Annotated in this window: 83 protein-coding genes, 1 tRNA gene and 1 other RNA gene; 32 read left to right on the forward strand and 53 right to left on the reverse strand. The window is 63.1% G+C overall.

Annotated features, from left to right (window positions below; genetic code table 11):
- Nucleotides 1-79 precede the first annotated feature (79 nt).
- Complete coding sequence (locus MRY75_RS09310; RefSeq protein ID WP_292307349.1) at nucleotides 80-1,252, forward strand: IS5 family transposase; 1,173 nt, start codon at nucleotides 80-82, stop codon at nucleotides 1,250-1,252.
- Between the two features lie 1,991 nt (nucleotides 1,253-3,243).
- Here MRY75_RS09310 and MRY75_RS09315 read toward each other — a convergent pair.
- From MRY75_RS09315 to MRY75_RS09395, 17 genes are all read right to left on the reverse strand, one after another.
- Nucleotides 3,244-3,333, reverse strand: a tRNA-Ser gene (locus tag MRY75_RS09315).
- A gap of 69 nt (nucleotides 3,334-3,402) precedes the next feature.
- The gene (locus MRY75_RS09320; RefSeq protein ID WP_292307207.1) at nucleotides 3,403-3,780 is read right to left on the reverse strand and encodes a hypothetical protein; all 378 of its coding nucleotides are present in this window, start codon (nucleotides 3,778-3,780) and stop codon (nucleotides 3,403-3,405) included.
- A complete protein-coding gene (locus MRY75_RS09325; protein ID WP_292307208.1) occupies nucleotides 3,777-4,505 on the reverse strand; it encodes an alanyl-tRNA editing protein in 729 nt (242 codons plus the stop codon). Before MRY75_RS09325 ends, MRY75_RS09320 begins: the two co-directional genes overlap by 4 nt.
- On the reverse strand, nucleotides 4,502-6,862 hold the full coding sequence (locus MRY75_RS09330) for a DUF3772 domain-containing protein (RefSeq protein ID WP_292307210.1): 2,361 nt from the start codon (nucleotides 6,860-6,862) through the stop codon (nucleotides 4,502-4,504). The genes MRY75_RS09325 and MRY75_RS09330 overlap by 4 nt, the downstream gene beginning before the upstream one ends.
- Nucleotides 6,859-7,893, reverse strand: a complete 1,035-nt coding sequence (locus MRY75_RS09335) for a cysteine synthase A (RefSeq protein WP_292307212.1) — start codon at nucleotides 7,891-7,893, stop codon at nucleotides 6,859-6,861. Before MRY75_RS09335 ends, MRY75_RS09330 begins: the two co-directional genes overlap by 4 nt.
- 53 nt (nucleotides 7,894-7,946) lie before the next feature.
- The gene (locus MRY75_RS09340) at nucleotides 7,947-9,083 is read right to left on the reverse strand and encodes an NUDIX domain-containing protein (protein WP_292307214.1); all 1,137 of its coding nucleotides are present in this window, start codon (nucleotides 9,081-9,083) and stop codon (nucleotides 7,947-7,949) included.
- A 6-nt stretch (nucleotides 9,084-9,089) separates the two neighbouring features.
- The gene (locus MRY75_RS09345) at nucleotides 9,090-9,530 is read right to left on the reverse strand and encodes a TrgA family protein (RefSeq protein ID WP_292307216.1); all 441 of its coding nucleotides are present in this window, start codon (nucleotides 9,528-9,530) and stop codon (nucleotides 9,090-9,092) included.
- A complete protein-coding gene (locus MRY75_RS09350) occupies nucleotides 9,531-10,739 on the reverse strand; it encodes a cyclopropane-fatty-acyl-phospholipid synthase family protein (protein ID WP_292307218.1) in 1,209 nt (402 codons plus the stop codon). It lies immediately after the preceding gene.
- A gap of 175 nt (nucleotides 10,740-10,914) precedes the next feature.
- Nucleotides 10,915-12,330, reverse strand: a complete 1,416-nt coding sequence (locus MRY75_RS09355) for a deoxyribodipyrimidine photo-lyase (protein WP_292307220.1) — start codon at nucleotides 12,328-12,330, stop codon at nucleotides 10,915-10,917.
- A 132-nt stretch (nucleotides 12,331-12,462) separates the two neighbouring features.
- Nucleotides 12,463-13,662: an aminotransferase class V-fold PLP-dependent enzyme gene (locus MRY75_RS09360; protein WP_292307221.1), complete on the reverse strand. Its 1,200-nt coding sequence runs from the start codon at nucleotides 13,660-13,662 to the stop codon at nucleotides 12,463-12,465.
- Nucleotides 13,663-13,778: 116 nt separating this feature from the next.
- Nucleotides 13,779-15,422, reverse strand: a complete 1,644-nt coding sequence (locus tag MRY75_RS09365; RefSeq protein ID WP_292307223.1) for a BCCT family transporter — start codon at nucleotides 15,420-15,422, stop codon at nucleotides 13,779-13,781.
- Between the two features lie 76 nt (nucleotides 15,423-15,498).
- Entirely contained in the window at nucleotides 15,499-15,912 is a 414-nt protein-coding gene (locus MRY75_RS09370; protein WP_292307225.1) for a universal stress protein, read from the reverse strand.
- Nucleotides 15,913-16,204: 292 nt separating this feature from the next.
- Entirely contained in the window at nucleotides 16,205-17,194 is a 990-nt protein-coding gene (gene acuI, locus MRY75_RS09375) for an acryloyl-CoA reductase (protein ID WP_292307226.1), read from the reverse strand.
- Nucleotides 17,195-17,273: 79 nt separating this feature from the next.
- Complete coding sequence (locus tag MRY75_RS09380; RefSeq protein ID WP_292307228.1) at nucleotides 17,274-18,377, reverse strand: dimethylsulfoniopropionate demethylase; 1,104 nt, start codon at nucleotides 18,375-18,377, stop codon at nucleotides 17,274-17,276.
- Between the two features lie 80 nt (nucleotides 18,378-18,457).
- Nucleotides 18,458-18,967, reverse strand: coding sequence for a DinB family protein (locus MRY75_RS09385; RefSeq protein ID WP_292307230.1), 510 nt, complete (start codon nucleotides 18,965-18,967; stop codon nucleotides 18,458-18,460).
- 1 nt (nucleotide 18,968) lies between these two features.
- Nucleotides 18,969-19,652: a DUF1326 domain-containing protein gene (locus MRY75_RS09390; RefSeq protein ID WP_292307232.1), complete on the reverse strand. Its 684-nt coding sequence runs from the start codon at nucleotides 19,650-19,652 to the stop codon at nucleotides 18,969-18,971.
- 12 nt (nucleotides 19,653-19,664) lie between these two features.
- Nucleotides 19,665-20,420, reverse strand: a complete 756-nt coding sequence (locus MRY75_RS09395) for a DUF2182 domain-containing protein (RefSeq protein ID WP_292307234.1) — start codon at nucleotides 20,418-20,420, stop codon at nucleotides 19,665-19,667.
- A gap of 69 nt (nucleotides 20,421-20,489) precedes the next feature.
- Here MRY75_RS09395 and MRY75_RS09400 point away from each other — a divergent pair, with 69 nt between their 5' ends.
- Nucleotides 20,490-21,215: a GntR family transcriptional regulator gene (locus MRY75_RS09400; protein WP_292307236.1), complete on the forward strand. Its 726-nt coding sequence runs from the start codon at nucleotides 20,490-20,492 to the stop codon at nucleotides 21,213-21,215.
- A 113-nt stretch (nucleotides 21,216-21,328) separates the two neighbouring features.
- On the opposite strand, the gene MRY75_RS09405 is transcribed toward MRY75_RS09400, so the two are convergent.
- Nucleotides 21,329-22,081 (reverse strand): cytochrome c biogenesis CcdA family protein, encoded by a 753-nt coding sequence (locus MRY75_RS09405; RefSeq protein WP_292307238.1) that lies wholly within the window; start codon nucleotides 22,079-22,081, stop codon nucleotides 21,329-21,331.
- Between the two features lie 103 nt (nucleotides 22,082-22,184).
- Between MRY75_RS09405 and MRY75_RS09410 the strand changes: the two genes are divergently transcribed.
- Complete coding sequence (locus MRY75_RS09410; protein WP_292307239.1) at nucleotides 22,185-22,406, forward strand: sulfurtransferase TusA family protein; 222 nt, start codon at nucleotides 22,185-22,187, stop codon at nucleotides 22,404-22,406.
- 63 nt (nucleotides 22,407-22,469) lie between these two features.
- On the opposite strand, the gene MRY75_RS09415 is transcribed toward MRY75_RS09410, so the two are convergent.
- Nucleotides 22,470-25,307: a ribonuclease E/G gene (locus MRY75_RS09415; RefSeq protein WP_292307241.1), complete on the reverse strand. Its 2,838-nt coding sequence runs from the start codon at nucleotides 25,305-25,307 to the stop codon at nucleotides 22,470-22,472.
- A gap of 445 nt (nucleotides 25,308-25,752) precedes the next feature.
- Here MRY75_RS09415 and MRY75_RS09420 point away from each other — a divergent pair, with 445 nt between their 5' ends.
- The 4 genes from MRY75_RS09420 to MRY75_RS09435 all read left to right on the forward strand — a co-directional run bounded on the left by MRY75_RS09420 (nucleotide 25,753) and on the right by MRY75_RS09435 (nucleotide 28,697).
- The gene (locus MRY75_RS09420; RefSeq protein ID WP_292307243.1) at nucleotides 25,753-26,220 is read left to right on the forward strand and encodes a YbaK/EbsC family protein; all 468 of its coding nucleotides are present in this window, start codon (nucleotides 25,753-25,755) and stop codon (nucleotides 26,218-26,220) included.
- Nucleotides 26,221-26,328: 108 nt separating this feature from the next.
- Complete coding sequence (locus MRY75_RS09425; protein WP_292307245.1) at nucleotides 26,329-26,748, forward strand: DUF2852 domain-containing protein; 420 nt, start codon at nucleotides 26,329-26,331, stop codon at nucleotides 26,746-26,748.
- 72 nt (nucleotides 26,749-26,820) lie between these two features.
- A complete protein-coding gene (locus MRY75_RS09430; RefSeq protein WP_292307247.1) occupies nucleotides 26,821-27,270 on the forward strand; it encodes an RDD family protein in 450 nt (149 codons plus the stop codon).
- Nucleotides 27,271-27,479: 209 nt separating this feature from the next.
- On the forward strand, nucleotides 27,480-28,697 hold the full coding sequence (locus MRY75_RS09435) for an aminopeptidase P family protein (protein ID WP_292307249.1): 1,218 nt from the start codon (nucleotides 27,480-27,482) through the stop codon (nucleotides 28,695-28,697).
- A 126-nt stretch (nucleotides 28,698-28,823) separates the two neighbouring features.
- On the opposite strand, the gene MRY75_RS09440 is transcribed toward MRY75_RS09435, so the two are convergent.
- The 6 genes from MRY75_RS09440 to MRY75_RS09465 form a co-directional block, all read right to left on the reverse strand.
- Nucleotides 28,824-29,066 (reverse strand): ribbon-helix-helix domain-containing protein, encoded by a 243-nt coding sequence (locus MRY75_RS09440; RefSeq protein ID WP_292307251.1) that lies wholly within the window; start codon nucleotides 29,064-29,066, stop codon nucleotides 28,824-28,826.
- A complete protein-coding gene (locus MRY75_RS09445; protein ID WP_292307252.1) occupies nucleotides 29,063-29,236 on the reverse strand; it encodes a DUF4169 family protein in 174 nt (57 codons plus the stop codon). The genes MRY75_RS09440 and MRY75_RS09445 overlap by 4 nt, the downstream gene beginning before the upstream one ends.
- Before the next feature lie 58 nt (nucleotides 29,237-29,294).
- Complete coding sequence (locus tag MRY75_RS09450; RefSeq protein ID WP_292307254.1) at nucleotides 29,295-30,062, reverse strand: class I SAM-dependent methyltransferase; 768 nt, start codon at nucleotides 30,060-30,062, stop codon at nucleotides 29,295-29,297.
- 189 nt (nucleotides 30,063-30,251) lie between these two features.
- Entirely contained in the window at nucleotides 30,252-31,646 is a 1,395-nt protein-coding gene (gene fumC, locus MRY75_RS09455; protein ID WP_292307255.1) for a class II fumarate hydratase, read from the reverse strand.
- Nucleotides 31,647-31,724: 78 nt separating this feature from the next.
- On the reverse strand, nucleotides 31,725-32,225 hold the full coding sequence (locus MRY75_RS09460; protein ID WP_292307257.1) for a ClpXP protease specificity-enhancing factor SspB: 501 nt from the start codon (nucleotides 32,223-32,225) through the stop codon (nucleotides 31,725-31,727).
- Between the two features lie 95 nt (nucleotides 32,226-32,320).
- Nucleotides 32,321-32,965: a DUF1194 domain-containing protein gene (locus MRY75_RS09465; RefSeq protein ID WP_292307259.1), complete on the reverse strand. Its 645-nt coding sequence runs from the start codon at nucleotides 32,963-32,965 to the stop codon at nucleotides 32,321-32,323.
- 138 nt (nucleotides 32,966-33,103) lie between these two features.
- On the opposite strand from MRY75_RS09465, the gene MRY75_RS09470 reads away from it, so the two are divergent.
- The gene (locus MRY75_RS09470) at nucleotides 33,104-34,141 is read left to right on the forward strand and encodes a zinc-dependent alcohol dehydrogenase family protein (protein ID WP_292307260.1); all 1,038 of its coding nucleotides are present in this window, start codon (nucleotides 33,104-33,106) and stop codon (nucleotides 34,139-34,141) included.
- 27 nt (nucleotides 34,142-34,168) lie between these two features.
- On the opposite strand, the gene ssrA is transcribed toward MRY75_RS09470, so the two are convergent.
- Nucleotides 34,169-34,520, reverse strand: a transfer-messenger RNA (tmRNA) gene (ssrA, locus tag MRY75_RS09475).
- 57 nt (nucleotides 34,521-34,577) lie between these two features.
- On the opposite strand from ssrA, the gene MRY75_RS09480 reads away from it, so the two are divergent.
- The 4 genes from MRY75_RS09480 to MRY75_RS09495 all read left to right on the forward strand — a co-directional run bounded on the left by MRY75_RS09480 (nucleotide 34,578) and on the right by MRY75_RS09495 (nucleotide 36,898).
- A complete protein-coding gene (locus MRY75_RS09480) occupies nucleotides 34,578-35,180 on the forward strand; it encodes an HD domain-containing protein (protein ID WP_292307262.1) in 603 nt (200 codons plus the stop codon).
- Nucleotides 35,177-35,764 (forward strand): Crp/Fnr family transcriptional regulator, encoded by a 588-nt coding sequence (locus tag MRY75_RS09485; RefSeq protein ID WP_292307264.1) that lies wholly within the window; start codon nucleotides 35,177-35,179, stop codon nucleotides 35,762-35,764. The genes MRY75_RS09480 and MRY75_RS09485 overlap by 4 nt, the downstream gene beginning before the upstream one ends.
- Before the next feature lie 68 nt (nucleotides 35,765-35,832).
- A complete protein-coding gene (locus MRY75_RS09490; protein WP_292307266.1) occupies nucleotides 35,833-36,027 on the forward strand; it encodes a DUF2892 domain-containing protein in 195 nt (64 codons plus the stop codon).
- Between the two features lie 70 nt (nucleotides 36,028-36,097).
- Nucleotides 36,098-36,898, forward strand: coding sequence for a DUF1194 domain-containing protein (locus MRY75_RS09495; RefSeq protein WP_292307267.1), 801 nt, complete (start codon nucleotides 36,098-36,100; stop codon nucleotides 36,896-36,898).
- Here MRY75_RS09495 and MRY75_RS09500 read toward each other — a convergent pair.
- Nucleotides 36,880-37,254 (reverse strand): DUF4345 family protein, encoded by a 375-nt coding sequence (locus MRY75_RS09500; RefSeq protein ID WP_292307269.1) that lies wholly within the window; start codon nucleotides 37,252-37,254, stop codon nucleotides 36,880-36,882. The genes MRY75_RS09495 and MRY75_RS09500 overlap by 19 nt on opposite strands.
- Nucleotides 37,255-37,519: 265 nt before the next feature.
- Between MRY75_RS09500 and MRY75_RS09505 the strand changes: the two genes are divergently transcribed.
- The 5 genes from MRY75_RS09505 to MRY75_RS09525 all read left to right on the forward strand — a co-directional run bounded on the left by MRY75_RS09505 (nucleotide 37,520) and on the right by MRY75_RS09525 (nucleotide 41,712).
- Nucleotides 37,520-37,762 carry a hypothetical protein gene (locus tag MRY75_RS09505; RefSeq protein ID WP_292307271.1) on the forward strand — a complete coding sequence of 81 codons (243 nt, stop codon included), beginning with the start codon at nucleotides 37,520-37,522 and terminating at the stop codon, nucleotides 37,760-37,762.
- Nucleotides 37,763-37,802: 40 nt separating this feature from the next.
- Complete coding sequence (locus MRY75_RS09510; RefSeq protein WP_292307272.1) at nucleotides 37,803-37,970, forward strand: hypothetical protein; 168 nt, start codon at nucleotides 37,803-37,805, stop codon at nucleotides 37,968-37,970.
- A 125-nt stretch (nucleotides 37,971-38,095) separates the two neighbouring features.
- Nucleotides 38,096-39,358 (forward strand): hypothetical protein, encoded by a 1,263-nt coding sequence (locus tag MRY75_RS09515; RefSeq protein WP_292307274.1) that lies wholly within the window; start codon nucleotides 38,096-38,098, stop codon nucleotides 39,356-39,358.
- Entirely contained in the window at nucleotides 39,355-40,737 is a 1,383-nt protein-coding gene (locus MRY75_RS09520) for a cytochrome P450 (RefSeq protein ID WP_292307276.1), read from the forward strand. The genes MRY75_RS09515 and MRY75_RS09520 overlap by 4 nt, the downstream gene beginning before the upstream one ends.
- An 87-nt stretch (nucleotides 40,738-40,824) precedes the next feature.
- The gene (locus MRY75_RS09525; RefSeq protein ID WP_292307278.1) at nucleotides 40,825-41,712 is read left to right on the forward strand and encodes a fructose bisphosphate aldolase; all 888 of its coding nucleotides are present in this window, start codon (nucleotides 40,825-40,827) and stop codon (nucleotides 41,710-41,712) included.
- A gap of 40 nt (nucleotides 41,713-41,752) precedes the next feature.
- Here MRY75_RS09525 and MRY75_RS09530 read toward each other — a convergent pair whose 3' ends face one another.
- The 5 genes from MRY75_RS09530 to MRY75_RS09550 all read right to left on the reverse strand — a co-directional run bounded on the left by MRY75_RS09530 (nucleotide 41,753) and on the right by MRY75_RS09550 (nucleotide 49,150).
- Nucleotides 41,753-42,331, reverse strand: coding sequence for a DUF924 family protein (locus MRY75_RS09530; protein WP_292307280.1), 579 nt, complete (start codon nucleotides 42,329-42,331; stop codon nucleotides 41,753-41,755).
- Between the two features lie 128 nt (nucleotides 42,332-42,459).
- A complete protein-coding gene (locus tag MRY75_RS09535) occupies nucleotides 42,460-43,752 on the reverse strand; it encodes an MFS transporter (protein ID WP_292307282.1) in 1,293 nt (430 codons plus the stop codon).
- Between the two features lie 115 nt (nucleotides 43,753-43,867).
- Nucleotides 43,868-44,914 (reverse strand): tRNA preQ1(34) S-adenosylmethionine ribosyltransferase-isomerase QueA, encoded by a 1,047-nt coding sequence (gene queA / locus MRY75_RS09540; protein WP_292307283.1) that lies wholly within the window; start codon nucleotides 44,912-44,914, stop codon nucleotides 43,868-43,870.
- Between the two features lie 139 nt (nucleotides 44,915-45,053).
- The gene (locus tag MRY75_RS09545; protein WP_292307285.1) at nucleotides 45,054-45,677 is read right to left on the reverse strand and encodes a 2OG-Fe(II) oxygenase family protein; all 624 of its coding nucleotides are present in this window, start codon (nucleotides 45,675-45,677) and stop codon (nucleotides 45,054-45,056) included.
- Nucleotides 45,678-45,856: 179 nt separating this feature from the next.
- Nucleotides 45,857-49,150, reverse strand: coding sequence for a DUF3971 domain-containing protein (locus tag MRY75_RS09550; RefSeq protein WP_292307287.1), 3,294 nt, complete (start codon nucleotides 49,148-49,150; stop codon nucleotides 45,857-45,859).
- An 82-nt stretch (nucleotides 49,151-49,232) separates the two neighbouring features.
- Between MRY75_RS09550 and MRY75_RS09555 the strand changes: the two genes are divergently transcribed.
- The 4 genes from MRY75_RS09555 to MRY75_RS09570 all read left to right on the forward strand — a co-directional run bounded on the left by MRY75_RS09555 (nucleotide 49,233) and on the right by MRY75_RS09570 (nucleotide 52,680).
- Entirely contained in the window at nucleotides 49,233-49,700 is a 468-nt protein-coding gene (locus tag MRY75_RS09555) for a peroxiredoxin (RefSeq protein ID WP_292307288.1), read from the forward strand.
- 154 nt (nucleotides 49,701-49,854) lie between these two features.
- Nucleotides 49,855-50,664 carry a ferritin-like domain-containing protein gene (locus tag MRY75_RS09560; protein ID WP_292307289.1) on the forward strand — a complete coding sequence of 270 codons (810 nt, stop codon included), beginning with the start codon at nucleotides 49,855-49,857 and terminating at the stop codon, nucleotides 50,662-50,664.
- A gap of 215 nt (nucleotides 50,665-50,879) precedes the next feature.
- Entirely contained in the window at nucleotides 50,880-52,193 is a 1,314-nt protein-coding gene (locus MRY75_RS09565; RefSeq protein WP_292307291.1) for a M23 family metallopeptidase, read from the forward strand.
- The gene (locus MRY75_RS09570) at nucleotides 52,183-52,680 is read left to right on the forward strand and encodes a polymer-forming cytoskeletal protein (RefSeq protein WP_292307292.1); all 498 of its coding nucleotides are present in this window, start codon (nucleotides 52,183-52,185) and stop codon (nucleotides 52,678-52,680) included. Before MRY75_RS09565 ends, MRY75_RS09570 begins: the two co-directional genes overlap by 11 nt.
- 57 nt (nucleotides 52,681-52,737) lie before the next feature.
- On the opposite strand, the gene MRY75_RS09575 is transcribed toward MRY75_RS09570, so the two are convergent.
- Genes MRY75_RS09575 through MRY75_RS09590 form a run of 4 tightly spaced genes read right to left on the reverse strand, consistent with a single transcriptional unit; the run spans nucleotide 52,738 to nucleotide 56,114 of the window.
- On the reverse strand, nucleotides 52,738-53,694 hold the full coding sequence (locus tag MRY75_RS09575) for a DMT family transporter (protein WP_292307294.1): 957 nt from the start codon (nucleotides 53,692-53,694) through the stop codon (nucleotides 52,738-52,740).
- Between the two features lie 14 nt (nucleotides 53,695-53,708).
- Entirely contained in the window at nucleotides 53,709-54,437 is a 729-nt protein-coding gene (locus MRY75_RS09580) for an amino acid ABC transporter ATP-binding protein (protein WP_292307295.1), read from the reverse strand.
- Nucleotides 54,437-55,288 (reverse strand): amino acid ABC transporter permease, encoded by an 852-nt coding sequence (locus tag MRY75_RS09585; protein WP_292307297.1) that lies wholly within the window; start codon nucleotides 55,286-55,288, stop codon nucleotides 54,437-54,439. The genes MRY75_RS09580 and MRY75_RS09585 overlap by 1 nt, the downstream gene beginning before the upstream one ends.
- 1 nt (nucleotide 55,289) lies before the next feature.
- A complete protein-coding gene (locus MRY75_RS09590; RefSeq protein ID WP_292307298.1) occupies nucleotides 55,290-56,114 on the reverse strand; it encodes an ABC transporter substrate-binding protein in 825 nt (274 codons plus the stop codon).
- A gap of 423 nt (nucleotides 56,115-56,537) precedes the next feature.
- On the opposite strand from MRY75_RS09590, the gene MRY75_RS09595 reads away from it, so the two are divergent.
- On the forward strand, nucleotides 56,538-57,173 hold the full coding sequence (locus tag MRY75_RS09595) for a response regulator transcription factor (RefSeq protein WP_292307300.1): 636 nt from the start codon (nucleotides 56,538-56,540) through the stop codon (nucleotides 57,171-57,173).
- A 20-nt stretch (nucleotides 57,174-57,193) separates the two neighbouring features.
- Here MRY75_RS09595 and MRY75_RS09600 read toward each other — a convergent pair whose 3' ends face one another.
- Nucleotides 57,194-57,457: a hypothetical protein gene (locus MRY75_RS09600; protein WP_292307302.1), complete on the reverse strand. Its 264-nt coding sequence runs from the start codon at nucleotides 57,455-57,457 to the stop codon at nucleotides 57,194-57,196.
- A gap of 3 nt (nucleotides 57,458-57,460) precedes the next feature.
- Nucleotides 57,461-60,253: a glutamine-synthetase adenylyltransferase gene (locus MRY75_RS09605; protein WP_292307304.1), complete on the reverse strand. Its 2,793-nt coding sequence runs from the start codon at nucleotides 60,251-60,253 to the stop codon at nucleotides 57,461-57,463.
- 794 nt (nucleotides 60,254-61,047) lie between these two features.
- On the opposite strand from MRY75_RS09605, the gene MRY75_RS09610 reads away from it, so the two are divergent.
- Nucleotides 61,048-61,662 carry a DUF1629 domain-containing protein gene (locus MRY75_RS09610; RefSeq protein WP_366934923.1) on the forward strand — a complete coding sequence of 205 codons (615 nt, stop codon included), beginning with the start codon at nucleotides 61,048-61,050 and terminating at the stop codon, nucleotides 61,660-61,662.
- 503 nt (nucleotides 61,663-62,165) lie between these two features.
- Here the strand turns inward: MRY75_RS09610 and MRY75_RS09615 are convergent.
- The 4 genes from MRY75_RS09615 to MRY75_RS09630 are packed head-to-tail and all read right to left on the reverse strand — an operon-like array spanning nucleotide 62,166 to nucleotide 66,412.
- Nucleotides 62,166-63,374 (reverse strand): beta-ketoacyl synthase, encoded by a 1,209-nt coding sequence (locus MRY75_RS09615; protein WP_292307307.1) that lies wholly within the window; start codon nucleotides 63,372-63,374, stop codon nucleotides 62,166-62,168.
- 6 nt (nucleotides 63,375-63,380) lie between these two features.
- Entirely contained in the window at nucleotides 63,381-63,641 is a 261-nt protein-coding gene (locus MRY75_RS09620) for an acyl carrier protein (RefSeq protein WP_292307308.1), read from the reverse strand.
- Nucleotides 63,642-63,678: 37 nt separating this feature from the next.
- Nucleotides 63,679-64,770, reverse strand: coding sequence for a UDP-3-O-(3-hydroxymyristoyl)glucosamine N-acyltransferase (gene lpxD, locus MRY75_RS09625; RefSeq protein ID WP_292307311.1), 1,092 nt, complete (start codon nucleotides 64,768-64,770; stop codon nucleotides 63,679-63,681).
- Nucleotides 64,771-64,798: 28 nt separating this feature from the next.
- Nucleotides 64,799-66,412, reverse strand: coding sequence for a L,D-transpeptidase family protein (locus MRY75_RS09630; protein ID WP_292307313.1), 1,614 nt, complete (start codon nucleotides 66,410-66,412; stop codon nucleotides 64,799-64,801).
- A 340-nt stretch (nucleotides 66,413-66,752) separates the two neighbouring features.
- On the opposite strand from MRY75_RS09630, the gene MRY75_RS09635 reads away from it, so the two are divergent.
- Complete coding sequence (locus MRY75_RS09635) at nucleotides 66,753-67,322, forward strand: DUF882 domain-containing protein (protein ID WP_292307315.1); 570 nt, start codon at nucleotides 66,753-66,755, stop codon at nucleotides 67,320-67,322.
- A gap of 93 nt (nucleotides 67,323-67,415) precedes the next feature.
- Here MRY75_RS09635 and MRY75_RS09640 read toward each other — a convergent pair whose 3' ends face one another.
- A complete protein-coding gene (locus MRY75_RS09640; RefSeq protein WP_292307316.1) occupies nucleotides 67,416-69,371 on the reverse strand; it encodes an autotransporter domain-containing protein in 1,956 nt (651 codons plus the stop codon).
- Between the two features lie 169 nt (nucleotides 69,372-69,540).
- On the reverse strand, nucleotides 69,541-70,908 hold the full coding sequence (locus tag MRY75_RS09645) for an aspartate aminotransferase family protein (protein WP_292307318.1): 1,368 nt from the start codon (nucleotides 70,906-70,908) through the stop codon (nucleotides 69,541-69,543).
- Nucleotides 70,909-71,035: 127 nt separating this feature from the next.
- On the opposite strand from MRY75_RS09645, the gene MRY75_RS09650 reads away from it, so the two are divergent.
- Nucleotides 71,036-72,061 (forward strand): histone deacetylase family protein, encoded by a 1,026-nt coding sequence (locus MRY75_RS09650; RefSeq protein ID WP_292307319.1) that lies wholly within the window; start codon nucleotides 71,036-71,038, stop codon nucleotides 72,059-72,061.
- Here MRY75_RS09650 and MRY75_RS09655 read toward each other — a convergent pair.
- The 5 genes from MRY75_RS09655 to MRY75_RS09675 all read right to left on the reverse strand — a co-directional run bounded on the left by MRY75_RS09655 (nucleotide 72,058) and on the right by MRY75_RS09675 (nucleotide 77,088).
- Entirely contained in the window at nucleotides 72,058-72,744 is a 687-nt protein-coding gene (locus MRY75_RS09655; protein WP_292307321.1) for a GNAT family N-acetyltransferase, read from the reverse strand. The two genes, MRY75_RS09650 and MRY75_RS09655, sit on opposite strands and share 4 nt — an antisense overlap.
- Nucleotides 72,741-73,856, reverse strand: coding sequence for an o-succinylbenzoate synthase (menC, locus tag MRY75_RS09660; protein ID WP_292307323.1), 1,116 nt, complete (start codon nucleotides 73,854-73,856; stop codon nucleotides 72,741-72,743). Before menC ends, MRY75_RS09655 begins: the two co-directional genes overlap by 4 nt.
- Nucleotides 73,857-73,917: 61 nt before the next feature.
- Nucleotides 73,918-74,469, reverse strand: coding sequence for a hypothetical protein (locus tag MRY75_RS09665; RefSeq protein WP_292307325.1), 552 nt, complete (start codon nucleotides 74,467-74,469; stop codon nucleotides 73,918-73,920).
- Nucleotides 74,470-74,612: 143 nt separating this feature from the next.
- Entirely contained in the window at nucleotides 74,613-76,031 is a 1,419-nt protein-coding gene (locus MRY75_RS09670; RefSeq protein WP_292307327.1) for a M20 family metallopeptidase, read from the reverse strand.
- Between the two features lie 106 nt (nucleotides 76,032-76,137).
- Entirely contained in the window at nucleotides 76,138-77,088 is a 951-nt protein-coding gene (locus MRY75_RS09675; RefSeq protein WP_292307329.1) for a LysR substrate-binding domain-containing protein, read from the reverse strand.
- A 175-nt stretch (nucleotides 77,089-77,263) separates the two neighbouring features.
- Between MRY75_RS09675 and MRY75_RS09680 the strand changes: the two genes are divergently transcribed.
- The 7 genes from MRY75_RS09680 to MRY75_RS09710 all read left to right on the forward strand — a co-directional run bounded on the left by MRY75_RS09680 (nucleotide 77,264) and on the right by MRY75_RS09710 (nucleotide 84,803).
- Nucleotides 77,264-78,883: an ABC transporter substrate-binding protein gene (locus MRY75_RS09680; RefSeq protein WP_292307331.1), complete on the forward strand. Its 1,620-nt coding sequence runs from the start codon at nucleotides 77,264-77,266 to the stop codon at nucleotides 78,881-78,883.
- 84 nt (nucleotides 78,884-78,967) lie between these two features.
- Entirely contained in the window at nucleotides 78,968-79,945 is a 978-nt protein-coding gene (locus tag MRY75_RS09685; protein ID WP_292307333.1) for an ABC transporter permease, read from the forward strand.
- A complete protein-coding gene (locus MRY75_RS09690; RefSeq protein ID WP_292307335.1) occupies nucleotides 79,942-80,982 on the forward strand; it encodes an ABC transporter permease in 1,041 nt (346 codons plus the stop codon). Before MRY75_RS09685 ends, MRY75_RS09690 begins: the two co-directional genes overlap by 4 nt.
- Entirely contained in the window at nucleotides 80,979-81,959 is a 981-nt protein-coding gene (locus MRY75_RS09695; protein WP_292307336.1) for an ABC transporter ATP-binding protein, read from the forward strand. Before MRY75_RS09690 ends, MRY75_RS09695 begins: the two co-directional genes overlap by 4 nt.
- Nucleotides 81,956-82,954, forward strand: coding sequence for an oligopeptide/dipeptide ABC transporter ATP-binding protein (locus MRY75_RS09700; RefSeq protein ID WP_292307338.1), 999 nt, complete (start codon nucleotides 81,956-81,958; stop codon nucleotides 82,952-82,954). The genes MRY75_RS09695 and MRY75_RS09700 overlap by 4 nt, the downstream gene beginning before the upstream one ends.
- Nucleotides 82,951-83,826: an N-formylglutamate amidohydrolase gene (locus MRY75_RS09705; RefSeq protein WP_292307339.1), complete on the forward strand. Its 876-nt coding sequence runs from the start codon at nucleotides 82,951-82,953 to the stop codon at nucleotides 83,824-83,826. The genes MRY75_RS09700 and MRY75_RS09705 overlap by 4 nt, the downstream gene beginning before the upstream one ends.
- The gene (locus tag MRY75_RS09710) at nucleotides 83,823-84,803 is read left to right on the forward strand and encodes a succinylglutamate desuccinylase/aspartoacylase family protein (protein ID WP_292307342.1); all 981 of its coding nucleotides are present in this window, start codon (nucleotides 83,823-83,825) and stop codon (nucleotides 84,801-84,803) included. Before MRY75_RS09705 ends, MRY75_RS09710 begins: the two co-directional genes overlap by 4 nt.
- Before the next feature lie 28 nt (nucleotides 84,804-84,831).
- Here MRY75_RS09710 and MRY75_RS09715 read toward each other — a convergent pair whose 3' ends face one another.
- The 4 genes from MRY75_RS09715 to MRY75_RS09730 form a co-directional block, all read right to left on the reverse strand.
- On the reverse strand, nucleotides 84,832-85,644 hold the full coding sequence (locus tag MRY75_RS09715) for a class II aldolase/adducin family protein (RefSeq protein ID WP_292307343.1): 813 nt from the start codon (nucleotides 85,642-85,644) through the stop codon (nucleotides 84,832-84,834).
- A gap of 71 nt (nucleotides 85,645-85,715) precedes the next feature.
- Complete coding sequence (locus tag MRY75_RS09720; RefSeq protein WP_292307345.1) at nucleotides 85,716-87,287, reverse strand: GMC family oxidoreductase; 1,572 nt, start codon at nucleotides 87,285-87,287, stop codon at nucleotides 85,716-85,718.
- Between the two features lie 21 nt (nucleotides 87,288-87,308).
- A complete protein-coding gene (locus tag MRY75_RS09725; RefSeq protein WP_292307347.1) occupies nucleotides 87,309-87,833 on the reverse strand; it encodes a twin-arginine translocation signal domain-containing protein in 525 nt (174 codons plus the stop codon).
- A gap of 56 nt (nucleotides 87,834-87,889) precedes the next feature.
- A partial coding sequence (locus MRY75_RS09730) for a VOC family protein (protein ID WP_366934922.1) occupies nucleotides 87,890-88,102 on the reverse strand: 213 nt, incomplete at its 5' end.

Genomic DNA, 88,102 nt, shown 5'->3' on the forward strand with positions numbered 1-88,102 from the left:
CAGGCTGCTGAAATAGTGCTGCCTCGACAGCGGTTTGAGAACATGATTCATCCTCGCCACGGAAATGGCAGAGGTGATCATGCGGGGTTTGGATGAGACGAGCGGGTCGCTGTTCAGCTATGTTGATCTGGAGGAGCGCATTCCGCCGCGACACCCGCTGCGCAAGATCAGACAGGTGGTCAATGACGCGCTGGCAAGCTTGGATGCGGATTTCGAGACGCTCTACACTGATTTCGGCAGACCCTCGATCCCACCGGAACGGCTGATCCGGGCAAGCCTGCTGCAAATTCTCTTCTCGGTTCGGTCGGAGCGCCAGTTGATGGAGCAGATGGATTACAACCTGCTGTTCCGCTGGTTTGTCGGCCTCGGAATCGACGATCCGGTCTGGGTCCCCACGGTATTCACCAAGAACCGCGACCGGCTGCTGACGACGGATATGTCGCGAAAGGTGATGGCCGCGATCCTGGCGCATCGCGAGGTCGCGCCGCTCTTGTCGGACGAGCATTTTTCGGTCGATGGAACGCTCATCAAGGCTTGGGCATCGATGAAGAGTTTCCAGCCGAAGGCTGAGGCGACCCCGCCTGACGATGAAGGGCCGGGCGATCCGCCCGCCCTGAATACCACCCTTGAACCCGCGCCGTCAGAGACCCCAGCCGAGACCGACCCAATGCACCACGACAGCCGCCGCCACCGCAATGCCGAGGTCGACTTCAAGGGCGAGAAGCGCTCGAACGCCACACACGCCTCGGTCACCGATCCGGATGCGCGCCTTTACAAGAAATCCCCCGGCACGGGTGCGGTGCTTTGCTTCATGGGCCATGCGCTGATGGAAAACCGGAACGGGTTTGTCGTGCAGGGTGATCTGACCCAGGCCGAGGGTCATGCCGAGCGCAAGGCGGCGCTGGACATGATTCATCGCCATTCCCCCGGATCGACGCGGCAGCTGACGCTCGGGGCCGACAAGGGATATGACGCGGCCGGGTTCGTTTCCGACCTGCGCCAAGCCTGCGTCACGCCCCATGTCGCCCAGAAATCGAGATATTCAGCGATCGACGGGCGCACGACCCGACACGAGGGATATGCGTTGTCCCAGAAGCACCGAAAAAAGATCGAAGAGCCGTTCGGCTGGGCAAAAACCGTCGGCGGCATGGCACAAACCATGTATCGGGGCGTCGAACGCGTCCGATCCCGCTTCATCCTCACCATGGCCGCCAACAACCTTGCTCGGCTACCAAGGTTACTGGGGGCATGAAGGGAAACATCGACACAGAAGCGAGCCGTGGACGCGCCGACAGAAATGACCCATCAGTCGAACCGGACCTGATGACGGGAAAGCGTTCCGGCTCATCAACTATTTCAGCGACCTGTTAAGCCTTTCAAGGTCGACCGCAGGAAAGCTTCAGATGTAGATGCAGCGATTGAAGCCACCATGCATCGCTATGAAGAACTCATAGGTCCTTGTCACCAACGTGCTAACTGGTTCGTGTTCACTAAATCCTTTCCTTGAAAAGCGCGAACCGCCTCGCGCGCTGCCTTAGACGTGCGAACCACTAGCTTCGGCTTGAGAGCATTGACGATGCCACGCATTTCATGCGCGTGCTTTGGTGCGAGATCCAGACTTGAAAACCGTTCTGGGCGTCAGTACGCTAAGTTTAGCGCGTAGGGTTAACATGGTGCCGCTAGGCGGAGCGTTAAGGGAATTGGCCCCGGTATGTTTATATCCAGAGCCCTCGCGCATTTGCCAAAGAACATAGCAGCGGAGCTGGTCAGCAATCTCGCTACGAAGGTCGCAAACATCCTAAAAGGTGGCGCAAGCAATGCCCAAGTCGACCTAGACTGAACCATCCGGGATTGCGCGATCCGTAATGTAAGACCCATTCGGATAATTCATCAGCTTGCGAACGTAACGCACTGTCACCTTCTGGCCGAGTAGGCTCTTGGCAAGCTCGGCATTGAACACCTTGGTTACATCGCGAGATGCGGCCTCGTCAAATGCTGGATCTGACTTGACAGATGAAGGTGCAAATTCCACGTTTGGCTCGACGGGGTAGCCTTCTACTGCCGGATCGGGTCTCTGACTTCTTGTTATCCCCACCGAAGTTGTGCGGTCAGGCCGCATGAACTTAGCCCCGTCGCTTTTCGCGTCCTGTATGCGCATAACCAATTAGATATCTGAGCCGGGATCGGCCCACTAGTTACTTCAGGCTTCAGCTGCGCGCCCAGAACAAACCTTCACGGCACCTTGAGCGAAAATCTTCACTTTTGTCCCCAGCACCGATTACTTTATTGCGCCAAATTGGAAAATGCTGCGCCTTACAGATGAAACGCAAGAGTGTGCAAACCTTCTGACGGCCAAGCCCTGTCACAGAATTACGAACGACTTTGACCAACAAGCCAGTTGCTTCCATCCAATTATTTCACGTGGAGTGCTTAGGTTTAGGCGAAACAGCGTTTGACCGGCGAGCTAGGTATTCTTTCAAGACCGTCACCGACTCGCCTCGCACCGAAGCAAGATCCGAGAGGAGGACTTCAACCTGTATGGCTTCAGCTTCCGAACGAAGACGTCCATAGGTCGATTTGTGCATCCACTTTGGTTTCTCCGGGAAGGGTAGCGCAATGCCGTCGCGATTATCGCCAAGCTTTCGGCGGAGTTTAAAGACTTTCTGCAAACGCCTTGCACGCATCCCCTTGGCCTCACATGCGTAGCGACCATGCAAACACACACGGCAAGCAAATTTGCCAGCGGCACCAGCGCGGTAAACAATGGCACAGCGTCGATTACAGCTTGGACAGAGAAACCATTGACGCCTCCCACCGAAGTTCGTCGCTGACCAAGTTGTGTGGAAAACCACCCCTTCGAACGTCACCGCACCCGGCAAGGGAAGTAGGTGCTTGGGGAGTTTCCGGATGTCCAACTGTTCAACGTCGTCACAAATCATATGGAAACCTCTACAAAACGGAAGCCGCGATGCTGATGCAGTCAGTGGCTTGGACGCCTGCAACACTACTTAATACGACCAGAACACGGCCGAACACATTTTTCTCAAGAAAACCATGGAAGGCTCGGACCTTGTCACAGCAAACGCGGGCCTGCTCAGTCGGCACCTCAAAAGAGAAATACAAAATCTCTATCGCCGAACTAACCAGTTATTCACTCGAATGTTGAATGGAGGACAAAATGGGGGACGAAAAAGAGCCCACTACCTCTAAGTCATTAACTTAAAACGGAAAATTTTTGTGTAGTGGCGGACAGGAAGGGATTCGAACCCTCGAGACGGTCTCCCGCCTACGCACTTTCCAGGCGCGCGCCTTCGACCACTCGGCCACCTGTCCGAGGCGGTGTTTAGAAGAAAGCGCTGGGGGGATGCAAGGGCGATTGTTGAGATAGTTGGGAAGTTTCGCTCAAAGCTTGCGCATTCGCATCCAGAGCACGAGGAACAGCACCGCGATTGCGGATTCGAGCGCGGCGGCCCAGAGGATCGCGGCGCGGGCGATGCCGTCCCGCCAGGCCAGCAGGCCCGTGCCCGCGACTCCGAGAAACGCAAAGGCCGTGATCAGGCACAGCACCGCCGCAAACGGGCCGGGCTCCAATGATCGGGCGACGAGCAGGACCTCGCCGAGGGCAAGCACGGCGGGGGCAAAGCGGCGCGCGGGAAAATCCATGCCGGGCACGTAGTGGGTCGCATAAAGCTGGAAATAGGCGTCCGGCGCCACAATCAGCACCAGACCGACCAAGCACACGAAAGCGCCGACGACGAGGCACGCGAGCGGGTACATCATGCCTCGAGCGCGATGTTCACCCGGCGGTTCTGCTTGCCCTTGTTCTCGATCTTGCCAAAGACGACGCGGCCGATTTCGCCGGTGCGCGCCACATGGGTGCCTCCGCAGGGTTGCAGATCGACCTGATCATCGCCCTCCCCGATGCGGACGAGCCGCACCCGGCCACTGCCACGCGGGGGCTGGACAGACATGGTCTTGACCAGCCCCGGATTGGCATCGAGCTCGGCCTCGGTGATCCAGCTTTCGCTCACCACGAGGTCGCGGTCGATCAGGCGATTCAGAGCGTCTTCAAGCGCGTCCCGGTCCTCGGGCGGCTCGGGCATCATGAAGTCGAGACGCCCACGCCCGGCCGCGATGGCACCACCTGTCACCGGCAACGGGATGACCACCGACAGAAGGTGCAGCGCGGTGTGCACCCGCATGTGTTTGTGACGACGCTCCCAGTCGATCCGCTGAACGACATGCGCCCCGATGGGCGGCAGGCGGCTGGGTTCTGCGGGCACCAGCACGCTTTCGCCGGCCTGCCCTTTCACCGCCGTCGCGATGGACAGCGTTGTGCCGTCCCAGTCGATCCATCCGCTGTCACCGGGCTGGCCGCCGCCGGTTGGGTAGAACAGCGCCGTGTCGAGCACGATCCCCCCCTCTTCGGTATGGGCGACAACACGCGCAGACGCTTCGCGAGCATAGGCATCCGTGCGATAGAGCGGGTCTTGCGATTGGGTCACGATGTCGGCTCCTCCGGGTCGGGTGTCTCTGTGCGTGCCGGGCGCGCGCCCGGCAGGGCTTCGGGGTTGCGCAGCCAGATGTCGCGCTGTGCAAAGGGAATTTCGATGCCTTCGCGTTTGAACGCCTCGGCGATCTGGTGGTTGATCTCGGTGCGCACCACGAGGATCTTGGTCACATCGCGCAGGATCATCCGCACGTCGAAATCGAGAGAATCCGCGCCGAACCCTTTGAAATGCACAAAGGGTTCGGGGTTCATCAGCACCATCTCGTGGTTGCGGGCGATCTTGTAGAGCACCTCTTCGACCTTGCGCGTGTCGGTGCCGTAGGCCACGCCCACATCCACAACCAGACGGCCCAGCGTGTTGCCCCGGGTGTAGTTGGTGACCGAATTGGACACGAGATCGGCATTGGGCACGATCACCTCGGTCCGGTCGAAGGTCTCGATCCGGGTGGAGCGGACAGAGATGTCGCGCACGGTGCCGTGCTGGCCGTTAACCTCGATCCAGTCGCCTTCCGAGATCGGCCGTTCGATCAGCAGGATGATCCCGGACACGAAGTTCTGCACGATGTTCTGAAGACCGAAACCGATCCCAACCGACAGGGCGCCTGCGACAAACGCAAGCGCGGTCAGGTCGATGCCCGCCGCCGTGATAGCGATGATGACCGACAGAAAGATCCCGAGATACCCGGTCCCCGACACGATGGCGGTCTGTCCCCCCTTGTCCAGCCGCGTCTTGGGCAGGACCGACCCGCGCAGGCCGCCCTGCAGGAGGCGGGTGAGCACGTAGCCGATCAGGAAGACGAAGGCGAAGGTCAGGAAATCGGTCGGCGAAATCCGTGTATCACCGAACGAGAACCCCGCCTGGAACCGCGCCCAGATCTCGGTCAGGTCGGCCACCCGCGCGCCCCAGGTGAGCGCCAGCACCGGCAAGGCGGCGAGCGTCAGGATGCTGCCCGTGATCACCGGCAAGAGGCTCTGGGCCTCATCCAGCGGCGTCCCGGTGAACAGGTGGTAGAGATCGCGCGTCAACCTCTGCAGCAGGAGCAGCAGCGCAAAAAGGCCCAGTGTCAGGATGGTCGGAAAGATCAGCGCATCGGCGATGTTGAAATACCCGATGGCCGACAGGATCGGCCCTGCGACACCCACCATCATCGCGCCCTGCCCGGCCATGCGCGCAAGCCGTGACGGGAAGGACAATTGAATGGACTCGTCGTCGCCATTCTGGGAGGCGTCAGGCTGCGCACCGGTCTGGCGCAGGATTTGACCCAACCGGAACAGGATCAGACCACAGAGGAGATGAATGGCGAAGCCCAGCACCGCCCGGGTTTCATCCGCCCATTCCCCGATCTCGACCAGATAGGTAAAAAGCGCGTTGAGCGCGAGCAGCCAGGACAAGGAGTTCACATAGTAGCGCGCCTCGGTGCGCCGCTGTTGAGACAGCGAGATCGTGCAGATTTCGTCATCGCTGGAAAAGGTTTCCGCCGCGAGCCACCGCGCCAGCAGCACGATGAACAGCATGAACGGCAGCACGAAAATGAGCTGCGTGCCCCGGGTGCCCAGCAGGCCGGTCATGGTCACGGCCAACGCAAACAGCAATAGCCCGCCGGTCGGCAGGGTCAGTCGCAAGAGCGACAGCAATGTGCTCCAGACGCCCGTGCCGCGACGGGTGCGGGACCGCAGCCATCCGCCGAGCCGGTCAATCAGTTTCGGCGCTCGGAACACGAGCAGCATCGCCAGACCGATCAGCAAAAGCACGGCCGGCAATTGGTCCGTCGCGGCTGTCCGCAGAGTGGCGTCGGCCCAGTTGTCGCCCACTTCCCGCGCGATTTCACGGAACGGCATGAAAAGGCTGGTGATCGCGGGCCCCCAATGGCGCGGGTCCAATGGGCCGGTATCGCGCTGCAGCAGACGTTGGGTCTCGCGCGAACGGATCATGTCGTCGATGGCGGTGATCAGCCCGTCTGCCCGGCTATAGGCTTCCTCGGCGCGCAGAAGGGGGGCCTGAATCTGGCCGATCTGGCGTTGCAACTCCTGCCTGCGCTGCGCGATCTCCTCAGGCTCCGACCCGTCTTCGGGCGGTGCTCCCAGCGCATCAAGCTGAGATTGGAGGGTCGTCAGTCGCGGATCGCCCGCGTTCTGTATCCCCAGCAGCCGATCCCGATATTCCGAAAGGTCGGACCGCAGCGCCTCGAGATCCTCGGTCGGAATATCGCCCGCTTCGATCGCCGTTTCGGCACGAGTGGCCACCTGTTCCCAGGCGTCATAGTTCAGCGGATCGACCTGCGCCCACAGCGCAGACACCCCGAGCAGGAGCAGGAATGCTGCTGCCCGCAGGGCTGCACAGAGCCGGGTCATTGGTCCTCGAAGACCGTGGGAATGTCGAGCGGTGCCGCATCCATCCAGTCGGGGACCGGAAGCCCCTTCTCGCGCAGGAAGGCGGGATTGAAGAGCTTGGACTGATACCGTGTGCCATAGTCACACAGGATCGTCACGATGGTGTGGCCCGGCCCAAGGTCGCGGGCCAGCCGCATCGCACCGGCGATGTTGATTCCGGACGACCCACCAAGGCAAAGCCCTTCTTCCGACAGAAGGTCGAACACAATCGGCAGCGCCTCGTCATCGGGGATCTGGTACGCGTAATCGGGTTTGAACCCTTCAAGGTTTGCGGTCACGCGCCCCTGGCCGATGCCCTCCGTGATCGAGCCACCCTCGGATTTGAATTCTCCGGTGGTGTAATAGGAATAAAGCGCTGCCCCCATCGGATCGGCCAGACCGATCTTCACCCCTTTGGGCTGCAGCACTTCGGCCACCCCGGCCAGCGTGCCACCCGAGCCAACCGCGCAGATGAAGCCATCGACCTTGCCATCGGTCTGCTCCCAGATCTCGGGGCCTGTGGTTTCGATATGCGCCTGACGGTTCGCGACGTTGTCGAACTGGTTGGCCCAGATCACCCCTTCGTTGCTGCGCCGCGCCATTTCCTCGGCCAGACGGCCTGAATAGCGCACGTAGTTGTTCGGGTTCTTGTAAGGCGCCGCAGGCACCTCGACCAGTTCGGCCCCGGCAAGGCGCAGCATGTCCTTCTTTTCCTGGCTCTGCGTTTCGGGAATGACGATCACCGTCTTGAACCCCATCGACGCGCCCACGAGCGCAAGCCCGATCCCGGTATTGCCCGCCGTGCCTTCCACAATCGTGCCGCCGGGTTTCAGCTGCCCTTTGGCAATCGCATCCTTGATGATGAAGAGCGCCGCACGGTCCTTGACCGACTGGCCCGGATTGAGAAACTCCGCCTTGCCCAGAATGGTGCATCCGGTCGCTTCGCTGGCCTTGCGCAGCTTGATCAAAGGAGTGTTGCCGACTGCCTCGGCCAGTTCGCCTGCAAAACGCATGGTGCCCCCGTCAGATGTGTTTCCTCAGGGTGTAGGCCCGCGGGCCACGGAACTCAAGCCGAGGCGCGCAATCTGCCGCGTTCCGCCGCCAGCCAGTAGAGCATCATGATCAGGGGTCCGGCATTGATCTCGCCGGTCTGAACCAGCGCCATGGCGGTATCGAACGGCATGATGTGGCTGCAGATATCTTCATGCTCCGAAGCAAGACCACCCCGTGAGGCGCTGAATTCAGAAAGGTCGACAACACCCAGAAAACAATGGAAAAACTCGGTGGAGTATCCTGGTGACGCGTAGACCTGAACCATCGGCTCCAGGTCTCCGAGGCGCAGACCGCTTTCCTCCATGGCTTCACGTCGGGCAGTGTCTGCCGGGTCTTCTCCCGCATCGACCAGCCCGGCAATCGGCTCGAACACCCAGGGCTGCGGATCATCGCGCCACAGCGGACCAAAGCGCAGCTGTTCGATCAGAAGAACGTGATCGGTCGCCGGATCGTAGGGCAGAACCAATGCCGCATCAAAGGCAAGAAACGCCTCGCGTGTGACAGACGGGCTGCGCGTGCCGTCGAACCGCAGGTGATCGAACTGAAACTCGGCCAGCTCGAAAAAGCCGCGAAAGCCGTCGTGGCGCTGTTGTATCTGCACATCCCCGTCAGTCGCGCGGTGCCGCAGTGTGGTGGGCCCTGCACCATCGCGTGCCAGCTGGCGCGACCAGTGCCGAGCCATCAGGAAAGGCCGCAGACTGGCCGCCGTTTCCGCGTCATATCGCGCCCGTCGCGCCATCACATCCCGCGCCGCCCCAACCGCCATCTCGCCCCAGCCGCGCACCCAGTCCTCCAGAACCCAATCAGCGCCGGCGGTCTGGTCATGCGACATCGGATAGAAACAGAGCGCCATTGCCGGACCATCCTCGGCCCTGACAACGACCTCACTCAGATGATAGGAAAATGCGCCTTCATAATACTTTAGCCGCTCTTCTTCATCTTCCGTCACATCAAGAAGCAAAAGCCCCCGCGCCTCTGCCTCCGCAGACTTGGCGATCATGGGATAAGGCTGATCCTTGACCCAGGACACGTGATGGTCCGGCAGGACAGCCTGCCTCAGACGCGGCGACAGTCCCTCCACCGGACATCCCAGAACCGCCTCCAGCAAAGGCACATGACACAGCGTGCCGTAGAAGAAGAGACTGGACAAAACGCCTTATTTCCAGCGCCGGGCTGCGTATTCCGAAAAATACCCCGTCAGCAAAGCACCGATCAGCAGGGTCGAGATCATCATCGGGTTCATCAGGAAACCCGCATATTCGATCCCTATTTCAAAGATCGCCGAGAACGCCTCCACCGGACCGTCATAGCGCCGCTTCATCGACAGATTGAACATCTCGAGACTGGCATGCACGAAGACACACCAGAAGATCAGCGCGGCAACCCCGGTCAGACCGTTGGCGATGGCGTCTTTAGTCCCCCGCCCGGCTCGTGTGCCGACGACGATCCAACCGACACAGGCACCGATGATCGCGTTGTAGGTGGAGAAATTGCCGAAATAGGTACTGACCGGAAGCAGCGTCTTGAGAAGCTCCGACGCCAGATACCCCAAAGCTGCGAGACAGAGTGCTGCAACGGCTTTGGCGGCTGTGGGCATCTAACTTGGTCTCGTGATGGTGATCTGCGTCACATCACAGTTTCCGCTATGGAAAGTCGCCGCGCAAGAGGTCAGATAAAAATTCCACATTCTGCGGAACCGTTCATCAAATCCAAGACGGGCGACCTGATCCCATTTTTCGTTGAAGGTCTCGTGCCATCGCCGCAACGTCTGGCTGTAGCTTTCCCCGAATTCGATGGACCGCGCGACGGTGAGCCCCGCACTCTCGATTTCCGAGCGCAGCACGCCCGGGCTTGGCAGCATGCCGCCGGGAAAGATGTATTTCTGAATGAAATCAACACCCCGATTGTAAATTTCCCAGCGCGATTCCTCGACAGTGATGATCTGCAAGGTCGCATTCTTGCCCGGCTTGAGGCAGTTCTTCACCGAATTGAAATAGGTTGGCCAGTATTTCTGCCCAACCGCCTCGAACATTTCGATCGACGCGATCCCGTCATATTGGCCTTTTTCATCGCGGTAATCCTGCAACTTGAAAGTCACACGATCCGACAAACCGGCCTTGGCAATCCGTTCCACGGCATACTTGTACTGCTCGGCGCTGATGGTCAGACCCGTAACCTTGAGCCCCCGTTCCTTTGCCGCGTATTCGGCAAACCCGCCCCAGCCACAGCCGATTTCGAGAACATGATCCCCGGGCTGCGCGCCCATCTGGTCCACCATGCTCTTGTACTTGGCAATCTGCGCCTTTTCCGTGCTCTCCTGTCCGGTCTCGAACAGGGCCGAGGAATAGGTCATCGTGTCGTCGAGCCAAAGACTGTAGAAATCGTTGCCCAGATCGTAATGGTAACTGATGTTCTTCTTGGCCTGCCGTTTGGAATTCGACTGCATCCAGAACCGCAGCTGTTCGTACCAGCGCACGAATGTCATGCCGGGGAAGCTGTCATAGACATCGTTGTTGTCGCCATGGACAAAATCCATGAAGGCCTGAAGGTCGGGCGTGCTCCACCACCCTTCGAGATAGGCATCGCTGAACCCCAGATCACCATCCCGGATCAGGCGCGCAAAAAGATCGCTGTTGTGCACATGCACTTCGGCCACCGGTCCTGGCTCCTTGCCCTCGGCCCGGAAATGCCGGCCATCGGGCAGGATGAAGTCGACCCGCCCCTTCTGCAGCTTGTCCGCCATCGCGAAGACCTGCGCAAAATAGCGCGGCAGATTGGGCTGGGTTTCGGTCGATGTCAGGATCATTCAGGTCTTCCACTGTCCAAGTCACGTGACACTAGCCACAGCCGCGCAGGGCAGGCAAGTGTTAACGCTAGGTAGTCCACCGCGGCCAAAGACAAGATATACCGCTAGGTAAGTGACGGATTTTGTTCACTTGCGCTGTTTTTCCGCGACAGCCGAACCTGAACACTGCGGTGGATCAGAAATCCCGGTTCTCGTAGGCCGAAAGCGCCCGCTTCCGCCCCTCGTCCGGGCCCACGACCGGGTCGGGATAGGCGGCATCGGGCGATAGGGTCCAGGACCGCGGGATCGCATCGAAATAGGACAGCGCGTCCGCATGCGGCGTGCCGTAGCCTTCGGCGATCCACCGACTGACATAGTCCCGATCCTTGTCGAACTTGTCGAGCTGCGTCACCGGGTTGAACACCCGGAAATACGGCGTTGCATCCGGCCCTGAGCCCGCCGACCATTGCCAGCCCATCGCGTTCGAGGCCGGATCCCAGTCGATCAGGCAGTCCTCGAACCACCGCAGGCCGATCTTCCAATGGCACATCAGATGCTTGGTCAGGTAACTCGCCACGATCATCCGGCCACGGTTGTGCATGCGCCCCGTGACATACATCTCGCGCATCGCCGCATCGACAAAGCGGATGCCGGTGCGCCCCTGTTTCCACGCCTTGACCTCGGCACGCCGTTCATCCTCGTTCCAAGGGAATGCCGCCCATTCCTCGCGCCAGTTGTCGGTCAGGATACGCGGCGTGTGCCACATCAGGTGATAGGCGAACTCGCGCCACACGAGCTCCTTCAGGAAGGTCTCCGCACCAGCCTTGCCATCCTGCATCGCGCGCTGCCCGGCATGCCAGCACTGCGCCGGGCTGATCTCGCCAAGCGCGAGGTTCTCGGACAGGTTCGATGTCCCATCCACAGCAGGAAGATCCCGCGTCCGGTCATACTCGGCCACCTTGGACGCCATGAACGCGCCCAGCCGGGACTGCGCTGCGCCCTCGCCCAGTTGCACGAAAGGGCGCACCACGTCCGCCCCCCGGTTCATCGCGGCCCCAAGCGCCCAATCCTCCAGCACCTCGCTCTCGGGCCACACGTCTGGTGCGGGCAAAGACGATGGCGCCAACAAAGGCGCCTCGACCGACCGATCCCGCACCGATTTCCAGAACGGCGTGTAGACCTTGTAAAAGGTCCCCTGCCCGGTCTCGACAGTCCACGGCTCGAACATCAGGTGCCCGGCAAAGCTCTTGGCCTCGATCCTCAAATCCTTGAGCGCCGCCTTCACATCCGTATCCCGCTCCACCGAGTCGGGATCATAGGCGCGCTGCCAATAGACCGCGCCCGCGCCGACCTCCTTGGCCAGCGCCGGGATCACCTCGCGCGCATCGCCGGATCGCAGGATCAACCGGCTGCTCTTGTCCCGCAGCGCTTCGGCAAAATGCCCGACACCAAGGCCCAGCCGCCATTTCGGCGCAGCGCCCAGCGCGTCAACCGTGCCGTCCCGCACGAAGACCGGGATCACCGGCCCGCCTCGCTCCACCGCCGCCACAAGGGCCGCGTGATCGCTCAGCCGCAAATCCCTGCGGATCCACACCAGTGTCGGAGATGTCATCGCCCTGCCCTTCGCCGATTTGTTTCCGCGCGACCTAGCCGCGCCGCGTCAAAGGTCAAACGCAGGTCCTTTCTTCTCTGGTTCCCAAATACTTCGGGGGAGTCCGCCACAGGCGGACGGGGGCAGCGCCCCCTACAGCACCGCGTCCAGCGCAGCGATGGCCTTGGTCACCTCGGCCTGCGTGGTGTAATGCACAAAGCTCAGCCGCAGCACGCCCTTTTGCATGTCGACCCCCATCGCCTCAAGCGCACGGACGGCATAGAAATCGCCCCCGCCGCACATGATGCCATGCCGGGCAAGCTCGGCCGCAACCTCTTCTCCCGGACGGTTGAGCGCCAGGGTCACGGTGGGCGCGCGCGAAGAGGCCTCGGAGGGGCCGATGAGCCGCACCGAATTGCGGTCCTTCACCGCGTCCAGCAGCGGCTGCAACAGCGCGACCTCATGCGCCCGCATCACGTCATGCACGCCGCGCGCCGTCACGCCATGATGCGCGGCAAGCGCCTCGATGTAATCCACCATCCCCGCACAGGCCGCAACCTGCGCATGGTCCGGTCCGGCAGGCGTGAACCGCTTGTATAGCGTGTCGGCATTGAAATAGTGCCCCTGGTTCGGCAGCATCCGGCCCAGACCGCGCCGGATCACCATCACGCCCTGATGCGGACCATAGGTCTTGTAGCTGGAAAACAGGTAGATGTCGGGGCCCAGATTGCCCACATCGACAAACCCGTGCGGTGCATAGCTCACTCCGTCGACACAGACGAAAGCCCCCGCCGCATGACAGAGCGCCGTGATCTCAAGCACCGGATTGACCTCGCCCACCACATTCGAACAATGCGGAAAACACACCAGCCGCACCTTGTCGTCCAGCAGGTCCTCCAGCGCCTCTGTGTCAAGATGGCCGGTCTCCGGATCGACCTTCCACTCCCGCACCTCGACACCCCGGTTCGCCAGCTGTCGCCATGGCCCCGAATTGGCCTCGTGATCCTGGTTTGTCACGATGATCGCCTCGCCGGGCGACAGGAACTGACGGAACGCCTGCGCCAGGACATAGGTGTTCTGCGTGGTCGAAGGCCCGAAACTCACCTCGTCGGTCTCGACCCCAAGCAACGCAGCAAGACGGGATCGCGCCTCGTCCATTTCCTCGCCTGCAAGCCGCGAGGCCGCGTAAGGCGCATAGGGCTGAACCTTGCGCGACCTGTAGGTGCGGGTCAGCCGGTCGATCACCTGCGCGCAGGTATAGGACCCGCCCGCGTTCTCGAAAAACGCCTGCCCGGCCAGAGAGGATTCGGCAAAGGCGGGAAAATTGGAACGTACGAAATCTGTATCCAGCATGGTCTTTTTATTCCTTGGGGATGCAGCACCGGTAGGGGCTGGACAGCACGGTGGACGTGCCACAAAAAATCCGCCCCGGCCTGCACCGGGACGGACTATAACGCGCTTTTTTAAGACTAGAGAATGCGACGTTCCGCCTGCAGACCTTTCCAGATCGCAAGGCACATCACCAAAAGCACGATGGTGAATGGAAGGCCGGTCGAAATCACCATGGATTGCAGCGATTGCAGACCTCCAGCCGAGAGCAGCAGCACGATGGCCACGGCCCCTTCGAAAATGCACCAGAACACCCGCTGGGGCACCGGCGCATCCACCTTGCCACCTGCGGTGATCGTATCGATCACCAGCGATCCGGAATCCGACGAGGTCACGAAAAACACGATCACGAGGATGATGCCGATGAAGCTGGTGATCGACGCGAGCGGCAGCGCATCCAGCATCTTGAAAAGCTTGAGCTCCAGCGGCGCGTCCTGTGCTGCGGTGTAGCCGTCCTGCACCACCTGCTGCACCGCGACACCGCCAAAGACCGACATCCAAAGCACGCAGACCAGCGACGGGATCAGCAGCACGCAGATGATGAATTCGCGCACGGTCCGGCCGCGGCTCACGCGGGCGATGAACATGCCCACAAACGGCGACCAGCTGATCCACCACGCCCAGTAGAACGAGGTCCACCCCTGCATGAAGTTGGTGTCTTCGCGGCCCACCGGGTTCGACAGCGCCGGGAGATATTGCAGATAGGCTGCAAGGTAGTCGACAAAGCCCGTCAGGATCGCGATCGTTGGCCCGGCGAACAGCACGAAGAGCAGCAGAAGTGCCGCCAGCCCCATGTTGATTTCCGACAGCACCTTCACACCGCCATCAAGCCCGCGCACCACCGAAATCAGCGCCACGGCGGTGATTGCGGAAATCAGGATCACCTCGGTGCTGGAACTCACCGGAATGCCGAACAGCTCGTTCAGACCGGCATTGGCCTGCGTGGCCCCGAAGCCCAGCGATGTCGCCAGACCGAACAGCGTGGCGAACACGGCAAGAATGTCGATGACATGTCCCGGCCAACCCCAGACGCGATCTCCGAGGATCGGATAGAAGGCAGACCGGATCGTCAGCGGCAGGCCCTTGTTGTAGGAAAACAGCGCCAGCGCCAAGGCCACCACCGCATAGATCGCCCAGGGGTGCAGCCCCCAGTGAAAGATCGTCGCGGCAAAGGCCAGACGGATCGCCGCCTGCTCATCGCCGCCAGCCGCGCCCAGCGGCGCCCAGTCCGTCCGCGCGCCATCTTCCGCAGCCGTTCCGCCAAGTGACGAGGCGAAATGGCTCATCGGCTCGGACACGCCGTAGAACATGAGGCCAATGCCCATGCCGGCGGCAAACAGCATCGCGAACCAACCCACATAGGTGTAGTCAGGTGTGGCCTCGGCCCCACCCAACCGGACCGACCCGACCGGCAGCACGATGAGCAGGAGACAGAACAGCACGAAGATGTTGGCGGCGCTCAGGAAGAACCAGTCAAACCCCTTGGTGACGGCGCTGAACATCCAGCTGAAGGCGGCGCCCGCCTGTTCGGGCAGCGCAAGCGTGTAGAAGACGAAGGCGATGATGCACAGCCCCGACACGAGAAAGACCGGATTGTGGATATCGAGCCCGAACGGTCCGATCCGCGTTTCGATATTGTCCTGACCGATCTCGTAATCGGTCTCGATGATCTGCGACATGCCCTCCGGTTCGGGTATGCCCTGATTTGTTGAAGTATCGGCCATGCAGCGGCCTCCCTGATTGATTTTCTTGAAATGACTGACCTTTATACGCGCCAGCGCGGTCCGGGTTCCCGGCCGCCTAGCGCACCACCATCACCGACACCTTGGCGCGTTTGGCCACGGTGCCGCCATTCGACGGCCAGATGTAGTCGGTGAGATTTGGCACATGGCTTGCCATCACCACAAGATCCGCACCGGTATCGTCGATCGCCCGGAGCAAGGTCGGATCAAGATCGGTGGTCGGATCATGGCTCGTCAGCGCCAGTCCTTCTGCCGTCACGCCTTTGGCCGCGCCCTGCGCCTCGGCAAAGTCCGCCATCTTCTGCGCGAACTCCTGGGGAGTGTGCGCCACCGATCCGGGCGTCGCGGCCGCCACCCCCACATAGACGAGCGTTGCACCATAATGCTGCGCCAGATCCGAGGCGCATCGCAGCGCCCGCTCCAGCTTGTCCACATGCGCCAGATCCACCGGCACCATGATACGATTGAACACGGATTGTCCCTCCTGCTTGGTCTGCCGGCATGTCGGACATACCGGTCTTGGGACGCAGCGTCGGGCAGGCGATCCCGCCTCATATCTGTCTCGATGCGCCCCTGCGCGCCGTCCGGGTGCGGACGGCATGGACCAAGCCTAAACGGAACCGCCGCCCCGATGCAAACCGGAGCGGCAGATCATGTCGCTTTTGCGACACAGGTTTCTTTCAGAAACCGCCAGAAATCATTGGCGATTCCGGAAAATCCCCCTCAAATCGTGTCGTTTTTCGACAATACCCGACAATACGCCGTCACCCCGCTGCCACATCGACAACAACGCGGCCCTTGACCTGACCCTTGAGAATATCCGCCCCAAGCTGGGGCAGATCGGCCAGCGTCGCCGGTGTCACCATCGCCTCGAGCTTTTCCATCGGCAGGTCCCTTGCGATCCGCTGCCAGGCCCGCACGCGGTTGTCATAGGGCTGCATCACGCTGTCGATGCCCAAGAGGTTCACCCCCCGCAAGAGGAACGGGATCACAGTCGCGGGCAGGTTCGCCCCACCCGCCAGACCGACAGCAGCCACCGAAGCGCCATATTCCATCTGTCCCAACACACGCGCCAGCATCGCGCCCCCCACGGCGTCGACACAGCCGCCCCAGGTCTCGGACTCAAGCGGCCGCTTCACGGTCTCGTTGATCTCGTCCCGCGCCACGATCTGCGTCGCCCCCAGCGACTCCAGATAGGCCGCCTGCTCCGGCCGCCCGGTCACGGCGGCCACCTTGTGGCCCAGATTGGCCAGGATCGCTGTCGCCACCGACCCCACACCACCCGCTGCACCTGTCACCAGAACCGGACCCGGCTTGATGCCGTGATCCTCAAGCGCCATGACCGCCAGCATCGCCGTAAAGCCCGCCGTGCCCACAGCCATCGCCTGACGCGTGTCGAGGCCCTCGGGCAGCGGCACCAGCCAATCGGCCTTGACCCGCGCCTTCTGGGAATACCCGCCCCAATGCGCCTCACCAACACGCCAGCCGGTCAGCACCACCTTGTCACCGGGCTTGTAGCGGTCATCATCTGACGCCTCGACCGTCCCGGCAAAGTCGATCCCCGGCACATGCGGGTATTTGCGCACAAGCCCGCCCCCCGGCCCGATGCACAGCCCGTCCTTGTAGTTCACCGTCGAATACTCGACCGACACCGTGACCTCGGCCTGCGGCAGGTCATCCAACCCGATCTCCTCGACCGCCGCCGATGTCTTGCCGCTTTCTTCGTCCTTGCGCACCATCAATGCCTTGAACATGCCGTGCTCCTTTTCATCTTGCCAATAAACTCCGGGGAGTGTGAGGGGCTGGCCCCTCACTCCCCAATTCTCAACGCGCTCAGACCCAGAAGGTCTCCCAAACCTGCGCCGCACGCACCTCGGTCGGCAGCACCACGTCCAGATCGGTGCCCTCGTCCCAATGTGTCATCCGCACCATGCCGATGGCCACGTTCGTGCCGAAATCCGGCGACCACGCCGCACTGGTCACCTGCCCCACCTGAACATCCCCCGCCATCAACGGCCAGGGCCGGTCACACAAGGGCACCCGGTCGCCATGGATCTCGATGGCGCGGATCTGCCGGATCGGCCCCTCCTGCGCCACCCGCAGCAGCGCATCGCGCCCGACACAGCCAATCGCCGTCTGGGTGTTGCAGAACTTGCCCAAGCCACATTCATGCGGCGTGTTTTCGTCCGTCATGTCATTGCCGTAGCTCAGCAATCCACCCTCGATCCGTTCGATCAGGTTGGGACAACCCGCATGCACATCCAGATCGCGGCCAGCCTCCATCAGCGCATGCCACAGCGGCATGCCCAGATCACTGCCCTCCACGTAGATCTCGAACCCGCCCTGCCGCGAATAGCCCGACCGCGCGACTGCCAAGGACCGCCCCTGGAAATCCAGCATCCCGAACCGGAAGAACCGGATGTCGCGCACCTGATCGCCAAACACCCGCGCCATCAGGTCGTCCGCCTTCGGCCCCTGCACGGCGAGCGGCGACACATCCGGCTCGTCCACCAGCACGTCCAGCCGGAACCCGTAGGCCAGACCCTTGACCCAATAGAGCAGATCGCTGTCGGCAATGGAAATCCACCAGCGATCCTCGGCCAGTTTCACCGCCACCGGATCGTTGAGCATGCCGCCGGTCTCGTCGACGATGGGCACGTAGTAACACTGCCCCGGTAGCATCGACCGCAGATCGCGCGGGGTCAGCATCTGCATCAACCGTCCGGCATCCGGACCGCGCAGTTCCACCTGCCGTTCGCAGGCCACGTCCCAGACCTGCACCGCCTCTTTCAGATGGCGGTAGTCTTCCTCAACCGACCGGAACACCGTCGGCAGTAGCATCCGGTTATAGACCGTATAGGCCTTCACCCCGGCGGCCTCATTGCCATCCGAGAACGGGGTCCGGCGCACCCGCCGGGACGGAGAAATCAGAGCCATGCGCACACCTCATGCACAGAACTCGGGATGGTGGGCGGGGCGATGCGCATCGCGCGAGCGCCGTCCAGCAGACCGAAAGGTTACAACCAGGGCCCGTCTTCGGGCATGAACAGGATATCGGTGACAGGCGCCGTGGCCCCTGCAGCCGTCAGCATCGCGTGGATTTGTCCACGGTGATGGGTCTGATGATTGAACAGATGCATCACACACAGATCGAACGGATGTGTGAAATCCCGCCCGGCCATCACCGAACGCCATTCCACATCCCCCTTCAACTCGACCGCATGCAGGCTGTCCGCCCAATGCAACAGCTTCGCATCCGTCCTGTAGCGCTCCCCGGCCCAGACCGCCGGGGTGGGCGTCAGGGTCAGGTGATCCCCGTCCGGAGCCTCCCCGACACCCAGCCGCGCCATCCACATCCGGTCCGCCCAGAGAATGTGGTTCGCCGTGCTGAAGATCGACCCGAAAAACGCCTTGCGTTCCTTGCGCAGCTCGGCTTCGGACAAGGTGTCGAACGCTGCCCGCAACTGCTTGTTCTGCCAGGCATTATATCGCGCCATCGACACGCAATATTCCGGGAAGATCCGCATCTTACTTGGGTCCGTGCCAATCGATCTGGCAGATCTCGGCACTGCGGCCATCGAAATCCCAGACCCGCCCATAGGCGCGCACCTTGCCCTTGGTGGCGGTGGCCACGGTGATGTCCGGCCCCATCCAGTATTGCGTGTTGGTGATCACCAGGTCCTTTGACGGATCATTGCCGCCCACCGGATGCACGATCCCCTGAATCTTGCGCCCCACCGTGATGTGGCGGGTGTTGCCCTCGGTTTCATAGGTGACGGGCTGACGCTCGGCCCCGAGGAACTCGCCCACCAAGACCTGGAACAGGCCCGTCGTGCCCTTGGCGGCACCGCTGAACACCTTGACCAGCGCATCGAAGGTCGGATCATCTGCGCGCTCGTCCACGAACAGCGCCACTTTCCAGTTGCCACGGCTCATCATGCCGGGGATCTCGATCAAGAGACCGATGTTCAGACCGGAAAAATCAATATCGCCATAATGGCCGGAATCGATCCGCACGCCGCCCCAGGTCTGGCAATGGCCCTCGGTGGGCGGGTGCTTGCCAAGGCTGACGACGCAGGGGCAGAACACCGTGCAGTTGCAGTTGAGGATCAGCTCTCCCTTGATCGCCCAGGGCTGGATTTCCGGCTCCCGCCGCCCTGCGGCCGGATGGCGGTTGTCCAGCTTTTCCGCCACGTCCAATCGGTCACTCATCGCATCTCTCCCTTACGATCCCAAAAGCGCCACACCAAGACCGGCCCCGATCAGGACCACCCCCAGAGGCCGGGTGATCCAGGCCCCGGCGCGCAATTTCTCCAACGTCATCACCAGCGTCGCGAGCCCCATGAAACCCAGCGACATCACACCGCCGACAAAGCCCAGCAGCATCAGCGCCCAGCAGCAGCCAAGGCACACAGCCCCCAGCCGCAGCCCGTTGCGCCATGCGCCCTCGTCCCAATGCGCCATGAAAAAGGTCAGGGGCATCCGGCACTTGGCCAGACAGGCCTCTTTCAGCGCGCTGAACTGATAGGCCCCGGCCAGCACCAGAAGCCCGCCGGACAGAAGCGCCGACCGGCTGTCACCAAAGGCGCTGACCCAGCCAAGGCTGAAGAGCCCAATTTGCAGCCCCGCCGCCAGCGCCGAAAATCCCAGCCAAACCGCCAGATACCCCGCCAGCAATGCGCCGAGGTCGGTCTCGGTCGACCGCCCCAGATCGTCATAGGTGGCCAGCGCAGGCAGGGCGGTCGGCGCCATCATCGCGCCCGACATCAGCCCCCACATGATCCAGAGCCGCAGGTACCCGGCCGCGTCCGGGGTGGTGGTGCAGAACGCCTCCCAGAAATCGCCGCCGAACACCCGCGCCACATCGCGCAGATCGGGCGGCACCGCCATCAGGGCCAGAACCAGCCAGCACAACAGAACCAGACCATAAAGAGCCAGCCAATGCGGCGCGCTCATCTGTCTGATCCGGTCTGCGAGCATGTGATTTTCCTCCCGGCCCACGACTCAGGGCTTGCCAAAATAATTGTCAGACATTTAAATGCCTGACAAATGAAAAATGCCGAACCGGAAAAAAGCCTGTCCGCCACCATTGCCGATGCGATCCGCACCGCAATCGTCGACGGCCGCCTGCTTGTGGGCGACCGCCTGCCCTCCGAGGCGGAACTGGCGGACCAGCATGGCGTGTCCCGCGCCACCGTGCGCGAGGCGCTGAAACGGCTGGCCGCGCAATCGCTGATCCGCACCGAACGCGGCGCATTCGGCGGGGCGTTCATCAATCACCTGTCCTATCAGGAAGCCCGCGCCCAGCAGGTCACGACCTCGACGCTGCTGCTGGGCATGAACGCGATCAGCTTTCAGGTCGCCTGCGAAGCGCGCTACGCGCTGGAGCGCAGTTGCACCGCCCTTGCTGCCGAACGGCGCACCGACGCCCTGCTCGACACCATGCGCGCCGAGATCGATACCCAATCCGCGCCCGACCTGACCGACGAGGCGTTCTGCGCCTCGGACGTGGCCTTTCACCGGGCGCTGGTCGATTGCGCAGGCAATGAAGTGCTCAGCTATCATCTGGCGGGCAGCGTCGAGGCGATGCAGCCCCTGATGAACATGATCACCTTCACCGCCCGCAGCCGGGCCGAGATCATCGAGCTGCACCGCGCCATCGTGGCCGGTCTCGAGATCCGCGACGTGGTCTCGGTGGACCGGGCGCTGGCAACACTCGAAGCCTACACAATCACGCTGGGCCAATCCGTCCTCAAAGCCCGCGCCACCCGCTGAACCCTTCAAAGGGGTGGGCCAGGTCCTTGAAAGGATGTGGCAGGACGATCACCGATCCGAGGAGTGACATCCTTCAAAGGATGTCGGTCGATCCTTCGAAGGATCGTCCCGCCTCACCCCAGCAGCGCCAGTCCGGGGAAAGTCTCAAGCAGCCAGAAGGCAAAGGATGTGAACGCACCCGTAACAAGTGCAACGCCGACGATCACCAGCAGCCCGCCCATCGCCAGTTCGATCTTGCGCATGTGCTTCTTGATCCGGTTCATCAGCCCCATGGCCCGGGTCATGAACATCGCCGCCAGCAGGAACGGAATCCCCAGCCCTGCCGCATAGACCCCCAGCAGAACCGTGCCCCGGGTGACCGATGCCTCGGATGCGGCAAGCGACAGGATCGCGCCAAGCTGCGGCCCGATGCAGGGCGTCCAGCCGAACGCAAAGGCCAGACCCAGAACATAGGCGCCAAAGGCCGATCCACCGTGATCCCCGGCCTCGAGCCGCTTTTCCTGATCCAGAAACGGAATCCGGAACACGCCCAGAAAATGCAGCCCGAAGAGGATCACCACCACCCCCGACGCCTGCGCCAGTTGGGTCTGGTATTCGAGGAAAAAGGCCCCGAACGCCGAAGCGGTAAAGCCCAGCAGGATAAAGATCGTCGACAGGCCCAGCACAAAGAACAGCGCCGAGATCACCGCCTTGCGCCGACCTGAGCCCCCCTGCTCCATATCCGCCACGCTCACACCCGACATATAGGCCAGATAGGGCGGCACGATGGGCAGCACGCAGGGGCTGAGGAACGACAACGCCCCCGCCAGCAGCGCGATGCTCATGGCCGGAAGCAGGGCGGCGTCGATGATCTGGAATTCCAACATGATCCCGACATATGCCAAGCCTCGCGCGCTGTCACGCGACGCGGGGTCACATGATCGTGCCAAGCCAGTGGACAGCCGCCGCGCACCAGCCTAAATCCGGCGCATGAGTGAAGATCTGGATGCCACCGGGCTCTTGTGCCCCCTGCCCGTTCTGAAGGCGCGCAAGCGCCTGATGGCGCTGCCGTCCGGCGGCGAATTGCGCGTGCTGACCGATGATCCGGCGGCCATCGTCGACATGCCGCATTTCTGCAACGAAGCCGGTCACACGCTGCTCAGCAGCGAAGCGCGCGACAGCGCGATGCTCTGGGTGATCCGCAAAACCTGACGCACAACGAAAAACGCCCCCGTGACGATCACGAGGGCGTTGATGTCTGGCTCCGTGTCGAACTCAGCGTCCGAGAGACCACCAGCCGCGGCGCTTTTTCTTGGCGCTGTCAACCGCAGCGCTGTCCGCCTCGGCCTCTGCACCCACCGGCTCGGGTTCCGGCTCGGGCTCGGCAGCCTGTTCCGGCACGTCGGCAACGGGGTCTGGCTCCGCGGCCACAGGCTCTGCTGCATCCGCCACGGGCTCCGGCTCAGTGGCCGCAGGCTCCGGCGCAGCGTCAGAGGCAGGCATGTCGGCCGCAGGCGTCGGGGCCTCTTCCTCATCCACCGCCACGGGTGCGACGACGTCCGGCACAGGCGCGATCTCTTCGGTCGGGATCAAAGCCGGAGCGGTCTCTTCCGTCTTGGTGGATTTCCGCGACCGCGACCGCTTCGCAGGCGCCTTCTTTTCCTGCGCGGGCTCTGCATCTGCGTCGGCGTCAATCGGCGCCTCTGACGGTTCCGCCTTTTTCCGCGAACGGCTGCGCGGCTTTTTCTTCGGGGCCTCTTCGGCTTCGGGAGCTTCGGCTTCCGCATCCGCCGCCTCGGACTCTTCGGTCGCTGCTGCGTCGGAAGGAGCCTCTTCGGTCTTCTTGCGCGACCGGGTCCGCGACCGCTTGGCCTTCGGTTTGGCCTCGGTTTCATCCGATGCCGCTTCAGCCGGCTCAGCGTCGGCATCAGCAGCCACAGGCGCGTCAGACGCCTCCTCGTCCGAGCCGTCTTCCGCCTCGCCCGCCTCGTTTACGGCATCGCCGTCTTCCTGGCGATCCCGGTTGCGGTTGCGACCACGTCCCCCCCGGCGCGACCGGCGACGGCGTTTCTTCGGCTTGGTCTCATCGTCGTCCGAGGCTTCGGCCACGGCATCGACCTGATCCTCGTCCTCATCCAGCTCCTCGGCGGCGTCTTCATCCACCTGGTCCATGATCGACATGTCCACCGACACGACTGGCGCCGCTTCGGGCACCACGCGGGTCGCGGTCTTGAACTTCTCGATGCTGAAATCCGGGCTGACCAGATGCACATCGCCCTCGATCCGCACGGACATGCCATAGCGGGCCTCAATCTGGGCGACGTGTTCGCGTTTCTGGTTCATCAGGAAGTTGGCGATGGAGACCGGGCACTTGACCAGAACCTCGCGCGAGCGACGGCGCACGCCCTCTTCCTCGATCTGGCGCAGCACCTGCAGCGCCATGTTGTCGTCCGACCGGATCAGACCGGTGCCGTGACAGCTTGGGCAGGGCTGGGTCGTCGCCTCGATCATACCGGGGCGCAGACGCTGGCGTGACATTTCCATCAGACCAAAGCCGGAAATCCGGCCCACCTGAATCCGCGCGCGGTCGTTCTTGAGCTTGTCCTTGATGCGCTTTTCGACGGCGGCATTGTTCTTGCGCTCGTCCATGTCGATGAAGTCGATCACGATCAGACCGGCCAAGTCGCGCAGACGCAGCTGACGCGCCACTTCTTCGGCGGCCTCGAGGTTGGTCTTGAGCGCGGTTTCCTCGATCGAGCCTTCCTTCGTGGCCCGGCCCGAGTTCACGTCAATCGCCACAAGCGCTTCGGTCACACCGATCACGATATAGCCGCCGGACTTGAGCTGAACCGTCGGGTTGAACATGCCCGACAGATACGACTCCACCTGATGGCGCGCGAAAAGCGGCATCTGGTCGACGTAATGCTTCACGTTCTTGGCGTGGGACGGCATGATCATCTTCATGAAGTCCTTGGCGATGCGGTACCCGCGTTCGCCTTCCACCAGAACCTCGTCGATGTCGCGGTTATAGAGATCGCGGATCGACCGTTTGATCAGGTCGCCCTCTTCATAGATCTTCGCCGGCGCGATGGATTTCAGCGTCAGTTCGCGAATCTGCTCCCACAGGCGCTGAAGATACTCGTAGTCGCGCTTGATCTCGGTCTTGGTGCGCTTGGCACCCGCCGTGCGGATGATAAGACCTGCGCCCTTGGGCACGTCGATCTCGTTTGCGATCTCTTTCAGCTTCTTGCGGTCGGGCGCGTTGGTGATCTTGCGGCTGATGCCACCACCGCGCGCGGTGTTCGGCATGAGCACGCAATAGCGGCCTGCCAGCGACAGATAGGTGGTCAGCGCCGCGCCCTTGTTGCCGCGTTCTTCCTTGACGACCTGCACCAGAAGGATCTGGCGCACCTTGATCACTTCCTGGATCTTGTAGCGCTTGGGACGCGGCTTGCGACGCGGGCGGATGTCTTCGTGGGTGTCGTCATCGGCCACGGACTCGATGGTCTCGTCCCGATCCGCAGGCTCGGATTTGCCGTCTTCGTCGTCCTCGTCAAGCAGCGCGGCCGGTTCCGCCGCATCACCGTCCTCGGGTTCCTCGACCGGAGTTTCGGCGACCGTCTCCATCGGCGACAGGCCTTCGGTGTCGTCATCGTCCTCGTCGCTGAGGTCGATGGTCTCCATCCCCGAAATGTCGTCCGACACGTCCTTGGTGGCGACGGCATCATCGCCTTCGGCCTTGGCGGCACGCGACCGGTTTCGGCCCCGCCCCCGGCGCGATTTGGGCTTTTCGTCCTCATCCTCGCGGCGCGCCTGGCTTTCGGCATAGGCACGCTCTTCTTCCATCAGCGCTTCGCGATCCGCGACCGGGATCTGGTAATAATCCGGGTGGATTTCCGAAAACGCGAGGAAGCCGTGGCGGTTGCCGCCGTAATCGACGAAGGCCGCCTGCAGCGACGGCTCGACCCGTGTTACTTTTGCGAGGTAGATGTTGCCAGCGAGCTGGCGCTTGTTTTCGGATTCAAAATCGAATTCCTCGACCTTGTTTCCATCGACCACCACAACGCGGGTTTCCTCCGCGTGGGTGGCATCGATAAGCATTTTCTTGGGCATATATTCCGTGCGCACAACCGCCGCCGCCCCCTCTTGTCAGGAAGGAGCCGGGATCGGATGTGTCTTGTCATGGCGAGTGCGTGCGCAGCGGCTGGCCGGGACGAACAGTCCCGTTGCTCTGGCCTCATGTCCTGCGCGCGTTTCATCGCGTTTCTTCTCCGACGCATGTCACAACAGTGACTGCATCCGTTACGAACCTGATGTTCGGAAAACCTCAGGTGTTTGTAGAAGGCCTTGCGGGCCATACCAGCGTGCTCTGAACTCAGGACGTTTTGCCGACGCTCAGAGCAGCGAAACTCTTTTGCCCGCACACCGCGAAACGGAGTGGGCTAACGAGTACAATAACGGCAGAGATGTCGATTGCACAATGGGCAATCTCACCTTTTCTGCATATGTCCCTCATCTTATCCTGACACAACATCACCCTGACGCCGGAAACACCCACATGAGCAAAAGCCTCGCGCGTGTGCGCACCGCCCTCGAAACACTCGGTTTGCCTGCGGACATTCGCGATGTCGGACAGGCCCGCACCGCTCAGGAGGCGGCTGACAGCGTGGGCTGCGCGCTGGACCAGATCGCCAAGTCCATCATCTTTCGCGCGGAAACCAGCGGCGATGCGGTGCTCTTTCTGACGGCGGGCGGCAATCGTGTCGATTCGGAAAAGGCGTCTGCCTGCGCTGGGGAACCTCTGGGCAAGGCGGATGCAAACCTGATCCGCGCGCAGACAGGCTTTGCCATTGGCGGCGTGTCCCCGGTCGGACACCTCAATCCGATCCGGGCCTGGCTTGACCCACGGCTCCTCGACTTCGACGTGATCTGGGCCGCAGCAGGCACGCCACGGCACGTCTTCCCGCTTGACCCAACCCTGCTTCCAAAAATCTGTAACGCGCAAATATCTGATTTCACTTCGTAAAATAAGTAAATGTAAAAAACATTCACATAAGCCCTTGCAAAGGCAGGGACCAACTCCGATCTGTTCAATGTGAAAGACATTCACATCACGCAAACAACGGAGTTGACAATGAGTACGATCGCCGCCCCCGCATCTCTTCCGGCCCGCATGGGTTGGTTTTCCCGCGCCGAGGCGTGGCTGGACAACAAGGGCAAAGGTGCCTGGATCGCCGCAATGGTCCTTGGATTCATCTTCTTCTGGCCCGTCGGCCTCGCCCTTCTTGCCTACATGATCTGGAGCAAACGCATGTTCAATTCATCCTGCAGCAGCCGTCGCATGTCCCCGAAATTCACCGCGATGCGGTCCTCCGGGAACAGCGCCTTTGACGCCTACAAGAACGAAACCCTGCGCCGCCTCGAAGAGGAGCAGGAAAACTTCGAAGCCTTCCTGAAGCGCCTTCGCGAAGCCAAGGACAAGGCCGAGTTCGACCAGTTCATGGAAGACCGCGCCAAAGCCGCCAAGGAAAGCCGCGAAACCGAGGACGCCTGATCCTTGCACCCTGTCCAGGTGGCCCCATATCGGGGCCACACCCTTCGCCCAGTGAAAGACCCGTTCCCGACGATGTACGCAACAGACACCTATCCCAACCTGCCGGACCCGATGGTTCAGCCCGAATTCTATGACAGCGTCACGATCAAGCGCGGTCTGGCCTGGCTGATCGACGCGGTCCTGATCGCGGCGCTGCTGGTGCCCGTGGTCGTGATGACAGCCTTTATCGGCCTGTTCTTCCTGCCGTTCCTGTTCTTCGTCACCGGTTTCATCTACCGCGTGGCCACGATCACCGGCCGGTCCGCCACATGGGGCATGCGTCTCATGTCCATCGAATTCCGCGACAGCCGCGGCGAGCATTTCGACTTCAGCCAGGCGTTCATGCACACGCTGGGCTACACCGTGTCGATGGCCATCTTTCCGCTGCAACTGATCTCCATCGCGATGATGTTTCTCACCGAACGCGGTCAGGGTCTGACCGACATGGTGCTGGGGACCGTGGCGATCAACCGTCGCCTCTGAACCGCAGGGTGCGTGATGCCACGCACCCCGCACCAAACCAATTGACAGACTCACCGCATTTCGCCATCCAACGCACAGATGTGCCGACGATGGCGTCGTCGGAGCAAGACCCACATCAAGCTTTCCCCAAGAAAGCGTATCGTCCTGAACGCCCGGATGTGATGCCGGGCGTTTTGCATGAGTCCCGGCAGATGCTCGGAGACTTGACTATGTTCGATACCCCCAACCGTCCCCAGACCTTCACCTGCCACAATGGCGACAAGGCTCCTCTGCCCTTTGCGCAGGCCGAATATGACCAGCGCATCGCGGGCCTGCGCGCGATCATGGCCAGCCATGATCTGGATGCGGTGCTGCTCACCTCGATGCAGAACATCGCCTATTACTCCGGCTTTCTCTACTGCAGCTTCGGCCGCCCCTACGGCCTTGTCGTGACCCATGACACCTGCACGACCGTCAGCGCCAATATCGACGGCGGCCAGCCGTGGCGGCGCGCGCATTGCGACAACGTCATCTACACCGATTGGGAGCGCAACAATTACTGGCGCGCCGTCGCGGCGCTGGTCGGCACAGGCCGTCGCATCGGTGTCGAGGGCGACCACCTGACCCTCGCCGCCCGCGCCACGCTGGATGCGTTCCTGAACACCCCCGAGGTGATCGACATCGCCCCCGACACGATGCGCTCGCGCATGGTCAAATCGCCTGCCGAAATCGCCCTCATCACCGAAGGCGCGCGCGTGGCCGATGTGGGCGGCTACGCCATCCGCGATGCCATCCGGGCCGGTGCGCGCGAGATCGACATCGCCATGGCAGGCCGTGACGCAATGGAGCTTGAGATCGCCCGCAGCTTCCCCGACAGCGAGATGCGCGACACATGGGTCTGGTTCCAGTCCGGCCTCAACACCGACGGCGCGCACAATCCGGTGACGATGCGGCAGCTTCGATACGGCGACATCCTGAGCCTCAACACTTTCCCGATGATCTCGGCCTATTACACGGCGCTGGAACGCACGCTGTTCCTCGGCGAGCCGGATGCGGAAAGCCTCCGCATCTGGAACGCCAATGTCGCCGCCCATGAACTCGGCCTCAGCCTGATAAAGCCGGGCATTTCCTGCGCCCAGATCTGCGACGAGATCAACCGCTTGTTTGCACAGGAAAACCTGCTGCAATACCGCTCGTTCGGCTATGGCCATTCCTTCGGCATCCTGAGCCACTACTATGGCCGCGAAGCCGGTCTGGAACTGCGCGAAGACATCGACACGGAGCTGGAGCCGGGCATGGTCGTCTCCATCGAACCGATGCTCTGGATTCCCGAAGGCACGGCTGGGGCCGGTGGCTACCGCGAGCATGACATCCTTGTCGTTACCGAGGATGGCGCCACCAACATCACCGGCTTCCCCTACGGACCGGAGCACAACGTCATTGGTTGAATACAGAGTGCTAGCGTTCGCCCGGGTGGGCGCGGAACGCGCCCGCCATGAGGCGGGCGGACGCGTTGCCACCGCATTCGCGGCGGCAGGGCGCTCTATTCGAAAGTCTTTAGCAGTGTCAGCAGATCACCCGGCCCTGCCGGGTGGTGATGCTCCATCCCGATACCACGCCAGCACATAGACCCGGATCGCCGAGGCCAATCCCACCTCGATATCCCGCGCCTCGTCGATCTCGGCCGCCAGCGCGTTGATCGGCATGTCCCGCGCCTCGGCAATGTCGCGAAACGCGCGCCAGAACGCATCCTCCAGCGACACGCTGGTGCGATGCCCCCGCAGGGTCAGCGACCGTTTCACCGGCCGTCCGCTCATGTCGTGGATTTGCCGTCCAGATCGCGCCTCGCCTTTTCGGCCTGCGCTTTCTCCAACGCCTTCTGCGCCTTGGTCCGTCCGAACTTCACCGCATTCTCATCCGCCTTGGCGCGCTTTTCGGCGCGCGCCTTGGTCTTGCGGAACTGGTTGAGATTGGTGACGCTGCTCATGATGGCAAAGATGGCAGCACGGCCATTGGATTTCCAGCCCCTCCGATCAAACGCCGGATCACGCGGGCTTGCGCAGGACCCAGACCTGCTCGCTCGGATAGGCCTTGGCCCAGTCGAGCGGGACAAAGGGCTGCGCCTGTGACGCCTCTTCGGGCGCATAGAGTTCGAGATAGTTCACGATCTCGAACCCGATCTCGCGAAAGAGCGCCATCCAGTCCGCCATCGTCAGATTGAACGTCACCCCACTTGGATCAATCTCGACCTCGGTCCAATCCCCGCCCCACATGCCACGATAGGGACGGTGCAATACCGCCTCGCAAGGGGCACCGTTCTGGGGCGTACAGATCAATGACAGCGGGTGATTGCCCAGAAACACCAGACCTCCGCCCGGCCGCAACAGTCTCCACGCTTCGCGCAACCAGATCCCGGGCCTGCACCAGATGGCAGCCCCGTATTCGGAAATCGCAAAATCGAAGGCCGCGTCGGGCAGCCCGGTGGCCTCGGCATCCGCTTCGAGAAAGGTGATTTCGGCCCCATGCTGCCCGGCCAACCGCCGCGCGGTCGCCAACTGTTCGGCCGACAGATCAAGCCCCGTCACACATGCGCCCCGCCGCGCCATCCAGCCCGAAACATAGCCCGTTCCACAGCCCAGCTCGACCGCGTCACAGCCTGCAAGATCCGCGGGAAACAGACCCAGATCGGCCTCGGGCAACCCCCAGATGCCCCAATGCGGCGCGCCGGCCCAAAGCCGCTCGCCCAGAGCCACCCAATTTTTGGCATCGGCGTTCCAGACGCCGCGATTGACGGAAATATAGTCTTTGGTCATGTCAAAAAATCACGTGGAACAAACGAAAGAGGGTGCCGGACTATCCCGCGACAGCTCGCCATATCCTAGCAAAAACTCAGAGGTCAGCGCCAAGGCCCTTCGAAGGGCCTCAGCCACGCGATTTTGAAATCGCGTCCCAAGCGCGTTCGAACGCGCTTGGGTCAAGCCGTTTCGAAACGGCTTTCTGGCCTAGACCTTCGGACCGATCATGTCCTCGGGACGCACCACCCGATCAAAGGTCTCTTCATCCACGAAACCCAGGGCAATCGCCTCTTCCTTGAGGGTCGTGCCGTTCCTGTGCGCGGTCTTGGCGACCTTGGTGGCGTTGTCGTAACCGATGGTCGGCGCCAGTGCCGTCACCAGCATCAGCGACTCTTTCATCAGCTTGTCGATGCGCGGCTCATTCGCCTCGATGCCCAACAGCATCCGCTCGGTGAAACTATCCGCCGCATCGCCCAAAAGCTGCATGGATTGCAAGAGGTTATAGGCCATCATCGGATTGTAGACATTCAGCTCGAAATGCCCCTGGCTGCCTGCGAACTTGATCGCCGCATCGTTGCCCATCACATGCGCCGCCACCTGCGTCAGCGCCTCGGCCTGCGTCGGGTTCACCTTGCCCGGCATGATCGACGATCCCGGCTCGTTCTCCGGTAGGATCAGCTCGCCCAGACCAGAGCGTGGGCCGGACCCAAGGAACCGGATGTCATTGGCGATCTTGTAGCAGGACCCGGCCACCGTCGCCAAAGCGCCCGACATGAACACCATCGCGTCATGCGCAGCCAATGCTTCGAACTTGTTGGGCGCCGTCACGAAGGGCAGACCGGTTATCTCGGCCATCTTCGCCGCCACGGTCTCGCCCCACCCCTTTTTGGTGTTGAGGCCCGTGCCCACAGCGGTGCCGCCCTGCGCCAGCTCGTAAATGCCCGGCAGGCAGGCCTTCACCCGTCCTATGCCCTGACGGATCTGATGCGCATAGCCCGAGAACTCCTGCCCCAGCGTCAGCGGCGTGGCGTCCTGCGTGTGGGTACGGCCAATCTTGATGATATTGGCGAATTCTTCGGATTTCCGCTCGAGTCCCGCCGCAAGCTTCTCCAGCCCCGGCAGCAGCGTGTCGCGCACCATCATTGCCGCGGCGATGTGCATGGCGGTCGGGAAGGTGTCGTTGGACGACTGGCCCATGTTGCAATGATCGTTCGGGTGCACCGGGTCTTTCGTGCCGATCACACCGCCCAGAATTTCGATCGCGCGGTTGGCGATGACCTCGTTGGCGTTCATGTTCGACTGCGTGCCCGATCCGGTCTGCCAGACCACCAGCGGGAAATTGTCGTCGAACTTGCCGTCGATCACCTCGCCCGCTGCCTGAATGATAGCATCCGCCAGACGTGCGTCCAGATCGCCCGACGCCTTGTTGGCCTGCGCACAGGCTTTCTTGATCACGCCCAGCGCACGCACGATGGCGATGGGCTGCTTTTCCCAGCCGATAGGGAAGTTCATGATCGACCGCTGCGTCTGCGCGCCCCAGTACTTTTCAGAGGGCACCTCGAGCGGGCCAAAACTGTCGGATTCGGTGCGGGTCTGAGCCATCATAGCCTCCTCGGTATGCAGTTGCATGCCGTTTAGACCCAAGCGCCTCCCGGAGCAATCGACAAACCGGCGCGGTGCCTATTTGCGGAACGTATCCAGACTGACCACGTCGGCATCCTTGCGCCCGGAAGCCGGCACCTCGGTCTCGCGCGCCTTGGGCCGATCCTTGGCCTCGCGCACGGGTCGCGGGGCCGGCACCAGCGCGCCGTCATCCGCGACTTCGCCTTCCATGCTTTCAAAACGCAGGCCGAATTCCACCGAGGGATCGACGAAGGTCAGGATGGCATCGAACGGAATATACAGCCGCTCGGGCGCATCGCCGAAATTCAGCGTCACAGCAAAGCCGTCCTCGCCGACGTCCAGATTGTCGAACCAATGCTGCATCACCACGGTCATCTCGCCGGGATAGCGATCCGACAGCCAATCGGCAATTTCCACATCCGGATGGGCGGTGTCGAAGGTGATGAAGAAGTGGTGATCGCCCGGCAGTCCGTCCCTCTCGACGTCCTCAAGAACGGTGCGGATCAAGCCGCGCATCGCCTGATGCATCAGGCTGCCATAATTGATGCCAGTCGTCATCGCCGTTCTCTCCCGAGTCTGTCCCGATCATATTGCATAAAATCCAAAACGAAAGGCCACGCTTGACGCAAAGTCACCAACGCGCCGGAAATTCGTCAGCCGAAGACCGAACTGATTTCGCGCAGGATCTTGCGGCGGATCGCACGGGCATAATCCCTGTGACCACGGGCCGTTTCGACGAATCCATCGGCGGTGATGACATTGCGCAGGTAGAAATTGGTGATCGCCCGCCCCAGCCCTTCGATGGCCAGCCCGTTGACCGTGACCCCCGACCGTTCGGCGGCTCGGCGCATCTGTCGCACCTCCCCGCCCGCGTTGGGTGTGCCATCGCCCGACATGTCGATCACGCGCCGCGCACAGTCAGGGCCGCTGTCGAAATGGCGCAACGCGTGCCGCATCGCTTCGGCGGGTGCCGTGTTCGACATGACAAAGGCACGCGGAAGCCGTTCGACAGCGGAGGCGAACAGCTGCACATGGCTGGGGCTGATCATCTGCGTCCAGTCAAGACTCACCTCCTGCGCATCGACGCCCGACCATTGAATGACGCTCAGCGCCACCTGATCGCGCACGAGAATCTCCGAGATCTCGGGATCGCGCAACGCGGCGGCCAGCCCGTCGATCTGCAGTCGGTACTCCCCCGGATCGACGGATTGCGACACGTCCATCGCCAGAATCAATGCCGTTCGGCAGGCATGGGCCGGCTGCGCCAGACACAGACAGACAAGAAGACTTCGCCACATCATCGGGTCAAGTGACCCTGCCCACCCCGGCAAGGTCAAGGAAAAGACGCGTGATTGCCTTTGAGCCTCAAAGAATTTTCCCTTTGATCTTCGTTCAATGCCGGATTCATATGCGTCCCAAAGAGGGAGGAGACCACCATGCGCGCAGCCGTGATCCGGGCGTTCAACGAAGATTTGTCCATCGAAACCGTGGCCGACCCGGCCTGCCCCGAAAACGGCGTCATCCTCAAGGTCGAGGCCTGCGGCGTCTGCCGGTCGGATTTCCACGGCTGGACGGGCGAACACCCCAAGGTGAAGCCGGGCGACATTCTGGGCCACGAATATTGCGGCACGGTCGTCGAGGCCGGGACGCAGGCCAAGCACAAGGTGGGCGACCGCCTGATCGCGCCCTTCATTCTGGCCTGCGGCAGCTGCGCGGCCTGTCAGACCGGCGTGTCCAACACCTGCGCCAGCCAGATCGTGCCGGGCTTCGGCACGCCGGGGGCTTATGCCGAACTGGTGGCGGTGCCGTTCGATCACAACCTCGTTCCGCTGCCTGCGTCGATGACCCCCGCTCTCGCCGCCGGTCTGGGCTGCCGCGTGACAACCGCCTGGCACGCGCTGACCGACCGCGCCAATGTGCGCGCGGGCGAATGGGTGGCCATCCACGGCACCGGGGGCATCGGTCTCTCGGCCATGCTTCTGGCCAAGATGCTGGGCGCTCAGGTCGTTGTGGTCGACGTGGTGGACGAAAAGCTCGACCACGCCAAAAGCCTTGGCGCGGATGCGGCCGTGAACGCAACGACCGAAAACGTCGCCAGCGCGATTCACGACATCACCGGCGGCGGTGCCCATGTCTCGATCGAGGCGCTGGGAATCGAGGCCACGACCAATGCCTCCATCGACTGCCTGCGCATCCTTGGCCGTCACGTTCAGGTCGGCATGCCCGCGGGCGAAACCGGCATGATGAGCGTCAACATGCGCGGCATCTACGGCAAGCAACTGTCTTTCTTCGGCACGCGTGGGATGCCCGCCTGGAAATACCCCACGCTCCTCGACATGATCGAACGCGGTCAGGTGGACATCCGTCCTATGGTCTCGCGCGAGGTCACACTGTCGGGGGCCAGCGCCGAACTCGCGGCCATGCGCGGGCCGACCCCACCGGGAACCGCCGTCATCACGGACTTCACGCGATAGGTGAAGATCGAACTGTACTGAATTGAAAATGCAGGCTTCTGTTGCCAGGTGCCTGCGAACCCCGCCTTACGCTGCTAGGCGCAAGGGCTTAAAGATCGGTAGATCCGACTGCTTACGCAGCCATTGCCACCGGAGCATGGTTGTCATTTGCAACTATACTGTTTGAACCGATAACGGTGGTATCTCACCGGGACAAAGCTAACGTGTTTAGACGTTCGTCGATCCTGTTTCGGCCCCATGATCCTGCAAATGACAGGGTGTTGGTGGAGCCGCCGGGTACCGCCCCCGGGTCCGAGCCGCTTATTGAACGCGCGTTTATGTCCATAGTCCCCGAAGGAACACTAGGAATATCGGGCTTTTGCAGCGCAAATTCAAGGGGCATCTGGCGCAATCGCACGAGCTGGCGCATGATGCGCCAAGCAAGAGGATCATGCCGATGAGCGACACACAGACCGTGTCCTTCACCCAGATGAAGGATGGCACCAAGGAAGACTACGAGCTTCTGGAAAAGCTGGAAAAACCGTATCTTGCCCTCACCCCGGACCGCGTTCTGGACGAGCTGCGCCGTCAGGGCGAAACCACCCTCGAAGGCTACCGCATCACCCGTCTGCAGCACGGGCTGCAATCGGCGACCCGTGCGGAAAACGACGGTGCCGATCTCGACTGGATCGTGGCTGCCCTTCTGCATGATGTCGGCGACGGGCTGGCCCCGCAGAACCACGACCGCTTTTCCGCCGAGGTGATCCGCCCCTTCGTCCGCTGGGAGGTTGCGTGGGTTGTCGAACATCACGGCATCTTCCAGATGCTCTACTACGGCCACCACTACGGCTGGGACCGTAACGCGCGGGACCGGTTCAAGGACCATCCCTGCTTCCAGTCCTGCGCCGATTTCTGCGAACGCTGGGACCAGTCGTCGTTTGACCCCGACTACCCGATGCAGCCGCTCGACCATTTCGAACCGATGGTCCGCGAGGTCTTCGCCCGCAAGGCGTATGACCCGGCTGTGATCCGCGAAGGCATTGTGGTTGGCCTGCCGTGACGGGGACCCGGGTATTTACCGCCCAACAGGGCAAGACCCTGTTCCAGCCCGGTCAGGAGTGCCCCGGATTTCTCGACCTGACGAAAGGGTCGATCAAGGTGATGCTGACCGGCGCGTCGGGGCGTGAAGTGGTGCTTTACCGCGTGCGTCCCGGAGAGGTTTGCCTGCAGACCTTTTCCTGCCTCGTGGACGGCCACACCTACGGCGCCGAAGGCATCGTCGAGACGGACATCGAAGGCACGTTGATTCCCGCAAGCCTGTTCCGTCAGCAGATGGAGACCGACTCCACCTTCCGCCAGAAAGTGCTCAGTTCCGTGGCGCTGCGCTTTTCGGAATACCAGCAACTGGTCGAAGACGTCGCCCTCACCGGCTTTGACGCGCGTCTGGCCAAGGCACTGATGCGGCTGGCCGACACAAGCGGAATCGTGCATGCCGCACTGGCCGCCGAAACCGCCTCGGGCCGCGCCTATGTCACCCGGCGGCTGGCGGTGTTCGCGGAGAAAGGCGTGGTCGAACAATTGCCGGACGGCATCGCCATCCGGGACAAACGCGCGTTGGAACAGATTGCCGCAGATCCCCGGTGACTCTGTCACCGTCCGACGCGCTCCTCCTTTGCTAACCTTCCCTCAGGAGCATGAAAAGGAGACCCATCATGACCAAGAACGAAGGAACCATCGACCGCGCGCTGCGTGTGATTGTCGGCCTTGTCCTGCTGTCGCTTGTCTTTATCGGACCGCAGACCATGTGGGGACTGATCGGCATCGTGCCGCTGGCCACCGGCCTGATCGGCATCTGCCCTCTGTATTCGATCCTCGGCATCAACACCTGCCCGGTGAAATCGCGCTGACCCTCGGTTTGACCGAGAGTCACACAACTTGTGATTGGACCGACCGTGATTGGTTGGGCATGCTGACGGTATGAAAACTGTCCTTGCCCTTCTGATCGCGGTCGCGCTCGTTGTTCCGCGCGTCTCCAAGGCTGAAGAGATCGAAGTCGATCTCGAACTGGTGTTGATGGTCGACGTGTCGCGGTCCATGACCGAACGCGAGCTTGAGATTCAGCGCAAGGGGTATGCCGAAGCACTGCGCTCGGACGCGGTGTTCGCGGCACTGCAATCGGGGCTGCTGCAGACCGTCGCCGTCACCTATGTCGAATGGGCCGGCACACAGGAAGTCGTGATCGACTGGCGGCTTCTGCACACCCGCGAAGACCTTGACGCCTTTGCCGAAATCCTCACCTCGCGCTTTGACCCCGCGCTGCGCCGCACCTCGATTTCCGAGGCGCTGATCTTTGGCGCGCGGCTGATCGAAAGCAACGAATACAAGGGCTTGCGGCGCGTCATTGACATATCCGGTGATGGCCCGAACAATCAGGGTCGCGCCGTGGCTGTCGCCAGAGACACCGTCCTGTCAAAGGGCATCATCATCAACGGCCTGCCTCTTCTGACCCGCGAAGGCATGGACAGCGCCTGGCATCTCGACAATCTCGACATCTATTATGAAAGCTGCGTTATCGGCGGACCGGGATCGTTTGTCATTCCGGTCTTCGACTGGGACGATTTCGCCGAAGCGGTGCAGCGCAAGCTGGTGCTGGAAATGGTGTCGAACCCGCCCGAGGCACAGATCATTCCCGCGCAATCGATCCGCCTTGACCCGACAGACTGCCTGATTGGTGAAAAAATCTGGCAGGACCGCCGCCGCTACTGGGACAGCCCCTGAGCCCCCGGAAGGTTGACGATCAGCAACCAAGCCGCGAACACTGCCTCGAACAGGAAATAGAGATGCGCCTTGGGAAAGGGCGGCTTGTCGAGCAACAGCGACAACCCGCGCCCGAGCCCCGCACCCAGATAGACAAACCCCATCATCGCATAGGCCCAAGGCGTGCCCAGCCAAAGGCACGCGGCGCCCACGATCACGAACATGCCACCCACCGAAGCGCGCAGTTCCGACAGACCCATCGTGGTCTCGCCAGTCTTCAAGTCCAGCACTCCGGCCGTATAGCGCGGTGCCAGCATCCCGAACGCGCCCAGCGCGATGGTCAGAATGGCAGCAACGATGTTGAGAATGTCAATCATAAGGTCTCCGGTGGTGGGGCTGGCTCGGGTGTGATCCGATGTTTCGCAAAACCTAGCAGCGCACGGCGGTCCGACAATCCCGTGTCCGACGCAGCACCGCGCGCAGCATGGCTTCAACACCGCCGGCCACGGCACGGATCCTCACCAGCGTCACACTTTTTTGTGAGCGATTTCAGCCCTCTCTTGAAGCGGAATCCGGCCTTTCCAATTTCAGCAGCGCGTCAGGGGATGGGCCTCTGACATCAGACAGAAGGAGACGATGGAAATGCGTCGTGTAGCAGTTGGTGCAATGCTTGCCGCTCTGTTCGCGGCACCGACGTTTGCAGCGATTTCGGAATATGACACCGATGGGGACAACCTCGTGTCGTTCGACGAAATGGTCGTTGCTTACCCGGACCTCACGGAAGACCTTTTTGCGCAGATCGACACCAGCACCGACGGGCTGGTGGATGAGGCCGAACTGACGGCCGCGCTCGAGGCCAACCTGATCGTCAAACCCGCCGAATAACCGGCGTTTTTTGCAACGGATGACACCAAGAGGCATTCCCATGTCGATGAACATCACGGTCCCGAAGGTCACCAACTGGTGGGCGTGGGGTGGCGGTGCAGCGGTTCTGGCTGCACTGATCGCCGCCGCTGTCTGGGGGTTCGATCTGTGGGGCAGCGGTTCGACCGCAGAAGAGACCGCTCCGGCGGTCGTCGAAGACTCGCAATAACGGCACGATGATCGGTTCCGCCGGCCCGGATCGGCGGAACCACCCGCTGCGCCAGACGGGCACCAAACATTTGGCGCATTTCTGCGGCACTGTTACACTCGCCCAAAAGCAAGAGCAGTCCGCCCATGTCCGCCTCGCCCCAGACCGTGCGCCGCCGCAAGGTGTTCTACATTCCCGGCTACGACCCGTTCCCGCCCCGCCGGTATCGGGAACTGTACCGCACCGAAGGGGCCAAGCAGGCCGAGATCTCGGGCTACGGTCTGCATGTCGAGGCCAGCCTGCAGGGTGGCACCTATAGCTGGCACGCCTCGGCCCTGATCTACGACACCCGCGTCACCGCCGATTTCGAGGTCCTGCTCTGGTCCGACATCGTGCGCGACAGCATGTCGAACAGCATTCCCGGCACCTATTGGCAACTGATCCGCACAAGCTGGATCTACATCGCCAGCGGCACCCTGCGCCGACTTGCTGTGCTGCCCAAAGGCCCGCTGGCGGCAGCCCTCTACCCCATCGGCGTGCTGATCCTGCAACTGCTGGCGGCGCTGCTGGCCGCGCATCTGGTGGGCTGGGGCCTCAGCACCCTGTTCGGGGCCGCGACCCTCTGGGCCATCGGCCCCGGTGCGATCCTCAACTGGACGACATCGCTGCTTTACTGGACACCGTTCTTCGTCATCGTTGTGCTTGTCGTGCGCTGGTTCAAAGCGCAGGACCGCCGCATCTATGCCTATTACCTGATGCACGATTACGCCTTTTCCGCAGGCCACAAAGGCGCAACTCCGCCCGCGCTGCAGACCCGGCTGGACGAGTTCCGCGGCATCATCGGCACCGCCCTTCTTCAGGACTATGACGAGGTGCTGGTCGTCGGCCATTCCTCGGGCGCGCATCTCGCCGTGTCGATCCTTGCCGACATCCTGCGCGACAACCCCAACCTGCCCGCGCGCCCTGCGCTATCCTTCCTCAGCATCGGCCATGTGATCCCCATGGTGTCTTTCCTGCCCGACGCCTGGGAATTGCGCCGCGATCTGCAAGCTCTGTCGGAACAGGACGACATCGTCTGGATCGACGTCACGGCCCAGGGCGACGGCTGCTGTTTTCCGCTCTGTGACCCGGTCGGCGTGTCGGGTGTTGCCACCCTCGACAAGCAATGGCCGGTGGTTTTCTCGGCGCAGTTTTCCAGAACGATGGCGCCAGAGCGGTGGGCAGCGCAGCGACGGCAGTATTTCAAGCTGCATTTCCAGTATCTCTGCGCCTTCGAGAACCCGCTCGACTACGACTATTTCCAGATCACCGCAGGCCCGCGCACCCTTGGCCAGCGCTACGCCACCCGCGCGCCCTCGCCCAGCCGGATCGACGTGCCGGTGTCGAAATACACGAACACCGCCCCGTGATCCCGCCCAAACCCATATCGCGCCCCGACCGCGTGTCGCTCTGTCGCTATCTGAAACTGTTCCGGCAGGACATCCTGTCGGCCCAACCCGAACGGCTTTACGGCGCGTGGATGGCCGAGTTCCGCACGCCGTTCTTTCGCTCCTACCTCGCCAATGATCCCGGTTTGGTGCAGACCATCCTGCGCGACCGGCCGCGCGATTTTCCGAAATCCGACCGCATCGGAGAAGGTCTGCGTCCGCTCCTCGGTCAATCGGTCTTCCTGACCAATGGCCCCGTCTGGGACCACCAGCGCCGCATCATCGACCCGGCTTTCGAGCGTGGACGCCTCACGCAGTCACTGCCCGCCATGTGGGACGCCGGTCAGGCAATGGTGGCCCGTGTGCTGGACCAGATCGGCCAAGGCACAGAGATCGAGATCGAGATCGAGGAAATCGCCAGCCACGCCGCTGCCGACGTGATTTTCCGCACGCTGTTTTCCATCCCCATCGAAGACGCCATTGCATCCCAGGTCTTCCACGAATTCCGCGCCTATCAACGCAGCCAGCCGATCCTCAACCTTGCCGCCTTCGTGCCCCTGCCCCGCTGGTTCCCGCGATTTCACCGGCCCGAGACCAAACGCGCCGCAACGCGCATCCGCGCGCTTATCACGCAACTGGTAGACGCACGGCGCGAGGCCATCGCAAACGGCACCGCGCCCGATGATCTGGCCACCCGGATCATGACCACCCCCGACCCCGAAACCGGGCAATGCTTTACCGCAGCCGAGATGGTCGATCAGGTGGCGATCTTCTTCCTCGCCGGTCACGAGACCAGCGCCAGCGCCTTGGGCTGGGCACTCTATTGCTGTGCAGCAGCCCCCGATTGGCAGGACCGGATCGCGCTGGAAGCCGCCGCATTGACCGATCCGAAAGAGGTCAAACGCCTGACCACCAGCCGCGACGTGTTCCGCGAAACGCTGCGCCTGTACCCGCCTGTCCCGATGATGGTGCGCGAAACCACACGGCCCGAGACCTTCCGCAAACGCGCCATCCCGAAAGCCGCGCAGCTTGTGCTCAGCCCGTGGCACCTGCACCGCCACATACGGCTGTGGGACAATCCCGACGCCTTCGACCCGACCCGCTGGCAATCCGACGACACCCGCCAATCCGCCCGCGACGCCTATATGCCGTTCAGCGCCGGCCCCCGCGTCTGTCCCGGCGCGGGTTTTGCAATGGCCGAGGGCCCGCTGCTTCTGTCGCTGCTCCTGCGTGCGGTCGAAGTCGCACCCGTCCCCGGCAAACCGCCCCACCCCGTCGCCCATCTCACCGTGCGTGCCCGCGATGGCATCTGGCTGAGGGCGCAGCCTCGGCGCAGACCGGACACAGGCGCGAAAGGTTAGCGCTAACCGTCTGGCGAACCTCTATCTTTTTGACAAAGGCTGATCTAGGACAGCCTCAACCACACCATTCCAGATTGGGGATCTCACATGACCGACACCGCAATGGCAGACCGCATCAAGACCGGCGCAGGCTTTATCGCCGCGCTTGACCAAAGCGGCGGGTCCACCCCCAAGGCGCTGCGCCTCTATGGCATCGAGGAAAACGCCTATAACGGCGATGAGGAAATGTTCTCGCTGATCCACGAGATGCGCTGCCGCATCATGACCGCGCCTGACTTCACCTCGGACAAGGTGCTGGGCGCGATCCTGTTCGAGCGCACCATGCGCGATACGGTCGAAGGTGTGCCGGTGCCCACCTATCTTTGGGAGAACCGCGGCGTGGTGCCGTTCCTGAAGATCGACAAGGGTCTGGAAGACAAGGCAGACGGCGCACAGATCATGAAGCCGATGCCGGGCCTCGAGGCACTGCTGGCCGATGCCAAGGCCATGGGCGTCTTCGGCACCAAGGAACGCTCGGTCATTCACGAGGCCAATGCCGCCGGCATCAAGGCCGTGGTCGCCCAGCAGTTCGAGGTCGCCAAGACCGTCTGTAACGCAGGCCTCGTGCCGATCATCGAACCCGAAGTTGACATCAACAGCCCCACCAAGGCGGAGGCCGAAGCGATCCTGAAACAGGAAATCGCGGCACATCTCGACGCTCTGGGCGATGGCGAAACGGTGATGCTCAAACTCACCATCCCGACAGTAGACGGGCTTTATGTCGATCTGGCCGATCACCCGAAAGTGCTGCGCGTTGTGGCCCTGTCGGGTGGTTACAGCACCGATGACGCCTGCGAACGTCTGGCCCGGAACCCCAAGATGATTGCCAGCTTTTCGCGCGCGCTGGCGGAAGGTCTGTCCAAGCAGCAGTCGGATGCAGAGTTCAACGCGGCACTCGGTGCCAATATCGACAAGATCTTCAACGCGTCGAAGTAAACCCGCGCAGGCAAAGGTCAGGATAGCAGAAAGGCGGGGATCACCCCGCCTTTTTCAGCTCTTCCACAGTCGAGCCATAACCTCCGCCGTTGACGTAGGTCAGTTCGGTCGCCGTAGAATTGCGGCCCAGCGCGGTGTTGCGATAGGGAAAGCGGCCGAATTTGCGGATCACCTCACGATGAGCCCGGGCGTGCAGCAGGTTGCTGGCCCCCTGCAACGGCATCCGTTCCAGCATCAGGCGAACGCAGCGATCCTGATCACAGAGGTTCTCGGAATGCATGAGCGGCAAGTAGAAGAACTGCCGCGCGGGTTCGTCGATCCGGAGATCCCAATTCTTGCCGATCGCCTGCTTTGCCGCCGCCAGCGCGATCTTGTCCGACGCAAAAGCGCGGCCCGAACCGCGGAACATGTTGCGCGGGAACTGGTCCAGCAGGACGATATACGCCAGCGCGCCGCTCGGATAGGTCAGCCACAGCGCGTGACGGCCCTCCATCGCACCCTCCCAGGCCGCGCCGAACCGGTCACGGATCTCCTGATCCAGCGCCTCTTCGGATTTGTACCATCCCTCCGGCCCGACCTCGTCGAGCCAGAACCCCAAAACGTCCTCAGGCGTGATCATCACTCTCTCCCGACCCTGCGCAAAGTCCCCCAAGACCTTGGCCGACGCTACTCAAGAAAAGAATCGCGCAACAGTCACTTTTGATGTCAGGGCCGACACATGACGCTTTTTTCGGCGGTTGGTGGACATCACGTCGCAGGGCTGTCCGGTTTGGCAGCAGCTTCGTCCTGGGCCTCGGCCTCCGCCTCGGCGGTTTCGATGGCCCATTCCGAGGCGATCTCGACCGTGACCGGCGATGCGGTGGGCATCATGCCCTGGTAGGCAATGGTGTCTTCGGCTGCAGGCGCAGGACGCTGGGTCATCCGGTAGATGGCGTACCCGGTCAGGGTCAGCAGGACAAAGGCCAGCAGGATGAAATATCCCGGTGGTCCCATCACCTGCATCGCATAGCCGATGATGAGCGGGCCCGTGATGGCCCCGACCCCGTTCACGAAGAGCAGCCCGGCAGACGCCGCCGCCATGTCCTCGTGCTGAAGGAAGTCATTGGTATAGGCGATGAGCAACGAATAGAGCGGGTTCGACAGCCCCCCGATCAGGAAGGCTGCGGCGACCAGGATGTAGAAATTCGCGCCAAGCACCATGCCCATGACCGAAGCAAGCCCCGCGATCAATGCTGACAGCGCGATCAGCTTGCGCCGGTCCGCCCGGTCCGACAGCCAGCCCACCGGGTACTGGAAAAGCAGCGCACCCACGTAAAACGCCGCCGTGAAGATCGGGATCTGCCCGATGCTCAGCCCGGCCTCGGTGGCATAGACCGCCGCCATCCCGAACTGCGCGGCAAAGACGCTGCCCATCAGGAACATGCCGACACAACCCAAAGGCGAGGTCTTGTACAGCTCCACCAGCGTCATCCGCTTGGTGCTCTCGAACGCCGGTGTGGGCGAGATCGACAGCAGGATCGGCGCAAAGGCGATGGAGACCAAAACCGACGGGATCACGAACAGCAGGTATCCCGACGGGTCCGGCACCACGAGCAGGCCCTGTGCGATGATGATGCCCAGCATCTGCACGATCATGTAAGCCGACAGCGCCTGTCCGCGCGTTTCATTGGTGGCCGAATTGTTCAGCCAGCTTTCCGCCGTCACGTAGACACCGCAGAAACAGAAGCCGATCACAACGCGTCCCAGAATCCACGCAATCGGATCCTGGATCGTCGGAAAGAGCAGCAGCGCCGCCGACACGAATGACCCAAGCGCCGCAAAGACCCGCACATGGCCCACCCGCCGGATCATGATGGGTGTCACCCGCGACGCAATGAGGAACCCTGCGAAATAGGCCGACATCACAAGCGACATCTCGACCGAGGAAAAGCCGATCGAAGACCCGCGCACCCCCAGCAGCGACCCCTGCAGGCCATTGCCCAGCATCAAGAGCAGCATGCCCAGCAGCAATGGCCAGGAGGTTCGGATCACGGTCAGCATGTCTTGTCCCTTTGTCCGTTCGCGTGGCCTTGCGTCTGGGCTAGAGCAGCAGGATCACAATCGCAAGAACCAGAGCGACAGAATTCCGACATGCCATGCCGCAGACGGGACAGGCCTACGGGATCAGCAGCGAACTGTCCCCATAGGAAAAGAACCGGTACCGGTTCTCGATCGCATGGGCGTAGATCTCGCGTACGCGCTCCTGCCCCATCAGCGCCGAAACCAGCATCATCAGCGTGGATTTGGGCAGGTGGAAATTCGTCATCAGCCCGTCGGTCACGTGGAACCTGAAACCCGGATAGATGAAGATGTCGGTGTCCCCCTCCCACGGCTGGATACTGCCCCCGCGCGCAGCACTCTCGATCAGCCGCAGCGCCGTGGTGCCCACCGGGATCACCCGCCCGCCCGCCGCCTTGGTCGCGGCGATCTCGGAGGCGGCTGTCTCGGACACGCGGCCCCATTCGGCGTGCATCTTGTGGGTGGTCACATCCTCGACCTTGACCGGCAGGAAGGTGCCCGCGCCCACATGCAGCGTGACGAAACTCATGCCCACCCCCCGCGCCTGCAGTGCTGCCACCAGCGCCTCGTCAAAATGCAGCGATGCCGTGGGTGCCGCCACCGCGCCCATATTGCGCGCCCAGATGGTCTGGTAGTCTTCCTTGTCCTTCTCGTCCGCGGGCCGCTTGGCCGCGATGTAGGGCGGCAGGGGCATGGCCCCCGCCTCGGCCAACGCCGCGTCGAAATCATCGCCCGTCAGATTGAACCGCAGCAGCCCCTGCCCGTCGCTCCGCCCTTCGAGGATGGCCGTCAGGTCAGACGAGAACACCACCTCTTCCCCCTCGCGCAGCTTCTTGAGTGGTTTGACCAGCGCCGACCATGTCCCGTCCGCCTGCGGCTCAAGCAGCGTCACCTCGATCTTCGCCTCGGTCGCGCCAGCCTCGCCCACACGGTGCCGCACACCGAACAACCGCGCCGGGATCACCTTCGTGTCGTTCAGCACCAGCCGGTCCGTGGGCCGCAGGATCTCCGGCAACTGGTTCACGATCCGGTCCGCAATCCCCCCCGCCTCGGCATGCAAGAGCCGCGCTGACGACCGGGGCGAGGCAGGCCGCGTGGCGATCAAGTCGTCTGGCAGGTGGAAATCGAAATCGCTGAGTTTCATGGGTCCGGTCCGCTGCTGCATCTGTGGCCGCAGCCCTTACCGAACTTGCGGAGGCAACAAAAGCACGGAGCACGTTTCGCTCAGAATGACGCAAATGGCAGGAGTGAGCCGAAAGGCCCCGTCCTGACCGGGCGCTCCGTCAGAGCACCTTCCGCGTCAGCACGACATTGAACGAGATCGAAACGCGTGGCTCGTCCACGAGATTGGGGTGGACAAGGTGGTGCAGAAAACTCGGCCAGAGGAACAATTCACCGGGCTTCGGCAGTCGCCTGTACTCTGGGTTGAATTGACCATCATCCCTGACCGCATTCATGTTGGCTTGCGGACGCGGATCGAAAAAGCTGATCTCACCCGGATTCAGATCGCTCCGATTGCGGATCGCCTCGGATTGATCTGGGACCTGCACGTAGTAGGTGCCAGACAGCCAGGAATGCGGGTGGTTGTGAAGGTTGTGATAGTCCCCGCGCCGGTTGATGTTCGCCCAGCCCTGAATATCGAACTCAGGGCGATAGCTCATGTTCAGCTCGGCGGCATAATCAAGAACCGCCTTGTGGCAGCATTGGCGCAGCCAGCCGATGGCGGGATGCGATTGGCCGAAGATGTCCTGATCGAGGTACCGCACAGTCAGGTCCTGGGTCCCGGTATCCTCTGCAAGCAGCATCGGGGCCAGCACGGCATTCGCCTGTTCCGCGCCGGGAAGCGTCAGTGTCATTAGAAGGGTCGGCCAGAGACGTTCGAACTGGGGGCGTGCCAAGTCAGTCATGTGAAGTGTCCGCAATACCTCGGACATGAAAACGTCATCCCCGGGTTGCCCAAGGCATGACATATTTACTGGGCCGCTTCCATGGCCTTGGTTCGATCCACAGGCCACATTGAGGAATGGACTTCTCCTTCGCCCCGCATCCCCGACCCCTGCCCGACTGGGACACACGTCAGCCCCGCCTACTCCCCTACCTGCGGCGCAGGCCGCCTGAAGATCTCGCGGAACATGCCCGGCGTCAGCGCCGAGAGCGGGTTCACACTGACATTCGGCTGATTGGCCGGCCCCGTGAGGTTGAAGTTGAACCCGATCAGCCCCTCGCCCTTGCGGGTGAAGATGCTGCCGATGCCGTTGAGGAAAAAGATCGGCGACAGCACACCCTGCAGGTCGAGCATCCCGGCGCCCAGATTGTAGGTCCCGTCCATCGAAATCCCCATCGACGGGCCGGTCGCGCTCGACCGGGTGAGGATCAGCTGATCCGGAGTCAGGCGGAACCGCGCCTCCACCTCGGTGAAGAGGATGCCCGGCCCTTCAAGCTGGTCAAGCAGCCCCACGATGCTGATCGCGTCCAGCAAGGACGCAATGCCCGGCGCATCCCGGAGCCGCGTGTTCACCACGTCCAGCGCGCCATCATAGCTGCCCGCCTGTCCGGTCACCGGCGCCAGCGCGAGGGTCATGTCGCCTCCGGCCACGGTTTTGAGGATGCCCGCCTCGCGGATCACCCGGCCCGCATCGTTCGACCGGATGCGAAACGCCGTTGCGCCGCCCTGCGGCAGGGCTTCGCCCACGATGGGCGCCGCGCCATTGACGCTGGCGGTGAAGCTGCCGCTCAGCCCCGCACCGGATTGCAGATCACCCCGGAAGTCCGTCAGACGGATGCTGTTGGACACTTGCAGCGCATCGAGCGCCAGGGTCAACGGCACACGCGCGCCGGTTCCACCACCCCCGCCGCCCCGACCGAAAGGCGCGTTGCGCAGATCGACGGTCCCGCCCGCAATACGCACTGCGGGCGGCACACCGGCGCCGCGACCGGTCAGCACGACCGGCGCATCGAGCCATCCGCCCGCACGCACGCGCTCAAGGTCGATGCTGTCCAGCGATCCGTCAGCGTTCAGCGTGATCCTGCCCTGCGCCTCCAGCCCCGGCCCCGCCAGCACCAGCCGCTCGATCCGGGCGGGTTGGGCGAGAACCCCCGCCACCTCCAGCGTGCCCGCCGTTCCGCGCGGCAGGGTCCAGCCGATGGGGGGCAGCGAGAGGCCGATCCCGGACAGACGCGACGTCAGCGAGAACGACGGCGGCGCGCCGGGTTTCAGATCGACCCGCAGATCGGCGGGACCCGACCCGCTCACCATCTCCTCGGGCAGAGCCACGCCAAAGGATTGCGCCGCCGCCTGCGACAGGGTCACGACCCCGTCCACCGTGCTGCCGATCTGCGCGGTGCCGGGCTCCGGGATCGGCAGGGTCCATGTCCCCTCGAACGGCACGCCCGACAGTGCGGCCTGACCCGACACCTGCAACCGGTCATTGCGCACCGACACGTCCAGAGCGCGGGCGGTCAGGCTGCGATTGGGGACGATCGCATCGCTCGCCACCTCGGTCGCGCGCCCCTGGACTGCAAGCCGCATATCGGGCAACCGAACCCCGGGCCGCAACGGCAGGTCGAGCGTGCCGTCGAACCGCACCTGCCCCGCCAGAAGGTCCACCGGCCTCCGGGCGCGTTGCATGAGCCGGATCGGCTCGCTGTCGAGATAGGACAGCAGTGCCTCGATGCTGCCCGCGCCCGAGAGCGTGATCTGCCCGTCCGCCGGGCGCTGCCGTGTGTCCGGGATCACGAAACTGCTGCCGTCGATGGTGATGGCTCCACCCTGTTCCGGCGTGATCCGTCCCCGTGTGACGCGCACCGCAAAGCGGTCGTCGTTGAGGGTCAGCGTGCCCGCCCCCTGTTCGACCACCGGCAGGCTGCGCGCATACCGCACCTGCGCCTGATCGAAGGCCGCATTAAGATAGATCACGGGCCGCGGCTCGTCCTGCGAGCGCAGCGCGAACTGACCGCGCCGGATCTGTCCGCCCTCGATATTGGTGACCACCCAGTCGCGGGTGCGCGGGGCCAGAGCCACCGGCCAGAGATGCAGCAGCGCCTCGGGGGTCAACGCCCCGAAACTGCCGTCGAGCGCATAGTCCCAGGCGTCCTGCGACGCGCGCAACTTGCCGGACATGCGCAGCGGCACCTGCGGGTCGTCGATCCACACGCGGCCAAGATCAAGCTCGAACGGCGCGAGCCTCAGCCGGAAATCAAGCTCTGCCCGGTCAATCGACAGGGGCACATCAAAGAGCGTGTCGGGCGCGGCCTCGAGCCGGCTGAACCGCACCTGCCCCAGCATCTGGGACGGGATGCCATCGCGCAGATCGGCCAGCGTTGCGCGCCCATCCGCGACCGCGCGCACCAGATCGCTGTCCACGGACAATTCGCTGAAACTGATCTGCGAACGGTCCGGATCATAGGTGAAATAGCTGCGCGCGGCGTTGAAGGGGATCGGCGGTGTGTCCGGTGTCGGCTGCACCACCCCCGCATCGATCTGCAACGTGGCATTGAGCGGACCGAGCGAGCCATCCGCGCGCATCGCCGCGCGCAGCGATCCCGAGATCGGCGCCCGGAGCGCCCCGAGCCAGGCCAGCGCCGGGCCTTGAGTGGCAATATCCTGCGAGGGCATGTCGTCGAGGGACACGCCGAAGGCGACGTCGGTCTCACCGATGGTCGATGCGGCATCCAGCTGCAACCGGGTCGCCGTGGCCCCGCCGCCCAGCAGGGCGAAATCCCCCGACAGGCGCAGCTGATCCCCCGCGCGGTCAAGCCGCAACCGGCCGCCATCCACCGTCCAGCCACGCCGCGCCCGGGCATCCTCGAAGCGCAGGGTCAATGCGCTGGCTTCGACCGATTGCAGCCGCGCCAGCCGCTCGTCCATCAGCAGCCGGTCGATCTGCGCCACCAGCGTCGGCACGTCCGGCGCGGAGCCATCCACCGCAAAGGCGTCCCCCAGGGCAAGCCCCAGTTGCCCCGCCCGGTTGCGCGTGAGTGTGACGAAGGCGCCGCTCACGCTCAGGTCGCGCAGGACCACCCGCCGCCGGATCAGGTCCGGCAGGGCAAGGCCGATCTCGATATCCGAGAGCACCGCGACCGGCGTCCCTGCCGCCGTCTGGATGTCCACGTCCAGCAGGATGACCCGCGTGCGCCCATCCCGCTCCAGCCGAAGCTGCACATCCCCGAAGAGCACCTGGAATCCCGGCAACACTGTGGCCAGCCGCTCTTCCACCGTGTCGCGCACCCAGTCAGGGGCCGACAGGCTGCGCCCGACCAGCGCCCAGCCGGTCCCGAGTGTGACCAGCAGCAGCGCCAGCATCATCGACACCGCCCAGCGGGCCCGCCGACTGCGCGACGGCGACATCTGCGGTTGCGTGGGCTGTTCCGTCTCCGTCACTGGAAGCGGCATCCTTTTGCGTTATTCTCTGGTCAGCCGGGGATCTCCCCGATCCGTTTTCATCTTCATAAAGGATAGCGCCATGAGCGATACACTGGAATTGGCTCCGGACTTCACCCTGCCGGTTCAGGGCGGCGATCACAGCGAAGTTTCGCTGAAGGATTTGCGCGGCACGCCGGTCGTGCTGTTTTTTTACCCGCGCGACGACACTTCGGGCTGCACCAAGGAAAACGAGGCCTTCACCGCGCTGGATGGCGAATTCGCCCAGATCGGCGTCAAGGTGTTCGGCATCTCGAAGGACAGTCTGGAAAGCCATGAGAAATTCATGGCCAAGAAGAAGCTGACGGTCCCACTGATCTCGGACGAGCACGGCTCCGCGTCCGAGGATTTCGGCGTGTGGAAGGAAAAATCCATGTACGGCAAGAAATTCATGGGGATCGAACGGTCGACCTTCCTGATCGATGCCGAGGGGCGGATCGCAAAGGCCTGGCGCAAGGTCAAGGTTCCGGGCCATGCCGAAGAGGTGCTCGAGGCGGCAAAGGCGCTTTGATGCATTTTGGATCGGATCGGGCCACGCCCGATCCGACCGGCGCGCGCCTGCGGCGCGCATGAGGGCTCTGCCCTCATACTCCCGAAGTATTTGCAAACCAGAGAAGCACAGGTCATCGGCTTGAACTTCAACGCCCAGCGCGCAATGAGGGGCCATGATGACCTTATGTGACATGGCAGTGGATGTCCTGACCACCGCAGACGGACGTGCCAAGACCGCGAAGTCGCGGGATTACGCACGCCAATGGTTCGCCGCGCGGGAGGCAGGCACCGCTTTGGAGATCGGCGCCGCTACGCCACCGCTGCGCCCGTCCCGGCCGGACGCGCCGGAATTGCTGGACCCGCGCGATGTGCCCAAGCGCAAGCCCGGCAGTCCGCAGGGGCGCATCGCGCTTCTGCATGCGGTGGCACATATCGAGCTGAACGCGGTCGATCTGCACTGGGACATCATCCCACGCTTTGCACAGATCAAAATGCCGATGGGGTTCTATGACGACTGGGTCAAGGCGGCGGACGAGGAATCCAAGCATTTCAACCTGATGTGCGACTGCCTCGAAGAGATGGGCAGCTATTACGGTGCCCTGCCCGCCCATGCCGGGATGTGGCGCGCCGCCGAGGATACGGTGGACGACTTCATGGGGCGGCTGGCCGTTGTGCCCATGGTGCTCGAAGCGCGGGGGCTGGATGTGACACCGGGCATGATCGAGATCTTCCGCAAGGCCGATGCCAACAGCGCGGTGACCGCGCTTGAGACGATCTATGCCGAGGAAGTGGGCCATGTCGCCTACGGCTCGAAATGGTTTCATTTCCTCTGCGGGCGGCATGAGGAAGACCCGAAGGACGCCTTTCACAGCCTTGTCCGGCGCTATTTCAAGGGCGCACTCAAGCCGCCTTTCAACGAGGAAAAACGCGCCGAGGCGGGCCTGCCGCCGGATTTCTACTGGCCGCTGACCGAAACGCTCTGAGCGATCTTGGCGCTGTTGCAATTGAGCATCGCATCATAAGCCCCGAGAAGATCGGCGAAATCTTGCCAATTCGGCAAGCCTTCGCGCGCGCGGGCGCAACATTGGTCCAAAAACGTTGCCAATTCGTGAATCGGTCTTTAGAGCCGTAACAGATACGCGCCCGGAGTTTGGGGCTTGAGAGGCGCGACCTAGGGACGGGAAAGAGGAACATACAGGTGCGCACACGTCTTGCGATCAAACTGCATGCCACACTCGAACGCTTTTTTCCGGAACGCCGTCTGTTCCTTCGCTCCGACACCGACACCCGGTTCATCCGACTGAAATCCAGCACACAGGCGCTCGCGTTCGGGGGCGCCTCTCTTGTTTTGGCCTGGAGCATCATCGCGACTGCGGTGCTTTTGATGGACTCCATCGGATCGGGAAATTTCCGCGAACAGGCGCGCCGTGATCTCGAGACCTATCAGCTGCGCCTGAACATCCTGTCGGAAGAGCGCAATGCCCGCGCCGCCGAGGCGATTGCCGCGCAGGAACGGTTCAACACCGCGCTCGAACAGGTGTCGGTGATGCAGACCAAGCTGCTGGAAGCCGAAACCCGGCAGGCCGAACTGGAAGCCGGGCTCGAGGCGGTGCAGCTGAAGCTGCGCGACGCGATCCGCGCGCGCGAGGACGTGCGCACCGAACTGGCCTCTTTGATGAGCGAGATCGAAGCCGGTGGAACCGGTGTCGCCTCGGCCGACAGCATCGACAGCACGACGCTGGATTTCCTGTCCGCCGCACTGGCCCGCACGGCCGAAGAGCGCGATCAGGTCGTGGCCGATGCACAGGACGCGCTGATCCGCGCCGACGAGATGGCCACCGAAATCCGCCTGATGGAAGAGAAGAACGATACGATCTTCCGTCAGCTTGAAGAGGCGATGACAGTCTCCGTCGCGCCGCTCGACAAGATGTTCGAAGCGGCGGGCATGAACCCCGACCGCATTCTCGACCAGGTGCGCCGTGGCTATTCCGGTCAGGGTGGCCCGCTGACCCCGCTCAGCTTCTCGACCCGGGGTGAAGACCCGTCCGAGGACATCCTGCGCGCCAACCGCATCCTGAACCAGATGGACCGCCTGAACCTCTACCGGATCGCGGCGGAAAAGGCGCCCTTTGCCATGCCGATCAAGGATTCGTTCCGCTTTACCAGCGGATTCGGATATCGCTGGGGCCGCCTGCATGCGGGCACCGATTTCGCCGGTGCGCATGGCACACCGATCTATGCGACGGCGGACGGTGTTGTGACGTTCGCAGGCTGGCAGTCAGGATATGGTAGGCTCGTCAAGATACAGCATGAGTTCGGCATCGAGACCCGCTATGCCCACAACTCAAAACTCTACGTGACAGTGGGTCAAAGGGTCTCGCGCGGGGACAGAATTGCTGCTATGGGGAACACTGGACGTTCCACTGGCACCCACCTCCATTACGAAGTCCGTGTCGGCGGCAAACCTGTCAACCCCATGATCTACATCAAGGCTGCAAACGATGTTTTCTAAAAGCAAAATCAATGAGCCCGGCCCCAAGGCTGACGAGGCGAGCGCACCGAAACCGGCCATGCCTGATCCGTCGCGCACCGCAACGGAGTTCAAGGCCTCCGCGCCCAAGGCCAAGCCTGCGGCCTCGGTCCTGTCGAGCGACCTGCACATCACGGGCAACCTCAAGACCACCGGCGACATCAATGTCGAAGGCACCGTCGAGGGTGACATCCGCGCGCATCTTCTGACCGTCGGCGAAAGTGCCACGATCAAGGGCGAAGTGGTGGCGGACGATGTCGTCGTCAACGGCCGCGTCGTGGGCCGTGTGCGCGGCCTCAAGGTGCGCCTGACCGCGACGGCGCGCGTCGAAGGTGACATCATCCACAAGACCATCGCAATTGAATCCGGCGCCCATTTCGAAGGCTCGGTGCAGCGTCAGGACGATCCGCTCAACGGCGGCAAGAAGCCTGTTGCGCCGGCCCCCGCCCCGGCGGCGTCGAACGGGTAAGACCCACCGACGTTACCTCGTCGGACAGGCCGCCTTCGGGCGGCCTTTTCTTTTGGCTCAGTCCTTGGCTGTCGGACGTGGACGCCGCATCCGGCGTTCGCGATACACGATCATCAGCCCGCCGATCACGATCAGAAGCGCACCCGGCCAGAGATCATCCACCGGGGCTTCGTCAAAGAAGACCCAGCCCAGCAGGAACGCGATGGGGATGCCGAAATAGCTGAACGGTGCCAGGTTGCTGGGCTCGGTCATCCGGTAGGCCACCACGAGGCACAGCACCGCCGATCCACCGAAGAGGCCCATCAGGACAATGAAGGCGAGGTCTTCGGCACTGGCGACCGGGGTGAACCCGCCCACTGCCAGTGCCAGCGTGAACGAGCCCAGTGCCGCGATGGCCGAGGAATAGAGATTGAACAGCGGGGTCGGCACGTCCGGGTCGATCAGCCGCGCGGTCACACCGCTGAACGCGTAGAGGAAGGACGCCCCCACCGGCAGCAGCAAAGCCCAGGTGAACGCGTCGCTTCCCGGGCGCAGGACCAGGACAACCCCGACGAAGCCGACCGCCACGGCGAACCAGCGCACCCAGCCCACCCGTTCCCGCAGGAGCGGCACCGCCAAGGCAGTGGTGAAGAGCGCGGTCGTGTAGGAGATCGTTGTTGCCGTGGCAAAGGCCATGATGCCCAGCGACAGGTAGAACATCAGCTGCGCAAAGGTCACGGCCGCCCCCCGCAGCGCCGCAAGCCGCCATTGGCGGATGCGCATCGGACGCCCGCCCTGCCGCCAGCTGGCCGTCATCCACAGCGCGATGAAGCTTGGCACCAGCCCGAAGAGGTTGCGATAGGCCGACAGCTCGGCGGCGCTGTAGCGCGGCGAAAGGTGCTTGATGATCAGACCCATCAGGTCAAAGAGCACGAGCGCCGCGATGCTGATCAGGATGCCCAGAACGGCATTGTCCGTAGATCTGCGGCTTGCGGGTTCGGAGGCGCCATTCTGCGGTGGCGCCGTCCGGTCCATGGTGTTGCGCGGGATCACAACACGCGCTTCAGGAAGGCGCGCGTGCGGGCTTCGCGCGGATCCGAAAACAGGGTTTCGGGCGGTCCTTCCTCGAGGATGCGCCCGGCGTCGAGGAAACAGACCTTGTCGGCCAGTTCGCGGGCAAAGGCCATTTCATGCGTGGCAAGGATCATCGTCATGCCTTCGGCCCTGAGTTGGCGCAGCACGTCCAGGACCTCGCCCACCAGCTCGGGATCGAGCGCGCTGGTGATCTCGTCAAAAAGCATGATCTCGGGCTGCATCGCCAGCGCGCGGATGATCGCGACGCGCTGCTGCTGACCGCCCGAAAGCTGATCCGGGTAATGGTGCATCCGCTGCCCCAGATCGAACCGCTCGAACAGCGCCTTGACGGGTGCCTCCAGCACATCGCGGCTCTTGCCCAGCACCCGACGCGGGGCGAGCATGACATTCTCGGCGGCGGTCATGTGCGGAAACAGGTTGAACGACTGGAAGACGATTCCGATACGCGCGCGGATTGGCTGCGGGTTCAGACCGGGTTCGCTGATGTCCACGCCATCCAGCAGGATGCGCCCGTCGTCGATGGGTTCCAGCAGGTTGATGCAGCGCAGCAGCGTGGACTTGCCCGACCCCGACGCGCCAATGAGGCAGACCATCTCGCCCTCGTCCACCGTCAGGTCGATGCCCCGGCAGACCGGGTTGTCACCGAAACTCTTGGTGACGCCCTGCAGGTCCAGTTTCGCCATCAGCTCTGCCGCCGCCGCTGTTTGTTCATCAGGTAATCGGCGTACCGCGTGGCCGGGATGGTGAGCGCGAGAAAGATCACCGCCGCGCCGACATAGGGCGTGAAGTTCGCAAGCAGCGACTTGTAGACCCCCGCCTGCCGAAACACCTCGACCGGGCCGATGAAGCTGAGAAGTGCGACGTCTTTCTGCAGCGCGATAAAGAGGTTCATATTGGCCGGGGCCACGTTGCGGATCGCCTGCGGAAGCACGACATAGCGCATGGTTTCGCCGTCCGACAGACCGAGCGAGGCCGCCGCCGCGCGCTGGCTGTGATGGATGGAGTCGATGCCCGAGCGGATCACCTCGGCGACGTAGGCCGCGTAGACAAGGATCAGCGCCAATGACCCCCAGATGTACGGCGAATTCCACGGGCGTGGCAGGCCAAGTCCGGGAATGCCGAACCCGATCAGGTAGATCACGAGGATCACCGGCAAGCCGCGAAACACGTCCGTATAGATCGCCCCGAAGAGCCGCAGCGGATAGAGCGCGGGCGAACGCACATCGCGGAAAAGCGCGATCACCAGACCCAGAACGGCGATGATCGGTGCGCACCACAGGAAGATGGCGACGTTCATCAGGAACGCATCCAGCAGTCCCGGAAAGGTCCGCGCAAACACCTCGCCGTTGAAGAAACTGCGTTTCACCGCGTCCCAGCCGGGGGCCAGCGGCACCAGCAGCACAACCACCAGCATCACCGCAAACGTCGATCCTGCCGCGATGGTGATCGACCGTCGCCGCAGACGTTGCTCATAGGCTTGGCGACGGGTCAGCGCTGGCGCTGACCCGCGTGGCAGGCTTGTCTGATCGGTCATGTCACTCGATCACGGGAACGCCGGTGGCATCCTGCAACCAGGTGGCTTCGATCTCGGCCAGCTTGCCGCTTTCCGTCAGCGCGGTGATCGCCGTGTTGACGCAGTCGCGCAGCGGGTTGCCGTCCTCGAACAGCAGACCGAACTGATCCGGGTTCTCGGACCGTTCTGCCGGGAACTGACCAAGGATCACACCACCTTCGACCACCACCGCCGACAGATAAAGTGCGGTTGGCAGATCGAACAACGCAGCATCAATCTGGTTGGCCTGCATCGCAGCGGTCACGTCTGTGTTGTCACCGTATAACAGAGGGTCTTTCTCGGGCGCCACGATCTCGGTCAGCTTCGGCAGTGCCGTGGTGTTGGCATCCGCGCCCCAGACCAGCCCCTTGAGGCTGTCGAGCGTCGCGGTGGCCCCTGCATCCACCACGCTTTGCGTCGTCAGAACCGCCATGGCCGAGGTGTAATAGGGCAGCGAGAAATCGACCATCTGCTCGCGCTCGGGTGTGATCGAGTATTGCTGCATGTTGAAGTCGAAATCCTTGGCTCCCGGCTGGATCGCCTCGTCGAACGAGGTGCGGACCCATTTCACCGCGTCGGCCTCGAAGCCAAGCTCTGCCGCGATGGCATAGGCCACGGCTGCTTCGTAACCTTCCCCGCTTTCGGGCGCATCGTTCAGCACCCAAGGGTAATAGGCCGGGTTGCCGGTGGCGATGGTCAAGACGTTCTCTTCCAGCGTCAGCCCGGCGGCACAGCTGCTATGCCCGGCAGCAAGAGCCACCGACGATGTGGCAGCAAGAAGACATGCGGAAGTCACGACGGTTTTCATTGGGGTTTTCATTGGTCTGATCGTCCTACCCTGTTGAGTCGGTCAGAGGTTAGACGGCGGCATGGATTTGTCCAGCAAGCAGCGCGCCTGCACGCGTCACTCATGGCGTGCCGGATCGGGATCGCCTTGTTTTCCGTCGCAGCTCCGGGCTGCCCCGGGTCAACTCGCCCATACCGCGAATGATCAGCTCTCCCTGAAGCAACGCTTTGCTCCCGCTCCGTGCCGCACAGCAAAGACCAAACGGTCCAAACAGTCTCGAATTTTGGTCTGACTCAGAGCAGAATTGCGCTGCCGCCCGTGCGATAAAACAACTATAGAGTTAGCAGTACACCGTATCGCCGAAGCGGGATTTCGTTCGTCCGCGCAGGCTCATTCCAGTGCAAACACTTTACCCCCTTCACAAGTGTATCCGGAGTATTGGGCATGCTTCATGCCGCCAAGAGAGTGCTGATTCTGGATGAACAGACGCTTCTCACCGACCTGATCAGAACGTCCCTGAGCGCCACCGGCAAATACGTCGTGTCCTGCGCCGCCAGCCTGTCTGCCGCAACGGATCTGCTGAACTGCCCGGAAACGCCCCCGTTCGACATCATTCTCCTCGACACCCAGTTCGGAAAACCGCTGACCGTCCGGGACGTTGCCCATATCGCAGAGCTCTGCGCACCCGTGCAGGTCGTTCTCTTCGCGGCACAGGCCGACAAGGCATTCATCGATCGATGCGTCGCCGTCGGGGCCTTTGGCTTCGTCCCGAAGACGTTGTCGTTCCAGGCGTTTGAAAGCGTTCTGGACTTCATCTTGACGGGTCAGATGTTCATCCCCGCCGACCTCGGGTCCACAGCGCGCGGGCACGGCGCCCCCGATCCGTCATTGTTGAACCCCTGCGAAATCCGGGTTCTGGAGAAAATCTCGGTCGGCATGTCGAACAAGGAAATCACGGACTCGCTCAGCCTGCCGGAATCCACGGTCAAACTGCGGGACCGTTCGATCTGCAGGAAACTCGGCGCGGCGAACAGGACACAGGCTTTGGTCAACGCGCAGCGACACGGTCTGGTCAACTGACCTTGACCGCCCTCGCGCTATCAGCTGCGTCGCCCTTTCCAGCCGCCCCGCCGCTTTGGCGTCTGCGCGGCGCTCAGCCCTTCCGTCAGCACCTGCGTCATCGGGTGACCCGCCACCGGATGACGCTCGAGCAGGGTGCGGATCAGCGTCTGACTGTCCGCATCGACCGGCACCGCCAGCGCCCAGTCGAGAAAGATCGACCGGCACTCCTCGTAGGTGATCCCGTCGATCTTGAAGGCCTCGGCGATCAGTCCCTTGGGGTCGGTGGCGTCACCCTTGCGCATGGCTCACTCCTCGTCACTCACATCGGGTAAGGCAGCGGCGATCACATCCGCCGCGCGCCGGGTATGATCGTCCAGAAGCGCCTGCAGAGCGTCAATGCTGTTGGTTCCGGTGATCCGGCACAGAAACTCCGACGCCGCGCTGATGTCCCGATCCGGCGTCAGCGTGGTCTCGGAAATCAGCCGCGAGCCGATCTGCAACGCCCAGCACAGGTTGTAGGTCGCGCTCAGCGTTTCCGCCGCGTCCTGTGACAGCCATCCGCAGGCGGCACCACGACCCAAAGCATCGGGCACCGTGGTCAGCGGACCACCGGCGATCAGCGCGGCAGCCTGCGCCACAAGTTCGATATCCTGCAACCGCCCCTGCCCCAGTTTGGCTTCCCATGGCCCGCCCTCGCCCTTGGCCGCCGCGATCCGGTTGCGCATGATCGCCACCTCGCGCAACACCTCATCACGGTCGCGGGATTCGGCCATCACCTCGGTTTGAACGGCGCCGACATCCTGCATCAGCGCGTCGGGTCCGGCGACACAACGCGCCCGGCTGAGCGCCAGATGCTCCCACACCCAGGCATCGGATTTCTGATAACTGCGGAAGGAGTCGAGACTGGTCGCCACCGGCCCCTGATTGCCCGAGGGACGCAGCCGCATGTCGATCTCGTAGAGCCGCCCTTCGGCCATCGGAGCGGTCACGGCGGTGATCAGCGCCTGTGTCAGCCGCGCGTAATAGGTCCGGGTCGCCAGGGGGCGGCGGCCTTCGGACATTTCAGCCTCGCCCGGATCATAGATCACGATCAGGTCCAGATCGGACCGCGAATGCAAGCGGCGCGAGCCTAGACTTCCCATGCCCACCACAACGGCCCCGCGCCCCGGACAGGGGCCGTGCTTGCGCGCGAACTCGGCCTGCACCTCGGGGGCAAGTGCCGTCAGCGTGGCATCCGCCAGATCGGCATATTGCGTGCCCGCCTCTTCGGCCCCGATCAACCCGCGCAGAAGATGGACACCAACCCGGAAGTGCCATTCCTTGCCCCAGCGCCGCGCGGTGTTGAGCTTGTTCTCGTAATCGCCTTCCCGCGCGAGAAGATCGGCCAGCGCCGTCTGCAACGCGTCACGCCCCGGCCAGTCGGAAAAGAAATCCCCGCCGATCACCGCGTCGAACACCGACGCGTTGCGCGACAGATACCGGGCAAGGTCGGGCGACACACCCACGATGTCGATCAGCAGGTCGATCAGCTGCGGATTGGCCTCGAAGAGCGAAAACACCTGCACCCCGGCGGGCAGACCGCTCAGGAACCCGTCAAAGGCCATGAGCGCCTCCATCGGGTGCGAGGTCTTGGCGAGCCGTCCAAGGATCTCGGGTTGCAGCCGCTCGAAAATACCGCTGCCCCGCGCCGAGCGCAGCGCGGGATAGGTGCGCCATCGAGACACGATTTCCGAGTTCTCCAACTCCTCGGGCACCGCGCTGCGTTTTGAGGGCGTGCTGTCGCCGCCAAAGAAGCCTTCGGTCAGGGCGTGGGTTTCCTCGAGTCGCGTGCGCAGGTCCCGATGCAGCGACGCGCGGTCGGTGCCCATGAAGGCGGCCAGCCGGTCGAACCCCTCGTTTGATTGCGGCAGGTCATGGGTCTGCGCATCGCGCAGCATCTGCACGCGGTGTTCGACCTCGCGATGGGCGCGGTAATGCCCTGTCAGCGTGTCGGCCACATCCTGAGGCACCCAGCCCTTGTCGGCCAGCACCGCCAGCCCCGGCACCGTGCCGCGCACCCGCAGGTCGGGGTCGCGACCCCCGGCAATGATCTGGCGGGTCTGGGTGAAGAACTCGATCTCGCGGATACCGCCGCGCCCCAGTTTCATGTTGTGCCCCGGCAGGGTGATCGGCCCGGCCAGCCCTTTGTGGTCGCGGATCTTGCGCACCATGTCATGCGCGTCTTCGATGGCGGCGAAATCGAGATGCTTGCGCCAGACAAAGGGCGTCAGGGTCTTGAGGAATTTTTCGCCCGCCGCGATGTCCCCCGCGCAGGGCCGCGCCTTGATATAGGCCGCGCGTTCCCAGGTCCGACCAAGGCTTTCGTAATAGCGCTCGGCGGCCTCCATGGCGAGGCAGACCGGAGTCACTGACGGATCTGGCCGCAGCCGCAGATCGGTGCGGAAGACGTAGCCGTCGCCCGTCAGGTCGCTGAGCATGGCGCACATCTTGCGCGTCGCCCGCACCAAGGCGGATCGCGCCTCGTGATAGTCAGCCGGGTCAAAGCGGGTCTCGTCGAAGAGGCAGATCAGGTCCACGTCCGAGCTGTAATTCAGCTCTCCCGCCCCCATCTTGCCCATCGCCAGCGCCACCATGCCGCCTGCCTGTTCCGCATCGTCTTCGTTCTGGCCGGGCAGCTTGCCGCGTTTGATCTCGTGCAGGGTGGTGGCGCGCAGGGCGAGATGCACCGACAGATCGGCGAAATCCGTGAGCGCCTGTGTGACGGTCTCGAGCGGCCAGACCGCGGCCAGATCGGCCAGCCCGGTCAGGAGCGCGACGCGCCGTTTGGCCTGACGCAGCCGTGCGGGCAGCCCATCTGGGGCGGTGGCCCGCAGAGTCGCGTGCTCGTGCAGAAGCGCGGCTTCGGGATCGTCCAGCGCCCCTTCGAGCCAGTCGCTTTCCTTGTCGATTAGCGATTTGAGGTAAGGGCTGCACCCGCCCGCCCCATGGATCAGCTTTGCCACATCCCCGGTCGCCCAAGGGGTTGCCCTGAGCGCATCAGCGCCCTGTTCGGGCTCATAGGCATGGGGAAGACGGGTGATGCGGCTGGCAAAAGTCATGGTGGCAGATGGCCACGGGTTTGTGGAAAGTGCAATGGCTCTGCAGCCGCAGCGCAAAGCATTCCGGTCAACAGGTTTGCCGGACCAGGCAGAGGCTCTGCCGGGTCGCTCTGTCTCGTCTGATCTGGTCGTAAAGGAGGCGGCGCCGCTCCTTGGCCTGACGCTCTCTTGCCTGCTGCCGGGGCTATCCCCGGGACCTGTGCCCCTGTCGGGGCCTTCTGAAACCGGTTTCTCATGGTCACCCCTGACGGGGATCAAGAGAGGTCCATTCTGTGTTCGCGGCCTGGGAGTGACCCTACCCGCTCGATGCGCATCGTGGGCGGGGGTATGCGGTGCAAGCGGTTAAGGATTTGGAAAGCCCTCGTACGGTCACGTCAGGAGCGAATGGCCGATGTGCGGGACGTTCCGGCCATTCGCAGCAAGTGCAAAATGCGTCCCTGCCGACCGACGGGTGAGTACAGGGACCAGTCAATCGGACCCATGGTCGAAAACTGACGGGCTTCGGGGTCAGCGATGGCACGTCGGTTTCATAAGCTTGCCAGCCGACGCTCTAAGGAAAAGACATCGTTGGAACGCTTTACTGGCAAGGTGAAGAGCTTGGAACCCGGACGCGTGGCAAGATCGCCGGAGACCTTTGTAAAGAGGCTACGGGAGGAGTCGGTTTCTGAAGTGGTGTGAGATGTCTGACGGGAATGGCGTTGTTTTCAGGGTCGAAGCCCGGCACAAGAGACTTTGAGCGGTTGCACCCGAACGCGGCACGACGACGTGGTTTAAGGAGATGACACTTGGCTTGGGTGTTCAATTCGGAAACGGTGGGACACTACACCACCACGTTCAAATTCCTCGATGGCGACGACATGAAGCTGTCGGTTCTGGACCCATATGTTGATGTCGGGATCAACCCGCCGGATGCCCTCGAAGCGACCCATTGCGGGCGGCCCATCGACACGACATATCTGCCGACCCGGGCGCGGCCTTCGGGGCGGCGGCGCAGGCTGGCGGATGTCGTCGGGTGCCGGATCGGATTCATCGTGTCCGAAAAGTTCCGCGAGATCGTCGAGCGGTTCGAGCCGGGCGTGCATGGGTTTCATCCGATCACGATGGAATGGAAATCGGGCGAACCTGAGACCGGGCATTACATCTGGATCATCCACCGGGCGATCAAGGGGCTGCACCCGACGCTGATCCACCCGCCCTATCCCGGGCCGATGGGTTTCTGGGACGGTCTGAATCCGCGCCGCCATCCGGACGGTAAGGCGGTGTTCAGCGCCGAGGCCATCGGCGATGCCCATGCATGGTCCGATCCGCAACTGGACTACAGACGCATCGTCAGCGACGCCTTGTCAGATGCCTTTATCGAGGCGGGGCTGACCGGTTACACGCGCGCTCGGCATATCGACGTGGTGTGATGCGCCACAAATCCAAATCTGTCTGATTTCAAAGAGTACTGATCCCGCACGCGATCAGCGAGGTACGAAAATGTCCACTGTCGGCGATTTGTACTTCCCCAAAGGTTTTCGGCAGGTCGTTGCGCAGGCACTTCTGTATGCGGGACCCGCCGCAGCCTGTGTCGTGAAGAACGCCGAAGGGCGTCCCACCTTTGCAGTTGAGGAGCCGATGCACTGAAAATGCGTCGCGCGCGGGCCTTGGGAGGCCGACATCGCGCAGGGGGATCGAGTTACCACCCAGGGAGGGGCAGCGTGGCTGGGCAGAATGGGTAGCTCTCGAACGGGGAGGAATAATAGGGGCCGGCTTGTTTTACGACCTCAACACCGGGCCGGACAACTACTTCAGTCTCGACAAGTTGCGGACGGCGAAATGGGCTGGGAACGGACGAAGGCACGCGCGGTGAAGGTTCGACGCGGGCGCGGTAGTTTGGGCTCGAAGCGGTCTTACATCCTTCGATGCACCCTCAGACCCGCCGCAGCGCCAGCACGGAATTCAACCCTCCGAAGGCAAAGGCGTTCGACAGGGCCACATCGACCTTGGCCTCGCGCGCCTCGTTCGGCACCACATCGAGCGCGCATTCGGGGTCCGGTTCCTCGTAGCCGATGGTGGGGGCGATGACCCCGTCGCGCAGGGCCATGATGCAGGCCAGAAGCTCGATCGCGCCGGTGCCCCCGATGCAGTGCCCGTGCATCGACTTGGTGGACGAGATCATCAGCCGGTCGGCATGGGCCCCGAACACATCCGCTACGGCGGCGCATTCGGTCTTGTCATTGGCAGCGGTGCCAGTGCCGTGGGCATTGATATAGCCCACGTCTTCGGGGTTCAGCTTGGCATCATGCAGCGCGCCGGCAATCGCGCGCGCGGCGCCGTTCTTGGACGGCATCACGATGTCCGAGGCGTCCGAGGTCATGGCAAACCCCACCACTTCGGCCAGGATCTCGGCCCCGCGTTTGCGGGCGTGCTCGTACTCCTCGAACACGAAGACGCCTGCGCCTTCGCCCTGCACCATGCCGTTGCGGTTGGCGCTGAAGGGGCGGCAGGCGTCCTTGGACATGACACGCAGCCCTTCCCACGCCTTCACGCCACCAAAGCAGAGCATGGATTCGGACCCGCCGGTGATCATGACCGGGGCCAGCCCGCCATGCACCATCTGGAAGGCCTGGGACATGGCGTGGTTGCTTGAGGCGCAGGCGGTGGACACTGTGAAGGTCGGGCCTTTGAGGTTGAACTCCATCGACACATGGCTTGCGGCGGCGTTGTTCATCAGCTTAGGCACGACAAACGGGTGGACCCGGTTCTTGCCCTCTTCGTAGACGCTGCGGTAATTCTCATCGAGCGTGGTCATGCCACCGCCGGAATTGCCCAGCACGACACCGGATTTCGCAGCCAGCTCGCCAGAGAACTCCAGCCCCGCCTGCGCCAGTGCTTCGCGGGCGGCGATCAGGGTGAACTGGGTGAACCGGTCATAGAGCGACAATTGCTGACGGTTGAAATGCGCGGTTTCGTCAAAATCATGCACCTGCGCGCCGATCTGGATCGCCAACCGCTCCACATCGCGGAACACCAAAGGGCCGATGCCACAGCGCCCTTCGCGCATCGCCTCGAGCGTGTCGTGCACGGACAGTCCCAGCGCGTTGACTGTGCCCGCCCCGGTGATGACCACGCGCTTCATCGCTGGTCAGTCCTTCTGTCGGGCGATCAGCCCCTCGATCCCGGCCAGAACCGAGGCCACTGACGAGATGTCGAAATCGCTTTTTTCCGGTTCATTGGCGTTGAAGGGCACCTCGATGTCGAATTCCTCTTCGAGGGCGAAGATACATTCGACCAGTCCCATGCTGTCGATCCCGAGGTCCTGCATCGTGTCGGTCATGCTCACATCCGACGGCTCGATCATGGCTTGCTCCGCAATGATGCGGATGACCCGGTCCTGTACGCTCATCTGTCCGATCCGATGGCTGTTGCAACTGCCCCGTGATCTAGTCGCTTGGACCCGTCTTTGAAACCGCTTTCTTGAGGCTGGCGACATCCACGATCAGGCGCGGCAGGCGGCGGAGCTGGCGGTAGATCTCAAGCTGGCTGTCCATCTTCATCGCCGGATAGCCCAGCATGACGCGGCCCGAGGGCACATTGGACAGCACCTTGGTGGCCCCGCCGGTGACCACGTTGTCCCCGATGAAGAGGTTGTCGCTGACCCCGGTCTGCCCCCCCAGCACGACATTGTTGCCGATGCGGCTGGACCCGGCGATGCCGACCTGCGCGCAGATCAGGCAATCGTTGCCGATCACCACGTTATGGCCGATCTGGGCGAGGTTGTCGAACTTGCACCCGTTGCCGATGCGGGTGGCGCGCACCGTGCCCCGGTCGATGCAACTGTTGGCGCCAAGCTCCACATCGTCGCCGATCTCGACGCCGCCCAGCGAATGGATGCGGGCATAGCTTTGCGCGGTCGCCCCCGCCTGATCCCCCAGCGTTTCGCGCACCTTTTCCGCGGCCGAGGGTTCGGGGGTGACGAAGGAGAACCCATCGGCACCGACTGTGGCCCCGAAATGCGCGATGAAGCGGTCGCCTATGGTGACGCCGTGGCCGATCCTGACGCCCGGATGCAGCAGCGCGCCCTCTCCGATCCGCGTGTCGCGTCCGACAAAGACCTGCGCGCCGATCACCGATCCCGCGCCGATCCGGACGCCTGCACCTATGACAGCGAACGGCCCCACCGAGACGCCGTCGCCCAGTTGCGCCGTGGGGTCGATCACTGCTGTCTCGTGTATGCCTGTCGGATATCCGGCACCCGGATCCATCATGGCCGACAGGCCCGACATCGCGAACCGGGGGCGCGGCGACATCAGGGCGGCGTCCAGCCCCATCGCCCGCCAATCCGCGCCGTCCCAGAGCATCGCCGCGCGCGCCCTGCCCTGCCACAGTTGATCCGCAAATTCAGGTTTCATCGCGAGGGCGAGATCACTCTCGCCAGCCTGCGCCGGTTCGGCCACGGCCGACACCTTCAATGCGGTATCGCCTTCGGCGCGGATGCCGAGGGCGTCCGCGATCTGTGCAATGGTGTAGGACATGCTGCCTCCGGCCTGATTGCCGAGAGATTTAGCTGCGAACGCCGCCGATCTCCACCCCTGCCGCACGAAGGGCGTCCCAGATCGCCGCATCGCGACCGTAGACATCGCGGCGGTACTTGGTGTGGCCCTTGGCCGTCGTGAAGGCGGTCCGGTAGATCAGGTGCACCGGCACGGGCTGATCGAGGTTGACCCGCGTTTCGGACCCGCTGCGCAGACGCGACTGGAAAAAGCCGACCGGATCATCGGTCTGTCGTGCCAGCAACGCATAGGCAAAATCGTGCGGATCATTGAGACGCACGCAGCCATGGCTGTAGGTGCGTACCTCGCGCGAAAACAGGCTCTTGGCCGGTGTGTCATGCAGGTAGATGTTGTGCTTGTTGGGGAACATGAACTTGACCGTTCCCAGCGCGTTGTTCGGTCCCGGCGGCTGACGCATGGCAAACGGGAAGCTGTTGCCGCTGTAGCGGGCAAAGCTCTGGTTGCGGCTGACGACACGGCCCCGGCTGTCAGTGATCTGCAGATGCGATACGGCCCCCGGATTGGAGCGCAGTTTCGGCAGGTACTCATTCACGATGATCGAGCGCGGCACGTACCAACTCGGGTTGATCACCATATGGTCCATCACATCCGAGAATTCCGGTGTCTGACGGTCGATGTCCTGATGACCGACAACCGACCGGGTCTCGAAGGTCAGCTTGCCATGGTCGAAGATACGGGCGTTGAAATCCGTAAGATTGACAAGAATGTGCCGATCACCAAGGCCCTCGGGCTTGTTGATCCAGCGTTCGCGCTCCATCGCCACGATGACCGATTTCAGCCGGTCCTGCGGCGGGACGTTGATCTGGGCGAGCGTTTCACCCCCGGCCACGCCATCGACGGTCAGGCCGTGGTCTTCCTGGAAGGTGCGAACCGCTTCGGTCAGGGATGTGTCGTAGCGCGCCGTGACAGTGGGATCGAGATAGCCCATCGCGATGAGACGGTCGCGCAGCGCCACAACCCCTGCCCCGGTAACACCGGGCTCATACTTGCCGGAGGGCACAGGCGCACCCCACCCGCCATGGGCGATGCGATGTTCCAGCCGCATCTTGGATTTCATCAGTCGGGCGTATTCCTGCGACTGCGGCACCAGCGACGCAAGAAACGCCTGCGGGGCATCCGACATCAGCCCGTCGAGGTAGTAGCTGGTCTCGCGGCGCGGGATGTCGCGGACGATTTCATTGCGGACGCGGCGCGGATTGTCGATCACGCCGGTCTGCAGATCGCGGGCAAACTGGAGATAGAGTTCGGTCAGCGACACTTCGAGCGCACCACGGTCGAATCCGCTCCGGACGGACGCCATGCGCGACAGGAGCGCCTCGGCGTCATATCGCGATGCAGGCAGTCCGTGGTAATGCGCCATGCTCAGCGCCTCGAGCAACGCGGTGCGGCGTTCGAGATCGGCCGGCGTGCCACCGGTCCAGATCGGCTCGAATCCACGCTCACGGTAAAAGGCGGCGATCTGCTCGTCGCCTGACAGGCTTTCGGCCACGGCTTGCTGGAAGGCCGTGACCTGAACCGCTCCGGCGCTCTGCGGGACCGTATAGCTGGCCGCCACAAGGGCGATCACGGCTGCGCCACGCAAAAACGTCCGATAGGTCATCATTTTCTCTCCAAAAGGCCCAAACCCAACCCGCAAGGGTACAGCGTTGTTCCCGATGGTCCCGTTGGCAGCCACGGCTGTCCATTCACAAAAAGTTTGTTTTTGCGTTTTATCAGGGACATGCGGCACCTCTGCATCGCCCATGGCACGTGTAGCGTAACTTTAACACAGTTTGCGAGTTTAAGCAGAATCCTGCCGAAAATGCTTGAATTGGAAATTTCCTCGGAACTTTAGGTTTTTTTGAGATTCGGGATGTGTCATAGTCTGCGCACCAAGGCATTCGGCAGGTCCGTGGAACGACACGGACGACGGGTAAAGTGAAAAACGGGACAGGCACTTTTCAATGACTGACACGGTATCTGGCGGCTTCACGCGCCGTGGATTGCTGGCCGCCTTCGCGGCAACAGCTGTCACAGCGGCGCCAACTTTCGCAAATGCGGCAGGGTTCCTGCGCGGCGGGGGGGATATCCGACGGATCAAGATGTACTCTGGCCGCACCGGCGAACGCATCGACATGATCTACTGGATCGAAGGTGAATATATCGGGGACGCCGTCAAAGAGGTGCACCACTTCATGCGCGACTGGCGCACCAATGACGTGAAATCCATCGATCTGCGCACGATCGACATTATGGCGGCGGCGCATAATCTTCTCGACGTATCCGAACCCTACATGCTTCTGAGCGGCTATCGCAGCCCCAAGACCAACGCTATGCTGCGCAGCCGCAGCTCCGGCGTTGCAAAGAATTCCCTGCATCTCAAGGGCCAGGCGGCAGACCTGCGCCTCAATTCGCGGTCGGTCAACCAGATGGCGCGCGCCGCAGCGGCCTGCAAGGCCGGAGGCGTCGGCCGCTATTCCGGGTCGAACTTCGTGCACATGGATTGCGGTCCCGTCCGCAGCTGGGGCGGGTAACGCACCCTTTCCATCTGTTACACATGATGAAGGCTGCCGATCCGGCAGCCTTTGCCTTTTTGAAGGACGGGGACACGCAGCCCCCTTCCCCGATCAGAACGACATCTTGTAGGTCACTGCGCCGGTAAAGCCGCGCGATCCGTCGAGGCCGATGGAACTTGTGCCGGTCAGGCTCAGGAACGCCCCCGATCCCATCTCCTTGACCACCGAGCCCGAGATGTAGCCCCATGTCTGGTCCGGACGCGGCGCGGACACGCTGCCGAGCGTGTTGGCATCCGGCCCGAGCGACACGACCAGCGGATCATCGTTGAAATCATGCTCGATCGAGCCACGCAGGTTGAACACCACCCCGTCCATGTTCGCCGGCGAGAAGATAGCGGACAGACCTGCGGTCAGGCGCTTGGATTCGTATTCGCTGTCGCCATAGGACAGGCTGGCTGCGCCATTCGATTCGGTGAAGCCGTCGATGGACACCTTTTCCCATGTGTAATGCGCAAACGGGTTGAGCCGCACCTGATCGTTCAGCGGATAGATCGCGCCGCCACCGATCCGGGCAAAGCGATAGCTGCCTTCGGTATCGGCAGTGTAGGTCTCGGTCGCAGGACCAAGGGTAAAGCTGCGGGTGATGTCATCGACATTGATCCGCCCGCCGCCGAAGGCCGCGTTCAGATAGTATTTTGGAGACAGGGCAATCTGGCCGAACACGACGCCGATCAACAAGTCCGTGTCGAAACCGCCCGCGTCATTGTCGAAATCGACCTCGCCGTAATCAAGGCTGATCCCCGCGCCGATGGTCGCATTGGGTGCAACCGCGATGTCGGCCCCCGCCTTGAGCACCCGCGTCGCCCCTTCGAGCCCCGGTGTCACCTGCTGCGCGTCGCCCTCGAAACTGCCGAAATCAAGGCTGGCATAGACGTCGATCTCGCCCACCTCGCGGCGCCGCCGCTCGCCGTTTTCGTCCGTGGTGAACAGCACCGTGGGGTTCATCCGGTTCTCGATCGAAAGCCCGTGCTGACGCAAGGCGGTCATCGTGGCCACGGAAATCGCACCGGTCTGCGTGGCCGCCTGAAGCCCGGCAAACGCCGCCTGACCGAACAGCGCATGGGCCGAAGTCGTGGGGTGGACACCGTCGGCAAAGACGCGCTGCTCGCTGTCGGCGCTGGCGTTCAACCCCTGCAGACAGCTGAGCGAGGTGTCCGGACAGGCCGGGATCACGGCAGCATTCGGCGCGGTGAACCCGTATTTCGCCGGATCGGCCTGAACCGCGCCCAAAAGCTTCTGGCTGTCCACGATCACCGCGCGGTCCCCGATGGAGGCCAGCAGGGTGCTGTTGAACGCGTTGGTCAAGGCTGTCTGCAGACCTGCGCCCTGCGGACCCGAGGAAATACCGAAAGGCGTCGTGCCGATGTCCGGGATGGTGACGACAATCACGGACTCCGCACCGGCCGCGCGAACGCGGTCGACAAGACCCACCAGTTCGGTGGCGGCCTGCGCCATGTTCGCCGCTGCCGCATCGGGCGCAAGCAGACCGCCTCCAACCGCGCCAGCCTGCGCGAAGACATCGTTGGCCCCGCCCCAGAGAATGACCAGATCGTTCTCGCCCAGCTCGGGGCGATCCGCCAGCATCCGGTCCACCTGTTCGGTCAGCGACCGTGTGGTGATGCCCTGCGACGGGTTGAATCCGATACCCGTCGGGTCGGTCACGCGCGATCCACCTTCGGCATAGATCGTGCCGCCCAGCGCCACTTCGCCCTGCCCGGCCAGCGGCACCGCCGAATAGACATTGGGACCAAGGGCCAAACCCAGCTCGCGGCCAAGGAATTCGCCATAGGTCAGCGACGATCCGTCGGGCGCGTTGGTCAGGAACTTGTAGTTGATGACCGGCAGTGCCCCCATCCCGCCCGCAATCACCGATTGCGAATAGGCCCCCGCATCGCTCAGCGAGTCGCCTATGATGAATACATCATCGAAGCGCAGCTCTTCTGCGGTGGCGAGACCCGCAAGTCCCGTGAGCATGGTGCTGGCAAGGGCAAGTGTTCTGAACGTCATGGACTGTCCTCCCGTCGGCGGTTTTTTGCTGCCATCTTGTTGCGACAACTGAACAGAGCCGACGGGGCTCAAGTCAACGGCAAACTGCGCGTTTGGGCTGAATTGACGTGAGGTGACACGTCGGAGAACCATCTCCGACGCAACTCGACCTTGCAGCCATGACGAATGATCAGGCGCTCAGTTCGGCCTGAAACCCGTCGAGGCTTTTCTCGACAGCGGCGAGGATTTCGCTGATCTGCGCGGATTGGATGATCATCGGCGGACAGAACGCCATCGCGTCCATCATGTTGCGCGAGATCAGACCGTTCTTCAGAAAATGCGCATTGAGCCCCGCGCCCATCTTGCCGGGTGCGAATTCCTCCGCGCGGCCCTCTGGTGCAACGATTTCCAGCGCAGCGATCAGGCCCACGCCCCGCGCCTCGCCCACCAGCGGGTGATCGACGAAGGTGCGCAGGCCCGCCTGCAACTCGGCCCCGCGTTCGGCGGCATTCGCCACGAGATCGCGTTCCTCGATGATCTTGAGGTTCTCCAGCGCCACCGCCGCCCCAACCGGATGCGCGCCGCCGGTATAGCCGTGGCCCAACACGCCGATGCGCCCGGATTCGTCGGCGATGGGCGCATAGACCTCTTCGGTCATCATAAAGGCCGAGAACGGGAAATAGGACGACGTGATCTGCTTTGACATGGTCATGATGTCGGGTTTGATGCCGAAGGTCTCGCAGCCGAACATCTTGCCGGTCCGGCCAAAGCCGCAGATCACCTCGTCGGCGATCAGCAGGATGTCGTAATTTCCCAGGACCGCCTGGATTTTCTCCCAATAGGTCTTGGGCGGCACGACAACGCCGCCCGCGCCCATCACCGGTTCAGCGATGAAGGCCGCAATCGTATCCGGCCCTTCCGCCTGGATCATCGCGTCGAGGTCTTCAGCGCAGCGGGTGGCGAACTGTTCTTCGCTCTCTCCCTCCTGCCCTTCGCGCCAGTAATGCGGGCAGGTCGTGTGCAGGATGCCGGGCAGCGGCAGGTCGAAGGATTTGTGGTTGTAGGGCAGCCCGGTCATCGAGGCCGAGGCAATCGTCACCCCGTGATAGCCCCGAATGCGCGAAATCACTTTCTTCTTCTCGGGCTTGCCCAGCGCGTTCGAGCGGTACCAGACCATCTTGAGGATCGTGTCATTTGCCTCGGACCCGGAATTGGTGAAGAACACCTTGCTCATCGGCACGGGGGCCATGCCGATCAGCTTTTCCGCCAGATCAATCGCCGGCCCGTGCGAGCGGTGTGCGAAGTTGTGATAGTAAGGCAGCTTCTGCATCTGCCGGGTCGCTGCATCAATCAGGCGCTGTTCGTTGAAGCCGACGGCAACACTCCAGAGGCCTGACATGCCCTCGATATACTTGTTGCCATGGGTGTCGAACACATGAACGCCCTCGCCCCGGTCCATGATCAGCGGGCCGTTCTGCTCGTGCAGGCGGGCATTGGTGTAGCTGTGGAAGTGGTAGGCAATGTCGCGGGCTTCGTCGGAATTCGGGCGCAGGTCCATGGGGCACATCTTTCGCAATCTCGGTGAGTCTTGTGATGCAGCTAAAAGGTTCGCCGCTGGCGTGGCAAGGGGGGACGGGCCATGCTAGCCCTGTCATATCGCCCCGGACCAAGAAGGGAGAGCCTGCATGAAAACCTATTTCGACGAGCGCCAACTGGGACACAAACCCGAGGTCTACTATCGCGGCGGCGCGCCGATGCCGCATCCGGAACAGCCCGAACGCGCTATCCTGATCCGGGACATGCTGCTGGCGAACGGGTTTGTGGTCGAGGCACCGCAGGATTTCGGGATCGCGCCCGTGAAGGCAGTGCATGATCCGGCCTATGTCGATTTCTTTTTAGATGCCTATGACCGGTTCCTTGCGGAAGCCCCTGACGGCGCGCTTGGCATTCCCACACGCCACCCCGGCACACGGCGCGGGCGCTGCCCGAAGGACATCAACGGTGCGATGGGGTGGTGGATGACCGACACCTCGACGCCGCTCACCGAGAATACCTACGAGGCGATCTACTGGTCCGCACAGACCGCCCTTGCCGCGGCCACGGACGTGGTGAACGGCGCGCGCGCCGCCTACGGGCTGAGCCGCCCGCCGGGGCATCATGCGATGACCAACTGCGCGAACGGGTTCTGTTTCTTCAACAACGCCGCCATTGCAGCGCATCACCTGCGGGGCAAATGGGAAAGGGTCGCACTTCTGGATGTGGATGTGCATACGGGAAATGGCAGCCTCGACATCTTCTATGACCGGGACGATGTGTTCTTCTGTTCGCTGCATCCCGACCCGGCGGTCTATCCCACCTTCTATCTGGGCTATGCGGATGAGACCGGCGAAGGCGCGGGCCTTGGGTTCACCCGCAACGAGGTCCTGAGCATGGGCGATGGTGAGGCCGAGGTTCTCGCCGCCCTCGACCGTGGTATCGCCGCGGTTCAGGAGTTCGACGCCGAAGCGCTGGTGGTGTCGCTGGGCTTTGACATGGCCGCAGATGATCCGTTGGCGGCGGTGCAGGTCTATGCCGAAGGTTTCGCCGAAATGGCCCGCCGGATCGCGGCGATGGGATTGCCGACGGTGCTCATTCAAGAAGGCGGCTATCTTGGCCCGTCGCTGCGCACCAATGCCGAAGCCTTCCTGACCACGTTCCGCGACAGCCTTTAGGCGCCGCGCGCCAGCAGATAGGCGTTTTCGCGGCGGTCAAAGCCCGCGATCTGCAGCCCATCGGCAAAGCCCGCCTCAAGTGCTTGGCGGATGCGCAGCCGTTCCGACAAGGCCGTGGCCGGGTCATCCGCGGCCAGCCGGGCGAAATCGGCGGGGATCGGGACGGTGTCCACGGGATTGGCCGTCGCCCCGTCCGCACGGGTGAGATCCCAATCGGCCAGCAACCGGTCCGAGGGAACACCGGCGTTGATGCCCTCCATCTCCCCGTAATAGTCGCGGTAGTAGATGTTGGCCGTCGCCCCCAGGCGGTAGATGTTCAGCACCGCATTGGCCCGCCGCGCCGGATCATAGGTCCAGCGCACGCGGGTGATGCCGCGCGCAAGGCACCAGTCTTTCTGATAGAGCTTCATGCGCAGCCCCAACCCCCGCCCCTGCGCGTCGGGATGTACCCCAAGACGGTGCGAATGCTGTGCGGTGGGATCGCTGGTGGGAAAGGCGAAGAGAAACGCCAGCATCCTGTCGCCGTCAAACGCGCCCGCAACCAGCCCGCCCTCGTGCTGGATCGCCAGCATCAGGTCGGAATTGTCCGCCGGATCGTCCTCGCCCCAGACGCTTCGCTGGAACGCCTCGGCCGCCTTCATCTGGGCAAGCGAGGCAAGGTCGCGCAGGATCAGATCGGTCATGCGGTCCAGACCTCGACCAGGTCCGACACGGTGTCGAGATAGGCCCTGTCCAGGGTCACGCCGATCCCCGGCCCCGGCGGCACGGGCATCAGTCCACCCGTCGCCTCGAGCGGTTCGTTGATGATGTCCCGCGCGAAATAGCGGCTGGCGCTGGAGGTGTCGCCCGGTTTGGTGAAGTTGGGCATGGTGGCAAGGTGGATGTTGTGCGCCCGCCCCACCCCGCTTTCGAGCATGCCACCACACCAGACCGGCGCACCGAAGGCGGCGCAGACATCGTGAACCCTGCGCGCCTCGGCTAGGCCACCGACGCGGCCCACCTTGATGTTGATCACCCGCGCGGCCCCCATCTGAAGCGCGACGCGCGCGTCCTTGGCGGTGCGGATGCTTTCGTCCAGACAGATCGCCGTTTGCAGCGCCGCCTGCACCTGTCCGTGGTCAAGGATGTCGTCATGGGCCAAGGGCTGTTCGATATAGTCGAGGCCGAACGCATCCATGCCGCGCAGGGTCGCAAGATCGGCAAGGCCGTAATCGGTGTTCGCGTCGACCGTCAGCTTGATGTCCGGAAACTGCGCACGCACCGCTTCGAGCAGCGCCAGATCATGCCCCTGCCGGATCTTCAGCTTGGTCCGCCGATAGCCCTGCGCCTGTGCCTCGGCAATCCGGTCGAGAGTCACGTCAAGCGGCGCGATGCCAAGGCTGACCCCCACCTCGATCTGGTCGCGCACCCCGCCCAGCAGCGCGCAGAGCGGCAGGTCAAGTGACCGCGCCCAGAGATCCCAGACCGCCATTTCCGCCACCGCCTTGGCCATCCGGTTGCCACGCCACGGGGCCAGCAGCGGGTCCACATCCGACGGGCTGGTGATCCGCATCCCCACCAGCCTGGGCAAGATGGCAGTGCGCAACAGGTCCAGCGCCCCTGCATTGGTTTCCTCGAGCCAATCCGGCAGCGGGTCCATCACCCCTTCGGCGATCCCGGTGATGCCGTCCGCCTCGAGGATGAGAAGCGGAAAAGTCTTGTGCGTCATCGTCCCGGTCGAGATGACGAAGGGTGTCAGAAGCGGCAGATGCACCATCCGCAGCTCGGCCCGGTCGATTGTGAAGCTGTGGGTCATGCGACAGTGTTACGTCGCGCCGTTGGGCTGGGCAACCAAGGCGGCGCCAACATCGGGAGGATCAGACCACCTTCTTGACCGAGAAAATCGAGCCGTCGGACCCGCCCATGCCCCGCACATGCACATCTACCTGCGCCAGCCCGACCGATGTCGGATCGGACAGATCAAGAAACAGGTAGCTCGCCGAGAACTTCGTCATGTCCGGCAAAGGCACTTTCCATTCATTGAGAACGGTGACACCCCCGGCAGTGCGAAAGGTGTTCCATGCGGCTTCGGCGGCGCTCGACGGTTTCGCGATATGCGCCATGCCCACGCGCCCGTTCTTGGTGAAGAATGCAATATGGCACCCGCTGAAGGGCCCGGTGCCCATCCAGCCCGATCCGCCGACGGCGAATCCGTACGTGGCACGGTCGGGAATATAGAGCACCCAGACACCGGTGCCTCCCGACACTTCGCTCACGCTGACCGCGCCACCTGTGCTGACATTGGCCTTGCGTGAAACTTCAAGACAATCCGCGCTGCTGCTGGAGACAACAGGTGTCCCGATACCCAGTGTGAACTGCTGACCAAGTGTCCCGGAAAGCGCTCCGTATGTCGGCGTGATGTTTGGCATGAAATGACCTTCCGTCCGAGGGGATTGCACGTCCGGCACACCCTGCACCGGGATGACCCTAAGGCAAGAGCACCGCATTCCGATGGATCGGTCAAGTTATTCCAAAGAGCCTTGGCCCAGATACACGCACTACAGCTCTCGCCTCATTCTGCCGCAACCGGAGGCCGAGTGGAGGCCGGGATCGGGCAGGCATAGGGGAATTCGGCCAGATGCTGCTGGTGCGCCTGTTTCGCCGCGGCGCGCAGCAGGTCGTTTGCAATGGCGGCGCGGGCGGTGGCGGCCATGACCTTGGCGGCGTGGACCATGCCCTTGTGTGCAAAGGGCGCCTTGCCCTGTGCCGTCTGCTGCCATGTGTGCAGCGGCGTGCCCATGGCGCAGGTCGCGACGCGCGCCTGCACGGTGGGGACGGCCCAGCTCACATCGCCCACGTCAGTCGATCCCATGCCCCCACCGAAGGGCCGGTCCAAAGGCGCAATGAAATCACAGATCGGTTTGTCGTAATCGGGCTTCATGCTGAGCCGCTGGAACATGCTGGCGATGTCGTCCTGGGTCAGCGTCGTCTGGATCTCGCGGGCGAAGGCCAGATCGGCGGCGTCAAAGGGCACGGGGCCAAGGGCCTCGAATTCGGCCTGCATCGCCTCTTCCAGCGGGCGGTTGCCGATCAGGTTCGACACGGCGGAAAAGACCCGCGACTCGACTTTGGTGCCCGACATGAGCGCCGCCCCGTCGGCGATGGCGCGGACGCGCTGCACCAGATCGGCCAGCCCCTTGAGGTCGCGCGCGCGGATCAGTTGGCGGACGGTGGCGCGGGCCTGCACGACGTTGGGCGCGGGGCCACCGGCATCGAGATAGGCGTAATGCACCCGTGCATCGTCGGGCATGTGTTCGCGCATGTAGTTCACACCGATGTTCATCAGCTCGACCGCATCCAGCGCCGAGCGCCCCAGTTCCGGGGCACCGGCGGCATGCGCGGCCTTGCCGGTGAAGGTGAAGTCGATCCGGGTGTTGGCGAGGGACCGCGCGTCATCGACGGCGTTGAACCCGGCGGGGTGCCACGTGATCGCGATGTCCACATCGTCGAACAGGCCGTCGCGCACCATGTAGGTCTTGGCGGCGCCGCCCTCTTCCGCCGGGCAGCCGTAGTACCGCACCGTGCCCGCGATGCCTTCGGCGACCAGCCAGTCCTTGACCGCCGTCGCCGCAAGCATCGCCGCAGCGCCCAGAAGATTGTGCCCACAGCCGTGACCAAAGCCGCTGTCGTCGATCATTCTGGGTTCCGCCAGTCCCGGCTGCTGGCTCAGCCCCGGCAGCGCGTCGTATTCGCCAAGGATGGCGATGACCGGGCCGCCTGATCCCGCCTCGCCGATCACCGCCGTGGGGATGCCCGCCACGGCTTCGCGCACGCGGAAGCCCTGTTGCCGCAGCATCTCGGTATGTGCGGCGCAGGATTTGACCTCGGTATAGGCCAGTTCCGGGGTGTCGAAGACACGGTCGGCAAGGCCGACAAAGGCCTCGCGATGCGCGTCGACATGAGACCAGATCGGGTTTTCGTTGGTGGGCATCGGGCTTCCTCCGGGATCGGATACGGACTGACTTCGCCCCAAGCCGCGCCCAAGGTCAACGCTGTTTCGACAGGGACGGGCGCAGGGGGTCGCCGGGACCCGGCGGTCAGGCGCGCTCTTCCACCACCGGCCGCGTGCTGCGTTCGGTGACGATTCCGTGCCATGCCGGATCGGACCGGATGGACATTTTCACATGACGCATGAAGGCGCGCGCGGTCTTGGTCAGGGGACGCACGGTCGAGACCGCAAAGGACGTGCGATAGACAAAGCGCGGCAGGAACGGGCGGATCGTCAGTGTCGGATCATCGGCCCGCAGCACGGGGAAGGGACAGATCACGGTGACGCCGCTGCCCGCCCGGGCGAGGGTCACGGCGCTCAGCCCGGTGGCCACTTCGGCCACCCGCTTCGGGGCGACACCGGCCTCGGAAAACAGCCGATCCAGACGCGAGCGGACGATGTGCCGCCGCAGGATCGAGATGAAGTTCTGGCCGTCCAGAAGGTCCGGCGTGATCACGTCATGCACCGCAAGCGGATGGCCGCGTGGCATGACGCAGACCGCCTCGCTTTCCTGAAACGGGATCAGTTCCATGGCGGAATGGGTCAGATCCGCATGGGTGAACCCCAGATCCACCGCATCATCGACAAGGCGACTGACCAGCCCGTTCGAGGTGCAGGTTTCAAGCGACATGGGCTGGGACGGGTGCAGCTTCATGAAACTGGCCATGCAGGAACCGACGAGATCGGACAGCGAGGGCGGCGCCGCAAGGCGCAGCGGATGGGTGCCGGGATCATCGGGATCGGCCCCGTTGATGAGCGAGATCGCATCGAAAAGACGGTCGAGTTGCGCATTCAGGCGCAGCGCCTCGGCGGTGGGGCGCAGACGCCCGCCGCGTCGTTCGAAGAGCACCACATCGAGCCGCGCTTCGAGCTGGCTCACCGCGCGGCTGACGCTGGGTTGCGAGATGCCCAGAAGCCGGGCCGCGCCATTTGTGGTGCCCGAGGTGATCACGGCGCGCAGCGCTTCGTATTCCCGGATCGAATGCCAGTTGTTGCGCATGTGTGTCCCCTGCCTGTCGCCGTCGGATGCAGGATAATACGGTTATGGCATACCTGCATAGCAAAAGCGCATGGAGCTTTTTCTTCCTTCATGCCGGTGCGGCGGTAACCTTGGAGCACTTTCAGAAAATGAACCGGGCTGCATCTGCAGACCCGGATGAACAGGGAGATGTTCCATGACCCTCAGGTATCTGCGCCTGACCGCCGTTGCCATTGCAGCCGCCTTGCCCGCCCTGCCCGCCGTCGCACAGGAGTTGCGGATCGGGCTGGCCGCCGAGCCCAGTTCGGCGGACCCGCATTTCCATAACCTTGGTCCGAACAACCAGTTGCGCCGCAACGTGTTCGAATCCCTTGTCGGCACGGACGAGCAGCAAAAGCTGTTCCCGCAGCTTGCGACAAGCTGGAAGCCGCTGGATGACACCCGCTGGGAATTCAAGCTGCGCGAGGGTGTGACCTTCTCGGACGGGTCGGCGTTTGATGCTTATGACGTGGTCTATTCCGTCTGCCGCATCCCCGGCGTGCCGGATTCGCCGTCGCTCTTCACCACTTATACCAAGGCAATCAAGGATTTCGAAATACCGGATCCGCTGACGCTGATCGTGCACACCGAAGCGCCCTACCCGCTCTTGCCGACCGAGTTTTCGACCTGGGGTGTCATTTCCGCCAAGGCCAATGGCGTGGACGCGTCGACCATCGACTTCTCGCCGGATGGCTGCGGTGACATCGCCTATCCCGAGACACAGGCCTTCAACGATGGCGCAGCCGCCATCGGCACCGGGCCGTTCCTGCTGGAAAGCTTCCGCCGGGGTGAGGGCATCGAACTGGTCCGCAATCCGGATTACTGGGGCGAGGCCGCGCCGTGGGAGCGGGTGAGCATGAAGCCGCTGACCTCGGACGGTCCGCGTGTCGCGGCGCTGTTTGCAGGGGATGTCGATTTCATCGAGAATCCACCACTGCAGGATCTGGAGCGCATCAATGCCGAAGGCGGTCTGCAGGTCGTGCAGGGCATTTCCAACCGCGTGATCTATCTGCATATGGACCATGCGCAGGAACCCAGCCCGATGATCACCGGCACCGACGGGAAGAACCCGCTCAAGGACGTGCGGGTGCGTGAGGCGCTGTCCATCGCCATCAACCGCGATGCCATCGTCGACCGGATCATGGGCGGCGTGGCCGTGGCGGCGGGCGAATTGCTGCCTGCCGGAATGTTCGGTGCGCATGAGGAAGGCGCCATGCCGCCTGCCCCCTATGACCCGGAGCGCGCTCAGGCACTTTTGGCCGAGGCGGGCTACCCGGACGGGTTCGGCATCACCATCGGCACGCCGAATGACCGCTACATCAACGACGCGCAGGTTGCACAGGCGGTTGCACAGATGTGGGCGCGGATCGGCATCCCGACAGAGATCGACGCTGTCACAGCCTCGACCTTCTTCTCGCGCCGGAACGCCTATGAATTCTCGGTCTATCTTGCGGGCTGGGGTGCGGGCACCGGCGAGATGTCATCGCCGATCAAGGCGCTGGTGGCCACCCGCGACGGCGACCGCGGCTATGGCGGCACCAACCGGGGCCAGTATTCCAACCCCGAGGTGGATGACCTGCTGACCAAGGCGCTCGCCACCGTCGATGATGACGCCCGTCAGGAGCTTCTGCGCGAAGCCTCGCGCGTGGCGATGGCGGATTGGGCCATCCTGCCGCTGCATTTCGAGGTGACGCCCTGGGCGATGACCGACAAGGTCACCTATGCGCCGCGCGTGGATCAGTACACGCTGCCCGCCTCGATCAAGCCGGTGCAATAATCACCACTCGCTGAACGCCTGCGGCGGCCTCCGGGCCGCCGTGGGACCCTTTTCCCTCGTCCAGCCCGGAAAGCGCCCCACGGCATGCTTGTCTACCTGCTCAGACGGATTGCGCAGTCCATCTTCGTGGCCCTTGCGATGATGGTGATCGTGTTCTTCGGCATCTACATGATCGGCAACCCCGTCGACATTCTCATTTCGCCCGACGCCACCCCGCGCGAGATCGAGGAAACGATGGCGCGGTTCGGGTTCGACCAGCCGATCTACATCCAGTTCTTCACCTTCGTCGGCAACGCTTTGCAGGGCGATCTGGGCCGCAGTTTCGTGCATGGCGAAAGTGCGGTGACGCTGATCCTGCATTACATGCCCGCGACGCTGGAACTGGCCGCTTTGGGGCTGTTCTTCTCCGTTCTGATCGGTGTTCCGCTGGGCGTCTATGCTGGCTACAAGGCCGACAAATGGCAGGGCCGCGCGATCATGACCGGGTCGATCTTCGGCTTTTCCCTGCCGAATTTCTGGGTCGGGATGCTGCTGATCCTGATCTTTGCGGTCGAATTGCGCTGGCTGCCCTCGACCGGGCGGGGTGACACCGTGGATGTGTTCGGCATCCGGCTGTCGATCTTTTCCGAAAACGGGTTGCAATACATGATCCTGCCCGCCCTGACCCTGGCGCTTTACAAGGCGTCGCTGGTCACGCGCCTCGCGCGCGCAGGCACGCAGGAGGCGCTGGTGCAGGATTACGTGAAATTCGCCCGCGCCAAAGGGGTGTCGGAGACGCGCATCCTGTTTGTGCATGTCCTGAAGAACATCATGATCCCGATCGTGACTGTTCTGGGTCTTGAGCTGGGCTCGATGATCGCCTTCGCCGTGGTGACCGAAACCGTCTTTGCATGGCCGGGGATGGGCAAGCTATTGATCGACTCGATCCTGACGCTCGACCGGCCAGTGATCGTGGCCTACCTGATGATGACGGTTCTGATCTTTATCGTGATCAACCTTGTGGTCGACATCGTCTACACGATCCTCGACCCGCGCGTGCGTGTGACCGGAGGGACGGCATGACCGAGATGCCCGCCCCGATCCCGCTGCGCGAACGGACCGCCGACGCCCTGCCCTGGCTGGTGACGGCGGCGATGGCGCTCGCCACGCTTGCTCTTGCCTTCGGCCCGGACTGGAGCAGCCTGCCCGCACGGGTGCTGATGCTGATCGGGTTCGTCGCGATCTGCGCCCATCTGCTGCGCGGGCGGGGGCGGCAGTTCTTCAACGGTCCCGTGGCTTATATCGCGGCGGGCAGTCTGCTTTTGCTGGTGGTGCTCGCGCTTTTTGCCAATGAGATCGCACCGCAGAACCCCTATGACCTGCGCCAGTTGGACATCATGGATGGCCGCCTGCCGCCGGGATCGACCACCTTTGACGGGGCGATGACCTATCATCTGGGCACCGACGAACAGGGGCGCGATATTCTGTCGGGCATCCTTTACGGCCTGCGGGTGTCGCTGTCGGTCGCCATCATCGCCACGCTGGTCGCGATGGCCATCGGCGTGGTCGTGGGCATCTACGCGGCATGGGCCGGGGGACGGGTCGAGACCATCCTGATGCGGCTGGTGGACCTGCAACTGTCCTTCCCGTCGATCCTTGTGGCGCTGATGCTGATGGCGGCGTTCGGGCGCGGGCTGGACAAGGTCGTGATCGCGCTGATCATCGTGCAATGGGCCTATTACGCCCGCACCGTCCGGGGCACCGCGCTGTCGGAAACCCGCAAGGAATATATCGACGCGGCGCGGGGTCTGGGCCTGCCGGTGCGGCGGATCATCTTCAAGCATCTGCTGCCCAACTGCATCCCGCCGCTGCTGGTGATCTCGACCGTGCAGATCGCCAACACCATCGTGCTGGAATCCTCGCTGTCCTTCCTTGGGGTCGGCGTGCCGATCACGCGGCCCTCGCTTGGTCTGCTGATCGCGAACGGGTACGATTATATGCTGTCGGGCCAATACTGGATGAGCATGTATCCCGGCGTGGCCCTTCTGGCGATCGTGGCGTCGATCAATCTTGTCGGTGACCGCCTGCGCGACACCCTGAACCCGAGGTTGCGCAAATGAGTGTTCTCGAAGTGCACAACCTGCAAACCCATTTCTTCACCGATGCCGGTGTGGTCAAGGCGGTGGACGGGGTCGATTTCGCGCTGAACGAAGGCGAGGTGCTGGGGCTGGTCGGCGAAAGCGGATCCGGCAAATCCGTCACCGGGTTCTCGATCCTGCGGCTGGTCGATCCGCCGGGACGTGTGGTGGGCGGGCACATCATGTTCCGGGGTCAGGATCTGGCACAACTGCCCGAGGCCGAGATGCGGCGTCTGCGCGGCAACAAGATCGCAATGATCTTTCAGGATCCGATGATGACGCTGAACCCGGTTCTGCGCATCGACACCCAGATGATCGAAGCGGTGCGCGCCCATGAGAAGGTCAGCGCCAAGGCCGCACGGGACCGCGCCATATCGGCTTTGGCCAAGGTGGGCATCCCCTCGCCCGCCGAACGGTTGGACGCCTATCCGCACCAGTTTTCGGGCGGGATGCGGCAGCGGGTGGCGATTGCCATCGCCCTGCTGAACGGCCCCGACCTGATCGTGGCGGATGAGCCGACCACGGCGCTGGATGTGACGATCCAGAGCCAGATCCTCGCCGAGATCCAGGAACTGGCGCGGGACACCGGCACGGCGCTGATCTGGATCACCCATGACCTGGCCGTTGTCGCCGGGCTCGCGGATCGGGTGGCGGTGATGTATGCGGGGCGGATTGTCGAGACCGGCCAGACCGATGCAGTCCTGACGGCCCCGGGGCATCCCTATTCGGTTGGTCTTCTGGGGTCGATCCCCGGTCACGGCCAGCGCGGAGAACGGCTGACCCAGATCCCCGGCATGGCCCCGAATATGGCGCATCTGCCCCCCGGTTGCGCCTTTGCGCCGCGCTGCTTCAACGCCGATGAGCGCTGCCGCAGCGACGCACCCGGCATCGACGAGATAGACACGGGCCGGGCGTTGCGCTGCCATCATCCGCTGATCACGCCGGGGGTGTCCGCATGACCGCCATGCTCGAACTCGACGCGGTGTCGCGCCAATTCGTCAAGAAACTGGATTCGATCGAAAAGCTGGCCAAGACGCTGGGCGCGTCGGTCTCGGAAAGCTGCGTGAACGCGGTGGATTCCGCCTCGTTTGCCGTCGCCCGTGGCGAAGTGGTTGGCCTCGTTGGGGAATCCGGCTGTGGCAAGTCCACGCTGGGCCGGATGGTGGCCGGCTTGCTTCCGGTCAGTGGCGGCACGATCCGGTTTGAAGGGGTCGATGTCACAGATGCGGCCTCGGACGAGGCCAAGACCGCGCGGCTGCGCATCCAGATGATCTTTCAGGACCCGATGTCCTCGCTCAATCCGCGCATGAAGGTGGAAGAGATCGTCGGCGAAGCCGCCGTCTATCACGGTCTGACCACGCGACGCGAGATGAGCACCTATGTCGCCGGCATCCTGCGGCAGGTGGGGCTTGATCCGGCCTATGCGCAGCGGTTTCCGCACCAGTTTTCCGGCGGGCAGCGGCAGCGGATCGGGATTGCCCGGGCGCTGGCCGTACGGCCGGATTTCCTGATCTGCGACGAAAGCATCGCCGCACTAGACGTGTCGATTCAGGCGCAGGTGATCAACCTGTTTCAGGACCTGCGGCGCGAACTGGACCTGACCTATCTTTTCATCAGCCACGACCTGAGCGTGATCGAGCATATCGCGGATCGGGTGGTCGTGATGTACCTGGGACGGATCGTCGAGATCGCCTCGACCGAAGCGCTGTTCGACGCGCCGCAACACCCCTACACGCAGGCTCTGATTGATCAGGTGCCGCGTCTGGGTGCGGGTCGCCAGACCTATCGCACGATCAAGGGCGAGATCCCCTCGCCTCTCGCACCGCCGCCCGGCTGCCATTTCCACCCCCGCTGCCCGATGGCCGGACCCCGCTGCCAGCGCGAAGTGCCGGTGCTGCGGAACAGCGCCGGACGATCCGTGGCCTGTCACCTGCATGATGGAGGAACCCAATGAGTCTGCACATCCCCGGCGTTCTGACCGTCGAAGGCACCGAAACCCAGCGCGTGCCCCTCGTGTTCGACAGCCCGCATTCCGGCACGGACTACCCGAACGATTTCGGCCATGCCGCCGACCCGACGCTCCTGCGGCACGCCGAGGACACCCATGTGCATGACCTCTGGTCCGGGGCCGTGCCCGCCGGGGCCGTCCTGCTGCACGCGCATTTCCCGCGCTCCTACATCGACGCCAACCGCGCGCCGGATGACATGGACCCGAACGCTTTGTCCGGCCCCTATCCCGAACCGCTCAACCCTTCGGTCAAGAGCACCCTCGGCATCGGCCTGTGCTGGACCCGCGTGCCGCCCGGTGGCGAGCCGCTTTACACCCGGCCCCTGCCCCCGGAGGAGGTTCATGCCCGGGTCAAGCGCTATCACCGCCCCTACCAGACGCACCTGCGCACGCTTCTGGATGCGTCCCATGCCAAATGGGGCGCGGTCTGGCATGTGAACTGCCATTCGATGCAGGAGGTTGCGTCGGCCATGTCGACACAAGAGCGCGGCACGCCTCGTCCCGATTTCGTGCTGGGCGACCGCGATGGCACCGCCTGTGCGCCGGACTTCACAAACACCGTCGCGGAGTTTCTGACCGCACGCGGCTATTCGGTGGCGATCAACGATCCCTACAAGGGGATGGAGTTGATCCGCGCCAATGGCAACCCGGCGCAGAACCGCCATTCGATGCAGATCGAGGTCAACCGCAAGCTCTACATGAACGAGGCCAACCGCATCCCGAATGCAGGCTATGCCGCCCTGCAGTCCACCTTCACCGATCTGGCGCAGCATCTGGTCCGCCACGTCGAAACCGCGCTTGAGGGACAGCCTGCATGACAAGCTCGGCCACCGGATTGCCCAACATCTACTCCGTCGAACTGAGCCCGCCCGACATCTCGGCCTATGCCGAAGGCAATACCGGCGTGCCCTATGTCTGGACCTTCGACAGCGGCAGCTCAGGCCCGCATGTGGCAATTACGGCGATTGTGCACGGCAACGAACCCTGCGGCGCGATTGCCATCGACTGGCTGATGCAGATGGGACTGCGCCCGCGTCAGGGAAAGCTGTCCTTCGCCTTCGTCAACACCGCCGCCTACGAGGCCTTCGATCCCGAGGTGCCCGACGCCACCCGCTGGGTGGAGGAGGATTTCAACCGGCTCTGGGGTGATGGCGTGCTGGATGATCCTGACCGCCGGGTGACACCCGAGGTGGAGCGCGCCCGGGAACTGCGCCCGTGGCTGTCGAGTGTGGATCTGCTGCTCGACATCCATTCGATGCAGCACAAGACCGATGCACTGATCATCGCAGGCCCCGCCGCCAAGGGGCGCAGGCTGGGCCGCGCCATCGGCTGGCCGGGGATCGTCGTGACGGACAAGGGCCATGCCGAAGGTCAGCGGATGCGCGACTTCGGTGATTTCGCCGATCCTGCTTCGGACCGGAATGCGGCGCTGGTCGAATGTGGCCAGCATTGGGAAGCCGAGGCGGCAGAAGTCGCCAAGGATTGCGCCGTGGGCTTTCTGCGCGCCACCGCGGCTGTGCCTGCGGATTTCGCCGAAGACCGTATGGCCACCCGTCCGCCCCGGCCCGAGACCGTCTGTTACGAAGTGATGGGGCCGGTGACGATCGAGACCGACAGCTTTCGCTTTGCGCAGGACTGGCGCGGGCTGGAGCACCTGCCCAAGGGCACGCTGATCGGGTATGACGGCGACCGGGCAATCCATGCGCCGCATGATCCGACTGTGCTGATCATGCCCTCGCGCCGTCTTTGGCCGGGCAAGACCGCCGTGCGCCTTGCCCGCCCGGTTGATGCCTAGACGGAGATCCGACTGGTCGGCGACAACCTCAGGAGAACATGTCGGGCTGGTCGATCACCAACTGGTTCCAGATCGTCTGGAAATGCAGCCAGCCGATATACTCGCTGCCCACATGCTCGCGGCTGTAGCGCGCACGGTCGTCGGGGATGCGGATCGGCGTGATGCCGGAGGCGGCGATGTCAAGCTGTTGCTGGCAGCAGCGCTCCAGCGCGATGAACCAGAACGCGGCGGATTCGATGCTGTGACGGCTCGCGGTCAGTAGCCCGTGGTTCTGATGCAGCGCGGCTTTCACGCCCTTGAACGCTTTGGCGACGTCTGAACCAGCGTGGTTCTCCACGGCAACCGCTCCTCCCTGCTCACCGATGACGACATGATCCTCGAAGAACGCACAGGCGTCCTGCGTGATCGGGTCGATGGGCCGCCCGGTGGCGCACCATGCGGTGCCGTAGGTGGTGTGGGCATGGCACATGGCAATAATGTCGGGATGTTCCTCATGCACATTGGCGTGCAGCACGAACCCTGCACGGTTCACGGCATGGTCGCCTTCGATCACCGTGCCTTTGTGATCCACAAGGATCAGGTTCGACATCTTCACCTTGTCGAAATGGATGCACATCGGATTGGTCCAGTAAAGCTCCGGCTGTTCCGGATCGCGCACTGTCAGGTGTCCGGCAAAGCCATAGTCGAACCCCTGTTGTGCAAAAGCCCGACAGGCCGCAACCAGCCGTTCCTTGCGGTGCTGCCGCTCGGCCTCGACGGTGTCGAACTCCGGCAATTCGGGGAAAATCAACCCCTCCTGTTCGGGTTGGTAGATCGAAACGCGGTTCCCAAGATCGAGCATGATTGTGCTGCCTTTCAAAATTGTACCGAATGGTAAAAAAACGGCGCCCCCGAAGGAGCGCCGTGTCTGGCTCAAAGGTTCTGCGCGCTCATTTCCCGGGCGATGTGGTCCGCCTGCCGGATCGCCAGCGCCACGATGGTGAGCGTCGGGTTTTCCGCAGCCCCGGTGGTGAATTGCGATCCGTCCGAAATGAACAGGTTCGCGATGTCGTGGGTCTGCCCCCACTTGTTCACCACACCGTCGCGCGGGTTCTCGGACATCCGGTTGGTGCCGAGGTTGTGCGTCGACGGATAGGGCGGTGTCGGGAAGGTGCGGGTCGCGCCCACTGCTTCGTAGATCGCTTGACCCTGCTTGTAGGCATGGTTGCGCATCGCGATGTCGTTGGGATGGTCGTCGAAATGCACGTTGGCCACCGGCAGACCGTACTGATCGGTGACATCGTGGTTCAGCGTGACCCGGTTGGTTTCCTGCGGCATGTCCTCGCCCACGATCCACATGCCCGCCATGTTCTCGTAGTGATCGAGCGCCGAGGTGAACTCGCGGCCCCAGCCACCCGGATCGAGGAACGCCGCCATGAAGGGCAGTCCGAGAGACAGGGTTTCCAGCTCGTACCCACCGACGAACCCGCGCGATGGGTCGTGCCGGGCTTCGTCCTGGATAATGCCCGCCATCGTTGTGCCGCGCCACATCTTCACCGGCTTGTCGAAGACGCCATAGACCGACCCGGTCATGTGCCGCATGTAGTTGCGCCCCACCTGCCCCGAGCTGTTGGCCAGACCATCCGGGAACATCGAAGACGCAGAGTTCAGCAGCAGACGCGGGCTTTCGAACGAGTTGCCCGCAACGCAGACAATACGCGCCTTCTGCATCTGCAGCGTGCCGTTTGCGTCATAGTATTCGACGCCCGTGACCTTTCCTGCCTCGTTGTGCAGGATGCGGGCCACATGCGCACGCTCGCGTACTTCAAGGTTGCCGGTCGCTTCGCCCTCGGGAATGTCGGTATAGGCAGCCGACCACTTGGCTCCCCATTTACAGCCCTGAAAACAGAAGCCTGTCTGCTGACAGGGAATGCGGTCGCCATCATCGCGCGTCTGGATCGCCATGCGGCCGGTGCTGACCTCTTTATAACCCAGTGCCTTGGCGCCCTTTTCGAAAACCAGGTAGTTGTTGCTTCCCGGCAGTCCCGGACGGTCCCCGGTGCGTGTCACACCCAGCTTGTTTTCCGCCTTGGTGTAGTAGTCGTCCATCTCGCGCGGATCGATCGGCCAGTCGAGCAGGTTTGCCCCCTGCACGTCGCCATAGGTGGTCTTGGCTTTCCACTCGTGATCCTGAAAGCGCAAGCTGGCGCCCGCCCAGTGGGTTGTGGTGCCGCCGACAGCCTTGACGATCCACGCGGGAAGACCCGAGAAATCCTTGGCCACGCGCCAGTCGCCGCTGGTGGTGCGGGGGTCGAGCCAGGCCAGCTGGCCAAAGCTTTCCCATTCGTCGTTGATGTAATCCTCGGGCAGGTAGCGCCCGCCGGCTTCCAGCGCAACGACGCTGATGCCCTTCTGGGCCAGTTCATTTGCAAGAACACCACCGCCTGCGCCGGTGCCGATGATGACGACAACGCTGTCGTCGTTCAGATCAAATGGGGCTGCCATAAGTCTGTCCTCCCTTATGGCTCAAAGCCAGTTGATGTCGTTGAAACCGCGGTCGATATAGCCGCCCTGGCTGAAGCTCTCGCCCTCGTAGCCAAAGATCGGCCAGACCGCTTTCTGGTTATAGAGCCCGGTCACAAGACCACCGCGGATCTGCTGGAAGAACGCGCTGTCTTCCATGCCGCGCAGGATGTCGACGCGGTCGCGCTCCCATCCGGTGGCGAGATAGCTGTCAAAGCCCTTGCCCTGAGCGGCCGCGTTCAGCGCCGCAATCCCGGCCGTGATGCCAGCCGCCGCTTCGGCGCTGTCATAGCCCTTGACCGCGATAACATAGTATTCATCGGCCACCTGATCGTGCGGATAGATGTCCCGCGCCATCTGCACGAGCGTGGCAAAGGTTTCCGCGTCGAGATGCGTGGCTTCATAGGCCCAAGCGGCATCGGGGGCCGCAAGGAACCCGGCCCCGACGACAAAGGACGCGCCTGCCGCGCTCGCACGCTTGAGCAGGTCACGCCGCGTCAGCCCACGCAGGCTTTCTTTCTGTGACATGTGTAGTCTCCTCCCTGTTTGATGTGCACCCGTTGGGTAGGACGGGTGCGGCCTGATCACTTGAACCGCCCACCGCGTTCGAGCACCTCGATCTGGTACCCGTCCGGATCGGCGACGAAGAAAAACCGGGCGATCACCTCGCCTGCCGGAGCAAAGGATACGAGCTTGCGGGGGTTCAGACCCTCGGCTTCGAACCGGGCATGTTCGGCATCCAGATCGCTGACCGAGACAGCCAGGTGACCGTAGCCGTTGCCAAGGTCGTAAGGCTC

Source organism: Marivita sp., assembly GCF_022763305.1.
Classification (GTDB): Bacteria; Pseudomonadota; Alphaproteobacteria; order Rhodobacterales; family Rhodobacteraceae; genus Marivita.

Coding starts and splice junctions, on each gene's coding strand:
- MRY75_RS09465 (WP_292307259.1), bottom strand. CDS start 32,965: ATGTGGCGAAGTCTTCTTGTCTGTCTGTGTCTGGCGCAGCCGGCCCAT.
- MRY75_RS09680 (WP_292307331.1), top strand. CDS start 77,264: ATGACCCTCAGGTATCTGCGCCTGACCGCCGTTGCCATTGCAGCCGCC.
- MRY75_RS09710 (WP_292307342.1), top strand. CDS start 83,823: ATGACAAGCTCGGCCACCGGATTGCCCAACATCTACTCCGTCGAACTG.
- MRY75_RS09665 (WP_292307325.1), bottom strand. CDS start 74,469: ATGCCAAACATCACGCCGACATACGGAGCGCTTTCCGGGACACTTGGT.
- MRY75_RS09440 (WP_292307251.1), bottom strand. CDS start 29,066: ATGAGCGGACGGCCGGTGAAACGGTCGCTGACCCTGCGGGGGCATCGC.
- MRY75_RS09695 (WP_292307336.1), top strand. CDS start 80,979: ATGAGTGTTCTCGAAGTGCACAACCTGCAAACCCATTTCTTCACCGAT.
- MRY75_RS09420 (WP_292307243.1), top strand. CDS start 25,753: ATGAGCAAAAGCCTCGCGCGTGTGCGCACCGCCCTCGAAACACTCGGT.
- fumC (WP_292307255.1), bottom strand. CDS start 31,646: ATGGCTCAGACCCGCACCGAATCCGACAGTTTTGGCCCGCTCGAGGTG.
- MRY75_RS09480 (WP_292307262.1), top strand. CDS start 34,578: ATGAGCGACACACAGACCGTGTCCTTCACCCAGATGAAGGATGGCACC.
- MRY75_RS09450 (WP_292307254.1), bottom strand. CDS start 30,062: ATGACCAAAGACTATATTTCCGTCAATCGCGGCGTCTGGAACGCCGAT.
- MRY75_RS09355 (WP_292307220.1), bottom strand. CDS start 12,330: ATGACATCTCCGACACTGGTGTGGATCCGCAGGGATTTGCGGCTGAGC.
- MRY75_RS09425 (WP_292307245.1), top strand. CDS start 26,329: ATGAGTACGATCGCCGCCCCCGCATCTCTTCCGGCCCGCATGGGTTGG.
- MRY75_RS09595 (WP_292307300.1), top strand. CDS start 56,538: ATGCTTCATGCCGCCAAGAGAGTGCTGATTCTGGATGAACAGACGCTT.
- MRY75_RS09575 (WP_292307294.1), bottom strand. CDS start 53,694: ATGGACCGGACGGCGCCACCGCAGAATGGCGCCTCCGAACCCGCAAGC.
- MRY75_RS09630 (WP_292307313.1), bottom strand. CDS start 66,412: ATGATGACCTATCGGACGTTTTTGCGTGGCGCAGCCGTGATCGCCCTT.
- MRY75_RS09585 (WP_292307297.1), bottom strand. CDS start 55,288: ATGACCGATCAGACAAGCCTGCCACGCGGGTCAGCGCCAGCGCTGACC.
- MRY75_RS09560 (WP_292307289.1), top strand. CDS start 49,855: ATGATGACCTTATGTGACATGGCAGTGGATGTCCTGACCACCGCAGAC.
- MRY75_RS09380 (WP_292307228.1), bottom strand. CDS start 18,377: ATGGCTCTGATTTCTCCGTCCCGGCGGGTGCGCCGGACCCCGTTCTCG.
- MRY75_RS09700 (WP_292307338.1), top strand. CDS start 81,956: ATGACCGCCATGCTCGAACTCGACGCGGTGTCGCGCCAATTCGTCAAG.
- MRY75_RS09445 (WP_292307252.1), bottom strand. CDS start 29,236: ATGAGCAGCGTCACCAATCTCAACCAGTTCCGCAAGACCAAGGCGCGC.
- MRY75_RS09655 (WP_292307321.1), bottom strand. CDS start 72,744: ATGACCGATCTGATCCTGCGCGACCTTGCCTCGCTTGCCCAGATGAAG.
- MRY75_RS09620 (WP_292307308.1), bottom strand. CDS start 63,641: ATGAGCGTACAGGACCGGGTCATCCGCATCATTGCGGAGCAAGCCATG.
- MRY75_RS09400 (WP_292307236.1), top strand. CDS start 20,490: ATGAAAAATGCCGAACCGGAAAAAAGCCTGTCCGCCACCATTGCCGAT.
- MRY75_RS09320 (WP_292307207.1), bottom strand. CDS start 3,780: ATGATGTACCCGCTCGCGTGCCTCGTCGTCGGCGCTTTCGTGTGCTTG.
- MRY75_RS09580 (WP_292307295.1), bottom strand. CDS start 54,437: ATGGCGAAACTGGACCTGCAGGGCGTCACCAAGAGTTTCGGTGACAAC.
- MRY75_RS09330 (WP_292307210.1), bottom strand. CDS start 6,862: ATGACCCGGCTCTGTGCAGCCCTGCGGGCAGCAGCATTCCTGCTCCTG.
- MRY75_RS09500 (WP_292307269.1), bottom strand. CDS start 37,254: ATGATTGACATTCTCAACATCGTTGCTGCCATTCTGACCATCGCGCTG.
- MRY75_RS09415 (WP_292307241.1), bottom strand. CDS start 25,307: ATGCCCAAGAAAATGCTTATCGATGCCACCCACGCGGAGGAAACCCGC.
- MRY75_RS09635 (WP_292307315.1), top strand. CDS start 66,753: ATGACTGACACGGTATCTGGCGGCTTCACGCGCCGTGGATTGCTGGCC.
- MRY75_RS09525 (WP_292307278.1), top strand. CDS start 40,825: ATGACCGACACCGCAATGGCAGACCGCATCAAGACCGGCGCAGGCTTT.
- MRY75_RS09310 (WP_292307349.1), top strand. CDS start 80: ATGCGGGGTTTGGATGAGACGAGCGGGTCGCTGTTCAGCTATGTTGAT.
- MRY75_RS09555 (WP_292307288.1), top strand. CDS start 49,233: ATGAGCGATACACTGGAATTGGCTCCGGACTTCACCCTGCCGGTTCAG.
- MRY75_RS09605 (WP_292307304.1), bottom strand. CDS start 60,253: ATGACTTTTGCCAGCCGCATCACCCGTCTTCCCCATGCCTATGAGCCC.
- MRY75_RS09495 (WP_292307267.1), top strand. CDS start 36,098: ATGAAAACTGTCCTTGCCCTTCTGATCGCGGTCGCGCTCGTTGTTCCG.
- MRY75_RS09405 (WP_292307238.1), bottom strand. CDS start 22,081: ATGTTGGAATTCCAGATCATCGACGCCGCCCTGCTTCCGGCCATGAGC.
- MRY75_RS09350 (WP_292307218.1), bottom strand. CDS start 10,739: ATGATCCTGACATCGACCGAAACCCAGCCCAATCTGCCGCGCTATTTT.
- MRY75_RS09515 (WP_292307274.1), top strand. CDS start 38,096: ATGTCCGCCTCGCCCCAGACCGTGCGCCGCCGCAAGGTGTTCTACATT.
- MRY75_RS09530 (WP_292307280.1), bottom strand. CDS start 42,331: ATGATCACGCCTGAGGACGTTTTGGGGTTCTGGCTCGACGAGGTCGGG.
- MRY75_RS09600 (WP_292307302.1), bottom strand. CDS start 57,457: ATGCGCAAGGGTGACGCCACCGACCCCAAGGGACTGATCGCCGAGGCC.
- MRY75_RS09690 (WP_292307335.1), top strand. CDS start 79,942: ATGACCGAGATGCCCGCCCCGATCCCGCTGCGCGAACGGACCGCCGAC.
- MRY75_RS09430 (WP_292307247.1), top strand. CDS start 26,821: ATGTACGCAACAGACACCTATCCCAACCTGCCGGACCCGATGGTTCAG.
- acuI (WP_292307226.1), bottom strand. CDS start 17,194: ATGTTCAAGGCATTGATGGTGCGCAAGGACGAAGAAAGCGGCAAGACA.
- MRY75_RS09705 (WP_292307339.1), top strand. CDS start 82,951: ATGAGTCTGCACATCCCCGGCGTTCTGACCGTCGAAGGCACCGAAACC.
- MRY75_RS09715 (WP_292307343.1), bottom strand. CDS start 85,644: ATGCTCGATCTTGGGAACCGCGTTTCGATCTACCAACCCGAACAGGAG.
- MRY75_RS09385 (WP_292307230.1), bottom strand. CDS start 18,967: ATGCGGATCTTCCCGGAATATTGCGTGTCGATGGCGCGATATAATGCC.
- MRY75_RS09615 (WP_292307307.1), bottom strand. CDS start 63,374: ATGAAGCGCGTGGTCATCACCGGGGCGGGCACAGTCAACGCGCTGGGA.
- MRY75_RS09545 (WP_292307285.1), bottom strand. CDS start 45,677: ATGACTGACTTGGCACGCCCCCAGTTCGAACGTCTCTGGCCGACCCTT.
- MRY75_RS09360 (WP_292307221.1), bottom strand. CDS start 13,662: ATGCTGGATACAGATTTCGTACGTTCCAATTTTCCCGCCTTTGCCGAA.
- MRY75_RS09460 (WP_292307257.1), bottom strand. CDS start 32,225: ATGACGACTGGCATCAATTATGGCAGCCTGATGCATCAGGCGATGCGC.
- MRY75_RS09410 (WP_292307239.1), top strand. CDS start 22,185: ATGAGTGAAGATCTGGATGCCACCGGGCTCTTGTGCCCCCTGCCCGTT.
- MRY75_RS09645 (WP_292307318.1), bottom strand. CDS start 70,908: ATGGACCTGCGCCCGAATTCCGACGAAGCCCGCGACATTGCCTACCAC.
- MRY75_RS09365 (WP_292307223.1), bottom strand. CDS start 15,422: ATGGCCGATACTTCAACAAATCAGGGCATACCCGAACCGGAGGGCATG.
- MRY75_RS09395 (WP_292307234.1), bottom strand. CDS start 20,420: ATGCTCGCAGACCGGATCAGACAGATGAGCGCGCCGCATTGGCTGGCT.
- menC (WP_292307323.1), bottom strand. CDS start 73,856: ATGACCCACAGCTTCACAATCGACCGGGCCGAGCTGCGGATGGTGCAT.
- MRY75_RS09435 (WP_292307249.1), top strand. CDS start 27,480: ATGTTCGATACCCCCAACCGTCCCCAGACCTTCACCTGCCACAATGGC.
- queA (WP_292307283.1), bottom strand. CDS start 44,914: ATGAAACTCAGCGATTTCGATTTCCACCTGCCAGACGACTTGATCGCC.
- MRY75_RS09675 (WP_292307329.1), bottom strand. CDS start 77,088: ATGCGCAACAACTGGCATTCGATCCGGGAATACGAAGCGCTGCGCGCC.
- MRY75_RS09510 (WP_292307272.1), top strand. CDS start 37,803: ATGTCGATGAACATCACGGTCCCGAAGGTCACCAACTGGTGGGCGTGG.
- MRY75_RS09725 (WP_292307347.1), bottom strand. CDS start 87,833: ATGTCACAGAAAGAAAGCCTGCGTGGGCTGACGCGGCGTGACCTGCTC.
- MRY75_RS09390 (WP_292307232.1), bottom strand. CDS start 19,652: ATGAGTGACCGATTGGACGTGGCGGAAAAGCTGGACAACCGCCATCCG.
- MRY75_RS09650 (WP_292307319.1), top strand. CDS start 71,036: ATGAAAACCTATTTCGACGAGCGCCAACTGGGACACAAACCCGAGGTC.
- MRY75_RS09590 (WP_292307298.1), bottom strand. CDS start 56,114: ATGAAAACCGTCGTGACTTCCGCATGTCTTCTTGCTGCCACATCGTCG.
- MRY75_RS09335 (WP_292307212.1), bottom strand. CDS start 7,893: ATGCGTTTTGCAGGCGAACTGGCCGAGGCAGTCGGCAACACTCCTTTG.
- MRY75_RS09720 (WP_292307345.1), bottom strand. CDS start 87,287: ATGGCAGCCCCATTTGATCTGAACGACGACAGCGTTGTCGTCATCATC.
- MRY75_RS09685 (WP_292307333.1), top strand. CDS start 78,968: ATGCTTGTCTACCTGCTCAGACGGATTGCGCAGTCCATCTTCGTGGCC.
- MRY75_RS09505 (WP_292307271.1), top strand. CDS start 37,520: ATGCGTCGTGTAGCAGTTGGTGCAATGCTTGCCGCTCTGTTCGCGGCA.
- MRY75_RS09670 (WP_292307327.1), bottom strand. CDS start 76,031: ATGCCCACCAACGAAAACCCGATCTGGTCTCATGTCGACGCGCATCGC.
- MRY75_RS09640 (WP_292307316.1), bottom strand. CDS start 69,371: ATGACGTTCAGAACACTTGCCCTTGCCAGCACCATGCTCACGGGACTT.
- MRY75_RS09345 (WP_292307216.1), bottom strand. CDS start 9,530: ATGCCCACAGCCGCCAAAGCCGTTGCAGCACTCTGTCTCGCAGCTTTG.
- MRY75_RS09470 (WP_292307260.1), top strand. CDS start 33,104: ATGCGCGCAGCCGTGATCCGGGCGTTCAACGAAGATTTGTCCATCGAA.
- MRY75_RS09570 (WP_292307292.1), top strand. CDS start 52,183: ATGTTTTCTAAAAGCAAAATCAATGAGCCCGGCCCCAAGGCTGACGAG.
- MRY75_RS09535 (WP_292307282.1), bottom strand. CDS start 43,752: ATGCTGACCGTGATCCGAACCTCCTGGCCATTGCTGCTGGGCATGCTG.
- lpxD (WP_292307311.1), bottom strand. CDS start 64,770: ATGTCCTACACCATTGCACAGATCGCGGACGCCCTCGGCATCCGCGCC.
- MRY75_RS09490 (WP_292307266.1), top strand. CDS start 35,833: ATGACCAAGAACGAAGGAACCATCGACCGCGCGCTGCGTGTGATTGTC.